The sequence below is a fragment of the Corynebacterium sp. HMSC073B01 genome, assembly GCF_001838255.1.
Lineage (GTDB): Bacteria > Actinomycetota > Actinomycetes > Mycobacteriales > Mycobacteriaceae > Corynebacterium > Corynebacterium jeikeium_D.
Genome location: NZ_KV836148.1, coordinates 1 through 95,563, shown reverse-complemented (window position 1 = coordinate 95,563; position 95,563 = coordinate 1). Strand labels below are relative to the sequence as shown.

82 protein-coding genes are annotated in these 95,563 nt (G+C 59.3%); 30 read left to right on the top strand and 52 right to left on the bottom strand.

Translation table 11 applies throughout. The features are described 5' to 3' along the window. Positions 1 to 204: 204 nt before the first annotated feature. From HMPREF2849_RS03730 to rfbD, 4 genes are all read right to left on the bottom strand, one after another. A complete protein-coding gene (locus HMPREF2849_RS03730; protein WP_005510060.1) occupies positions 205 to 573 on the bottom strand; it encodes a WhiB family transcriptional regulator in 369 nt (122 codons plus the stop codon). A gap of 320 nt (positions 574 to 893) precedes the next feature. Continuing rightward, a complete protein-coding gene (locus HMPREF2849_RS03725; protein WP_048731655.1) occupies positions 894 to 2,051 on the bottom strand; it encodes a mannose-1-phosphate guanylyltransferase in 1,158 nt (385 codons plus the stop codon). 41 nt (positions 2,052 to 2,092) lie between these two features. Further along, positions 2,093 to 3,016, bottom strand: a complete 924-nt coding sequence (locus tag HMPREF2849_RS03720; protein ID WP_070601206.1) for a glycosyltransferase family 2 protein — start codon at positions 3,014 to 3,016, stop codon at positions 2,093 to 2,095. A gap of 11 nt (positions 3,017 to 3,027) precedes the next feature. Continuing rightward, the gene (gene rfbD, locus HMPREF2849_RS03715; protein WP_070652865.1) at positions 3,028 to 4,002 is read right to left on the bottom strand and encodes a dTDP-4-dehydrorhamnose reductase; all 975 of its coding nucleotides are present in this window, start codon (positions 4,000 to 4,002) and stop codon (positions 3,028 to 3,030) included. Positions 4,003 to 4,137: 135 nt separating this feature from the next. Here rfbD and HMPREF2849_RS03710 point away from each other — a divergent pair, with 135 nt between their 5' ends. Beyond that, the gene (locus HMPREF2849_RS03710; RefSeq protein ID WP_370449627.1) at positions 4,138 to 5,772 is read left to right on the top strand and encodes an LCP family protein; all 1,635 of its coding nucleotides are present in this window, start codon (positions 4,138 to 4,140) and stop codon (positions 5,770 to 5,772) included. Here HMPREF2849_RS03710 and HMPREF2849_RS03705 read toward each other — a convergent pair. Together HMPREF2849_RS03705 and HMPREF2849_RS03700 are read right to left on the bottom strand one after the other, a co-directional pair. Beyond that, entirely contained in the window at positions 5,769 to 6,029 is a 261-nt protein-coding gene (locus HMPREF2849_RS03705; protein WP_016422191.1) for a HypC/HybG/HupF family hydrogenase formation chaperone, read from the bottom strand. The genes HMPREF2849_RS03710 and HMPREF2849_RS03705 overlap by 4 nt on opposite strands. A gap of 4 nt (positions 6,030 to 6,033) precedes the next feature. Further along, the gene (locus tag HMPREF2849_RS03700; RefSeq protein WP_070862615.1) at positions 6,034 to 7,389 is read right to left on the bottom strand and encodes a nickel-dependent hydrogenase large subunit; all 1,356 of its coding nucleotides are present in this window, start codon (positions 7,387 to 7,389) and stop codon (positions 6,034 to 6,036) included. 40 nt (positions 7,390 to 7,429) lie between these two features. On the opposite strand from HMPREF2849_RS03700, the gene HMPREF2849_RS03695 reads away from it, so the two are divergent. After that, the gene (locus HMPREF2849_RS03695) at positions 7,430 to 7,789 is read left to right on the top strand and encodes a hydrogenase maturation nickel metallochaperone HypA/HybF (protein ID WP_172954599.1); all 360 of its coding nucleotides are present in this window, start codon (positions 7,430 to 7,432) and stop codon (positions 7,787 to 7,789) included. Here the strand turns inward: HMPREF2849_RS03695 and HMPREF2849_RS03690 are convergent. The 6 genes from HMPREF2849_RS03690 to HMPREF2849_RS03665 all read right to left on the bottom strand — a co-directional run bounded on the left by HMPREF2849_RS03690 (position 7,786) and on the right by HMPREF2849_RS03665 (position 14,182). Continuing rightward, positions 7,786 to 8,370: a hydrogenase maturation protease gene (locus HMPREF2849_RS03690; RefSeq protein ID WP_049191165.1), complete on the bottom strand. Its 585-nt coding sequence runs from the start codon at positions 8,368 to 8,370 to the stop codon at positions 7,786 to 7,788. The two genes, HMPREF2849_RS03695 and HMPREF2849_RS03690, sit on opposite strands and share 4 nt — an antisense overlap. 61 nt (positions 8,371 to 8,431) lie before the next feature. Continuing rightward, positions 8,432 to 9,700: a Ni/Fe-hydrogenase, b-type cytochrome subunit gene (gene cybH / locus HMPREF2849_RS03685; RefSeq protein WP_016422187.1), complete on the bottom strand. Its 1,269-nt coding sequence runs from the start codon at positions 9,698 to 9,700 to the stop codon at positions 8,432 to 8,434. Further along, positions 9,697 to 11,445 carry a nickel-dependent hydrogenase large subunit gene (locus HMPREF2849_RS03680; RefSeq protein ID WP_049193295.1) on the bottom strand — a complete coding sequence of 583 codons (1,749 nt, stop codon included), beginning with the start codon at positions 11,443 to 11,445 and terminating at the stop codon, positions 9,697 to 9,699. Before HMPREF2849_RS03680 ends, cybH begins: the two co-directional genes overlap by 4 nt. 13 nt (positions 11,446 to 11,458) lie before the next feature. Next, a complete protein-coding gene (locus tag HMPREF2849_RS03675; RefSeq protein WP_016422185.1) occupies positions 11,459 to 12,697 on the bottom strand; it encodes a hydrogenase small subunit in 1,239 nt (412 codons plus the stop codon). Between the two features lie 332 nt (positions 12,698 to 13,029). Then, positions 13,030 to 13,848: a hydrogenase nickel incorporation protein HypB gene (gene hypB / locus HMPREF2849_RS03670; RefSeq protein WP_049193294.1), complete on the bottom strand. Its 819-nt coding sequence runs from the start codon at positions 13,846 to 13,848 to the stop codon at positions 13,030 to 13,032. Between the two features lie 16 nt (positions 13,849 to 13,864). Beyond that, complete coding sequence (locus HMPREF2849_RS03665; protein WP_081636710.1) at positions 13,865 to 14,182, bottom strand: hydrogenase maturation nickel metallochaperone HypA; 318 nt, start codon at positions 14,180 to 14,182, stop codon at positions 13,865 to 13,867. A 76-nt stretch (positions 14,183 to 14,258) separates the two neighbouring features. On the opposite strand from HMPREF2849_RS03665, the gene HMPREF2849_RS03660 reads away from it, so the two are divergent. Further along, on the top strand, positions 14,259 to 16,667 hold the full coding sequence (locus tag HMPREF2849_RS03660; protein WP_083327247.1) for a carbamoyltransferase HypF: 2,409 nt from the start codon (positions 14,259 to 14,261) through the stop codon (positions 16,665 to 16,667). On the opposite strand, the gene hypE is transcribed toward HMPREF2849_RS03660, so the two are convergent. Continuing rightward, positions 16,664 to 17,806 carry a hydrogenase expression/formation protein HypE gene (gene hypE / locus HMPREF2849_RS03655; RefSeq protein ID WP_049193292.1) on the bottom strand — a complete coding sequence of 381 codons (1,143 nt, stop codon included), beginning with the start codon at positions 17,804 to 17,806 and terminating at the stop codon, positions 16,664 to 16,666. The two genes, HMPREF2849_RS03660 and hypE, sit on opposite strands and share 4 nt — an antisense overlap. 123 nt (positions 17,807 to 17,929) lie before the next feature. Here hypE and HMPREF2849_RS03650 point away from each other — a divergent pair, with 123 nt between their 5' ends. Both HMPREF2849_RS03650 and hypD read left to right on the top strand, forming a co-directional pair. After that, a complete protein-coding gene (locus HMPREF2849_RS03650; protein WP_049172773.1) occupies positions 17,930 to 18,199 on the top strand; it encodes a HypC/HybG/HupF family hydrogenase formation chaperone in 270 nt (89 codons plus the stop codon). Between the two features lie 16 nt (positions 18,200 to 18,215). Next, positions 18,216 to 19,367, top strand: a complete 1,152-nt coding sequence (hypD, locus tag HMPREF2849_RS03645; protein ID WP_070566209.1) for a hydrogenase formation protein HypD — start codon at positions 18,216 to 18,218, stop codon at positions 19,365 to 19,367. Here the strand turns inward: hypD and HMPREF2849_RS03640 are convergent, their stop codons facing one another. From HMPREF2849_RS03640 to HMPREF2849_RS03575, 14 genes are all read right to left on the bottom strand, one after another. Beyond that, positions 19,368 to 20,231, bottom strand: coding sequence for an HpcH/HpaI aldolase/citrate lyase family protein (locus HMPREF2849_RS03640; protein ID WP_016422177.1), 864 nt, complete (start codon positions 20,229 to 20,231; stop codon positions 19,368 to 19,370). Between the two features lie 133 nt (positions 20,232 to 20,364). Then, entirely contained in the window at positions 20,365 to 21,573 is a 1,209-nt protein-coding gene (locus HMPREF2849_RS03635; RefSeq protein WP_038627863.1) for an acetyl-CoA C-acetyltransferase, read from the bottom strand. 58 nt (positions 21,574 to 21,631) lie between these two features. Beyond that, on the bottom strand, positions 21,632 to 22,300 hold the full coding sequence (locus HMPREF2849_RS03630) for a 3-oxoacid CoA-transferase subunit B (RefSeq protein ID WP_070862614.1): 669 nt from the start codon (positions 22,298 to 22,300) through the stop codon (positions 21,632 to 21,634). After that, positions 22,301 to 23,053 carry a CoA transferase subunit A gene (locus HMPREF2849_RS03625; RefSeq protein ID WP_016422175.1) on the bottom strand — a complete coding sequence of 251 codons (753 nt, stop codon included), beginning with the start codon at positions 23,051 to 23,053 and terminating at the stop codon, positions 22,301 to 22,303. 4 nt (positions 23,054 to 23,057) lie between these two features. Further along, positions 23,058 to 24,812 carry an AMP-binding protein gene (locus HMPREF2849_RS03620; protein ID WP_070862613.1) on the bottom strand — a complete coding sequence of 585 codons (1,755 nt, stop codon included), beginning with the start codon at positions 24,810 to 24,812 and terminating at the stop codon, positions 23,058 to 23,060. Between the two features lie 104 nt (positions 24,813 to 24,916). Then, positions 24,917 to 25,795 (bottom strand): HpcH/HpaI aldolase/citrate lyase family protein, encoded by an 879-nt coding sequence (locus HMPREF2849_RS03615; protein WP_070862612.1) that lies wholly within the window; start codon positions 25,793 to 25,795, stop codon positions 24,917 to 24,919. A 7-nt stretch (positions 25,796 to 25,802) separates the two neighbouring features. Next, entirely contained in the window at positions 25,803 to 26,345 is a 543-nt protein-coding gene (locus HMPREF2849_RS03610) for a MaoC family dehydratase (RefSeq protein WP_016422172.1), read from the bottom strand. Between the two features lie 2 nt (positions 26,346 to 26,347). After that, the gene (locus HMPREF2849_RS03605; protein ID WP_048731615.1) at positions 26,348 to 27,517 is read right to left on the bottom strand and encodes an acyl-CoA dehydrogenase family protein; all 1,170 of its coding nucleotides are present in this window, start codon (positions 27,515 to 27,517) and stop codon (positions 26,348 to 26,350) included. A gap of 63 nt (positions 27,518 to 27,580) precedes the next feature. Beyond that, a complete protein-coding gene (locus tag HMPREF2849_RS03600; RefSeq protein ID WP_049172756.1) occupies positions 27,581 to 29,674 on the bottom strand; it encodes an acetyl-CoA carboxylase biotin carboxylase subunit in 2,094 nt (697 codons plus the stop codon). A 54-nt stretch (positions 29,675 to 29,728) separates the two neighbouring features. Beyond that, positions 29,729 to 31,309 carry a carboxyl transferase domain-containing protein gene (locus tag HMPREF2849_RS03595; protein WP_049172754.1) on the bottom strand — a complete coding sequence of 527 codons (1,581 nt, stop codon included), beginning with the start codon at positions 31,307 to 31,309 and terminating at the stop codon, positions 29,729 to 29,731. Positions 31,310 to 31,616: 307 nt separating this feature from the next. Next, positions 31,617 to 32,210: a TetR/AcrR family transcriptional regulator gene (locus HMPREF2849_RS03590; protein WP_016422168.1), complete on the bottom strand. Its 594-nt coding sequence runs from the start codon at positions 32,208 to 32,210 to the stop codon at positions 31,617 to 31,619. Between the two features lie 198 nt (positions 32,211 to 32,408). After that, complete coding sequence (gene purH / locus HMPREF2849_RS03585) at positions 32,409 to 33,956, bottom strand: bifunctional phosphoribosylaminoimidazolecarboxamide formyltransferase/IMP cyclohydrolase (protein ID WP_070862611.1); 1,548 nt, start codon at positions 33,954 to 33,956, stop codon at positions 32,409 to 32,411. Continuing rightward, the gene (gene purN, locus HMPREF2849_RS03580) at positions 33,953 to 34,606 is read right to left on the bottom strand and encodes a phosphoribosylglycinamide formyltransferase (RefSeq protein ID WP_070862610.1); all 654 of its coding nucleotides are present in this window, start codon (positions 34,604 to 34,606) and stop codon (positions 33,953 to 33,955) included. The genes purH and purN overlap by 4 nt, the downstream gene beginning before the upstream one ends. A 57-nt stretch (positions 34,607 to 34,663) precedes the next feature. Beyond that, positions 34,664 to 36,502, bottom strand: a complete 1,839-nt coding sequence (locus HMPREF2849_RS03575; protein ID WP_070862609.1) for a cell division protein PerM — start codon at positions 36,500 to 36,502, stop codon at positions 34,664 to 34,666. A 535-nt stretch (positions 36,503 to 37,037) separates the two neighbouring features. Between HMPREF2849_RS03575 and HMPREF2849_RS03570 the strand changes: the two genes are divergently transcribed. After that, on the top strand, positions 37,038 to 37,745 hold the full coding sequence (locus HMPREF2849_RS03570; protein WP_016422164.1) for a M23 family metallopeptidase: 708 nt from the start codon (positions 37,038 to 37,040) through the stop codon (positions 37,743 to 37,745). A 152-nt stretch (positions 37,746 to 37,897) separates the two neighbouring features. Next, entirely contained in the window at positions 37,898 to 38,389 is a 492-nt protein-coding gene (locus HMPREF2849_RS03565) for a hotdog fold domain-containing protein (RefSeq protein WP_070862608.1), read from the top strand. A gap of 67 nt (positions 38,390 to 38,456) precedes the next feature. On the opposite strand, the gene HMPREF2849_RS03560 is transcribed toward HMPREF2849_RS03565, so the two are convergent. Then, complete coding sequence (locus HMPREF2849_RS03560) at positions 38,457 to 41,156, bottom strand: UvrD-helicase domain-containing protein (RefSeq protein ID WP_070862607.1); 2,700 nt, start codon at positions 41,154 to 41,156, stop codon at positions 38,457 to 38,459. Positions 41,157 to 41,221: 65 nt separating this feature from the next. Between HMPREF2849_RS03560 and HMPREF2849_RS03555 the strand changes: the two genes are divergently transcribed. Continuing rightward, entirely contained in the window at positions 41,222 to 41,596 is a 375-nt protein-coding gene (locus tag HMPREF2849_RS03555) for a chorismate mutase (RefSeq protein ID WP_005509925.1), read from the top strand. 22 nt (positions 41,597 to 41,618) lie between these two features. On the opposite strand, the gene HMPREF2849_RS03550 is transcribed toward HMPREF2849_RS03555, so the two are convergent. Then, positions 41,619 to 43,100, bottom strand: coding sequence for an NAD-dependent succinate-semialdehyde dehydrogenase (locus tag HMPREF2849_RS03550; RefSeq protein ID WP_069359436.1), 1,482 nt, complete (start codon positions 43,098 to 43,100; stop codon positions 41,619 to 41,621). A gap of 203 nt (positions 43,101 to 43,303) precedes the next feature. Here HMPREF2849_RS03550 and pgi point away from each other — a divergent pair, with 203 nt between their 5' ends. From pgi to HMPREF2849_RS03525, 5 genes are all read left to right on the top strand, one after another. Further along, complete coding sequence (pgi, locus tag HMPREF2849_RS03545) at positions 43,304 to 44,941, top strand: glucose-6-phosphate isomerase (protein WP_070862606.1); 1,638 nt, start codon at positions 43,304 to 43,306, stop codon at positions 44,939 to 44,941. 168 nt (positions 44,942 to 45,109) lie between these two features. Next, the gene (locus HMPREF2849_RS03540) at positions 45,110 to 45,865 is read left to right on the top strand and encodes a 3'(2'),5'-bisphosphate nucleotidase CysQ (RefSeq protein WP_049190299.1); all 756 of its coding nucleotides are present in this window, start codon (positions 45,110 to 45,112) and stop codon (positions 45,863 to 45,865) included. A 16-nt stretch (positions 45,866 to 45,881) separates the two neighbouring features. Next, the gene (locus HMPREF2849_RS03535; RefSeq protein ID WP_070862605.1) at positions 45,882 to 46,718 is read left to right on the top strand and encodes a thymidylate synthase; all 837 of its coding nucleotides are present in this window, start codon (positions 45,882 to 45,884) and stop codon (positions 46,716 to 46,718) included. Positions 46,719 to 46,741: 23 nt separating this feature from the next. Further along, positions 46,742 to 47,272: a dihydrofolate reductase gene (locus HMPREF2849_RS03530; RefSeq protein WP_070429818.1), complete on the top strand. Its 531-nt coding sequence runs from the start codon at positions 46,742 to 46,744 to the stop codon at positions 47,270 to 47,272. Positions 47,273 to 47,372: 100 nt separating this feature from the next. Then, positions 47,373 to 47,651, top strand: coding sequence for a mycoredoxin (locus HMPREF2849_RS03525; RefSeq protein WP_049190305.1), 279 nt, complete (start codon positions 47,373 to 47,375; stop codon positions 47,649 to 47,651). Positions 47,652 to 47,749: 98 nt separating this feature from the next. Here HMPREF2849_RS03525 and HMPREF2849_RS03520 read toward each other — a convergent pair whose 3' ends face one another. From HMPREF2849_RS03520 to HMPREF2849_RS03510, 3 genes are all read right to left on the bottom strand, one after another. Next, positions 47,750 to 49,159 carry an NAD(P)H-quinone dehydrogenase gene (locus HMPREF2849_RS03520; protein WP_016422155.1) on the bottom strand — a complete coding sequence of 470 codons (1,410 nt, stop codon included), beginning with the start codon at positions 49,157 to 49,159 and terminating at the stop codon, positions 47,750 to 47,752. A gap of 75 nt (positions 49,160 to 49,234) precedes the next feature. Next, complete coding sequence (locus HMPREF2849_RS03515; RefSeq protein WP_070862604.1) at positions 49,235 to 50,461, bottom strand: M20 family metallopeptidase; 1,227 nt, start codon at positions 50,459 to 50,461, stop codon at positions 49,235 to 49,237. A 162-nt stretch (positions 50,462 to 50,623) separates the two neighbouring features. Then, on the bottom strand, positions 50,624 to 51,028 hold the full coding sequence (locus HMPREF2849_RS03510; protein WP_070566184.1) for a hypothetical protein: 405 nt from the start codon (positions 51,026 to 51,028) through the stop codon (positions 50,624 to 50,626). A 31-nt stretch (positions 51,029 to 51,059) separates the two neighbouring features. On the opposite strand from HMPREF2849_RS03510, the gene HMPREF2849_RS03505 reads away from it, so the two are divergent. Next, positions 51,060 to 51,344, top strand: a complete 285-nt coding sequence (locus tag HMPREF2849_RS03505; RefSeq protein WP_042388436.1) for a hypothetical protein — start codon at positions 51,060 to 51,062, stop codon at positions 51,342 to 51,344. A 9-nt stretch (positions 51,345 to 51,353) separates the two neighbouring features. Here HMPREF2849_RS03505 and upp read toward each other — a convergent pair whose 3' ends face one another. Further along, complete coding sequence (gene upp / locus HMPREF2849_RS03500) at positions 51,354 to 51,989, bottom strand: uracil phosphoribosyltransferase (protein WP_016422152.1); 636 nt, start codon at positions 51,987 to 51,989, stop codon at positions 51,354 to 51,356. 345 nt (positions 51,990 to 52,334) lie between these two features. Here upp and HMPREF2849_RS03495 point away from each other — a divergent pair, with 345 nt between their 5' ends. The 3 genes from HMPREF2849_RS03495 to HMPREF2849_RS03485 all read left to right on the top strand — a co-directional run bounded on the left by HMPREF2849_RS03495 (position 52,335) and on the right by HMPREF2849_RS03485 (position 55,072). After that, positions 52,335 to 52,655 carry a hypothetical protein gene (locus tag HMPREF2849_RS03495; RefSeq protein WP_070862603.1) on the top strand — a complete coding sequence of 107 codons (321 nt, stop codon included), beginning with the start codon at positions 52,335 to 52,337 and terminating at the stop codon, positions 52,653 to 52,655. Then, positions 52,655 to 53,698: a C40 family peptidase gene (locus HMPREF2849_RS03490; protein ID WP_070862617.1), complete on the top strand. Its 1,044-nt coding sequence runs from the start codon at positions 52,655 to 52,657 to the stop codon at positions 53,696 to 53,698. Before HMPREF2849_RS03495 ends, HMPREF2849_RS03490 begins: the two co-directional genes overlap by 1 nt. A gap of 132 nt (positions 53,699 to 53,830) precedes the next feature. Further along, on the top strand, positions 53,831 to 55,072 hold the full coding sequence (locus HMPREF2849_RS03485) for a hypothetical protein (protein WP_016422149.1): 1,242 nt from the start codon (positions 53,831 to 53,833) through the stop codon (positions 55,070 to 55,072). A gap of 29 nt (positions 55,073 to 55,101) precedes the next feature. Here HMPREF2849_RS03485 and HMPREF2849_RS03480 read toward each other — a convergent pair whose 3' ends face one another. Beyond that, positions 55,102 to 56,331 (bottom strand): adenosine deaminase, encoded by a 1,230-nt coding sequence (locus HMPREF2849_RS03480; RefSeq protein WP_016422148.1) that lies wholly within the window; start codon positions 56,329 to 56,331, stop codon positions 55,102 to 55,104. Between the two features lie 156 nt (positions 56,332 to 56,487). Here HMPREF2849_RS03480 and HMPREF2849_RS03475 point away from each other — a divergent pair, with 156 nt between their 5' ends. Then, positions 56,488 to 57,738, top strand: coding sequence for a D-alanyl-D-alanine carboxypeptidase family protein (locus tag HMPREF2849_RS03475; protein ID WP_210401358.1), 1,251 nt, complete (start codon positions 56,488 to 56,490; stop codon positions 57,736 to 57,738). Here HMPREF2849_RS03475 and HMPREF2849_RS03470 read toward each other — a convergent pair whose 3' ends face one another. The 3 genes from HMPREF2849_RS03470 to HMPREF2849_RS03460 form a co-directional block, all read right to left on the bottom strand. Beyond that, positions 57,739 to 58,764, bottom strand: a complete 1,026-nt coding sequence (locus HMPREF2849_RS03470; protein WP_070549728.1) for a YhjD/YihY/BrkB family envelope integrity protein — start codon at positions 58,762 to 58,764, stop codon at positions 57,739 to 57,741. Positions 58,765 to 58,826: 62 nt separating this feature from the next. Then, positions 58,827 to 59,882 carry a tryptophan--tRNA ligase gene (gene trpS / locus HMPREF2849_RS03465; protein ID WP_049171954.1) on the bottom strand — a complete coding sequence of 352 codons (1,056 nt, stop codon included), beginning with the start codon at positions 59,880 to 59,882 and terminating at the stop codon, positions 58,827 to 58,829. Between the two features lie 96 nt (positions 59,883 to 59,978). Beyond that, positions 59,979 to 60,410: a hypothetical protein gene (locus HMPREF2849_RS03460; protein WP_016422144.1), complete on the bottom strand. Its 432-nt coding sequence runs from the start codon at positions 60,408 to 60,410 to the stop codon at positions 59,979 to 59,981. 190 nt (positions 60,411 to 60,600) lie between these two features. Between HMPREF2849_RS03460 and HMPREF2849_RS03455 the strand changes: the two genes are divergently transcribed. Next, a complete protein-coding gene (locus HMPREF2849_RS03455; protein WP_070862602.1) occupies positions 60,601 to 63,288 on the top strand; it encodes a DUF6541 family protein in 2,688 nt (895 codons plus the stop codon). A gap of 28 nt (positions 63,289 to 63,316) precedes the next feature. Here HMPREF2849_RS03455 and HMPREF2849_RS03450 read toward each other — a convergent pair whose 3' ends face one another. Continuing rightward, positions 63,317 to 64,273: an exodeoxyribonuclease III gene (locus tag HMPREF2849_RS03450; RefSeq protein WP_049190319.1), complete on the bottom strand. Its 957-nt coding sequence runs from the start codon at positions 64,271 to 64,273 to the stop codon at positions 63,317 to 63,319. Positions 64,274 to 64,316: 43 nt separating this feature from the next. After that, a complete protein-coding gene (locus tag HMPREF2849_RS03445) occupies positions 64,317 to 65,627 on the bottom strand; it encodes an MFS transporter (RefSeq protein WP_016422141.1) in 1,311 nt (436 codons plus the stop codon). Between the two features lie 396 nt (positions 65,628 to 66,023). Between HMPREF2849_RS03445 and HMPREF2849_RS03440 the strand changes: the two genes are divergently transcribed. The 4 genes from HMPREF2849_RS03440 (at position 66,024) to HMPREF2849_RS03425 (ending at position 72,628) form a co-directional block, all read left to right on the top strand. Continuing rightward, the gene (locus tag HMPREF2849_RS03440; protein ID WP_070862601.1) at positions 66,024 to 67,013 is read left to right on the top strand and encodes a molecular chaperone DnaJ; all 990 of its coding nucleotides are present in this window, start codon (positions 66,024 to 66,026) and stop codon (positions 67,011 to 67,013) included. A 265-nt stretch (positions 67,014 to 67,278) separates the two neighbouring features. Next, positions 67,279 to 69,501: an NADP-dependent isocitrate dehydrogenase gene (locus tag HMPREF2849_RS03435; RefSeq protein ID WP_070862600.1), complete on the top strand. Its 2,223-nt coding sequence runs from the start codon at positions 67,279 to 67,281 to the stop codon at positions 69,499 to 69,501. Positions 69,502 to 70,123: 622 nt separating this feature from the next. Next, complete coding sequence (locus HMPREF2849_RS03430; RefSeq protein ID WP_070595948.1) at positions 70,124 to 71,446, top strand: O-acetylhomoserine/O-acetylserine sulfhydrylase; 1,323 nt, start codon at positions 70,124 to 70,126, stop codon at positions 71,444 to 71,446. A 45-nt stretch (positions 71,447 to 71,491) separates the two neighbouring features. Beyond that, the gene (locus HMPREF2849_RS03425; protein WP_016422137.1) at positions 71,492 to 72,628 is read left to right on the top strand and encodes a homoserine O-acetyltransferase MetX; all 1,137 of its coding nucleotides are present in this window, start codon (positions 71,492 to 71,494) and stop codon (positions 72,626 to 72,628) included. Positions 72,629 to 72,634: 6 nt separating this feature from the next. Here the strand turns inward: HMPREF2849_RS03425 and HMPREF2849_RS03420 are convergent, their stop codons facing one another. From HMPREF2849_RS03420 to HMPREF2849_RS03400, 5 genes are all read right to left on the bottom strand, one after another. Next, complete coding sequence (locus HMPREF2849_RS03420; RefSeq protein WP_005510063.1) at positions 72,635 to 73,003, bottom strand: DUF3017 domain-containing protein; 369 nt, start codon at positions 73,001 to 73,003, stop codon at positions 72,635 to 72,637. A 20-nt stretch (positions 73,004 to 73,023) separates the two neighbouring features. After that, entirely contained in the window at positions 73,024 to 73,881 is an 858-nt protein-coding gene (locus HMPREF2849_RS03415) for a bifunctional methylenetetrahydrofolate dehydrogenase/methenyltetrahydrofolate cyclohydrolase (RefSeq protein WP_005510041.1), read from the bottom strand. 67 nt (positions 73,882 to 73,948) lie between these two features. Then, a complete protein-coding gene (locus HMPREF2849_RS03410) occupies positions 73,949 to 74,488 on the bottom strand; it encodes a tRNA (cytidine(34)-2'-O)-methyltransferase (RefSeq protein WP_070862599.1) in 540 nt (179 codons plus the stop codon). A 31-nt stretch (positions 74,489 to 74,519) separates the two neighbouring features. Continuing rightward, complete coding sequence (locus HMPREF2849_RS03405; RefSeq protein WP_070862598.1) at positions 74,520 to 76,484, bottom strand: alpha/beta hydrolase family protein; 1,965 nt, start codon at positions 76,482 to 76,484, stop codon at positions 74,520 to 74,522. Between the two features lie 18 nt (positions 76,485 to 76,502). Beyond that, a complete protein-coding gene (locus HMPREF2849_RS03400; protein WP_070862616.1) occupies positions 76,503 to 79,742 on the bottom strand; it encodes an error-prone DNA polymerase in 3,240 nt (1,079 codons plus the stop codon). 247 nt (positions 79,743 to 79,989) lie between these two features. Here HMPREF2849_RS03400 and HMPREF2849_RS03395 point away from each other — a divergent pair, with 247 nt between their 5' ends. The 3 genes from HMPREF2849_RS03395 to HMPREF2849_RS03385 all read left to right on the top strand — a co-directional run bounded on the left by HMPREF2849_RS03395 (position 79,990) and on the right by HMPREF2849_RS03385 (position 82,668). After that, on the top strand, positions 79,990 to 80,856 hold the full coding sequence (locus HMPREF2849_RS03395) for a MetQ/NlpA family ABC transporter substrate-binding protein (RefSeq protein WP_070566172.1): 867 nt from the start codon (positions 79,990 to 79,992) through the stop codon (positions 80,854 to 80,856). 64 nt (positions 80,857 to 80,920) lie between these two features. Further along, positions 80,921 to 81,970, top strand: coding sequence for a methionine ABC transporter ATP-binding protein (locus HMPREF2849_RS03390; RefSeq protein WP_070545695.1), 1,050 nt, complete (start codon positions 80,921 to 80,923; stop codon positions 81,968 to 81,970). Positions 81,971 to 82,035: 65 nt separating this feature from the next. After that, entirely contained in the window at positions 82,036 to 82,668 is a 633-nt protein-coding gene (locus HMPREF2849_RS03385; RefSeq protein ID WP_224433327.1) for a methionine ABC transporter permease, read from the top strand. Positions 82,669 to 82,692: 24 nt separating this feature from the next. Here HMPREF2849_RS03385 and HMPREF2849_RS03380 read toward each other — a convergent pair whose 3' ends face one another. Next, the gene (locus HMPREF2849_RS03380; protein WP_070545690.1) at positions 82,693 to 83,604 is read right to left on the bottom strand and encodes a sucrase ferredoxin; all 912 of its coding nucleotides are present in this window, start codon (positions 83,602 to 83,604) and stop codon (positions 82,693 to 82,695) included. Positions 83,605 to 83,767: 163 nt separating this feature from the next. On the opposite strand from HMPREF2849_RS03380, the gene HMPREF2849_RS03375 reads away from it, so the two are divergent. After that, positions 83,768 to 84,448, top strand: a complete 681-nt coding sequence (locus HMPREF2849_RS03375) for an AMIN-like domain-containing (lipo)protein (protein ID WP_049190345.1) — start codon at positions 83,768 to 83,770, stop codon at positions 84,446 to 84,448. A 39-nt stretch (positions 84,449 to 84,487) separates the two neighbouring features. On the opposite strand, the gene HMPREF2849_RS03370 is transcribed toward HMPREF2849_RS03375, so the two are convergent. The 3 genes from HMPREF2849_RS03370 to HMPREF2849_RS03360 form a co-directional block, all read right to left on the bottom strand. Next, positions 84,488 to 86,152 carry a Y-family DNA polymerase gene (locus HMPREF2849_RS03370; RefSeq protein WP_070862597.1) on the bottom strand — a complete coding sequence of 555 codons (1,665 nt, stop codon included), beginning with the start codon at positions 86,150 to 86,152 and terminating at the stop codon, positions 84,488 to 84,490. Beyond that, on the bottom strand, positions 86,152 to 86,847 hold the full coding sequence (locus tag HMPREF2849_RS03365) for a hypothetical protein (RefSeq protein WP_070595978.1): 696 nt from the start codon (positions 86,845 to 86,847) through the stop codon (positions 86,152 to 86,154). The genes HMPREF2849_RS03370 and HMPREF2849_RS03365 overlap by 1 nt, the downstream gene beginning before the upstream one ends. 182 nt (positions 86,848 to 87,029) lie before the next feature. After that, positions 87,030 to 87,335, bottom strand: coding sequence for an antibiotic biosynthesis monooxygenase family protein (locus HMPREF2849_RS03360; protein ID WP_038629377.1), 306 nt, complete (start codon positions 87,333 to 87,335; stop codon positions 87,030 to 87,032). A 65-nt stretch (positions 87,336 to 87,400) separates the two neighbouring features. On the opposite strand from HMPREF2849_RS03360, the gene HMPREF2849_RS03355 reads away from it, so the two are divergent. Continuing rightward, entirely contained in the window at positions 87,401 to 88,162 is a 762-nt protein-coding gene (locus HMPREF2849_RS03355) for a hypothetical protein (protein WP_246822096.1), read from the top strand. Positions 88,163 to 88,166: 4 nt separating this feature from the next. Here the strand turns inward: HMPREF2849_RS03355 and guaA are convergent, their stop codons facing one another. The 4 genes from guaA to guaB all read right to left on the bottom strand — a co-directional run bounded on the left by guaA (position 88,167) and on the right by guaB (position 94,351). Then, the gene (guaA, locus tag HMPREF2849_RS03350) at positions 88,167 to 89,741 is read right to left on the bottom strand and encodes a glutamine-hydrolyzing GMP synthase (RefSeq protein WP_070429826.1); all 1,575 of its coding nucleotides are present in this window, start codon (positions 89,739 to 89,741) and stop codon (positions 88,167 to 88,169) included. Between the two features lie 13 nt (positions 89,742 to 89,754). Beyond that, positions 89,755 to 91,503: an FAD-dependent oxidoreductase gene (locus tag HMPREF2849_RS03345; protein ID WP_049169947.1), complete on the bottom strand. Its 1,749-nt coding sequence runs from the start codon at positions 91,501 to 91,503 to the stop codon at positions 89,755 to 89,757. Positions 91,504 to 91,622: 119 nt separating this feature from the next. Beyond that, a complete protein-coding gene (locus HMPREF2849_RS03340) occupies positions 91,623 to 92,771 on the bottom strand; it encodes a GuaB3 family IMP dehydrogenase-related protein (protein ID WP_016422120.1) in 1,149 nt (382 codons plus the stop codon). Positions 92,772 to 92,821: 50 nt separating this feature from the next. After that, a complete protein-coding gene (gene guaB, locus HMPREF2849_RS03335; RefSeq protein WP_016422119.1) occupies positions 92,822 to 94,351 on the bottom strand; it encodes an IMP dehydrogenase in 1,530 nt (509 codons plus the stop codon). A gap of 263 nt (positions 94,352 to 94,614) precedes the next feature. On the opposite strand from guaB, the gene HMPREF2849_RS03330 reads away from it, so the two are divergent. Both HMPREF2849_RS03330 and HMPREF2849_RS03325 read left to right on the top strand, forming a co-directional pair. After that, entirely contained in the window at positions 94,615 to 94,983 is a 369-nt protein-coding gene (locus HMPREF2849_RS03330) for a DUF5319 domain-containing protein (protein WP_038629374.1), read from the top strand. Between the two features lie 137 nt (positions 94,984 to 95,120). Then, positions 95,121 to 95,444, top strand: coding sequence for a WhiB family transcriptional regulator (locus HMPREF2849_RS03325; protein ID WP_016422117.1), 324 nt, complete (start codon positions 95,121 to 95,123; stop codon positions 95,442 to 95,444). Positions 95,445 to 95,563: the final 119 nt, after the last annotated feature.

Sequence of the window (95,563 nt, the reverse complement as noted above, 5' to 3'; positions counted from 1 at the left end):
GGCGATTTTTGTCATAAACGCAGTCAGTAACTCGCATTAAGAACTAAGCGACAAAAGGGCCCACCCAGCGACATGCTGAGCGGACATATTTTCGTCTATTAACCCTAGAGAGCAGGAAAAACTCGTTCACCGAAAAATCCCCCAGGGTATTACCCAAGGGGAAACTGTGGCATTGCGTGCACACGAAAAACTAGCCGCGCGATCCTAGCCAATCTGCCGCTTCAAACGGCGGCGCTCACGCTCAGAGAGGCCACCCCAAATGCCGAAGCGCTCATCATGCTCGAGAGCAAACTCCAGGCATTCATCTCGCACACCACAAGCACGACAAATACGCTTTGCTTCGCGAGTGGACCCACCCTTCTCAGGGAAGAAAGCTTCTGGATCGGTCTGGGCACACAGAGCTTGCTCCTGCCAGTCCTGATCGACGGCTTCAAACAACCCCGAAAGGTCATCTGCCCACTCTGTCAACGGCCGAGGCTGGTTTTCAGAGGAGCTATCATTCACAGCGATGTCACCCGCATTCGTCTCACTATCCACAGCAGAGCCGCCATCAAACATGCTGGACTTTTCCATGCCGAGGGCCTCCTGATGGTTGTTGCTGCGGGTCTTTAAATTGGGCTTAGTGTGCGAAACACACATTTGTGATTACACACGTGTAACCCACCATCGGTCAAGCCGAATAGAGAATTTGCCCCAATACTTTTCATTGCCCCTGAAGCCCCTCCCCCCGCGTTGGGGATTAAGTTCAGGTTGAAGGATGGCCCCCGGACTCTAAACCTGCCACCTGAACTCAATCACATTCGCCACATGCCTCTCACCAGCACCTTTGGCGACACTTCGGCAATTCTAATCAGATATTGCCGACAAAAGTCTGACACGCCGAAGGCTGCAGACTAGACATCCGTCGAAAAACGTACTCCGTGATCGGGGATCTGGACACCCGGCCACACACGGATACCGTTGATCAATTCACAGCGCGCACCAACGACGGCACCCTCGCCGATAATGGCATCACTGATGACCGTCCGCGGGCCAATATCGGCGCCATCGGCAATCACAGAGCGCTCAATCACAGCACCGGCACCGATGCGTGCGCCGTCGAAGATCACCGATTGATCAATCCGAGCTCCCGCACCAATCTCCGCCCCACGTCCGACGACAGAGCCACCGTAGAGAAGAGCGCCGCCACCGACCGACGCTGATTCGTCGACAAGCGCTTCGCCGTGCTTACCCTCTAGTAGCGGTGACGGCGCGATACCGCGGACCAAATCGGAGGAGCCGCGGACGAAGTCACCCGGAGTCCCCATGTCACGCCAGTAGGCGTAATCAACGTGACCGTAGACGTTCATACCGCGGTCAAGCAGCGCTGGGAAGATTTCACGCTCAACGCTAATAGGACGACCAGCCGGAATCGATTCGATAATCTCGCGGCGGAACACGTAGATACCGGCATTAATCTGATCGGTTGGCGGATCCTGGGTCTTCTCCAGGAACTCCAGGACGCGCCCATCCTCATCGGTCGGGACACAGCCGAACGCGCGTGGATCCGGCACACGTACGAGGTGCATCGTGACGTCCGCATCCTTCTCCGCGTGAGTACCCAACACCGCACGCAAGTCGGTACCGCCGAGGACATCGCCGTTGAAAATCATCGCGGTGTCATAGCGCAGCTTGTCTAGGACGTTTCGGATACCGCCACCGGTACCCAGCGGCTCAGCTTCAAAGACATATTCAATTTCGAGACCCAAATCCGAACCATCGCCGAAGTGTTCTTCAAATACTTCAGCTCGGTAGGAGGTGCCCAATACCACGTGCTTCATACCTGCTGCACGAATGCGGCCAAGCAGATGCTCCAGGAATGGATGCCCTGCCGTGGGCAGCATCGGCTTCGGCGTATTCACGGTAAGGGGACGCAAACGCGTACCTTGCCCGCCGACCAGAATGACAGCGTCAGTCTGTTCAGCCAACGTGGCTCCCGCCTGCTGTGCAGCATCCGCTCCCGGCTGGAAGGCGGAGCCATGCCCAGCACTCGGACGAACTTCGGTAGTCATGAAATCGGTAACTTTCTTCGATGGATCATTCCAACAGTTAATTAATTCCTACGCTTTTTGACCGCGATTATGACTTTGCCACGCAGGAACAGCCCCAAACGCAATGCCAGTCGCACAGGTGCCAGCGCCGGCCCCGGCAGGCGATCTGACATAAAACGGTATGCCGACTCGTGATGGGCCTTTACGGTAATTTCCGGGTGCTTACTGGCAGAATGCCCCTGCGCGTGACGAATCTCTGCACGGGGACAGAAAACATTGCTCCAACCGGCCTTGCCCAGTCGGTCACCCAAATCCACGTCCTCCATGTACATGAAGTAGCGGGTATCAAAGCCATCAATCTGGTCGAACGCATCCCACCGCAGCAGCAGGCACGCGCCCGACAACCATCCCGCCGATCGCTCACGATCCATATCCGTGTCATCCCGGTAGCGCCGTGAGAAAGGGTTAGTAGGCCAGATATCGGCAAGCAGCGCGTGCCCGATACCGCTGACAAGTTTAGGAACCGCGCGTGCCGACGGGTACACGCTGCCATCCGCCTCGCGAATCAGCGGACCAATCGCTCCAGCTTTGGGATTGCGCTGCGCGCATTCCAACAGAACATCGATTGCGCCAGGGGCAAACACCACGTCAGGATTGACCAGCATGACGTAATCAGGATTGATTTCACCAGCACGGCGAGCCCGCCCCAGCTCCGCAATGCCACGGTTGGCGGCCGCGCCATAGCCAATGTTGCCGCCGGTGCGCAGAAGCTGAACATCCGCTCCGGTCTCCTTGGCCCGAGCTTCTTCCTTCTCCACGGAACCATCCGTCGAGCCGTTGTCGGCCATAATCAGACGCGTGGAGGCACTGGCGGCGGGGCCCAGCGAATCCACCAGCTTGCTCAGGTGCTCACCGGGCGAAAAGGTCACGGTGACCACACCGAGCGGAAGCTGCGAGGGTTGCGGGGAATTCGAGGTTTCAATCACAAACCTAGACCCTAGGTCAGGACTGCCCGCAAAGTGTCCTGCCACTCCGGAAGCGCATGTAGACCTACCTCACTCCATGCCGAACCATCCAACACGGACCAGGCCGGACGTGGGGCCGGACGTGGGAACTCACTGCTGGTACAAGCCACCACACGCTGCGGATCGTGACCGGTGAGCCGAAACACTTCGCGAGCCACCTCGAACCATGTCGCCTCACCGCTGCCCGTGACATGGAAGGTGCCGGTCGGTGCGCTGCTCGGTTCGGACAACACACGTTCGGACAACTCCCAGACAGCTCCGGCGAGATCACCGACAAATGTGGGGTTTCCGTGCTGATCGTCAACGACCTTAATAATTGCCGGATTGCCTTTGTCGTCAGTCGCCGTCTCTGCCAGACGCATCATCGTGGAAACGAAGTCCTTGGCCTCCGGCTGTGTGGGCCCCGACCAGACCCACGCCGTGCGCAAAATAGCGAAACGCGCACCCGAATCACGCACATTATTCTCCCCCACTAACTTGGTACGTCCATACATAGTCTGAGGCGCGGTGAAATCATCAACTCGCAGCGCTCGGCGCTGCCCCGTCATCTCATCGATTGCTACATCACCGAAGACATAGTCGGTGGAGATGTGAATGAGATACGCGCCTTCTTTTTTCGCCCGAGCCGCCAAGTACTTCGGTCCGAGTGCATTAATAAGGTGCGCCGAACCGGGATCGGATTCTGCGCCATCGACATCGGTCGCCGCTGCCGCGTTAATGATGATGTCGACGTCGTCAAGCAGAGGCGTTGCCTCCACAGCAGCCGAATCAGTGATATCCAACTGTGCCCGAGTGAGAGCGCGCACCTCAACACCGGCGGCAAAAGAATCACACTGAAGCGCAGTACCCAGCTGTCCCGCCGCACCAGTTATGGCGACAATGGGACGCCGCGAGTTGCTGTGGGTTGGTCCATGAGTGGCGAAATGCGAGACTGAAATTTCAGACATATTCTTCTTTATCACTATCGTAGATACGATTGACACTGTGTTGAGGTGTAACCGCACACGGTTGGACGGTTAAGGTTTATGTAGTTTCCGCAGCTGCTTACTGCTCTCCACGATGTGTGGAATGCCCACGCAGACATGCAGCACAAATTATATTTTCGAAAACGGTTTAAGAGGAGCCCCGGTTTGAGCAGCCACACGCCACGCGCGCGTCACGCACGCGATATTCAAGCGCCACCGTCCTCTGCAGAGAGTACCGCCCAAGCTTGGCCGCCGATGCTGCGCAATGCGCTTGTGCTGCTCTCGGCCATTATCCTGGTTATTTCCGCAGTTGGCTGGTGGACACTCGGTAGGACCACCGACAACTTGGGTTCGGGTGGCGACTTCGGTCTGGGCAGTGAGAAGGACGGTGCAACCGATATTCTGCTCGTCGGCTCCGACTCCCGCACCGATGCCCAGGGCAACCCGCTGACTCCGGAAGAAGTTGAGCTTCTGCGTGCCGGCGACGAAGAAGCCACGAATACAGACACGATTATTGTGATTCGTGTTCCTGCCGATGGTTCTTCAGCGACGGCAATTTCCATTCCGCGCGATACCTATGTCCACACCAATCGCCTAGGCAACACAAAGATCAATGGTGTCTACGGCAATACAAAGCAGATGGTGGAAGAAGAACTCGCAGGAAGCGGGGCCTCGCCGGAAGACATTGAGCGTCGCTCGACCGAGGCCGGACGTAGAGCTCTGATTGAAACCATTAGCGATCTCAGCGGTATCACCGTTGACCACTACGCAGAAGTTGGTCTGCTCGGCTTTGTCCTGCTCACCGATGCCATTGGTGGTGTCGATGTATGTCTGAATGAGGCTGTCTACGACGAGTTCTCGGGTGCAGATTTCCCAGCGGGCTCACAGACATTGAAGGGTGCCGACGCGCTCTCATTCGTCCGCCAGCGCCATGGTCTGCCCCGCGGTGACCTCGACCGAATTACTCGCCAGCAGGTCTTCATGGCCTCGTTCACCAATAAGCTGCTCGGCGCTGGCACGCTGTCTAATCCCGCGAAGCTGTCTGAACTGGGCAATGCTGTCCAGCGCTCGGTGGTACTCGACGACAACTGGGATGTCACCGGATTTGCTACCCAGATGCAGGGCCTCAGTGGTGGCAACGTGAAGTTTGAAACTATCCCGGTGACCTCGATTGACGGTGTCGGTGACTATGGCGAGTCGGTGGTCACAATCGATAAGGGCCAGGTTCACAAGTACTTCGAGACCCTGCTGGGCACCAAGGAAGAAAAAGCTCCGGCGAAGGAAGAAGACGAAAAGAAGGCTGACCCCAACGCGGCTGAAACTACGGTCAGCGTTTACAACGCCACAGGCATTGAAGGTTTGGCCAGCGGCGTCTCAGGCTTCTTAACGGAAAAGGGCTACACCCAGGGCGAGGTCGGCAACGCTGAGTTCGCCGGCGTTGCCTCCAGCCAGATCAATGCGGCTGACCCAGAGGATCCGGCAGCGCAGGCCATCTCTGAGGCACTCGGTGGCGTACCGATTGTCCACGATCCATACCTCGATCCGCACCACATCTCAGTGACAATTGCCGGTGACTACGAAGGCCCGGGATTGACATCAGAGGGAATGGCCGCTGATTCGGGCGACGGTGCCGAACCCGCGCCTGAAGTCGAAGATGGTTCCAATGGCGATGTCATCGGCCAGGAAGGCGGGGCAATTCCGCAGGAAGATCGCCCCGCTATCGACGCCGCCGGCGTGACCTGCGTGAACTAGGCCCGTCCCTTCGGGGAGACCTCAGCGACATGTTCGATGAGGTTATATTCCTCAATTGCGGCCAAGGCCTCCTTGGCCTCCTGTTCGTCCAGCACGTTCATGATGAACCCGTTCTGGACGAACACCCAATCACCTGCCACCAGCTCAGGCACGTACATTGCCGAGCATTGCCGCTTCTGCCCCGCCATATCCACCGTCGCCATCGGCAATGGACCATCGGCGATTGCCAAAACCCGGGCAGGAATTCCAAGACACATCGTGTTACTTCGTCCTCTCCACTACAGTCGGGGCGTCCGCCGAACCAGGGCTATCCGTTGTTATATTGTCCGCAGGTGCACCGGCATGTTCCTGCATCGTGAATGTCATCACTCCCGCAGGTGCCGAACTACACGGTAGGCACGGATCAGCGGCCCAAATCGACTTCTCGACCCCCGCAGTCTCCCCGCCACCGCACAGCTGCTCGGTAAGCATACGCGTCAGCCAGGGTTCATTCTGCGCAGTCGGTGTCATAATCTGACAATCCGTAATGATGCCGTCAGCTCCTGCCGTATAACGATGCACTAACAGCCCACGTGGCCCGTCAATCATCCCGACACCGCTGCGAGGTTCTTCAAAGTCAGCATTCTCAATCGCCGTCGCAGCATTCGGATTGCACACATGGTCGCCGAGCAGCTCCCCGTCGGCAAGCACCCGCTTCGCCCAGGCCACGGTGTCGGCGAGAAGCTGGCGTTGGGCGTCGCGTGGGCTGATTCCACGCTTATCGACGACAACCTGCCTGGAGACCGGCCCCACCCGGTAAAAATCTGCCCGCTGACCTTCACAACCATCCTTGCCCAGCTCCTTCGAGGCATCAAACACCGGCCTGGGAGCGGCATCGCCCGGACGGGATTCCCGAACACGTGTAGGCCAATCAGCAGCCGGGAAAATCTGCGCTGCGGTATCGGTGTCGTGCCGCGCGACTGCCAGGTAATTTCCCAGCGGAGCAAGTTCACCGTCAGCGTCGACGACTGCGACGTCGAGACCGTCAAAAGTATCCGTCCAAGCACCAGAAGCATCGGGGGCGGCAAGAAGCTCCACTTCCTTGATTACCGCCGTCTCAGCCAGCGCCTCCAGAGCACTTTCGGCCTCAGAAACAAGCGTCTTATCCACTGCCGCGCGCACACCGCCGGGGACGGCGACATCCGGGAAGTGCGACGGTGCCCCCGCTGCACGCATCAGAGCTTTTCCCGCACGCTTCATTGCCCGCGCCCCCTCGCGGTCGGCGGCCACAAACTTGGTCGCTAGATTATCCAAGGTCGACCCGGCCGCCAGCAGCTCTCGAATCAACTGTGCGGTGCGGGGAATATCGGAAATCCCGTAGAGGTCCTCCACCGCCCGTACACCTGCAAGATGATGCACAACCGGGCACAGGCCACACAGCCGCTTGGTGATATCTGGCACATCTAATGCCTGCTTGCCCACGAGCATCCCGTCGATACGCGGCAGCCCTGAAAGGTCGAAGGACACCTGTGTGATGGCGCCGTTGTCATCGCGATAGACATCCAGTCGTGCCTCGAATGGGTCAACAAGCTCATCGAGCTGGATGTGCTGGGTAACCGGAACGGATTTGGATGACATGGTCCGCCTGCGCCTCCTTCGCGCTGAGTGCTTCGCCATAATGGTATCTGTGCATGAGCTTGGATTGTTGACCAGCGTGGTGGAAAAGATTGCCGAGGTCTGCCCGGGACGTACCGTGACAAAGGTGTCAATGCGTGTGGGCGACCGCTCCGGGGTCGTCTACGATTCCCTCATCGCCGCATGGCCTGTGGCCAGTGCCGCGACGCAGTGTGAGGGCGCCGAGTTAGATGCCGAGCTCATTGTCTCGACGGTCTACTGCCCCACCTGCGAGGCTGAGCATGAAATTGATGAATTCTATGCTCTAACCTGCCCTGTCTGCGGCACCCCAACTGCGGATTTGCGGCACGGCCGCGAGTTTGAAATCTCCAGTATTGAGGTCAGCGCTGAGGGCGAGGGTTAGACGTCACTGTCGCGCTCGTCGGCAAGCCAGCTGTCGATGAGCTCGCGCGCAACCTCAGTCGCCTCCTCAATGCCGCCAAGTGCCGTGTTGCTGAGCCCCACCACCATGTCGGCAGACTCGTAGACCACTCCCACCACACCGACGCGCTCAGGCTCCTGCCCCAGCAGTCGCGCCGCGGTGAGCAAATCCAGCAAGCCGACCTGATGCGCGGACAGCTTTGCCGCCAATAGTCTAGGGATCTGGTCACCGACGAGCTTGACGACGGTACCGGGATCCCCCGGACCAGCGAGAGCGTCGAGCAACAATAGGTTCTTGGCCTCCTGCACGATGGGCAGCAACTCCATACCGCAGGTGCCACCATCGATGTAGGCAACCGCACCCGTCCATTCGTCCCCTCGCCCGGCGAGGTTCGCAGGATCATCGAGGTTGGAGGGCGACCAGACCAGATGCGCAGAATCCCCGGCCTGCGTTGTCTGCCCCATGCCTGCAGATTCCAGTTCTGGGGCAAGGCGCCTCAGCAGCTCGAGACCAATGCCGTCGTCGCCCATGACGGGGTTGCCGATGCCAAGAACCGTCACCAACGGAGTGCCAGCATCAGCACCGGTGACTGCGTCGGACACCTTATCGTTACCCAATGATCTCCTATCCAATGCGTGGAGAGTCAACCGGTTGCGTGCCGCGCGGTAGCCAGACAGAGCCACCAATCATCGAGGACAGACCACCGTGGTTGTGTACCGCATCAGAGCGGATAACCAGGTAGACGTGAATGATGGCGAAGAGCCAAATCAGGTACATGATGATTGTGTGAATCAGGCGGAAGTAGCCGATGCCAATCCAGTGCGTGGGCATAGCCAACAGCTGGAAGAACCAGTTGGACTGGTCCATCATCGCGTATAGCGACAAACCTGTGAGCATCTGGATGAAACACATCGCGTAAATGCCGGTGTACGCCAGCTGCTGCAGCGGATTGTGTGCGAAGTAGAACGGCCCTTCCTTGCGCAGGAAGAGGTAGTACTGCATCGTGTGCCAGAGGTCTTTAACATCCTGCTTGTTATAAATCGGCCATAGCGCACGCCATCGTGTTTGTCGGTCGTGGGTAACAAACAGCAGAATGACACGCCATAGCCCCACCGCGATCCATAGGAATCCGGCTAAGAAGTGCGCGAAACGGACATATCCCATCGCGAATCCCGCGGCCGAGCCGTCATAGGTGCGCTCAGTCAAATAGGGCTGCATGATGTACCAGCCAGTAAAGGTCATCACCAACATCAGCGCCAGGTTCAACCAATGTTGAACGCGCAGCGCCCATCCCCACAGGTGAACCTCGACCCACGAACCGGAGCCCTTCTTGTTCTCCGCAATGGCCTCGTCGAGTTTCCGCAGCCCCATTGCCACGAATCCTTCGAAGATGAACTCTCCGATGATATTTCCGTCTTTGTCAATGGGCGCAAGCGCGACGCCCATGCTGCGGTGCCCGCGACCATGATGCATGTTCGCGTTACGACGAAGTAGAACGCCTTCCTCACGGGACATCGTGGATGCCTCAACGACCGCATTCAATTCACCGCGCATGATGGCGACATCGACCGTTTGATCCGCAATGTTGAGGCCGTGCACCTTGGCAATGGAGTAACGGCGGTCAGGCGTCGCCGGGTCGTAGGAATCCGGGGTCAGTTTCATCAGTGGCGTGCCGTCGAGGTGGAAAAGATCGTCACGACGACGACGCAAGCTGACCTTTAGCGCAAGGTCGACAGGATCGCGGGAGTCGTCCGGGACAATTGCTGCGGCCTGAATGACCTCGGATGGCGACAACCAGTGGCTGGTGTGTGCGTCAATAACCGCAATAACCAGGGGGTTGCCCTTGGAATCTTTTAGTCGCAGTTCCGGATTTTCACTCACTGGGGGTGTCATGCCGTCGTCACCTTAAACATTTCCTGACCAGCCGGATCCAAAATGTGGACTGCGCAGGCCATACATGGATCGAAGGAATGAATCGTGCGAAGTGGTTCAAGCGGCTGCTCGGGATCAACCAGCGGATGTGTGCCATCGCCAGCCAGCGCGTGCTCGTATGGGCCAAGCTGCCCCTTCGAGTCACGGCCACCGGCCAGCCACGTGGTGGGAACCACGGCTTGGTAGTTGGTCACCTTGCCATTTTCAATTTTGACCCAGTGGCTGAGCATGCCACGAGCGACCTCGAGGAAGCCCACGCCCTGGCACTTTTCCGGCCACGTGGTCGGCTCCCAACGGCTGTTGTCGAAGACATCGATGTCGCCGTTCTTCAGGGCCTCAACGAACTCCGGGAAAATGTGATCTGCCAAGTAATTGGCGGTGGTCACAGACTCCACAGCACGTGCGTAGGTGCGTCCCGCAGTGGAGTTCATCTGCTCAATGCGCAGGTCGAGCTTATCCATGACCTCGTCGACCAGGCGCATTGTCTCCGGCTCCTTCTGCAGGTATGCCAACAGCACACGAGCAACCGGGCCAACTTGAACAGCGCGACCGTCGTAACGCGGCGCCTTCGACCAGGTGTACTTTTCATTGTCCGACAACCACTCGTACGGCGGCTTCGGGCCGGTGTAGTTCACAGTTGTTTCGCCGTCATACGGCTTGAGGCCGACATCATCGCCGGCTTCCTGCGTATACCAGGCGGAGTTGATGAATTCCTCGATCTTTTCCGGCTGGAATGGGTGGAGCTTGGTGTAGTCACCGTCGAGAATGACACCGGGCTTGATGTCTGGATGCACGGTCTGGACACGGGACTTAGCCGGGTCGCCGGAGTAAGTGGCGCCGGCCATGCCTACCGCCAGGAAGCTGTCGGAGGAGCGACCGATGTCGAAGTAGTCCTTGTAAACGCTCATGATGGCGACTGCATCTGGGTAGAAGCAGTCATTGACGAACTCCACAATCTCGTCGATCCAGGACTTGATCTGATCAATGCCGACTTGGTTGACCGTCTCAGAGCGTTCCGGGTCGATGGAGCACGCCATGCCTCCGACCAGGAAGTTCGGGTGTGGATTCTTACCGCCGAAGACGGTGTTAATGCGGATGATAGAGCGCTGGAAAGCCAAGGCGTCGAGGTAGTGCGACACTGCCATCAGGTTGGCCTCAGGCGGCAAGCGGTAGTCCTCATGTCCCCAGTAGCCGCCGGTGAAGATGGACAGCTGGCCGGAGTCCACAATGCCCTGCACGGTCTCCTTGACCCGGGCGAAGGTTTCTTCGTTGTTGCCCTTCCACGTCGAGCCGATCGACTGCGCGAACTCAACGGTCTTCTTCGGATCTGCCTCGAGAGCCTTCGTGACATCAATCCAGTCCAGACCGTGAAGATGGTAGAAGTGCACGACGTGGTCGTGAATCTCCTGCGAGCCAATCACCAGGTCGCGAATACGACGTGCCTGCGGGGGCGGTGTCGAGCCAATGGCATCTTCGACAGCGGCAATGGACGCCACCGAGTGAGTACCCGTGCACACACCACAGATACGACCAACGAATGCCCAGACATCGCGAGGATCGCGGTTTTTCACAATGGTTTCGATACCGCGGAACTGAGTAGTCTCACTCCACGCGGTTTTGATCTGGTCTCCCTCGCGTTCCAGCTCAATGCGAAGGTGTCCCTCGATTCGGGTAATCGGGTCGATTACAACTTTTTCCGTAGCCATGTCCTATGCCCCCTTAGTTGTCCTTCGAATCGGATGCTGTCTCGCTCTGCGTGCCTGGTGCGTTTGAAGGAAGGTCGACCATCGGTGGCTTCCGGCCTTCCACACCACCAAACGCAGCCAACACCTTTTCTTCGCCGTTGGAGCGCCTTATCTTCAGTTCCTTCACCAGTGTGAGTCCGCCATGGACCGCGGCACCTGCGGCAGTGGCAGCCAGCAGTCCAACGCCGACCGTGTTCACGCTGGACTCCACTCCAATACCCGGGATTCCCGGCAGCTTGTCGTAGAACGGAGTGAACTGGTCGAAGAAGTCCTTCTCAGTACAGCCAATACATGGGTGACCAGCACCAATTGGCCAACCGGACTTAAGGTTCCACTGCACGATTGGGCATGGGCTAAACGTGGATGGCCCCTTACAGCCGACCTCGTAAAGGCACCAGCCGTTTCGTGCGCCTTCGTCGTCGAAGGTTTTCACGAACTGACCGGCATCGTAATGCGCGCGACGCGGGCAGGAGTCGTGAATACGCTGGTCATAGGCAAACTTTGGCCGCCCCTCAGCGTCGACCTCCGGTGTCTTGCCATAAGTGAGTACGTACGTCAGGGTGGCCGTAATCACCTCACCAATCGGCGGACAACCAGAGACGTTAATCACCGGCTTGTCCTTGATAATCTCATCGACACCCTTGGCACCGGTCGGATTCGGCTTAGCAGCCTGGACAGAACCCCAGACTGCGCAGGCACCAACGGCCAGGATTGCCGTGGCCTTCTCAGCAGCCTCGAGCAGCACCTGTTCTGCCGACTTACCGCCAATGGTGCAGTACGCACCGTTCTCGCCGGTCGGAATCGAGCCATTGACCACCAGAATGTGATCCTCGGCATTCATGTCGTCCAAAGCCTTTTCAGCCGCATGCCCGGACGGTGCCATGAGCAGCTCGTTGTAGTCCATCGAAACCAGGTTCAGCACCACATCTTCAGCAGTGGTGCCTCCGGAACGCAATACGGATTCCATACATCCGGTACATTCCTGCAACTGCAGCCAAGCCACCTTCGGCTTCTTTACAGCCGAGAGCTTATCTGCGATTTCCTCCGCCGAGGGAGTCAGTGACTGCGCCGCAGCCTCACCGACATTCGGAGTTCCGGCGGCAAAAATTGCCGCCATAGTGCCACAAAACTTCATGAAACTGCGCCGTGAGACACCAGCTCTAGCGAGGTTTTCGCCGAGGGTCCCTTCCTGCCAATTCGCGCCACTAATCATTTTTTCGCTGCGCCTTCTGCTTAGTTATTAGGAATATTGGTTTCGAGGTTTTACAACTACCAAGGCCCATTGCCTATACATGGCCAAGTATAGCGACCTAAGAACAACCTGAATAATGGCGCTGCGCTGCGGTTATAACAAAATAATATGCAAGATAAATGTTGCGTAAATATAGCTCCAGGTACAGGTAGTGAACGTGAAAAACCGCCGCAGATTACAGCGGGATATCACCTATCCCCCACTAAGGTGGAGCGAAGCGAGGGGGGGTAACGGGGCCGTCGTCAAGCATGCTGTGACGCCCCCATTGCTTCACGACGGCCCCCGGCGCGCGCTTAATCAACCAGCGCAGGGTTGACCCAACGGAGCCATTCGTCGATGCCCTCCCCGGTCTTAGCGGAGACCTCAATCACCTTCACGCCTGGATTGACCTTTTCCAGGTTGGCGCGGAAGAGCTCCATGTCGAAGTCAAGGTACGGGGCAAGGTCCATCTTGTTGATAACCACCACCTGTACAGAGCGGAACATCACCGGGTACTTGACCGGCTTATCCTCCCCCTCGGTGATGGAGTAGACCATTGCCTTGCGAGTCTCACCGACCTCAAACTCAGCCGGACAGACAAGGTTTCCCACATTTTCAATCATGACCAGGTCAAGCGTGGACAGATCCAGCCCCTCGAGCGCGCGGGAGACCATCGGGGCGTCCAAGTGGCATTCACCACCGAATCCGTTGCCCGTGTTCAGCAGCGAAATCTGTGCCCCATAACCCTCCAGGCGGTCGGCATCGAGAGCCGTCTCAATATCGCCCTCGATAATGCCGACGCGCAGCTTTCCCTGCGCAGCCGCCAGTGTCTTCTCCAACAGCGCAGTCTTGCCTGAACCCGGGGAGCTCATCAGGTTGATGGCTTCCACGCCATGCTCAGCAAGCAGCTCGCGATTATGCTCCGCGCGGTGGTCGTTCTCGCTGAAGATGTCCTCGAGGATGGTCACGCGTTCCACGCCGGTTTCATAACCCGAGTGGTCGCCGTGGCTAGTGTCATCGGGATCGGCGAGATGAACGTGGTCATGGCCGTGATGGTGGTCATGGTCGTGGTCATGATGATGGTGGTGATGGTGGTGTGCGTCATCGCCGTCATGCCGGTGGAAACGTCCCATGATAAAACCGTCTTTCCTACTTGTGCGTGTCGACGTCGATGTCGACGATTGTGAACTCTTCCCCCGAGATTACGCGTCCCGGCTTTCCACACGTGGGGCACAGCAGGCCGTCGAGTGGCCCCACCTGTTCGCGATGCCCGTGCGCGCATTCGACAACCGCAGGTACCCAGTCAATATCCAATTTCGCGTCCCCCAAACCGGTATCGCGACTGACGAAATCCCACGCGTATGAAAGGGTTTCTGGCACAACCTGCCGTAGAGCGCCTATCCGCAGGTGCACAGTGCGTACAGTTCGACCTTCGGCTGCTCTCGTGACAACCTTCGCTAACTGCATGCTCAACGCTACTTCGTGCACAATCTCCAAACTAGCAGTGCGAACGGACCCGAGCCGCTTACGTAAAGTTGAATGCATGGAAAAGGCAGGCGCGACCGGGGCGGGGATGGGTACGAGCATTCAACGCATTCGCTGGCGTATCGAAGGTATCGTCCAGGGGGTCGGATTCCGCCCTTTTGTCGCCACCATCGCCCGGCGCGCGGGTCTCGTCGGCTTCTGTGGCAACGATGAGCAGGGCGTATTCATCGAGGTAGAAGGCACGTCGGACGCCCTCGCTGCCTTCCGCAGCCAGCTTTTCACCGAACTGCCGGCGCTTGCCCGCATCATCAATCACTCCGCCGAGCACATCGCGACACTGGGCCATGAGCGCGAGTTCACCATCGTGCCCTCTCGCCACAGCTACTCCGGCCGCGCACTGCTTCCGCCCGACACTGCACTGTGCCCGGACTGCCGCCGTGAGTTTTTCGACCCTACCAACCCGCGCTACCTCTACCCTTTCATCTCCTGCACCAACTGCGGACCGCGCCTGTCCATCATCACTGAACTGCCCTACGACCGCCCGCGCACCACTATGGCGGCCTTTCCGATGTGCACCCCGTGCGAGCGCGAGTACACCGACCCCACCGACCGCCGCTATCACGCTCAGCCAATCAGCTGCTTCGACTGTGGCCCGCGTCTGAGCTGGCACGATACAGGCGGCACCACCACCGCCACCTCCCGCGAGGAGGTTCTCGCGCTCTTTCGTCGCGCACACGCACTGCTTGACGACGGCGCCCTGCTCGCCGTCAAAGGTATTGGTGGTTTTCACCTGGTCTGCGATGCCACCAATGACGCTGCCTGCGAGAAACTACGGATGCGCAAACGTCGACCCGACAAACCGTTGGCGGTAATGGCCCCCACTGTTGACACTGCTGCCCAACTGGTTGAGTTAACTGAGCAGGAGAAGCGTTTCCTCGACTCCCCTGAGGCACCGATTGTGATTGCACCGAAGCAGCGGTCGGGGCCGCTTTCCAATCTCATCGCACCGGGCCTCGACAGCTTCGGGATTATGCTTCCGTACTCAGGCATTCACCTGCTGCTTTGCGATCGCCCGCTCGTGGTCACCAGCGGCAACCTCAGTGGCGAGCCCGTCTGTACCGACAATGCCGACGCGCTGAAGAAGCTCGGTCACATCGCCGACGCTTTCATCCTCCACGACCGCGAAATCCACGTACCCGTTGAAGATTCGGTTTTCATCGGCACCGCCCCATCGCGCCGGTCCCGCGGCTTCGCTCCCGTCCCCGTTTCAATCACGCCCACCGATTCTCGTAGCCACACTGGCCCTGGCCCTGGCACTGGCCCTGGCCCTGGCACCAGCGCCCGGAGCACGTCCCAACCGACCATTTTCGCGACCGGCGGAGAGCTGAAGAACACTTTCGCTATCGCGCATGGGGACCTCGCTCACGTCTCTGCGCACATTGGCGACATGGGTTCGTGGGCCAGCCAGAAGGCCTACCAGAGAGCAGTTGACCAGCTCCTTTCCATGCGCGATGCGACCCCGAAAATTGTCGTCTGCGATCTTCATCCGGGCTACGCCACTACCACCTTCGCCGAACGCTTCGCCGCCGAGCACGACATCGAACTCCTCGCAGTTCAGCACCACTTCGCACACGCGCTCTCCCTACTCGCGGAGCACCGTCTCCTCTCCCCCAATGCGGGTCGCGCCGTCGTCGCCACCCTCGACGGCACCGGCTATGGCACCGATGGGTCCATCTGGGGCGGCGAGGTTCTCACGCTCAGTCGCAGTTCCGCAAACTGGGAACGCACCTGGCACTGCCCCACTTTCCCGTTGGTCGGTGGAGATCGCGCCGTCACGCACCCGTGGCGGCTCGCCCTCGGTCTCGCTCATGCTTGGGGGCTTGACGACGACCACCTCCTGCGCAATCTCTCCAACGAGCGCGAAGTAGCCCTGGTTAAAAGCCAGTTGGCGACGGGAGTTGGCACAGTGCAAACGTCTTCTCTCGGCCGCATATTCGATGCCGCCGCAGCTCTGCTGCTTCCTCGCTGGCGCGGTGGCGGGGCCATCAGCTACGAGGCGCAAGCGGCCATGGAGTTGGAGGCAGCGGCGACTCGCTACGTGAGGTCACATGCGGAAGCGCTTGAAGCGGTCAGTTCAGAGACCAAGCCAGTGCCCTTCCAGGACGCCATTCGGGAGGCGGTAGCATCGCCTGACGTTGAGCAGGCCGCATTTGTATTTCACGGTGGGGTCGCGGGTGTCGTCGCCAAGCGATTGGTGCAGGCTGCGGAGGAAGCCGGCACCGATGTTGTCGGCATCAGCGGGGGTTGCGCGAATAATGCGCTGTTGATGGAGCTGCTGCGGCGCGAAGTTGCAGCTGAGGGCATTACTCTGTTGCAGCATCAAATTGTGCCGCCGGGCGATGGCGGATTGAGTCTTGGTCAGGCGGTGGCCGGCCGCCTGCTGGCGGCAACGGGCATGGATGTCTAGCAGATGCGCGGCAGCGGGTCGCCGACCAACATGTCCACCATGCGGGTGCCACCGAATCCGGTGACCAGTACCACGGAAGCGGCGGGCTCGTCCTCGATGGAGCCGATATCACAAGCCTCGGAAGCCCCGGCTGCGTGGAGTGCACTGAGCGCTGCCTCGGATTGCTCGGCGGGGACAACGGCGACGAAGGTACCTTCATTGGCGACGTAGAGCGGATCGATGCCAAGCATGTCACAGGCGCCACGGGTCATGTCACGGACTGCAATGGATTCGTCGTCAAGCACGACACCAAGACCGGTGCCGCGGGCGAGCTCGTTGGCGACCGTGCCGAGGCCGCCGCGGGTGGCATCGCGCATCCAGCGAGTGCCGGGTGCAGCTTCAAGTAGCGCTTCGACCAGACCGTTGACAGCGCGGGTATCGGACTCAATAGGCGCGGCCAGAGCCAAGTCGCCGCGGGCGAGCATGACGGCCATGCCGTGATCGGCGATTGGACCGGAGACGAGGATGCGGTCTCCGGCCTCGATGTTTGCGTAGACAGATCCTGCCGTAGCGGCACCGGCGTAGTCGCCGCGGACCACGCCCACCCCGGCCGTGGTGATGTAGACCTGGTCACCTGCGCCCTTCGGCACAACCTTGGTGTCGCCGGCGACGATGCTCACCCCTGCGGCATCGGCAGCGACGCGCATACTCGCCACAATGCGGCGCAGAGTCGCAATCTCCAGCCCCTCTTCCAGAATGAACGATGCGGTCAGCGCCAGGGGCCTGGCTCCAGCTACCGCCAGATCGTTAATCGTGCCGTTGACGGCCAAATCCCCGATGTCGCCGCCCGGGAACTCGATGGGATTGACCACATAGGAGTCGGTGGACATTGCCAACCGCGCCCCACCATGTGCAGAAGCTGCCGCAGCCTCGACGACGGCATCGGCAGCGAACAGCCCGGAGTCGCCACCCTGCCCTAAAATTTCATTGCCATAGGCGTCGAAAAAGACCTGTTCAACCAGAGCTGCGGAGGCCTTTCCACCGGAGCCGTGTTGCAAGGTGACATAATCGTCGAGAAGCCTGAACGGACGTGCCCGAACGCGACCAATATTGGTGTTTACCTTGGCTTCGTTGGTGTTCAGACGATTCTTCGGCTGCATGCTCACTATCCCTAACTTCACAGCTGGTGGCGGACAAAACTGCTTGCGTCACTCGTCCTTCGAAAACGAGGTTCGCTGCCTCTGATGGTAGTCTCGATAAGTATTGCAAACGAGGAGAAGCGTATGTGTCTTGGTGTCCCTGCCGTCATCACAGAAGTCCACGATGCTGCCCGTGCAACAGTGGAAATTGGTGGCGTCGCACGCATGATTTCCACCGATTTACTTGTTGACGAGAACCTCACCGCCGGTGACTGGGTTCTCGTACATGTCGGTTTCGCCATGAGCAAGATCGACGAGGAAGAAGCCAGACTTTCGCTCCAGCAAATCAAACAGCTAGGCGGCGACACTTACGAGGATGAGCTGGAATCCTTCTCATCGTCACAGATCAACTGAGGGGCTGGACGGCACCATGAAATACGTTGACGAATTCCGCGATCCCGCCGCTGCGAAGAAGCTGCTCGCACGCATTGAACGCGAGGCCACCAAGCTGGAGAAGCCCATCGCGCTGATGGAAGTCTGTGGCGGGCACACGCACACCATTTACCGCTACGGCTTGGAAAACCTCCTACCCGAAAACATCGAGCTGATCCACGGACCCGGCTGCCCCGTCTGCGTCATCCCCATGGGTCGCGTCGACGATGCCATTTGGCTGGCACAGCAGGAAGACGTCATTTTCACGACCTTCGGCGACATGATGCGCGTGCCGGGGTCCGAAACGTCGCTGATGCAGGCACGTGCGCGCGGCGCCGATGTGCGCTTTGTCTACTCGCCTCTCGACGCGCTGAAGATCGCCACCGATAACCCCGATAAGCAGGTCGTTTTCTTCGCCGTTGGGTTTGAGACAACCGCCCCGTCGACTGCCGTGACCATTGAGGCCGCGCGCCGGCAGGGAGTGGAAAACTTCTCCGTATTTTCCAACCACGTACTCATCGAGCCGCCACTGCGCGCCATCGTCAACGGCGGCGAAACCAAGGTCGATGGTTTCATCGGCCCAGGTCACGTGGCTACAACCACCGGCACGGACGCCTTTGAGTTCCTGCCGCGCGAGTTTAATCTGCCAGTGGCGGTCACCGGTTTTGAGCCATTGGATGTGCTCCAGGCCGTCGTCATGCTGCTGGATCAATTCGTCAGCGGCGACGTTGCTGCCGGTAAGTCCCGGGTGGACAACCAGTACGCGCGCGTCGTTCGCTCCTCCGGCAACACCACCGCGCAGAAACTTATGGACCGCGTCTTTTCCCTCCGCGACACCTTCGAGTGGCGTGGTCTCGGCTGGATTGAAAACTCCGGCCTCGGCATCTCTGAGGAATACGCGGCATTCGACGCCGAGCGTCGTTTCCAGGTGCCGGGGCGCCGTATCCCAGACCCCGTGACCTGCGAATGCGGTTCTGTGCTCACCGGCCACATCAAGCCCTGGCAGTGCGCGGTCTTCGGCACTGCCTGCACCCCGGCGACCCCCATCGGCACCTGCATGGTCTCCCCCGAAGGCGCCTGTGCGGCGTACTACAACTTCGGCCGCATCGATCGGAAGATCACCGAGAACCTGGCGAAATCTCGCCGCTAGTTACTCCGTAATTCCCGCTCGCGCGAGCGCTGCCACGGCTTGCTTTACGACGGGCGCGTCAATCATTTCACCATCGAGCTGGAAGGCGCCGGTATGCGTTCCAGCGTGCTTGACAATCTCCCGGGCGCGGGCCAGCGTTGCGTCCGACGGCTTGTATGCCTTACGCACCGGTGGCACCATCGCCGGGTGAATACAGGCAGTAGCCAGGAATCCGCACCCCACTGCGTCGAGTGCCTCGAGATACTGGCCACGCTCATCCCGGAAATCAGCGTGAATGGCATCAATGGCGGCAATGCCCGCTGCAGCTGCATGGACCTGAACAAGTGCTCGCGCCAGACGCTGCGGGTCTCGGTAGTGGCGACGTGGGTTTTCATCCACACTCTGCCGCGAGGACACCCCGCCGAGTTCGGCGGTCAGGTCTTCGGCACCCCAGAACAGACCCACAACGTCCGGGTGCGTGGCAATCTGCTGGATATTAATCATGGCCTGCGGGGTTTCAATCATCGCGATGATCTTCAACCCCTCGAGCTCTGCGGGGATGGAGTCTCGAATCTTGGGCACCATGACGATGTCGTAATCACATGCACGGGCAAAGGCGACATCCTCCGCGAAGGTCGGAGTCCCGGGACCGGTGATCCGAAGAATAGTCGTCTCCGGGTCGAGCGGATTGTTGATGATGTTCGCACGTGCCTGCTCGTGATTGTCAACGGCAGCGCCGTCTTCCAGGTCAATGATGACCATGTCCGATCGTTCAGCAGCTTTCTGGAAACGTTCCGGACGGTCAGCCGGGGCGAAGAGTAGCGCCGGGCCAGAGGGAAGCCAAGGGAAGGTCTGTTCACCATCGAGGGAGCTAAAGCCTGTCATAGCTCCTAACCTAATTGAAAACTCGAATCACCTTCGCGCAGGGGCTCCCCCAGGAGACAACAAAACCCGCGTTGTGGCATCCATAGAGTGGAAACCACAACGCGGGCTTGCTGAGTTTTTCAGCCTTTCGCGATTAGTCGCGGTACAGCAGCAGCGCATCGCCCTGACCGCCGCCACCGCACAGGGACACACCAGCGCGACCCGAACCGCGACGGTTCAGCTCCATCGCAGCGGTCAGAGTCAGGCGGGCACCAGAGCAGCCAATCGGATGGCCGAGGGCAATCGCGCCACCGTGGATGTTGGTCTTCTCCAGCGGGTAGTCCAGCTCACGCAGGGACTTGACGGCCACCGCACCAAATGCCTCGTTGATCTCGATGAAGTCGAGCTCCTGCGCGTCCCACTCAGCGCGACGCAGGGCCTCCTTCAAAGAGTCCGCAGGCTGAGCGTGCAGGGAGTTATCCGGACCTGCGGTCTGGCCAGCCTTGCCCACAACTGCGAGGTAGTCCAGTCCGTGCTTTTCTGCGTAAGCACGCGATGCCAGCACAACTGCTGCGGCACCGTCGGAAATCGGCGAGGAGTTACCGGCAGTGATGGTGCCGTTTTCCTTCAGGAAGACCGGGCGCAGCTTAGCCAGGGTCTCCACCGTGGTCTCCGGGCGAATGCCCTGGTCGGTGTCGACAACTACCGGGTCACCCTTGCGCTGCGGAATCTCGATTGGAGCGATTTCCTGCGCGAAAATACCGTCTTCCTGCGCCTTAGCCGCACGCTGGTGAGAAGCGGCCGCAACCTCGTCCTGCTGCTCGCGGCTAATGCCGAGGTCGCTGTTCGGACCGTCGGTAAGCGTACCCATGGACACACCATCGAAGGAGTCGACCAGACCGTCGCGCTCCAAGGTGTCCTCCAGCTTCAGCGCACCGAAGGACTTGCCCTGACGAACACCGCGTGCAACGTGCGGAGCGTGCGTCATGGACTCCTGACCACCTGCAACAACGACGTCTGCATCACCGAGACGAATCAAGCGAGCGGCGTGAATGACAGCGTTTAGGCCCGAGAGGCAGACCTTGTTAACGATCTCAGCAGTCGTATTCCATGGCAGACCCGCCTTAATGGCGACCTGTCGAGCCGGGTTCTGGCCAGCACCTGCGAGAATCACCTGGCCCAGAACGACGTGCTGAACCTCTTCCGGGGCAACGCCGGAACGCTGGACAGCGTGCTTGACAGCATGAGCGCCAAGTTCGACGGAAGTAAGCGGTGCCAGCTGACCGAGCAGCTTGCCCTGCGGGGTGCGGGCACCAGCGAGGATAACGACATCATTCGGGCTGGGAGCTGGAAGGTTACTCATGGATGGATTCTCCTAAGTCAAAACTGATGAGTGTGGACTGACCATGATTGCTGCGTATTTAATTCTCGAGGTCAACCACGTATGCGGCTTCGGTGTTGGCCTCGATATCTGCCAGCGTCACCCCAGGTGCCAGCCTGCGTAGCACCAGGTGATCATCAGCGACATCGAAGCTTCCCAGGTTGCTAATAGTCCTTTTCACTACTTTTGCACCTGTGAGGGGCAGTTCGCAGGCTTTTACCAATTTTGGTTTGCCATCTTTGGAAACATGATCGGTCAAAACCACCACTCGAGGGGTACCGGCGACCAAGTCCATCGCACCGCCCATGCCCTTGACCATCTTTCCCGGAATCATCCAATTGGCCAGGTCACCGCACTGGCTCACCTCCATCGCACCCAACACGGCCATTTTCACGGCACCGCCGCGAATCATGCCGAAACTGGTGGCGGAGTCGAAGATTGCCGCGCCCGGCACCAATGTCACGGTCTGCTTCCCCGCATTGATGAGGTCAGCATCCTCTTCGCCTTCATATGGGAAGGCACCCATTCCCAGAATTCCGTTTTCACTCTGCAGCAGAACGCGCACGCCTTCGGGAATATGGTTTGCCACCAGTGTCGGAATGCCGATACCCAGATTCACATAGTCGCCATCGCGCAGCTCTTCAGCGGCCTGCTGTGCCATCTCGTCACGGCTCCAGCCCTTGTCCATAATTGTCTTCGCAGGTGCCATTTAAATCTCCTCCCCTGCTGCCGCGTCACCGGCATCGTGGCTGGAATCGGTATTGCGTGGCCGAGTTGTGCGCTTTTCAATGAGCTTCTCGCGTCCGTCACCGCGAACGATGTGCTGGATATACACACCCGGAGTCATCACCAGATCCGGGTCGATCTCGCCGCGGCCAAGCAAGTACTCCACCTCTGCAACGGTCACCTTGCCGGATGCTGCGCACAGCGGGTTGAAGTTCTGCGCGGTCCGGCGATAGACAAGGTTGCCGTCAATATCGCCGTGGTAGGCGTGCACCAGGCCGATGTCGGCAACGATGCCACGCTCCTGCACGTAGGTCTGTCCGTCGAAGTCGGCGTGGGGCTTGCCCTCTGCAACGAGCGTGCCGACGCCGGTTGCGGTGTAGAACGCGGGAATACCTGCGCCACCTGCGCGAAGCCGCTCTGCCAGCGTTCCCTGAGGGGTGAACTCCACCTCGATTTCGCCTTCGAGGTACTGGCGGGCAAACTCCTTGTTCTCGCCGACGTAGGAGGCCACTACCTTTGCCACCTGCTTGTTCTCCAGCAGAATGCCAAGCCCAGTGCCGTCAATGCCCATGTTGTTGGACACGATGGTGAGGTCTTTTGCCCCGGAGTCGCGCACGCCCTCGATGAGGGTATATGGCACACCGCACAGGCCAAAGCCGCCGACTGCCAGGGTCATTCCATCAGTGACGAGGCCTGCGACAAGCTCGCGACCGGTCTGATCAGTTGTTTTTGACATTGTTCTACACCCAGCCCAGGATTCGCGGAGCCATCTCACGCATCTCAACCTTGCGAACCTTGCCCGACGCGGTCATCGGAAACTCCTCGACGACGTGGACGTAGCGCGGAATCTTGTGACGCGACAGCTTGCCGTGGGCAAAGGCCGCCACATCGTCAGCGGTGAGGTCTTCCACATCGTCGTGCAGAATTACCCACGCCATAATCTCTTCGCCGTACTTGTCATCCGGAACACCGATGACCTGCGCATCGACGACAGCCGGGTGCGTGAACAGGAACTCTTCAATCTCGCGCGGGTAGATGTTCTCACCACCGCGGATGAGCATGTCCTTGATACGCCCGGTGATGGACAGGTAGCCCTCGTCGTCAAGCACACCCAAGTCGCCGGTGTGCATCCAACCGTCGGCATCGATGGCCTCGGCGGTCTTTTCCGGGTGCTCCCAGTACTCCTTCATAACGGAGTAACCTCGAACGACAACCTCGCCCTGTTCGCCTCGCGGCAGCGTCTCGCCGGTTTCTTCACAAATGATGCGGGCTTCCAAGTGCGGCATGATCTGCCCGACGGTGTTGACGCGCTTTTCCAGCGGGGAATCCGCGCGGGTCTGGAAGGACACCGGCGAGGTCTCCGTCATGCCGTAACAGATGGCAATCTCTCGCATATTGAGCTTGTCCATCACATCACGCATGGTCTTCGACGGGCACGAGGTACCTGCCATCACACCTGTGCGCAGCAGCGACAGGTCGTAAGGGGAGCCGTATTCCTCCTGGTCGTGGGCTTCTTCAAGCTCATTGATGAACATCGTCGGCACGCCGTAGAGGCTGGTGGCCTTAGCCGAGTGCACAGCCTTGAGCGTTTCACGCGCCTTAAACGACGGAGCCGGAATGACAATAGCGGCACCGTGGGTGAAGGCAGCGAAGGTGCCAATCACCATGCCGAAGGTGTGGAAGAACGGCACCGGCACACAGATGCGGTCGGCCTCGGTGTAGCCCAACAGCTCACCGATGAAGTAACCATTGTTCAGCAGGTTGCGGTGCGTCAGCGTAGCGCCCTTGGGAAAGCCTGTCGTGCCCGAGGTGAACTGGATGTTGATCGGATCATCCGGCTTCAGCTGGGAGGTGTACTCGCTCAGGTCATCGATTTCGCTGTGCATGTGCTCGTACCACTCGGAGGAGCCGAAGTAGATGACCTTGTCCAGGCGCACACCGCGCTGCTTGGAGGCCTCGATCAGCATGGTTCGGTAATCGGAGTCCTTGTAGCGGCGGGCGGCAAACACCATACGCACACCTGCCTTTTCCAACACGTAGTTCAGCTCGTGCTGGCGGTAAGCCGGGTTGATGTTGACCAGCACCAGGCCGATGTGGTGGCAGGCGTACTGCACCACGGTCCACTCCCAGCGGTTGGTGGACCAAATGCCGATACGATCTCCTGGACGGTAGCCCTCACGGATGAAAGCGCTGGCCAGACGCAGAACTCGGTTGTAGAAACGCTCAAAGGTAAAGGAGACATCCGCGTAGACGTCAACGACGGCATCGCGGGACGGGAATTTCTCCACAATCGCACGCAGGTTCTCACCGAGAGTCTCATCGCGAAGTGGAGCGGCACCTTGCTCGACACCGGCGCCGAACACGTGGCTCATCTTGTTGCCATCAGCATCGACAACATCCTTGCCGTATGGTGCCGGCACAGTGGTGAAGCCCTCCGGCAGCTTCGAAGGATCAGCAGTGCGCTGTTCTGCGTGGTTCTTCAATGTCGCGGTCATGGGGAGATCTCCTTGGTTTAAGTGACTCCGCATAGTGCGGAGTGTGAGAGGGAATTGTGTTCTTTAGGGGGGGGATAAATCAGTGGTAGTTACCGGCTGTGGGACTAACCGGTTACAGCGGCTCGCCGAGCAATGGCTTCTGCTTGACGGAAGAGCGGCGCATCCACCATCTGGCCGTCAAAACTGAAGGCACCGGTGTTCTTTTCCGCTTCCGCCAAGAGCCGACGCGCCCAGTCAATCTCCTCGTCGCTAGGGCGATAAGCCTGGCGGATTGTCGGGACCTGACCTGGGTGAATACAGACGGTGGCAGCGAATCCCAACGCAGCGGCATCGGCTGCCTCCGCAGCTAGCCCATCCGCGTCGGAGATATTGACGTAGATGGAATCCAGACTGGCCTTACCGTGCGCCGCTGCCGCCAGGTGAACGTGGCTGCGGGTATGTACCGCCACACTGCGGTAGCTGTCCGCATAGATACGGCCCGGCGCGAGTGCAGCCTCTGCTTCGCTAAAGCGTGATGACGTTCCCGCCAAGCCCGCCACCAGGTCCTCTGCGCCCCAGAACAGCGCAACGACGCCATCGGCCTGCGCCAGCTCTTCGGCGCGCATGACCCCAAGCGGAGTTTCGATGAGGGCAATGATCTGGGTCTTCTCCCCCAGTGCCGCTACCAACTCATCCACTTGCTGCGCCGAGGAGGCCTTGGGCAGCATCACCTGGCGGAAAGCGGTGCCACGCAGCATGTCAATATCCGCTGCGTAGTCTTCAACCTCCGGTGGATTGACACGCACAATGGTGCGGGCCGGATCGAGGTCACAGGAGACGATAGCCTCGCGGGCAGCCTCACGGTTTTCTGCGCGACAGCCGTCCTCCAGATCCAGGATCACCATGTCGGCGCGGTCAGCAGCTTTAGCGAACCGTTCCGGCCGGTCGGCTGGCGCAAACAGAATTGCAGGGCCCAGCGGCTGCCAGGAGTTATGCGTAGACATGAGCCACTCACTTCCCCGCTGAAGCTGCGTTCTCGGAGCCGTCGTCAAGCGAAGTCGGTGCGCATTGGACGAGCGTGGAACGGACGGCGCGGCAGACGACAGTGCCGTCCTGATTGCGTCCGATGTGCTCAAGCTCGACAATGCCCTGGTTGGGGCGGGACTTGGACAGACGCTTGTTACGGCAGACGGTCTCTGCGTACAGGGTGTCGCCGTGGAACATCGGTGCGGGAAACGCCACTTCGGTGAAGCCGAGGTTGGCGACGATGGTGCCGAGCGTCAGCTGCCCGACAGACAGCCCGACAACCGTCGACAGCGTCCACATCGAATTGACCAGGCGCTCGCCTCCGAATCCCGGCTGCTGGCTCGACCAGTGCGCATCCAGATGCAGTGGCTGGGTGTTCATGGTCAGCGTCGTGAAGAGGACGTCATCGGTTTCAGTGACGGTTCGCCCCGGACGGTGCAGGTAACGCGCGCCAACCTCGTACTCTTCGAACCACAGTCCGCGCTGCACGACGTCGCGGGTGACTTCGGTTGCGTTGTTGTCAGCCATTTTTACAGCCCCAATCCGCGTGCGATCAGCATGAGCTGCACTTCTGTGGTGCCCTCGCCGATCTCCAGGATCTTGGAGTCGCGGTAGTGGCGTGCCACGCGGTACTCGTTCATGAATCCGTAGCCGCCGAAAATCTGCGTCGCGTCGCGCGCGTTGTCCATCGCAGCCTCCGAGGCAATCATCTTGGCGATGTACGCTTCACGACGGAACTCTGCGCCCGCGGCCATCTTTGCGGCTGCGTCGTACCACGCCATCCGTGCGGCATGCGCACGCGCTTCCATACGGGCAATCTTGAAGGAAACAGCCTGGTACTCGCCGATTGCACGGCCCATGGAGTGACGTTCCTTGGCGTGGCGAACCGACTCATCAACACAACCCTGCGCAGCACCGGTGGCAAGCGCTGCGATTGCGACACGCCCCTCGGCCAAGATGGACAGGAAGTTAGCGAAGCCGCGACCACGGGTGCCCAGCAGGTTCTCCTGCGGGACGCGAACATCGGTGAAGGTCAGTGGGTGGGTGTCGGAGGCATTCCAACCGACCTTGTCGTAAGCTGGTTCCGCGACAAAGCCCTCCGTGCCACTCGGCACGATGATGGTAGAAATCTCCTTCTTGCCATCTTCCTTCTGGCCGGTGACTGCGGTGACAGTAACCAGCGAAGTAATATCCGTGCCGGAGTTGGTGATGAACTGCTTGGCGCCGTTGATGACGAAATCATCGCCGTCTTCACGGGCTGTGGTGCGGGTGGCGCCGGCGTCGGAACCTGCATCCGGCTCGGTGAGACCAAAGCCAGCGAGCTTCTTACCAGCAGTCAGCTCGGGCAGGTAGGTCTCCTTCTGCTTGTCATTGCCGAAGTGGAAGATTGGCATGGCGCCCAAACCAACGCCGGCTTCCAGGGTGATAGCGACCGACTGATCGACTTTAGCCAGCTCCTCCAGGGCGATACCGAAGGACAGGTAGTCACCGCCCATGCCACCGACTTCCTCGGGGAATGGCAGACCGAACAGGCCCATTTCGCCCATCTGCGAGACAATCTCGTACGGGAAAGTGTGGTTGCGGTCGTGCTCGGCGGAAACCGGGTCGACAACTTCGTTGGCAAATTCGCGAACTACTTTCTGCAGTTCCACGTATTCGTCGTCGAGGATCGCGGTTGCAATCTTGGTGCTTTCGGACATGATGAGTGCTCCTTAAAAGATTTTGTAGGTGTAGGACCTGATTGGTGCGTTTTGTGTGGGCTTTTATTCTTCGGCTTCGGCCACGGTGATGACGGCCAGCTGCTGGTCACCGGCGACCTGATCGCCCGGCGCGACGGTGAAGCTAACCTCACCTGCAATTTCGGCAGTGAGAGTGTGCTCCATCTTCATGGCCTCCATGACCAACAGAGCCTCACCAGCTTCGACGCGGGCTCCCTCCTCCACCGCCAACGCGATAATCGCGCCGGGCATCGGAGCTTGGATGACGCCAGAGCCGCCTGCATCGGCTTCGGCACCGGTGGTGACTACCTCGGTGCGGGGCAATACCCAGGTGCCGTGGGCACCGGCGACGACGTACTCTTCGTGGTTCGCCGACCCCGCATTGTCGATGGTCTCGACCAGGAAGTGCTGTGCGACTCCGTCGCGGACGATGCGCAGATGTTCCCCGTCGCGAAAGACCGAAACTTTGTAATTTCGCGGTTCTGGAACGTCGATATCTTCGTTCTCCGCTTCGGCCGACAGACCTGCGACTACGTCACCGACAACGACGTCAGCACTCGCTGGGGTGCCCACAATCGAGATCAGACGCGAGTCCTCCCCTGCCCCAAAGCGAATGCGCTGCGCGGCAGGCGCACTGGCACGCCAGCCATCCGGGGTCAGCCACGGTGAGTCGGTGGCTTGTTCAAAGCGGGAAGTCAGCCAGTCCATCGCAGCGGCGAGGTAGACATCGTCCGGTGTTTCGGAGGTGGCGAAGCCTTCCGCCACGCGGTCGAGCAGACCGGTATCAAGATCGCCGGCGCGAACCTCGGGGACGTTCAGCAGGTAGCGACAAAAGTCGATATTGACTCCGACACCTGCGACAACGGTGTCTCCGAGCGCTCGGTCCAACCGCTCGAGCGCCTGCTCACGGTTTTCCCCATGGGAGATGATCTTCATCAACATCGGGTCATAGAGAGATGAGACCTCGGAACCGTCGACAATGCCGGAATCCACCCGGATTCCCGCCCCGCTCGGCTCGACGACACGTGTGACCGTGCCACCGGTGGGCAGGAATCCCGCCGCCGGGTCTTCGGCATACACGCGAGCTTCAATCGAGTGACCGGTGAGAGTTACATCTTCCTGAGCAACCGGCAGTGGGCGTCCCGAGGCAATGTCAACCTGCAGCGCCACCAGATCCAGGCCGGTGACCTGCTCAGTCACGGGGTGCTCAACCTGCAGGCGCGTATTCATCTCCATGAAGAAGAACGACGACGGGTCCTTCGCCGGCACAATGAACTCCACCGTGCCCGCGCCGACGTAGCCGACCGAGCGGGCCGCGTCACAGGCCGCTTCACCAATTGCGCTGCGCGTTTCCTCATCCAGCAGAGGGCTCGGTGCTTCCTCGATGACCTTCTGATGGCGTCGCTGCAGCGAGCACTCACGCTCGCCCAAGTGGATTACATTGCCGTGTTTATCTGCGAGAATCTGCACCTCGATATGCCGCGGGGTGTCGACGAAGTGCTCGATGAACAGGGAGTCATCGCCGAAGGCACCCGCCGCTTCACGACGGGCCGTCGCGAGCGCAGCCGGCAGGTCAGCAGCGTTTTCCACGCGGTGCATCCCCTTGCCGCCACCGCCTGCCGACGGCTTAATCAGTACCGGAAAGCCAATCGATGGGGCTGCCTCAATGAGGTCCTCGTCGCTAAGCCCGGGGCGAGACAGACCCGGCACGGTGGGAACATCGCGGGCTTCGACGGCAGCGCGGGCGGAGATTTTGTCACCCATGGTGTTGATGGCACTGGCCGGTGGGCCAATGAATTCAATACCTGCTTCCTCACAGGCGGTCGCGAAGTCTGCGTTTTCAGACAGAAAGCCGTAACCGGGGTGGATTCCGTCTGCGTCGCAGCGGCGAGCGGCATCGATAATCTTGTCGATAACCAGGTAGGACTCACGTGCCGGAGATGGGCCAATGTGGATGGCCATATCCGCCATGCGGACGTGAGGGGCGTCGGCATCGGCATCCGAGTAGACCGCGACGGAGCGAATTCCGTTGTCACGAAGGGTTCGAATAATGCGGCAGGCAATCTCCCCGCGGTTTGCGACCAATACGGTACTCAGGCTGCCGCCAGCTGCGTGGGGCTGCGTGTTGTGCGCTGTCATGTGCCCTGTGTTTCCTTTCCAGAAAATGCGGTGTCGAGAGTTTTTAGCTGGTTACTACATGCGGAAGACGCCGAAGCCCTGTTCATCCAGGGGCGCGCCACTTGCCACATCGAGGGCCATGCCAAGAATTCGGCGGGTATCTGCGGGATCGATGACACCGTCATCCCACAGGCGAGCCGATGAGTAATAGCAGTGCGACTGGCGCTCAAACTGCTCGCGGATCGGAGCTTCAAACTCCTCCTGCTCTTCCTGCGACCAGCTCTCACCTGAGCGTTCAATCTGGTTGCGACGAACCGTCGACAGCGTCATCGCCGCCTGTGGACCGCCCATGACGGAAATGCGAGCATTCGGCCACATCCAGAGGAAGCGCGGCGAATATGCGCGACCGCACATGGAGTAGTTGCCGGCGCCGAAGGCACCACCGATGACTACGGTGAACTTGGGCACGCGGGTGGTAGCCACGGCGTTGACCATCTTGGCGCCGTGCTTTGCGATACCGCCGGCCTCGTATTCGCGACCAACCATGAAGCCCGTGGTGTTCTGCAGGAATACCAGTGGGATGCCGCGCTGATCACACAGCTCGATGAAGTGCGCGCCCTTCTGCGCAGATTCCGCGAAGAGAATGCCGTTGTTGGCGATAATGCCGACGCGGTGGCCGTGGATGCGGGCGAAAGCAGTGACCAGGGTCGTACCAAATTCGGCCTTAAACTCCTGGTATTGACCTCCATCCACAATAATTTCAATAACCTCGTGAACGTCGTAAGGCACTTTGGCATCGACGGGGACGACATCGTAAAGATCGGTCTGGTTGCGAGTCGGCGAGACGGTGGATTCTGTGTCCCACGGAACTTCCGGGTCCTTGGGGAGCGTTGCGACGATATCGCGGACACGACGCAGTGCGTCGGCATCGTTAACCGCGAGGTGGTCAGTAACGCCGGAGGTCTTGGAGTGCAGTTCGCCGCCACCGAGTTCCTCTGGTGTGACATCTTCACCAGTTGCAGCCTTAACCAGTGGCGGGCCTGCCAGGAAGATGGTGCCCTGGTTTTTCACAATGACCGCTTCATCGCTCATCGCCGGCACATAGGCGCCACCGGCGGTACAGGATCCCATCACGGCGGCAATCTGCGGAATCCCGCGAGCGGAAAGGTTGGCCTGGTTGTAGAAAATGCGACCGAAATGATCGCGATCAGGGAAAACTTCATCCTGGTTGAGAAGCATGGCCCCGCCGGAGTCGACCAGGTAAATGCACGGCAAGTGGTTAAGGCTGGCAATCTCCTGTGCGCGCAGGTGCTTCTTGACAGTCAACGGGTAGTACGTTCCGCCGGAAACGGTTGCGTCATTGGCTACAACCAGGCAGCGACGACCTTCGATGATGCCAATGCCGGCGATGACGCCAGCAGCCGGAACCTTGCCGCCATACATTTCGTGGGCCGCTAGCGGTGCGACCTCAAGGAAAGGGCTGCCGGGGTCAAGCAGTTGGTTGATGCGCTGACGTGGCAGCAGCTTACCGCGGGAAATATGGCGAGCACGGGCACGTTCGGAACCACCGCGTGCTGTTGTGCTAAGCAGCTCTTTGAGCTCTGCGACGAGCTCTTCGTGGCGCTGTCGGTTGGTCAATGCTGGAGCGTGAGTCATGGGCGAAATACTTTCCGTTAATGACTATTAACTTTCTTGACGAAAAGATTAATGTGACCCCAGTCACCTCACAACAAATTTTGTTTCTTAGACCACACTTTCACCCCCGGAAGTCTTTTATGCAGCTTGAAATACACACCTCTCCCCGAGGTCGCAACATGTTTCCAATAGAGATTTATGTTTCCCCTAGAAATCTGTTTCGGGGGTGAATTCAACTGAATGTGAGCGCCCTGCACCGCACAACAAAGCCGCCTGACCTCACACTGCTGAGCACAGTGAGGCCAGACGGCAGAAGAATGAATACGGATTATTGGTTGTTAATGCCCAGCGCAGCGAGGGCCATCTCAAAGGCATTTTCCCTTGTCGCCTCGGGGCCCGCCCATTTGAGCACATGCCTGGAAGAGTTAATCAACCCAGCGGTGAGCTGGACTTTAAGCTGCGCCTCGTCGGAGGTGAGTTCGGGCTGTAGTTCACGCAGAGCGTCCACCCATAAGACCATGTAAAGACGCTGCAAGGAACGCACTTTTGCGCTCTGCTCTGGCGCCAGATTTCCCCCTTCGCGCTCTTGGACACGAATGCGATCGGGCTCCGTGACTGCAAAATGCACGTGATGCGCAAGGAGGCCCCGAAGAGTCTCCTCTGGCTCCCAATCATTGCTCTTTGCTCGATCGAGAACTGCTCGCGCACCATCGACAAGTCGGATAGAAATATCGATGAGGATCTGCGCCAACAGCTCTTCCTTGCCGCTGAAGTAACGGTAAAGAGCTGGGCCAGAAATGCCGACGGCGGAGCCAACATCCTCCAACCGAGTCTGATGAAACCCCCGGTCGGCCAGGATCGCAGCAGCAGCGGAGAGAATCTCTGCTTCTCGACGCCGTCGCGCTTCGGTTCTACGTGACATAAGCCCTTATGTTAAACGCATTGAAGCCATTTCGTCTGCATAATTCTCACCAGCGCCAGCCCTCAGCGAGTGTTCACATAGACCACGGCTCGACAACAGACACGCATCCTCGGCTCTATCTCCGCTCACTTCCGATTAGAGAAAACCGCCGAGGTGACAGTTAGCACCTCGGCGGTTAGCCCTTAACCCAATAAGGAATTAGTGGAAGAAGTGGCGAGTACCAGTCATGTACATAGTGACGCCAGCTTCCTTGGCAGCAGCGATGACCTCTTCGTCACGGATAGAGCCACCTGGCTGGACAACTGCCTTCACACCGGCATCAATCAGGACCTGCAGGCCGTCTGCGAACGGGAAGAAGGCATCGGACGCAGCGTAGGCCCCCTGGGTACGGTTTTCTCCGTCGGCAAGCGTATTTGCGCGCTCAACGGCGAGCTTTGCGGAGTCCACACGGTTGACCTGGCCCATGCCGACGCCGACGGTGGCGTTGTTCTTGGACAGCAGAATGGCGTTGGACTTCACAGCGCGGACGGAGCGCCATGCGAATTCGAGCTCGGCCAGCTCTTCGGCGTTCAATGCCTCGCCGGTGGCCAGCTCCCAGTTCTCCGGCTTATCGCCCTCTGCCTGGTAAGTATCCGGCTCCTGGGTGAGCAGGCCGCCTGAGATGAACTTGTTCTCTGCGGTCGGTGCTTCGTACTCGGCGACGAGAATGCGCAGGTTCTTCTTGGCCTTCAGTACCTCAACGGCACCGTCTTCGTAGGACGGAGCGACAATAACCTCGGTGAAGATGTCCTTGACCTGCTCGGCCATCTCAACGGAGACCTCGCGGTTGACGGCGATGACACCACCGAATGCGGACATCGGGTCACATGCGTGAGCTGCGCGGTGAGCTGCGGCGATGGACTCATCCGAAACTGCGATACCGCACGGGTTAGCGTGCTTGATGATTGCCACACACGGACGCTCATGATCCCAGGCGGCACGCCATGCGGCGTCGGCATCCTGGTAGTTGTTGTACGACATCTCCTTGCCGTTCAGCTGCTTGGCGTTAGCCAGCCCCTTGGTACCAATGCGGGTCAGAGTTGCCGACTGATGAGAGTTCTCGCCGTAGCGGAGCGGAGTCGGGGCGGCCCCCTCAGCGCCACCGAGCTGCTCAACAAACCAGTTGGACACAGCTGCGTCGTAATCGGCGGTGTGCAGGAATGCGTCACGAGCGAACTCACGGCGCTGCTCCAGGGTGAAGCCGCCTTCCTTCACGGCGGTAGCGACATCGCCGTAGCGAGCCGGGTCGACCACGATAGCGACCGACGGGTGGTTCTTCGCCGCAGCGCGAACCATCGACGGGCCTCCGATGTCAATCTGCTCCACGCACTCGTCGTAGGAAGCGCCCGAGGCAACGGTCTCACGGAACGGGTACAGGTTAACGACAACGAGCTGGAAAGCCTCCACGCCGAGCTCCTTCAGCTGAGCCAGGTGGTCTTCCTTGCGAGTATCAGCCAGAATGCCGGCGTGAACACGCGGGTGCAGCGTCTTCACACGGCCCTCGAGACACTCCGGGAAACCAGTGAGATCCTCAACCGGGGTCACCGGCACGCCAGCTGCAGCAATCTTGCCAGCCGTGGAACCGGTGGAAACGATTTCCACGCCAGCCTCGTGCAGGTCACGAGCCAGCTCCTCGAGCCCAGTCTTGTCGTAGACGCTAATCAGAGCGCGCTTGATTGGTTTACGCTGCGTGTTGTCGTTGGTCATTTCAGATAAGCCTTTCGTCCGTCACGCTCAATTCCGTGATCGGCAATCGAGTGCAATACATCAACCAGGAGTCGGCGTTCGACAACCTTGATTCGTTCGTGCAGGGTCTCCACCGTGTCGTCGTCCTCGACGGCCACTGGCTGCTGCGCCAGAATCGGCCCGGTGTCCACTCCATTATCAACGATATGCACGGTCGTGCCGGTGACCTTCACCCCATAGTCAAGTGCATCCGGTACCGCACGCGCCCCTGGGAAGGACGGCAGCAGCGCTGGGTGCGTATTAATGATGCGATTGCTGTAGGCCTCTACAAAGGAAGGCCCCAGAATGCGCATGAAACCCGCCGAGACAACGATATCCGGCGAAAAACTGTTCACGGCCTCTAAAACACGAATATCCCAACCTTCTCGGTCCTTCTTTGCCTCAGCATCGAAAGGCACCTGAAAAGTTGGGATATTGAGGTTTTGAGCCCTCTCCAGCGCCGGACAATCCTTGTCCGAACCAACCGCGACAATCTGAACCTTTTCAGCGTCGAGCAGTTCCAGCATCGACTGCAAAAGGGAGCCCAGGCCAGAGGCCAGGACTACGATGCGGAGCTGCTTGCTGGAGGAATTATTGTGCGAAATTTCTGCGACGGGCTGTGCTTCAGTCACGGCGTTTAGCTTACCCAGCCCGACAGAGACCCCAAATTCCGCTCCCCCTAAGTTGGCTTAGCTCTTTTGGCTTGACGACGGTTCCCCGTCGCCGCCCTCCTCCGAGTCTTCGGTGTCCTCATCGGATTCGTCCTCGTCGGTCGCATCTACTTCGCTCGGTTCTTCTCCGCCTGCGGCGCTTTCCGAATCCTCTTCAGAGTCGTCTGATTCCTCAGCGCCTTCTGAAGTGTCTTCAGACTCAGCACCGGACTCTGATTCCCCCTCTGTGTCGGACTCGGCTTCGTCTTCGGAGGTCGCTTCATCTTCGGAGGTCGCTACGACTTCCCCGTCGACAATCTCCTCCGACTCCTCTGACTCCTCCGAGCTGTCCCCGTCATTGTCGGACTTATCGGCGTCGCCGGCATCCTCAGCCTCAGCGTGACCGTCCCCATCTTCTGCAGGCTTCGGCGGGAACTTCTCAGCGGCCACTTCCGAGACACCCTTGTCCCTACCAAGTGACGGCACACCGGTCATCGCAACCACCACGATGGCCCCCGGAACAACCAGCCACATCGAGCCGAGCAGGCCAGTCAGCCACCAGGAGGCACCGGTCCACCCAAAGATGCCAACCTCACCGCCGAGCAGCCAAGCCAGCCCCATTAGGAACATGATCGACCACACGGCAGCGAGAACGACGACCAGGTAGGGCTGCTTCGGTGCAGATTTCTTCAGGAATGCCACGACACGCCAAGCTGCAACGGCTGGCGGTAGCACAATCAGCACTCCGAAAGCCCAGTGCGCCAGCGACTGAGGCATGGCAGCCAGAATCGGCAGGGGTGGTAGCTGAGCCGGGTGCACTGCGAACAGCCCAGCCTCCGCAGGCCCAAAGGTCGATTTTCCGCCTACCAGCACACCGACAGCACCGAAGGCCACATTTGGCAGGTACAGCAGCGAGAGACCGCTGACCGCAACACTTTCACCAGCCGTATCCGTGATTGCAAATGTCTCGGCCAGCAGTCCTCGATGCCAAATCAGCGAAACGAGGGTCACCACAACACCGACCAGCCACAGCCATGCCACGTAGCTGCCCGCCAGTCGCGCCGACGCGAGCAACCACTCCGGCAGCTTCCGGCGCAGCAGTAGTGCGCGCAGCAACCGCTGCCCCATTCCCAGTACCAAGGCCACGAGATTTACGAGCAGCGCGGCTGCAATCGCAAGGCCGAAACTGGGGGTTTGAATGCGGGGAAACACCTTCGACGCGTCGTAAAGCATGAGCCACGCGATGATGGTGAGCACAATGGGCGTACCCAGATACGCGCCGACCAGCGCGCGCACGTCCTTGATGCTGATGCGGTCAGCAACTTCGCGGCGTACACGCCAGGCGATGAACAACACCATCAGCACCGCAGGCAGTGCTGGTGTGAGCCCCAGCGTCGTGCCGTTAAAGCGGAACGGTGCGAGGTTAAAGATCATCCACATCGATGCGATACTCGCTGGAAACGGAGACATTCCAGCGCCGCTCACGATGACGCCAATCAGAGCTACCGAGATGATGAACAGCAATACGACGCCGTAAGAACCGGCAACAGACAGCCCAAACCGGCGCGCACGAGGCGAGTTAATGAGGCGACGGAAACCCGAGAACCGCCCCATGCGTGACGACGTCCCGGAGGCCCCCGCCTTCATCTTCGTCGTGGCGGCTCGATTGCTGTCGGCACCGACGCTGCGCGCACCGCCAGTCTGACCGGCCTGCGTATTCTGCCATGCGCGGGCAGTGCGCTCGCTGCGGACGCTACGGGAACCCCCGCCGCTGCCACCGGCACCGGTGCGGCTTCGCCGATTTCGATCGCTACCGGAGGAACCTCTCCGCGAATCCGCGCCTTTCACAGTGACATCGTCCTTCCCGCGTCTAATCATTGACAGCTGATTGCCCACCTATATAGATAGGGTGCCACGCAAGGGTGCGTCACAGCCATGGCCATATAGTGCCATACATACAACGCCTCTTTGTTTAGGCATTGCAGAGTCTAATTTGAAGGTACGGATCCCAGGACGGACGGTATCCGTTGAGTCCGATCTCCTTTTGCCCCCTCCCCCCCCCAAAGTGGCTTCACCTTTGGTTTCCATTTGTCAACGCCGATGGGTTACTTTTTGCCACCCCCGCGACCACACCCTTAGTTCACCCGGAAACTACTTGCCGATCCCCCTACCCAGCCCCTCGATTAAGGGGCATCCGCCATAAATCCCCTGGCAACACACCGGTTGCGCTTCACCGGATCCGTGATACAAGACAACAGCCCCACGGCCACAGCACGGCCCTATTGAACTGAAACTGACGAATCAGCGAACAAGTTCTCTAAAAACAAGTTGCTTGCCCTATATCGAACCGTTATTATCGCAGAAGTTAGATAACAGTTGGGTTACAAAGAGTTTCGTTGGCAGGGAGATTGAAGTGACGTTTTTCAATGCTCGTCGCGGAGGCGGAAAGCACCGCAAGGTAGAGGTTTCCGCAACTTCTCGCGCAGCACTGGTCGCACTGTCCGCATCGACGATCGCTTCCTCCAACGCGGTCGCCCACGCAGCTGAGACCGAGAATAAGGCTCCGGAGAACTCAGCTTCGACTCAGACCCGCGCTGCTCAGCCGAAGAACAACGCTCCGATGGTGCTGGCCTCCAGCTCCTTCAATCCGAGCACTAACCTCAGCGACCACCTCGCTACGGCGTTGCAGTACAACCAGGAGCGCGTTGCTCGCGACCAGGCTGCCCGCGCTCCGAAACTCTCCATCCCGACCGTGGGGCTGCTGACCTCACCGTTCGGCTCACGCTGGGGAACCTTCCACTACGGTGTCGACCTGGCTAACGTCACCAACACCCCAATCATGTCCGTCATGGACGGCACTGTTATCGATGCAGGCCCGGCTCAGGGCTACGGCCAGTGGATTCGCGTTCGCCATGACGACGGCTCTGTTTCCGTCTACGGCCACATCGAGTCCATCTACGTTGCTGTCGGAGAAGCTGTCCGAGCTGGTCAGGTCATCGCCGGTATGGGCAACCGCGGCTTCTCCACCGGTACGCACCTCCACTTCGAGATCCACCCGGATGGCACCACTCCGGTCGACCCGGTGACCTGGTTCATCCAGCGTGGTCTGAACCTGAACTAATCAGGTATCGGCACAGGTACGAGCAAGCCTGGCCGCTCTGCGAAGGCCCTACCTGTGCACCGGCCCCTGTTTGACCGCGGCTGCAAGCCTCCCCTGATTAAATTTTTCAGAAACCGGCATCGCCGCCGGTACTGGGGCTTTACTCTTGACACATGGCAGAGACTCAAACATTCCGCATGTGGAAGAAGTTGGCTGCGACTCCAGTCGTCGGCAAGCGTCTATTTTCCTTAACCGCCGCATTGACGGCGCCATATTTCCGCACAATCTGTCCCAAGCTAGAGACGATGCAGCCTGGACTGGCGGTAGCGCGCATGCCCGCTTGGTGGGGCGTGCGTAATCACATTAAGTCCGTGCATGCGATTGCTGCGTGTAACCTCGCTGAATTCGCGATGGGCATGCTCTGTGAGGCCAGCGTACCGACAACGCATCGCTGGGTTCCAAAGGGCATGACGACGAACTACAAGCGCATCTCCGTTGGTGGCCTGACGGCTGTGGCCAAGGCTGAGTTGCCGGACTTCTCCACCATCGCACCGGAGACTGGTGGGGTAGATTTTCCCGTCCACATCGTGCTGACCGATGCCAACGGCACCGAAGTACAAGATGCCACCATCAACTGCTGGGTGACAGCGAAGAAGCCTAAGTAGCCTCCACGCGATAGTGGCACGTGCACGGCCGCGGGTAGGGACGGCCAGTCGGGCGGTGGTTGTTCTTTTACAACTTCTCCATGGGCACGCCGCCGATAAGCATCATGCGGACCTTACCTGCGGATCCAAAGTCAATCATCGCAGTTGCCCGGGGCGCGGCCCCTTGGACCTCAAGCACAGTGCCTAAGCCGTACTTGTCGTGAACAACCTTGTCACCGGGCTCTAGGTGCAAGACCTGATTCTTCTTTCGGGATGACGCACCAGAGTTAGAGGATCCACCAGAGCCGAAGCCCGAGCTGGAACCGAAGCCCGACGAGGCACCATGGCCACGACCAAACGCGCTGCCCGCGCCGTAGCCACCAGAACCAAAACCACCAGAACCGGCGCCCCAGCTGCGAGCCGGAGCCTCGCGCAGCCAATCAATCAGGTCGCTTGGGACTTCCCCCAGGAAACGTGAGGGCGGATTATTCTGCGGCGAACCCCATGAGGAGCGAGTCACAGCTCGCGTGAGATACAGCTGCTTGCGCGCACGGGTAATACCTACATAGGCCAGACGTCGTTCTTCGGCCAGCTCCTTCGGATCGCCCAGGGCGCGCAGGTGCGGGAACAGTCCGTCTTCCCAGCCGATGAGAAATACCACCGGAAACTCCAGGCCCTTGGCCGTATGTAGCGTCATCAACGTCACTACACCGGTGTCGTCATCCGGAATCTGGTCCGCATCCGCCACCAGAGAAACTCGCTCGAGGAATGCCTGCAGACTTCCCGGCTCTGCTTCCCCATCGTTGTCGAAGTCGGCCGTGAAATCACGCGCGAGGTCATTCGCGATCTCAGATTCCACCTCGGACTCGCCACTGGTATCAGCACCGCTTTCAGCATCAGCTGCAGCGCCAGAGCCTTCATTTACATCAGCGCTAATATCCACCGACGACATCATCCGCGCCTCTGCAGAGAACTCCCGCGCAACGCTGACGAGCTCATTGAGGTTGTCCAGGCGCGTGGCATCTTGCGGATCATTGGAGCGCTCGAGCTCCGACTTGTATCCACTGCGGTCAATAATCGCGTTGACCAAGTCACCGATATCGGCCAGTTCACCGGATGCCATATCCGCCGCCAGAGCATCAATCATCTCGACGAACGCCGCCATCGCGTTTCGACTCCGCGCCGCCACCGCCGGAACCTTGCCCTCAGCTACGGCACGCAGCGCCGTGCCAAACGAGCACCGCTCGTCTTCGGCATAGAGCGACACATGCGCCACCGCACGGTCACCGATTCCACGCCGCGGCGTATTGATAATGCGACGCAGCGAAACATCATCGTCGAAGTTCTCAATAACGCGCAGGTAGGCGACAATATCGCGTACTTCCTTACGCTCATAAAACCTGGTGCCACCAACCACCGTGTACGGCACGCCCATACGAATGAAGACATCCTCTAGAGCACGGGAGGAATTATTGGTGCGGTAGAAAATCGCCACATCCGAGTACGAGTGCGGCCCGTAATCGACCAATTGCTCAATCTCGTTAGCGATAAACCGAGCCTCATCGTGCTCATTGTCCGCTACGTAGCCCTTGATCTTGCCGCCCTCACCGAGATCGGTCCACAGCTTCTTCTCCCGGCGATTCTCATTGCGCGCAATCAACGCATTGGCCGCCGACAGAATCGTCTGCGTCGAGCGATAGTTTTGCTCCAGCAGAATCGACGTGGCCTCCGGATAGTCCTTCTCAAACTCCTCAATATTGCGAATAGTCGCACCACGGAAGGCATAAATGGACTGGTCCGAATCGCCCACCACACACAGCTCACTCGGAGGCACATCTCCACCGGGCTTGCCGACGAGCGTCGAGACCAAAACATACTGCGCATGGTTGGTGTCCTGGTACTCGTCCACCAACACATGCCGGAAGCGGCGACGGTAATACTCTGCAACCTGCGGGTGACTGGTGAAGATCCGAACGACCTCACCGATTAGATCGTCAAAATCCACGGCATTAGCCGCCCGCAGCCTGGTCTGGTACTCCAGGTAAACCCGTGCAACGACGTCATCAAAAGGATTGCGCGTCGTCGAGGCATCCGCGATGGCCTTCTCCGGGTCAATCAACTCATTCTTGAGATTGGAGATACGCGACGAGAGCACGCGGCCGGTGAACTTCTTGGCATCCATGTCCATGTCCTTAGCAATCATGGACAGCAAACGCCGGGAGTCGTCCGAATCATAAATAGAGAAATTGGAATTAAGCCCCGGTACTAGCGCATGCTGCATGCGCAGGATGCGCACACACATGGAGTGGAACGTGGACACCCACATACGCTGCGCCTGGTCACCGACCAGACCGGCCACACGCTCGCGCATCTCGGCAGCGGCCTTATTGGTAAAGGTAATAGCCAAAATTTGGCTTGGCAGCACTCCACGCGCACCGATTAGGTATGCAATCCTGCGCGTCAGCACAGACGTCTTTCCCGAACCAGCTCCAGCCACAATCAACAGTGGTGAACCAATGTGCTCCACTGCTTGGCGCTGCTGCGGATTAAGCCCCTCTAGCAGCGACTCTGAATCAAAACTGGGCTCGAAGCCGCCGCCAAAACCGCCGCCAAAGCTGGCAGCGCCACTCGGCGCGCTATTGCTACCAGCGCCGGCGAAGTGGCCGAAACCACCGCGGCCAGGCGTAGCACCGCCCGACTCACCGTGGTTCGAACCAGCATGGCTATCGCCACTGCGGCCATCGTCAGCATTGAAGGACCCGAACAGCATTCCAGTTTCATTTCCCATGATGGCTACTACAGTAGCCGAGCCCCCGGATTGGACTGTTCGAATCCTTTGGCACAATAAGAACTATGAGCGAAAACCCTGCGGACACTCCCGCCGCACACACCGATAACACCGACGGCGCTGAGCACAGCCAGCAAGCTGCGGCAGTATCCCCTTTTGAAGTCCGCACCCCCACCGGCACCGATGACCCGTTGAGCTCCGCGGAGATCGAACAGTACCGCAAGGAAATCAACCGCCTTGACGGGCTGATTATCGATGCCATTCAACGCCGCACCGCAATCAGTAAGGCCGTCGGCAAAACCCGCCTGGGATCTGGCGGCACACGTCTCGTGCACGGCCGAGAGGTGCAGATCATCAACGAGTTCCGCGACGCACTTGGCCCAGAGGGCCCGGCGATCGCGTCGGCGCTGCTGCGCATGGGACGCGGTCGCCTGGGCTAACCCTCGCCAGCTACTCGCCCGTCTAGCCTTCCAGGGAAATCAGCTTTTCCTCTAGGAACTCATCGATACCGGTGAAGCCACCCTCGCGGCCAAGGCCGGACTGCTTGACACCACCGAACGGCGCCGACGGGTCCGACAGCGATCCCTTATTGACCGCAACCATGCCGGACTCCAGCGCCTCTGCCGCACTAAGCGCCTTGGTCAGGTTCTCACTGAACACATACGCAGCCAGGCCAAAGATGGTGTCATTTGCCTGCTCAATCGCACGGTCGTCGTCTGTGAAGGTTGTCACCGCAACCACTGGACCGAAAATCTCTTCGCGGACAATATCCGCATCCTCGGGCACATCGGTCAGAACTGTGGGCTCGAAGAAGTAGCCGTCGGAAAGCGCGCCGCCGAGATCTGGAATCTTGCCGCCGCACTCGACCTTCGCACCGCGCTTGATCGCATCATCAACCAGATCACGAACCTTTTCCTGTTGATCGCGCAGCGCGAGTGGCCCAAGGTCCGTCGCAGGGTCGGTGCCCTCGCCCAACTTCAGTTCCGCAAAACGCTTGACGACGCCCTCGACGAACGCATCCTTCTTGGATTCATGAACAATAAAGCGATTCGGGGCGATACACACCTGGCCGCCATTGCGGAGCTTGGCGTCACTGACTGCCTGCACAGCCTTTTCGACATCGCCATCAGAGAGAATGACAAACGGAGCATTTCCGCCGAGTTCAAGGGAGACTTTCATCGAGGTTTCCGCGGCCTTCGCAGCGAGCATCTGGCCAACTTCGGTGGAACCGGTGAAGGTGAACTTGCGCAGGCGGTCATCGGAAAGCAGGGCCGAAACGTTGGCTGAGTGTCCTGTTGGCAGCGCGGAGATCACGCCTGCGGGGACACCGGCCTCGATAAGCAGTTTGCCCAGGTAGAGCATGGTCAGCGGAGTTTTGGACGCGGGCTTAATAATGACCGGGCAGCCGGCGGCGAGTGCCGGGGCGATCTTGCGGGCACCCATAGCCAGCGGGAAATTCCACGGCGTAATAGCCAAAACCGGGCCGACCGGCTGCTTAATCACCGCGACGCGCGAGGTTCCGCTCGGAGAAATTCGGTAATCGCCGGAGATACGCACAGCCTCCTCAGCGAACCAACGGAAAAACTCGCCACCGTAGCCGACCTCGGCCTTGGAATCCGGCAGCGCACGGCCCATCTCCAGGGACTGCAGCTGGGCCAACTTGTCTGCATCCCGACGGATGAGTTCAAATGCGCGGTAGAGAATCTCGCTGCGCTTGCGGGGCGGGGTTGCCTTCCACTCCTTCTGGGCGGCGACGGCGTCGTCAAGCGCCCGCTTCGCGTCCTCTTCAGTGGCAGAAGCGACCTTGACCAGCGGATTATCTGTGGCGGGATTAATTACATCGAAGGTCTCGCCATTCGACGCAGGACGGAACTCACCGCCGAGCAGAAGACCCGTGGGGACGTCTTTGAGGATGTTGTCGTAATCGGGAGTGAAATCAGTCATATTTTCCAGGGTAGGTGTCTTTGCTGAAGCGGGCTAGGGGCTCGTAGGTGGCGGATGGGGCGACGCATAAGCACAGCGGACTCGAGTTGCTGGCAGATTGTGGTCACGCCTGGTCGAATCCAGCCGCCCGGCGAGAGCGCCAAAACGCAACTAGTCTGGGGATGTATAAAGTGCATTTCGTCAAAAATTACCTGGGAGCAGGAATGACTGTAGATATCACTGGAACCGAGCAGTGGGCTCAGCTGGCTAAGCGCGTGGACAATGTTCGCGCCACCTCGCTGCGTGAGCTTTTCGCGAATGAAGATAGCCGCGCTGAGAAGCTGACTTTCGATGCGGGCACTCTCCACGTTGACCTTTCCAAGAACTTGATGTGCCTCGACGGTTTTGCCGAGCTGGTTGAGCTCGCTCGCGCCGCTGGCATCGAAGAAGCACGCGAGAAGATGTTCCGCGGTGACAAGATCAACACCACTGAAAACCGCTCCGTGCTGCACACAGCGCTGCGCCTGCCAGCAGAGGAAAATCTGACCGTCGGCGACCAGGATGTTGCTGCCGACGTGCATGAGGTGCTCGGCCGCATGCGCGACTTTGCTCGCAGCCTCCGCAGTGGAGACTGGCTGGGATACACGGGTCACACTATTAAGACTGTGGTCAACATCGGCATCGGTGGCTCCGACTTGGGCCCGGCAATGGTGACCAAGGCGCTGCGCACCTACGCCACTGCCGGCATTGATGCCCGCTTTGTCTCTAACGTTGACCCATCTGATCTACATGCGGTTCTGGATGAGGTCGATCCGGAGTCCACGCTGTTTATCGTCGCTTCCAAGACCTTCACCACGCAGGAGACGCTCTCCAACGCTCACGCAGCTCGCCGCTGGCTTATCCAGCAGCTGGGTAGCGAAGATGCCGTCGCCAAGCACTTCGTCGCCGTTTCCACGAATGCCGAAAAGGTCGCCGAATTCGGCATCGACACTGAGAACATGTTTGGCTTCTGGGACTGGGTCGGCGGCCGCTACTCCGTCGACTCCGCCATCGGCCTGTCCATCATGGCCGTCGTTGGTCCGATGGACTTCATGCGCTTCCTGCAGGGCTTCCGCGCAATGGATGAGCACTTCCTCAACGCTCCGCTGGAGCAGAACGTGCCGGTACTGATGGGCATGCTGAATGTCTGGTACTCAAACTTCCTCGACGCTCAGTCGCATGCCGTGCTGCCCTACTCTGAAGATCTCTCTCGCTTCCCGGCGTACCTTCAGCAGCTCACCATGGAATCGAACGGTAAGTCCGTGCGTACCGACGGCAAGAGGGTGGACTACAACACCGGAGAAATCTTCTGGGGTGAGCCGGGAACGAACGGCCAGCACGCTTTCTTCCAGCTCCTTCACCAGGGAACTCGCCTAGTTCCGGCTGACTTCATCGGCTTTGCCCGTCCACGCCAGGATCTGCCGACGGCTTCCGGCGAAGGTTCTATGCACGACCTACTGATGAGTAACTTCTTCGCACAGACCAAGGTGCTGGCCTTCGGTAAGACCGCAGAAGAAATTCGCGCAGAGGGCGTTGCCGAGGAACTCGTAGAGCACAAGGTCATGCCAGGTAACCGTCCGACCACGACCATCATGGCCGAGGAACTGACCCCGGACGCTGTCGGTGCGCTGATTGCACTCTACGAGCACATCACCTTCGTCGAGGGCATTGTTTGGGGCCTGAACTCCTTCGACCAGTGGGGCGTCGAGCTGGGCAAGCAGCAGGCTGGCGACCTGTTGCCTGCAGTTACCGGTGAAGTGGCGCCTAATTCTGGCGACGCTTCTACCGATGCGCTGCTGACGTGGTACCGCGACAAGCGCTAACGTCTTTTAGCCAATTGGCCTAGATAGCTAAGAGTCCGCCTTCGGCTTGAACTGATTCTCGCTGCGGGCGGACTTTTGTTATTTATATGGCCACTCGGTTGCGGTGAGGATGGGGCGCGGCATCCCGTCGTAAAGCGGGGTCGGGAAAAAGCGAATAGTATCTAAGTCATGTCTGCCTACATTGAAGATGATGTTCTTGCCTATCGACTTGCCGTGGGCGCCAGTGAAATTCTCAAGGGTGTCCGCAACGTAGGCCTGCTGCGTGGCCGCATTCTGGGAGATGCCGGCGACGCACTGGCACAGGAGTGGATTGCCCGCGTACTAGAGCAGCACCGTCCGGACGACGGACTGCTGTCGGAGGAAGCCGCGGATAACCGTGAGCGCCTGGACTCAAAGCGGGTGTGGATTATTGACCCACTCGATGGCACGCGTGAGTTCGCTTCGGGGCGCCAGGACTGGGCAGTTCATGTCGCTCTAGTAGAGGACGGTCAGCCGACCCACGCTGCTGTTGGTCTGCCGGATCACGGCCAGGTTTTCCACACGGGTGAGGCCAAGGCTGTGCAGGGGCCGCGTGCGGGCAAGATTGTCGTATCGCGTACTCGCCCACCGGCTGTGGCGAAGTACGTCGCTGACAAGCTAGGCATGGAGCTGGTGGAGATGGGCTCCGCTGGTGCGAAGGCAATGCACGTGCTGCTCGGTGACTACGACGCCTACATCCACGACGGTGGTCAGTACGAGTGGGACTCGGCAGCGCCGGTTGGTGTCGCTAAGTCCGCAGGGCTTTTTGTCAGCCGCCTAGACGGCTCCGCGCCGACCTACAATAATGTCGATACTTTCCTGCCGGATATGCTGTTCTGCCGACCGGACCTGTCGGAGGAGATTCTGGCACTGGTGAAGGAATTCAAGGATCAAGAGCAGAAGTAGGTAAGCTAGGGCGGCTATGACCGACTCCACTGACATCACGACACAGGCTCATCAGGGCATTAAGACTCCGTACGAGGATTTGCTACGCGAAATTCTCGCTGACGGAGCAGCTAAATCAGACCGCACTGGCACGGGCACTCGCTCAGTGTTCGGCCGCCAGCTGCGCTTTGATCTGAGCGAGGGCTTCCCACTGATCACCACTAAGAAGGTGCACCTGAAGTCCATCGTGTACGAGCTGTTGTGGTTCCTCCGCGGCGATTCAAACGTCCGGTGGCTCCAGGATCATGGGGTGACTATTTGGGACGAGTGGGCAGACGACAACGGCGACCTCGGTCCGGTCTATGGCGTGCAGTGGCGCTCTTGGCCCACTCCAGATGGGCACCACATCGATCAGATCGCACAAGCGCTGGAGACTCTGAAGTCCAACCCGGATAGCCGCCGCAACATTGTCAGCGCCTGGAATGTCTCCGAGATTTCCAATATGGCGCTGCCGCCGTGCCATCTGCTGTTCCAGTTCTACGTCGCAGATGGCAAGCTCAGCTGCCAGCTCTACCAGCGCAGCGCGGACATGTTCCTAGGCGTGCCATTTAACATCACTTCCTATGCACTGTTGACGCACATGATGGCGCAGCAGGTGGGCTTGGATGTTGGTGAGTTCATCTGGACCGGTGGCGATTGCCACATCTACGACAACCACATTGAACAGTGCGAACTGCAGGTCTCCCGTGAGCCACGCCCCTACCCCACGCTGAAGCTTCAGAAGGCCGACAGCATTTTCGACTACGCTTACGAGGACATTGAGGTCATCGGCTACGACCCGCATCCTCTGATTCGCGGTCAGGTGGCTGTCTAAGTCAGCGAAAGGTGAGTGTCGACATGAACGAGTCCACCGCTTCCACCAGCGCAAGGCCCCCATTTGTAGGGATGATTTGGGCGCAGTCTCGGGCCGGCATTATCGGCGACGGTGCGACTATGCCCTGGCATCTGCCTGAAGATCTTCAGCATTTCAAAACAACAACGATGGGCGCACCGGTCATCATGGGGCGTCGCACGTGGGACTCGCTGAATCCCAAGTTCCGACCACTCCCCGGTCGTCGAAACATCGTCCTTTCACGCTCCGTGTCCGATTTCCCCGGCGCCGAGTCCGCAACCAGCCTCGAAGCCGCGCTCGCCGCCGTCGCCGACGCGCCCGCGGCTTGGATTATCGGAGGCGGGCGTGTCTATCGCGATGCACTTTCGCTTGCCGACGAATGCGTGGTCACTGACATTGATACTGATGTCAACGTCCCAGTACCGGTCATGGCTCCCGACCTCTACGACTGGGTTCGCGTCGAGGATGGCCCGTGGCAGACGTCAACAACCGGCCTACGCTACCGCTTCTGCACGTGGCGGCGACTAGAGGATTAGCGCTTGGAAGCCTGTCTCGCAAGGCTCTGAGGCGGGACTACTGCCCGGCGAACGTATTGCGCAATGGAATATCGGCCTTGGTCCGCGCGTTGACCTAAGTATGACTGATGTGAAGACTCCACAGACCACCGAACACGTGACCATTTACGCTGCAGCCTGGTGTCCTTTCTGCCAGAACCTTATTGCTGGCCTGAAGGAAAACGGCACTCCGTTTGAGGCCTGGGATGTCGAAAAGCACGACGACATTTCGAAGTGGGTTGAGTCCGTCAATGATGGCAACCGCGTTGTTCCGACCGTGCTGTACTCCGATGGCGTGCACGCCACGAATCCGTCGGTTGAGGAAGTCACCGCTAAGTACGCTGAACTCTCCAGCAAGTAATTAAAAAGCTAAGTAATTAAAAAGCCGAGCCCCACTTCCGGGGTTCGGCTTTTTATGTATGAATACGACCGGTCATGTTGCCAGTCGCGATACCAGCATTAGTCCAGATCGTCGTGTGCCATCAGCTGACGAGCAGCCTCAGTAATCGAGCCAGACAGTGACGGGTAGACAGAGAAGGAGCTTGCCAGGTCATCGACGGTGAGCTGGTTGGAAACACATACCGCAATTGGCAGAATCAGCTCCGAGGCGGTCGGAGCGACCACCACACCACCGATAATCATGCCGGAGTTCTTACGGCAGAACAGCTTGACAAAACCGTGGCGCAGCGAGCGCATCTTCGCACGCGGGTTACCTGCCAGTGGGAAAACCTCAACGCGAGCGGAGACCTCACCGGACTCAATCTGAGCCTGGGAAACACCGACAGTCGCAATCTCCGGGCGGGTGAACACTGCCGATGAAACAGTGCGCAGGCGAATCGGAGATACGCCTTCACCGAGGGCGTGGTACATCGCAATACGGCCCTGCATAGCTGCAACCGAAGCCAGCGGGAACAAGTCAGTGCAGTCACCGGCAGCGTAGATACCCGGCACGTTGGTACGGGAAACACGGTCAACGTGAATATGGCCAGACGGAGTCAGTTTTACGCCGCTGGCTTCCAGTCCCATATCCGCGGTGTTAGGAATCGAACCGACGGTCATCAACGCGTGGGAACCGAAGACCTCACGGCCGTCGGAAGTGACGACGCGAACGCCGCCGTCCTCCGTGCGTTCGACAAGATCACAGCGGGCGTTCTTAACAACGTCCACACCGCGCTCCAGTAGGACTTCCTCCAGGGCATCTGCAGCGTCGGCATCCTCGTGCGGCAGGATGCGATCACGCGAGGCGACCATGGTGACCTTCACACCCAGCTCGGTGAACGAGGATACGAACTCAGCACCAGTCACACCGGAACCGACCACAATGAGGTGCTCCGGCAGCTCCTCCAGTTCGTAGACCTGACGCCAGGTCAGAATACGGTCACCATCAGGAATCGCACCCGGCAGAATGCGCGGGGACGCACCGGTGCTGACCAGCACCAGGTCGGCTTCAAGAGTGACCTCGCCGCCCTCGAGCAAGTCGACGGTGACGTAGTGAGTTACACGGCCCGGGTCGTGGTCATCGAGGCGACCGCGGCCCTGCAGCATCTTGATGCCCTCACGCTCCATCTGCGCGCGAACATCGTCGGACTGCTGCTGAGCCAGGCGCTTAACGCGCTCGTTGACCGCAGTGAAGTCGATTTTGCGCTGGGAAAAGTCCGGACGCAGACCCATCTCGTCCGCACGACGCATATCGGTACGAACGCCCGTCGCCGCGATGAAGGCCTTAGAGGGAACGCAATCCCACAGGACGGAAGAACCGCCCATCCCGGCATCCTCAACCACAGTGACTTCAGCACCGTACTTGGCGCCAACCAGCGCTGCTTCGTAGCCGGCTGGGCCGCCGCCAATGATTACGATCCTCTGTGCCACAAATCCTCCAAAGTTGCCGTGGATATCACAATGTAACTACCGCGGGAGGCATTTTCCCCGCTTTGCCCCCATAGTCTAACGGACAGTCATGGTTGACTGCGCGCCGTCCTCATAGCGAGCAACAATGCCAGCGAAGAGTTTCACACCAACGCCCAGGCAACGCTCGTCCACGATTAGGTCATCTCGGTGCAAATCGTGCTTGTCGCCGCGGCCGGACCAGCAGCCCAAGCGGGCCATCGCGCCCGGGACGTGCTCGAGATACCAACCGAAGTCCTCGCCACCGGACGACTGTGGGGCCTGAATGACAGCATTCTCGTCCACTCGTCGCACTGCTTCCGCAATCAGGGCGGTGCAGTATTCGTCGTTAAGCACAGGCGGCACGCCACGCTCGTAGTTGATGGTGCAATCAGCGCCGGTCGGAGCAAGGACCTGTTCAATCAGTTCACGCACCAGTGGATCGATGTCGCGCCAGGTCTTGATGTCCGCGGTGCGCAGGGTGCCACTGACGCTGCCTTCCGACGGAATCGCGTTGTGCGCGTACCCGGAGTGAACGGAGCCGAACGTCAGCACGGTGCCCGTACGAGGATCGACGCGTCGCGACAGCAAGCCCGGCAAATCTACAATCAATTTACCCAGCGCATAAACAACATCGGCCGTCATCTGCGGACGGGAGGTATGCCCGCCCGGACCATGCACCTGAATCTCCAGGGTGTCGGCTGCAGAGGTGATGGCACCTGTTCGAACGCCAACGTGACCGACACGTAACTTCGGCTCACAGTGGACGGCAAAAATACGCTCAACGCCATCGAGCGCACCGGCGGCAATAACTTCGGGCGCACCGCCAACCATGACTTCCTCTGCCGGTTGGAAAATGAAACGCAGCGGCGTCGGCAACGTGTGCTTCTCGTGGTACTCGGCCATAGCCAGTGCCGTCGCGAGTGTAATCGTGGTGTGAAAATCATGCCCGCAGGCGTGCATGACGCCATCGTTGGTGCTGGCAAACTCCAGCCCCGTGGTCTCTGTAATTGGAAGCGCGTCTATATCGCCGCGGAAAGCGAGACGTCCCGGGAGTTCACCTCCGGCTTCGCTACCGGCGAGTTCGTCTTCACCAATGTCGACCATCAGGCCGGTGTTGGGAAACAGCACTGGTTTCAGCCCTGCAGCACGCAGCTTCTCCTCCACAAAAGCCGTGGTGGCGTGCTCCATGTGAGATAGCTCTGGGTGCGCATGAAGATGCCGCCGCCACTCGAGAATCTCGTTCGCGTGCTCGGCCCACCAGTGCTTAATAAACTCCTCAATCACAACTCTCCAGTGTAAGCGCTCCACCGACAGGCCGTAACAAGAGGCCTACCGACGACTGCGCCAGCGACAGCAGTGGCCGGCAAGCGCTTGAATGTCGGCGCCAGACGTACTCATGACCAGGAGTCACTTCTTTAACTTTGGCCTCTTCAATTATCAGATGTTTCACATTTTGAGGAAGTCTGCGATGATAATAGGCATGTCCGGCAATGGCACACCTAAGTCTCTCAGCATCCCCATCATCATCGTGGCCACCGCACTCGTGGTCGTCATCGGCATCGCCATCGGCCTGTCGCTGAACAATAGTGATGAGCCCCAGCGTCCGGAGGTTCCCTCCCCCTCGCAGCCGACGTCGCCCAGTTCGACACCGCCGTCCTCGACGAGTTCGACTTCTACGAGCAAGACGACCACCACGACCACAACTACGTCGAAGTCCTCCGAGACGTCGTCAAGCACGCCGAGCACTTCGACATCGTCCTCGTCGTCAAGCACGCCGAGCACCACGTCTTCGCCATCCACGACGACGAGCTCAGAGCCGACAACAGCTCCGGAGGGACAGGACTTCGGCACTGGCCGCTCCGACTTAGACGGCCTGGGCTTCGTGGGCAGCTCCGCACGCTGCGACAACGGTGACCGCGCCTTTGCTGTTATCGCCGCTGAACAGGGAATTAAGGCTGCTGCTTGTGAGACGCGCTCCGGCGAGAAGTACTACCGCTCGGATACACCACAGGGTTCCGGATCGATGGACATCATCGTCGATGAGGGCGACCGCGTTGTTGCACAAAACGGCTCGTACAAGTACCAGATGTCCCCCGACGGAGTTCTTGTGACCAAGGACAACGAGGTCGTCAAGAAGTACGCGGCAGAAGCCTGGGGAACTGCCTAAGAGATCAATTTAAAGATCAATGTTGCGGGGACCGTAGAGGCGGTCGCCCGCATCTCCCAGACCCGGCACGATGTAGGCATCCTCGTTGAGATCCGGGTCCACCACAGTGGTGACAAGACGCACCGGGAAACCGGACTCCTTCAAGGCGTCGACACCCTGCTGTGCAGAAATGATGCACACGGCCGTGATGTTGTCCGCTCCGCGATCCACCAACAGCTTCAGGGCATGCAGCAGTGAACCGCCGGTTGCCAGCATTGGGTCGACCAGGAAGACAGTGCGACCGGACAGATCCTCCGGCAGCGCCTCGAGGTACGGCACCGGCTCATGGGTTTCCTCATTACGAGCCAAGCCAATAAAGCCCACCTGCGCATCCGGAATCATCGACAGCGACGGATCGATCATGCCAAGCCCCGCACGAATGACGGGAACAATGATCGGCGGATCCTGCAGACGGTAACCCGGCGCGGTGGTGATTGGGGTCTGAACATCGAAGTTATCGACGGGCAGCTCCCGGCTTGCCTCGTAAATCAGCATTGCGCCCAGATCGGCGAGTGCCGCACGGAAGCCCGCGTTATCAGTGCGCGCGTCGCGCAGAATGGTCAAACGTGACTGTGCCAAGGGATGGTTGACAACGGTAATCTCCATGCCTTCCAAAATACATTGCTTTGCTTTTGCTGCTCTGGTGCCGGCATCGCAAGTTTCTGAAAACGCGTTCCCAAAAAAGATGGAACCGAATCGGCCTTTTTCGCGCCTAACAATACGAGGGCTTTTTACTGCGCCCCATTTGCGTAAGCCCGCTTACTACCAAACCACTTGCCGCTCAGCCGCCGTCCGAACCCCGCTAGCCGTTCAGCCACAGCACTGAGTGTTGAACCACACGCGAATTTCCTAGAGAGGCCGTCAACATTGTCCCGTCCATCACCACACAGTTCCCACAGCCAATCGTTTCTCTCTCCGGCCACTAGCGGGAATGACTCAGTCTTTACGCTGGTGCCAGAGCTTATTTCTGCCGATGCCACGCGCCTTGACGCGTTGTCGCAGCAGGTCAGCGGCGCTGACTTGGGCATCAGCGCACTGCTCTCGCTTGGCGACGTCCCGTTTGCTGGGCCCTTCTGTCACGCTGTAGCCACTGCTCTACAGCGCCAGCATGAGCATGTGGCTGAGCTGAATGAGTACGGCACCAGCGCTGCTCGTGCACTGAACGCTCTTGTCTCTGCGGTGTCCACTGCTGAAGATGCCGGCGCATATGCGCTGCAGTCCATCTCGCCGAAAATGGGAACGGTTGCAGCTCGCGGGATTGGTGGTGCGTGATGCTTCCCACCAATCTACTTACGGAGGTCCCCAGCGCGATTGCACAACAGCTAAGTCCTGCCATCGCACCCGCACTGGCAGGACTTGCTGGGGCCGCAATCCCCGCCGCGAGTACTGCCTGGCGCTCAGTGGCAGATTCCGTTGACCGCAACTGGGGCGATGGTGCTGGTTCCGGAGCAGGGGCCGCGGGAACAAGTCTCAAACGGGCTGCAAATGCGGCAGCCGACTTGGAAACTCGCGCCGGAACCATTGACAGTGACATTGCCAAGGGGCTGGCCGCAGTAATGTCAGCGGCCACTGATTTGGCCCGGATTGCCATGGATTTTGTCAGTTCTGCCATGGGCTCGTTGACTGCGACGGCTGCGGGGCCCGCTGGTCTCGCCGCGACCGGCGCCAGCCTAGCCTCAGCGGCCAGTTCCGCGATCTCCCAGGCCATTGCGCGGCTCATGAAACTCGAGCAAGAACTGCGACCTCTGGTGCAGTCGCTGATACAGCAAGCGAGTACCGCGGTGGACACCCCTACCCCACCTCACTCGGCACAGTTGGAGGCCCCAGGTATCACTCAAGCCGCCCTCGCTTCTACGTCTACGAACACCCCAGGTTCGGCTAGCGCTACCGACGCTGCAGATGGTTCGGAGGCGTCGTCCGATTCGGGCAGCGCACCGGTGCCTGCGGATGCGGGGGCTGGCGCGCCCACACCAGAGGCCCAAGCTGCGGTGAAGGCTGCACTCAGTGCCGTCGGAACGCCCTATGGTTGGGGCGGAAATACTCCGGGGCAGGCGCTCGATTGTTCAGGTTTAACGCACTGGGCCTACGGGCAAGCTGGTGTTGATATTCCCCGCACGGCAGAAGCACAGGCCGTCGGCAGACAGGTGAGCCAGGATGAACTGCTACCTGGCGATCTTGCAGTGTGGGACGGCCATGTCGCCATGGTTATCGGTGACGGAAAGATGGTCGAAGCGGGCGATCCGGTGCAGGTAAACCCCGTGCGTACGACCAACATCGGCATGCCGTTTAAGGGGTTCTACCGTCCGACCGGATAGTGCGGTGGGTATCTGCGTCGTAAAACTTCTAAGATAGGAATACGCAAACTTGCCACCCGTGGGGGCGCTGCAGGTATGACAATTTTTGAGTTTTAATAATCACCGACAAGCAGAAGGGCTGCGACGAAAACTATGGCCAGGAAAGGCATCGTTCCTATCGAACTCGAGCTGACCTCGGGCACCTTTTACACGTTGTGGGCTCCAAGCTGGCGTGAGGGTGGCTCCGAGTGGCAGGCTCTGCTCGGCCGCGGTGATGACATCTATTTGTTCTCATCGGCGGCAAAGCTCCTGGCTTTCCTACAGTCGGATGCTCCTCACGACTTCACGCAGCACCCCAGCTGGCGCAACTTCAACCAGCAGCTACCGGGAGCTGCCATCGCGGCGCCACGCCACCGCTATGACCTGATTGGGCTGCCAGAGATTCTGGCCGGCCGGGCCGACTACGACCATGTTTCGCGCGCTGATCGCATTCTTGCCATCACTCGCTCGATTGGTGCGATCGCGGATCTCACTCCGATCAACCAGATGTTCGCCTCTCACTCTGTCCTGGCTGCCACGCAAAATGGTGCTGATCACTTCCAGGGCAGTGGCGCCGCTCAGTGGTCGGCTATCGGTAATGTCATCTTGACCAACTGGGACAATTGCATTGACGCTATCGACGCCATCGGCGCAAATACTCCGAGCATCGATGAAGAGTCTGAAACCGCTGCTGCAGCCGCATTAAAGGAGGCGGAGGCCGCGGAGCGTGAGCGTCGTGAAGCGGCGGAGAAGAAGCGCGAAGAGGAAAAGAAGTCCGCAGAGGAGACCGCCGGCGATCCGTACGATCAGACGGTGTGGGCCAACGCTGGCATCGACCCGATCAAGATCTCCATCGCTGGCCGCACGCTCTACACCTTGCGTTGTTACATGGGGCGTCGCCCGCTATTCCTGGGCAGCGCCGGTGAGATTCACACGTTCTCACAACCCCGCACGATGGTGCGTTGGCTGCTGGAGCACAAGCATCACGACATGTCGGCGCTGACGACGTGGGATGAGATCATCACCGCCGCCAACGCAGGTGAGCTAGAGGCCGTGGTGCACGAGGACAATGAGTACTCGTTTACCGGTCTGGCCGAGGACATTGAAAAGGGCCCGAACGCCGTGGACACCGCCCAGCTCGCCCGCGCGTACGAGCTACTCGCAGACGCCGCTGACTGGGCTGGCGATGATGCCGTGAACGAAGTGCTGGCGGGCAACCAGCAGCTGCAGTGGCTGCTGAACTTCCTGCTGGACACCGGAGAAATGTCCGAGCCAGTTCCGCCTTACGACGATGAGGCCGAGGGCTGGAGGCAGCTGGAGAAGGATTTGGCCGCTCGGTTCACGACCAAGATCTAGCTCCTCCCAGCAAAGCTGGCCGGCGCTGGCTAGTCCAGCGTCAGGTTCAGCTCATCTTCGGCACCGAAACCCGCACCGTTGACATCAGTTTCGATGTCCTCGTCGCTGTTGTCGATAAGCTGCAGGTAAGCGGGGTAAATAATGGTGTCCATGATGTGCTCGCGGGTCGGCAGATCCACGAATGCATTGTTTAGCGCATTCGAGGTCAGTTCGAACAGCTCGCTGTAGCCGTAACCGAAGTTCTCCACCAACTCCATGCACTCCCGGGTCATGGAAGTCGCACCAATCAGACGGTTATCCGTGTTGACCGTGCAGGCGAAACTCATATCGTCGAGAAGCGAGAACGGGTGATCCGCAACGCTGTCACAGACACCAGTCTGAACGTTGGAGGTCGGGCAGATTTCCAGCGGAATCTGGCGGTCACGAATAGCGGAGGCAACCTCCTGGCATTCGATGCCCTCGAGGGAAGCACCGAAGTCCTCGTAGATGCGCACGCCGTGACCCAGGCGGCGAGCACCTTGCACGACAGCGTCCTGCAACGAATCGACACCGGCGTCTTCACCTGCGTGAATGGTGACCGGAATGAGGTTTTCCCGCAGCATGGTGAATGCTTCGGCATGGTTAGCCGGTGGGAAGCCGTTTTCCGGTCCAGCGATGTCAAAACCGACAACGTACCCGTCGGAGTTCTTCCCGTAGTTGTCGATGACCAGCTGTGCGACTTCCTTGGAATTGTCATTCTGGCGCATCGCACAGACCAGCAGACGTGCGGTGATGTGCTTTCCCTCAGCGGCGGCATGGGCTTCACCCTGCGCCAGGCCTTCGACCAGTGCGTCGATGACAGCCTGCATATCCAGGCCCTTTTCCAAATGGTTTTCCGGAGCCAGGCGCAGCTCAGCGTAGACGACGTTGTCGGCGGCCAGATCCTCGACGGCCTCACGCGCCACGCGCGTCAGCGACTCAGCGGTCTGCATGACGGCGCAGGTGTGCGCGAAGGCGGTTAGGTAGCTCGGCAACGAGCCAGAGTTGCCGGTGTCAATGAACCACTTCTCCAGTTCATCCACGTCGGTGGTGGGCAACTGATCGGTGTAACCGCAGTCCGCGGCCAGGTCGATAACGGTCTGCGGGCGCAGGCCGCCGTCGAGGTGATCGTGAAGCAGTACCTTGGGCAGGCTGGCGACAACCTTGCGCATCTCATCGAGATTCGATGCCGAAGACTGTGTGTCCAGAGACTGAGCATCACTGTGCAAAGAATTAGTCATAATGGCCAGACTATCGGTATTGTGCCCTCCGCTTCTACTTCACTGCCGGTGAATCGTAATTCTGCTTTGTACAAAGGCTTCCGCTCCCCCGTTTTCCCCCATCCACACACGACGAATACGTCATTTCGGGTGACGTTTTACTACCCTTATTTCATCATGTTTCCCTCTCGCCGCTTCTCATCTGCCGTTACGCTGCTAGCTACCAGCGCTCTGCTTCTGCCGAGCACCGCCCCTGCAGCCATGGCGCAGAGCACCTCGCTTACCGACGACGCCCCGATTGTCGGTCCCGCACCTGATATCCGTGACACGGAGGGCTGCCCCTACAAGACCTTTCCACCAGCACCAGTGGATTCCTCTGAGGTTCCGGCTCCCGGCGAAACATCTCCCGCTCCACTTCCGGTTCCTCAAAAGCTGGCTGGAGGTAGCAAGATGTCCGCCTGCGGCATTGTCAGCGGTGAGGGGTTTGACGTTCCGAAGGACCTCTCCGCCTCTGCATGGACGGTGTTCGATTTGAAATCCGGCGATGTCCTTGCGGCGAAGGACCCGCACGGCCGCTACCGTCCGGCATCGATTATTAAGGTGCTGCTGGCGATGGAGGCAATCGAGAATTTGAAGCTCGACACCCCAGTCAAGGCGACCTTCGAGGACGCGAACATGGAGGGCTCTCGTGTCGGCATCGTCGAGGACGTGAACTACTCGGTAGAAACGCTCCTGACTGGTCTGTTGCTTAACTCCGGCAACGACACCGGCCACGCCTTGGCTCGCGAACTTGGTGGCATGGATAAGACCACAGAGAAGGTCAATGCCCTGGCAAAGAAGTTGGGGGCGACGGATACGCGAGTGGTCAACCCGACTGGTCTCGATGCTCCGGGACAGATGACGTCGGCATACGACATGTCACTGTTCTTCCAGCACGCATTCAACAATGAGATTTATCGCAAGCTCTCGGCCACCCGCCTGGCCACCATCCCCGGAGACAAGGCTCTCGAGGTCGATGACTTCGAAATCGCCAACGACAATCAGCTGATTGCCCAGGACTACCCCGGCGCCCTTGGAGGCAAGACTGGTTTTACCGACGATGCCCGTCATACCTTCGCTGGGGTGGCTGAGCGCGATGGCCGTCGTCTCGGCGTCATCGTTCTCGACGTCACTGTGGAGGATTCACCGCGCCCCTGGGAGCAGGCGGCATCGCTTCTCGACGCCGGCTTCGCGGCACCGCAGGACAGCTCTGTCGGTGTCCTCGAAGCGGAAGCGACTGAGGATAAGTTGGTAGAAAAATTGCCCGATATCCTGGACAACGAGTCAACAGGAACCGGGCTAAAAATTACTGTCAGCGCTGCCATCGTAGGTGTCATCGCATTGATTGCGATGGTCACCTACCGCTTCGGCAGACGCGATCGCGGCTAATTATTTCGAACCGAGCAGGCGGTTCAATCCGGACGGGTTGGCCGCTTCCGCACGGACGTTAATGACAGCAGGAGCAGGTGCATCCAGCTCCTCGTCGGCAAGCGCTTCTTCGGTCGTCGCGGTCCAGGCAGTGGCGTACATAGTGATGCGCCAGATGAGGTAGAAAACGACCATCAAACCGATGACCGGACCGAAAACTGCACCGGCCGGGTTCGACAGGGCGTTGGAGAAGAAAACGCTACCGAGCTGCTTGACAACCTCAAGGCCAATCGCACCGATAATCGCACCCTTTGCCGCAGAGCGGAACGGGGCGCCCCCGCGCGGCAGGAAAGCGAGCATCCAGAAGAACAGCAGCCAGTTGGCGACGAGACCAATGGCGATGGCAATCAATCCCGCAATAATTGTGATTCCCGGGACATGAGCCAGACCAATCTTGTCCAGCAGGGACTGGGTCAGTCCGGAAGAGCCGGCTGCGGTGACAGCGAAGGTCAGCAGGATCATAACCAGCATGCCCAGCAGACGCAGCAGGTCGCGAACCTTTCCGATCACGAAGTTGCTAGCGCCTAGCGGGCGCTTCCACAGCTGTGTCACTGCGTTGGAGAGGTTGCCCATCCAACCAAGACCCGACCACAGGGTGGCAATGAAACCGACGGTGAAGACGCCACCTGCCTGATCGATCGCGCCTTCGATAATTGCGTTGATGGTGTCGCCCATCGACCCATCGATGGAGTCGGTGATAGCGGACTGGATTTGCTCAAGCAGCTGCTCATTGCCACGCAGCACAAGCGCGAGGATGGCAAATGCCGTCATGATTAGGGGGAAAATCGACAGCACGGAGAAGTACGTGACAGCGGCGGCAAAAAAGTTACCGCCCTGCTCGGAGTAGCGCTCCTGCATCCGCATAACGTGATCGAACCACGCCCACTTTTCGCGGAGGCGGTCGATTGCGCTCGGTTCATCGGCGTGTACACGCTCGATGCCATAGCGGTCCGTTCTCTTCGGATCTTTTTGAGTAGAGGTTGCCATGTCCCCTACCTTAACGTGCCAGCTTTCGGTACGGAGACTGAAGCGCAGAGTCTACAGCTGAATTAACGGTTGGCGGCCTTCAGGAACCCGACTCGCTCGTACACATCTGCAAGTGTCTTGGCGGCAACTTCACGGGCACGGTCAGCGCCTTCGGCCAGGATCCGTTCCAACTCACCACGATCGGCCATGAGCTCCTCATAGCGTGCACGCAGTGGCGTGGTGAATGCCTCCAGCGCATCTGCGGTATCAGCCTTCAGCTGGCCGTAGCCAGCGCCTTCGTAGCCGGCAACGAGCTCGTCGACAGGCTTGTCGGTCAACGCCGACTGAATGACCAGCAGGTTGGAAACGCCCGGCTTGTTCTCACGGTCGAAGCGGATCTCTCCGTCATTGTCGGTAACGGCCGAGCGAATGCGCTTGGCGGAGACCTTCGGGTCGTCCAAGAGGTTAATAATGCCCTTCGGATTTGCACCCGACTTGCTCATCTTCGAGGTCGGATCCTGCAAGTCGTAAATTTTCGCGGAGCCTTCCATGATGTGTGGATCCGGCACCACGAAGGTCTTCTTGTAGCGGGAGTTGAAGCGCTGCGCCAGGTTACGCGTCAGTTCGAGGTGCTGGCGCTGATCCTCCCCCACCGGCACCAGCTGTGGGCGGTAGAGCAAGATGTCGGCAGCCATCAACATGGGGTACGCGAACAAACCAGCGGAGGTATGTTCCGCGCCCTGACGAGAGGACTTGTCCTTGAACTGCGTCATACGGCTGGCTTCACCAAAGCCAGTCAAGCAGGTCAACACCCATCCGAGCTCCGCGTGCTCGGGCACATGCGACTGCACGAAGAGCACCGACTTCTCCGGATCAATACCGAGTGCAATCAGCTGTGCGGCACCTGCGATAGTGCGCTGACGCAGCTCCTTCGGATTCTGCTCGACAGTGATGGCGTGCAGGTCTGGAATGAAGTAGTAAGCGTCGAAGTCATCCTGCAGATTAATCCAGTTCTTCAATGCACCCAGGTAGTTGCCCAGGTGGTAGGAATCTGCGGTCGGCTGAATGCCGGACAGAACGCGCTGCTTACGAGCACTCGGTGCAGGATTAGTTGCCTCAGGACCCTTGCTTTCACTCATAGCCAATAAGTCTAGCGCGAGGCCCGCAGTTGAGAGTCGACGACGTACCCGTTTCGACAACACCACGGGCTTTTGCAGGAAACCGACTGCCAAAAGCTAGCCCCGACGCCCCTCGTCCCCCTGCTCCACAAGCATTCGATCGGATAGCAATTTGACGGTGCGCGCCGCAGCGGCTGGCGATTCCTCGGGGTACAGTGCGCGCACCAACGTGATCGCTGGGCGAATGCCGTGTTCAGAGAGAACACGGCGAACACGCTCACGCTCCCCCTGGGTCAACTCGAGCGGGGCTACGGGTGGCCTACGGGTGTAGGACACGACCATCACGGCTCCCAGCAGAACAATGAGTCCGAGGGAAATCCACAGTGGCCACGCGTAGGCAAAAGACAGCACGATAAACGCAACAATGACACCGGAAGTCACGACCACTGGGACATTGACAGCAGTGCCAGGGTCGTTCTGCAGACTCCGTGCGATGGCTTCCAAATCGGCCATCTGGTGCCGCTTGTTATCGCTCTCGCCGTTTTTCACTGGGGATGTCCTCTCCTTTCCTGGTCCGCACCGAGCTCGCTTCAAGTCCCGCGCAGATTCGCGCTTGGGTTTTACAGCGGCTGAAGTCCCATCAGTCCTTCTTCAAATCTTAGGCGCTCGCGTCCCAAGTGCCGAACTAACCCACAGGTATTATTGGACTAATTCAATTCTCTTATCCGTCAGGAGTCCCATGCTCGCTGCCATTGCGGTTGCCGTCTTCATCCTGCTGGTCCCAGGCGCAGTTCTCGGTTGGGCCAGTGGGCTACGTCCCACGCTCGCGTTGGCATCTGCCGGCCCATTAATGCTGGGTGTGACCGGTTTTTCCGCATGGTTGTCTCACGCGCTCGGGCTGGATTACACCTGGCTCTTCGTGGCCGGCATGTGGGCATGGTTCTGTGCTATTGGCTATCTGGTGCGCAGATTCGTCCCCCGAGCAACGCCCGAAGACGGCTTCGATTCCGGCGTTGTCACCGCGATGATTGTCGTCGGAGTTACGGTAGTCGGCTCGATGCGCGCCATGCTCGTGCTTAACGACGTCCCTGGCGGCCCCGGCGCTATCCGCGAAGCCTGGGACATGCTCTGGCATACCAACTTCCTCCGGTTCATTGACGAACATGCAATAGCCTCGCCCACCGCGGCCGGTGACCTGATGAATCAGGAGACCGGGGCCGAAATGTTCTACCCCACCGGCTGGCATGCCATGGCGGGGCTGCTGCCCGGCTCGGTCTTCCTCGATTCCAACGTGTTTGCGTTCTTGGCCCCGGCGCTGCTTCTTCCCGCAGCAACTGCGGTGCTAGCCCGCACCGCAGTTGGTCCTAAGTGGGCGGCCTATGCCGGTCCCGCAGCTGCCGTCGCGACGCTGATGCTTCCGGAGATTTGGGTGGCCCTTTGGCGCACCTCCTCCATGCCGTATCTGCTCGCGGTGGCCGCTTTGCCGATTGCTGCGGCTTTGACCATGCGGGGCTATATTGTCCCCGCTGCGCTTGCCCTGGTCGGCACGTTTATCACCCACCCGGCCGGCGCAATTGCTGCCGTGCTCTTTGTTGGCTTGTGGTTGATTACCCAACCGAGCGTCAGTGGCCTAGTTCGCACGCTAATTATCGGCGCGCTCGCCCTGGTGATGACTCTCCCGGCAGCTTTGTCCGCGAGGGGGCAAGGCGAATCCGTTGCGGGCTTTACCGGCCAAATTGAGATTTCCCGCTCCGAATCACTGTGGCGAACTCTGATTGGGTTTTCCCGCTATGCTGACGAGCCCATCTTTTCCCGGACTGTTCTGGTTCTTGTGCTCATCGGCCTGGTGGTGGCGCTTGTCTCTCGCCTGCCAGACAGCCCATGGGCTCCGTGGCCGGCACTGGTTTTCGGGCTGCTCTTTGTGGTGTCCGATAGTGCGCAGTCCCGTTGGTCTGAGCCGTTCGGCACCTATCTGAAGTTTATTGGCACTTTCTTCTACGACATGCCGTACCGCATGCAGGCGGTTATGGGAATTCTGCGCGCAGTGCTGGTCGGCTACGCAGTCGCGGCTGCCGTTGTCACGATTGTGGCTGTGGCGCAGTGGATCGTCGCAAAGCGAGATCAGCCGACCAAGTCGTGGAATCCTGCGCTGGCGATGGGGCTCGTAGCGGCACTGGCGATTGTGCCTGCGACCTGGGCGAGTGGGCCTGCTCAGCGCGAGGCAATTCGCCAGAGTTTCGGAAGCACGTTTGTGACCGCAGCGGACATGGAAGCTATTGATTGGCTGTCCGCACAGCCGCATGCGTTTGAGGGGCATATTCTCAATGACCGTCGTGACGGTTCTGCGTGGATGTATGCCATCGCCGGACTGCCGACCCTGTTCCGCCATTTCTCCTTCTCTGACAAAACTGCCGAGGCGAGCAACAAGCTGCCGATAAACGTTGACCTGCTGGGCTCACATCCGGAATTCGATGCCATGGCGAAGAAACTGGGTGTGCACTACATCATTAGTTCCCCGCCGGGTGTGAATACGGATGGCACGGAGGCGCTGTCGATGCGTTCCTGGGCATGGCACGCGCCGGGGCTCACGCCTGTGTATCACAACAGCTCGGTGATGATTTTCGCGGTCAACAAGATGTTTTCACCGGAAGAGTTGCACGCTGTTGTCAACAGTTCCCCACACCGCCCGGCGCGCCCCAATCCGCTGTGGATGCCTCCGCGCCAGCCAATCGTCCCCTCCCCCGACGAGGCTGTCGATCCGCTCGCCGGCGCGCACATCACCGTCGACTCTCGCCGCGAAGCCATCGAGGCTATCAACGCCGACCTGCCTCGCGCGCTGCGTTTGAGTGGGGATACTTCCGCTCACATCGACAGCATCGTGCAACGCGCCAGCGACAAGCTCCGTCAGCGCGGCGCAATCGTTGGCGCGCATTCGCTTGCCGACGACACGGCGAGCGCAGCCACCGTAATCGTCGGTCGCTCATCAGAGGGCCAGACTCTTTCTGGGGATAACATCGGCGATCGTGGCTTTTCGGTATCCGCTGTGGTGAAGTCTCTCGAACCTGAGGACGATGCTCCTGCCGATTGGCAGTTGGCGGCGGGTGTGCGCGACGGAATGGTGTACCGAGGTTTCAATCCGCACAGCAGTTACAGCACAAACGGGGTGCCAACCGAGTTTCGCACCGGCCTGGCGCCGGCAGTGGCGGTGAACCAGAGTTCGCGGCCGCATGCGCCGACAATTGCGCTATCGCTGGGAGCGGTGGGCGCTGAAAAACTCACCCACGATTTGGCCGACCCCGCTATGCAGGACAAATGGGCCGACGCCATCGTTGACGGCATCGCCTCCATGTTGCGGCAGAACCGGCATCTCGTAACCGCTCCCGAGCCGGAGTTGATCCCAGAGTTCGCTGACCTCGGAGCACACTAGTCCGCTCGGGGTTAGGCGTATGCCGGGTTTAGGCGTACTCCACGATCACCGGCGCGTGGTCCGTCCAGCGAAGGTCGTAGGCGGCAGGCTTATCCACTACCGAGCTGACAGCACGCTTGAGCATTGGTTCGGTTACCGCCTGGTAGTCGATCCGCCAGCCGGCATCGGTATCGAACGCCTTACCGCGGTAGGTCCACCAGGACCAAGGACCGTCGGCCTCTGGGTGCAGACGGCGAGTGACATCAAACCACACCGGATCTGCATTGAGCTTCGGGGCCTCCCACACAGAACCATCGGAGAAGGCACCGGATTCGAGCTCCTTGTCGCTGGCCTGAACCTGCGAATCCTGGGGAACCTCATCGGGCCAGCAGCCGAAGACCGAGTCCATCCAGGCACGCTCCTGCGGTAGGAAACCGCTCTTGCGGCGGTTGGTCTTCCAGTTCTTCAAATCCTGTTCGCGGTGGCAGATGTTCCAGTCGCCGCCGATGACTGCGTGGTGACCATCGCGTCCCTTGGCCCCCAGTTCCGCCAGGTAGTCGGAGAAGGCATCGAGGAAGCGGTACTTCTCATCCTGCTTCTCGCTCAGGGCAGCACCAGAGGGCAGGTAGAGGCTGGCAATCTGGACATCCGCATCCAGGCCGGTGTCCGCTGCCGGGGCAACACCACTGATAAACCGACCGGATTCTTCGAACTCCTCCGAGCCGATACCCACCTGGACGTCGTTAAGCGGAAAGCGCGAGAGAATGCCCACGCCGGCGCGCCCCTTGGCACCCAGGTTTTCAGCGCCGACCCAATGCCATCCGGCATCGAAAGCGGGCGCGAGGGCCTTGCGTGCCTGGTCGTCGGTGGCGCGGACTTCCTGCAGCAAAACGACATCGGAACTGGTGTGCTTCAGCCACTCCAGCAATCCCAGATTGGTTTCGCTGCGCTCCTTGACGGCGGCGCGGATGCCGTTGACATTGATTGTCGCGATTGTAAGGCTCATGCCCTCATACGTTACCTATGCGTGCATTACGCCTTGAAGATCCCTAGCGCAGTTCGATGCGCTCGGCCTTCTTCGCCTGTGAGCGGCGGTAAAGAACAATGGTCGGCAGAGCGATGAAGATAGCCAACATCGCCAACGTCGCGCCACCCAAAGCCGGTGCGCGGTAGCCATAACCGGACGCAATGACCCAACCACCGAGCGCCGCTCCGAATGCGTTGGCCATGTTCAATGCGGCCTGGTTGAGTGCTGCCGCCAGCGTCTGTGCGCGACCGGCGACATCCATCAGACGGGTCTGCAGATTAGGCACCAATACCGATCCCAGCAGACCGATAAGGAGGAAGTTGATCGTGCCCAGCACAGCATTCTGTGAGGTGAAGTAGAAGACGCTGAGCATGATTACCATCAGCACCAGCGCAACCATGATGCCCCACTCCCCGATGCGGTCGGAGAGCCAGCCACCGATGTAAGTACCGACAACCATGCCGATGCCGTAGGCCATCAGCACAATCCAGATGTGGTTTTCGCTCATGCCCGCTTCGCGAGTCATAGTCCAGGTGATGTAGGTGTAAACCGCGAACATGCCGCCGAAACCAACGGTGCCAATCGCGACGGTCAGCAGCACCTGCGGTGTCACCAGAGCCGAGAGCTCATCCATCGGACGTGTCTTCGGCATGCGGTTCATATGCGGCACGGCGAACCACAGCGAAACAAATGCAATCAGCCCGATGACCGCGACAAACGCGAAGGCGCTGCGCCAACCGTAAATCTGTCCCAGCACCTGCGCGGCCGGCACACCAATCACAGTCGCCACCGACAACCCCACGCCCGACAGAGCCACCATCTTGCCGCGCTGTCCCGGCTTAGCCAGGGAGGCCGCCACCAGCGCCGCCACCGAGAAATACGCGCCGTGCGGCAGACCGGCAATGAAGCGCGAGACCATGACTGCTTCGAAAGAGCCCAGTGTGCCTGCCCAAACCGTGGCACCATTGCCGATGGTAAATGCCGCCATCAGCAGCAGGAGCATGCGCCTGCGCGGAATCGAGCCGGTCAGCACGGTAATTAGCGGTGCGCCCACGACAACACCGAGTGCGTACATCGAAATCATGCGCCCTGCGGCATCCTCATCACGTCCGAAGGCATCAGCGATGTAAGGCAGCAGGCCCATGGCCACAAACTCGGTAACGCCGATGCCGAATGCACCGACCGACAGAGCCACAATCACCAAGATTCGGCGTAGATCAGAGATGTCGTCCTGCACCGGAACAGGACGGCGATGCGAGCTAAACGCTCCCGCACGACGTGCACGCGGTTTGTGGTCGTCGTTGTGGGTTGTTACTTCGCTTGACGACGTCATTGCGACCGTCTCCTTTTCTCTTCTTACGCCAGTTGGTGGACTCTCAGTTCCCCTCGACTTTCGACCCAAGACGGGCTCGCAAAACCGTGAGGGGAGCCGCAAGGGAAAAATGAGACTCTACTCCGCAACACAAAAATTTCGCTATTTAATCCGCCTGTTCCCCGGGTATTTGTGCGCGGAATAACATCTGCGGCCATTAGTGGAAGTCGCTCACTCAAGTTCTTCCCAATGCATTTTGTAATCGGCATTGTTTGCCGAGGACTACGAATTCCCTTCGAGCGTGACGGACTTCCTACCATCGAGCGCTCCGGGTCTTCGATGCTGCCGTACTAGCTACCGGGTAAATTGTTTTAAAAGATATTTCGAACTGCAATACCGATAGGATCTTGATTCACTATGGGCGACCGCTACAACCTCTATGAGTCTCTGAAGCTGGATAGCGCAGCCAGCACCGAAGAGCTCCATGCAAATCTTTCTAATCAACTCTCCGAACTGCGAGATGCTGGAGTCTCGGAGTACTCCGGCGAGTTCCAGGAGAAGCTCACTGCGCTGCAAGTGCTTGGCGATGAGGGACGTCGTCGCGAATACGACGCTTTGCTGGCCGATGAGAACGCCACCATCACCATTGCGACGCTGCGCGGGCTGGCAAATCGCCCGGTACCCACTGCGCAGGAATCCTCGTTCCAGACGCAAACCCAGCAAGCACAGTGGTCCGCCCCAACTCAAACCAGTCCTGCGACAGTAACCACCACGGTGACCACGGATGTACCACCGCTGCCTGCAAACGCCACACTGCAGAACATGTGGCAGCGCATGCCACTCATCCCCCGAATCACTACCGGCTTGGTCGGTTTTTCAACTCTGATTGGCATCATCGCAGTTCTGTACGCAATCACGCTCGGCATCCAGGGCGCCAACGATCTCGGCAGCCTAGAGTCATCGTTGGGTGATTCTTGGGATGACATCGGCTACATTATGGGCGCTGCAGCCGCCCTCGTTCTTGTTCCAGTCCTCTTACTGATGGGAATGATGCTTGTCACCTTGACCGCATACTGGATTCACTCCATCCTCCGCGGTGAAGACTCGACGGCACCAATCTTTTTCTGCGTCACCGTGGCACCACTGGCGTTGGCTATGACCATCATCCCCCTCCTGTTCTTGAGCTCCTGGGTGGATGTAGTCCTCTTCCTCGCAGGTGCCATGCTGATCGCGGCTTGCGTTCTTATGTTCCTCAAGGACATGCGCGCATGGTTCCGCGGCCAGAAACTGGTCAGGACTACCCAGTCGGCCCCGGGGCAGGGCTATGCTCCGCAGTACCCACAGTCTCAGAACACTCAGGGCTACCAGTTCGGCCAGAACAATCCTCCGAACAATACACAGAACTAAATAGGCTGCCCTGAACAACCGCGCCGGCGTGCACGACACCCCAGCGCGGTTTTTCGTATTTGAAGGGTTTGAGCGCGGGGGCCGTCGTAAAGCGAAAAATGGAATGAAAAGCGGCGAATAAGCGACAAATAATTGCGCATTTCGTGACTTACCTCACATAATTGCGTTATTCATATCACTATCACTGTTTTTGCGCTATGCCCCGACACAACCCAAGATTCAAAACTGGGTTATCGTGGAACAAAACAGATAGGAGACATGAATTATGGCGACAATTATTTGGACCCGTACTGACGAAGCCCCTCTGCTGGCGAGCTACTCGCTGAAGCCAATCGTGGAGGCATTTGCAAGCCAGGCTGGTGTCAATGTTGAAACCCGCGACATCTCCCTCGCAGGCCGCATTCTGGCTCAGTTCCCGGAGCGTCTTTCGGACGAACAGAAGGTAGAGGATGCGCTGGCAGCCCTGGGCAAGCTGGTCAAGGAGCCGGACGCCAACATCATCAAGCTGCCGAATATCTCTGCATCCGTCCCGCAGATTAAGCGCGCTGTCGCAGAGCTGCAGGAAAAGGGCTATGACATTCCGAAGTACAAGTCGCAGCCGGAAGGCGACGAGGAGACCGCCGACCGCGCCAAGTTCGACAAGGTCAAGGGCTCTGCCGTTAACCCGGTACTGCGTGAGGGCAACTCCGACCGCCGCGCTCCGGAGCCGGTGAAGAACTACGCCCGCAAGCACCCGCACCGCATGGGCGCTTGGTCCGCAGACTCCAAGACCAACGTCGCCACCATGGCCTCCAACGACTTCCGCCACAATGAGAAGTCGGTTGTCATGCCGGCCGACGACAAGCTGACTTACCAGCTCGAGGCTAACGACGGCCAGATCATCACCCTGAAGAAGGACATGCCGGTCCTCAAGGGCGAGATTATTGACGGCACGGGCATGAACGTCCACATCCTGGACAACTTCCTGCGCGCTCAGATTCGCCGCGCACAGCGCGAGAACATCCTGTTCTCCGTGCACCTGAAGGCCACCATGATGAAGGTCTCCGACCCGCTGATCTTCGGCGAGGTTGTCAAGGCCTTCCTGCCATCTGTTTTCCCGAAGTTCGAGTCCAAGCTGGCTGCCGCCAACCTGACTCCGGACAACGGCCTGGGCGCCATGCTCGATGGTCTACACAAGCTTGACGACGCTACTGCGGCGGCCGTCAAGTCCGCTATCGAGAAGGACCTGAAGGAAGGTCCGGCCCTTTACATGGTCAACTCCGATAAGGGCATCACCAACCTCCACGTTCCGTCTGACGTCATCGTTGACGCTTCCATGCCGGCCCTGATCCGCAACGGCGGCAAGGGCTGGGGTCCGGATGGTGAGGAGCGCGACACCCTCGCAGTCATCCCGGACTCCTCCTACGCAGGCGTCTACCAGGCTGTTATCGAGGACTGCCGCGCCAATGGCGCTTTCGACCCGGCCACCATGGGCTCTGTCCCGAACGTCGGCCTGATGGCTCAGAAGGCTGAGGAGTACGGCTCCCACGACAAGACTTTCCAGATTCCGGTTGACGGTGTCCTGCAGGTCATCAACTCCGCTGGCGAGGTTCTGATTGAGCACCACGTCGCCGAGGGTGACATCTGGCGCTCCTGCCAGACCAAGGACGCCCCAATCCGCGACTGGGTGAAGCTGGCCGTTAACCGCGCTCGTATCACTGGCGACCCTGCAGTGTTCTGGCTGGACCCGCAGCGTGCGCACGACAACAACCTGATCAGCAAGGTCAACGAGTACCTGGCAGACCACGACACCGAGGGTCTGGATATCCGCATCATGGATCCGGTGTCCGCTACCAAGTTCTCCCTCGAGCGCATCCGCCGCGGCGAGAACACCATTTCCGTAACCGGTAACGTTCTGCGTGACTACCTCACCGACCTGTTCCCGATCATGGAGCTGGGCACCTCCGCCAAGATGCTGTCGGTCGTGCCGCTGATGGCCGGGGGCGGCCTGTTCGAGACCGGCGCAGGCGGTTCCGCACCGAAGCACGTCCAGCAGGTTCAGGAAGAAAACCACCTGCGCTGGGACTCCCTGGGTGAGTTCCTGGCACTGGCCGAGTCCCTGCGCTACGCCGCTGAGCATGACGACGACCCACGTCCGCGCGTCCTGGCTGAGGCCCTGGATAAGGCAACCGCTACCCTGCTCGACGAGGGCAAGTCGCCGTCCCGCAAGGCTGGCGAAATCGACAACCGCGGCTCCCACTTCTACCTGGCTCTCTACTGGGCACAGGAGCTGGCCAAGCAGGACGAGAACTCCGAGCTGAAGGAAGCTTTCGCCCCGGTTGCTAAGGCTCTCACGGAGAAGGAAGAGTCCATCGCCAAGACCCTGATTGATGCTCAGGGTTCCCCAGCTGATCTGGGTGGCTACTTCCTGCCGGACGATGAGAAGACCTCCGCAGTTATGCGTCCGTCCGCTGAGTTCAACGAGATCATCGACGGCCTGAAGAAGTAGGACTAGCTGCTTGCTCCTGGCTGGCCTAGTTGGCCCAGGCTGGCCTAGGCCGACCGCCGGTTTCGGGCGATAGCCCCTCGCTCATGTTGCATTTGATGCACATGGCGCGAGGGGCTTTTTCTATGCCCTGACTTCCTTAACGGTCTTGACAGTATCCAGTGCTTTTCGGCGCTTTACGGTACCCTTCACCCATACTCAGTCCCCTGTTTGGCTCACCTCGACACTCGGCACCGCAGTGCCTCACCCCATGAGTTACTGACTACCTTTATGACACTTTTGTCCAAAAAATTGCCTTCAAACTGTCATAAAGGTAGTCACTAACTCCTTCGGCAAACCGCCACCCGTCGAACACCACTCGCCACGCACCACCCACGCCCCCCCATACACAGCAGCCTCCACACACACCTAGCCACAGCTCCCTACACACCCCACCCCCCACAACTGGCCACGCCCCAGAGCCAATCAAACCAATCCGTACTAAGCGGGCTATAGCACTCTCGACACAGATACACACACCCTCTTACCTTGGGTTTTTCCAAAACTTTGCAATAGACAGCTTGGTTCACTATTGTTTGTAAGCAACGTTTTGAACAATCTCAAAAACCGCAAGGAAGTATCTGAAATGACCACCAAGTACGACAACAGCAACGCCGCCAACTGGGGCCTGTCCACTCGCGCTATTCACGCCGGCTTCGCTCCCGACGCACAGACCTCCGCGCGCAACCTGCCGATTTACAACACCTCCTCCTACGTCTTCGATTCCGCTGAGCACGCTGCCAACCGCTTCAACCTCTCGGATGCAGGCCCGATTTACTCCCGCCTGACCAACCCGACTGTGGATGCCGTCGAGCAGCGCATCGCCAGCCTCGAAGGCGGCGTCGCTGCCGTACTGTTCTCCTCCGGCCAGGCAGCTGAGACCGCTGCTGTCCTCACCCTGGCTCGTGCAGGCGACCACTTCGTCGTTTCGCCACGCCTTTACGGCGGTACTGAGACCCTGTTCAAGGTCACCCTGCCGCGCCTTGGCATCGACTGCACTTTCGTCGAGAACCCGGATGACCCGGAGTCCTGGCAGGCAGCAGTTCAGGACAACACCGTCGGTTTCTACGGTGAGTCCATCGCCAACCCGCAGATCGACGTCCTCGATATCCCTGCCATCGCCGAGGTTGCACACCGCAACAACGTTCCGCTGATCGTCGACAACACGGTTCCGACCCCGGCCCTGCTGCGCCCACTCGAGCACGGTGCTGACGTCGTGGTTTCCTCCACCACCAAGTTCCTCACCGGTAACGGCTCCTCCCTCGGCGGTGTCATCGTCGACGGCGGCAAGTTCGACTGGACTCAGACCCGCAACGGCCGCTCCATCTTCCCGAACTTCACCGAGGCCGACGAGGCTTACCACGGCCTGAAGTTCGCTGACCTGGGCGCTCCGGCCTTCGCACTGCGCGCTCGCGCTGGCATTCTCCGCGACACCGGCGCTGCTCCGGCTCCGTTCAATGCGTGGGTTCTGGCTCAGGGTCTCGACACCCTGGCTCTGCGCATCGAGCGCCACAATGAAAACGCCAAGGCAGTCGCTGAGTTCCTCGAGAACCACCCGCTGGTCGCCAAGGTCAACTACGCTGGCCTGCCGAGCTCCCCGTGGTACGAGACCCTGACCAAGCTGGGCCTTTCCGGTGCCAGCGGCGTGCTCTCCTTCGACCTGAAGGACGCCGACACCGCCAAGGCGTGGAAGTTCATTGACGCTCTGAAGCTGCACTCCAACGTCGCCAACATCGGTGATGTCCGCTCGCTGGTTGTCCACCCGGCCACCACCACTCACTCCCAGTCCGATGAGGAGGGTCTGACCCGCGCCGGCATTTCCCAGGCCACCGTGCGTCTCTCCGTCGGTATCGAGAACATCGATGACATCATCGCCGATCTCGAGAGCGGCTTCGCAGCACTCGCGTAGACCGTTTGTACACAGACACAGAACGGACTAAGTAGTCTATAAGGCATGAGCTTTTCCCCATCTACCCCGGCCGCCCTCCCACCCGAGGGCGAGCCGGGGCGTGTCTTTATCGGCGATGTCACAACCGAGGCTGGCGCGGTCATCCCCGACGTCACTGTCGAGTTCGAACGCTGGGGTCGGCTTAACGACGACTGCTCGAATGTCATCCTCCTCGAGCACGCTCTAACCGGCGACGCCCACGCTTCCGGCCCCTCGGATGAGTACCACCCGACTGCGGGTTGGTGGAACGGGATGATTGGCTCTGCCCGCGCACTGGATACCGACGAGTACTGCATTATCTGCACCAACGTCATCGGTGGCTGTCGCGGTACAACCGGCCCTTCCAGTCCACATCCGGACGACGGCAAGCCCTGGGGCTCTCGCTTCCCCGCTATCTCCGTGCGCGACACGGTGACAGTGGAGCACCTTGCGCTGCAAGAACTGGGAATTTCCCGCCTCCAAGCTGTCATTGGCGGCTCGTTGGGTGGTGCCCGCGCGCTTGAGTGGTCACTGATGCACCCGGATTTCGTCGGCAAGGCATTGGTGATGTGTGTCGGCGCACGTGCGTCTGCTTGGCAGATTGGTATTCAGTCTGCGCAAATTCAATTCATTGAGTCCGATCCCGATTGGCATGGCGGCGACTACTACGACCGCGGTGTGACTCCGGCCCGAGGTTTGGGATTCGCACGCAGGGTCGCGCATTTGACGTACCGTGGCGAGCTGGAGATGGATGATCGCTTTGGCGCGGCAGCGCAGCCCGGTGAGGATCCGCTGGGCGCGATGCGCACGGAAGATCGTTTCCAGGTAGAAAGCTACCTGGATCACCAAGCGGAGAAGCTTGCCCAGCGTTTCGATGCAGGCTCGTATGTCGTGCTCACCGATACCTTGAATCGGCACAATATTGGCCGTGATCGCGGTGGCCTCAATGAAGCGCTGCACTCGTCAACCGTGCCGACCATGGTTGCCGGTGTGGACACGGACATTCTCTACCCCTTCCACCAGCAGGAGCACCTCGCCCGCAATCTGGGCAACTGCTTGGGGCTAGAAAAGATTGAATCCGCCGTGGGGCACGACGGATTCTTGACGGAGTTCGAACGAGTGGATTCGATTGTGCGTAATTTCCTCGCTCGCGATGTCAGTTAATGTCAGCTAGCTTCCCAGCGCATCCACGCTGACTGCAAGGAATACGATTCCCATCCCGATTATGGAGCAAAACCATAGGTCAAAGGCCCGGGATCGCACAGAGAACACACCTAGAATGCTGTCCGGCAGGTACTGCCTAGCCACACCGAGCAGCATCATTGTGCTTCCCAGCATGAATGTGGCGCGTCGCCACCGCTCCAGCCCCAGAAACACAACGAAGGCGGACATGCCGAAAAAGAGCGCGCCGTAAATCGTATACTGCACCCACATTGGCCACGATGCCCCCGGAGGCGGGGTCTTCGGGCTGTGCGGGTTCAGCATTGGATCCGGCAGATCTTCCCGCCGGGCACGCTGCGCAATTTCCCTTTTCGACACGAGTTGTTCCTCCTGGCTGACTAGGCCAGGCCAGCGAGCTTTTCAGCGCGCTCGACGACATTGCGTACAAGGAAAGCGCGAGTCAGTGGGCCGACACCACCTGGGTTCGGGGATACGTAACCGGCAATGTCCCAGACGTCATCAGCAACGTCACCGGCCAGCTTGCCGTCGACACGCGAAACTCCCACGTCGAGCACAGCAGCACCAGGCTTGACCATGTCTGCAGTAAGCATATGAGCGACACCAGCAGCGGCGATGATGACATCAGCCTGACGGGTTTCAGCGGCCAAGTCCTTGGTGCCGGTGTGACATAGCGTCACGGTGGAGTTCTCGCTGCGGCGAGTGAGCATCAGGCCGATTGGGCGACCAACGGTGACACCGCGGCCGATAACAACAACCTTGGCACCGTTGAGCTCGACGCCGAAGCGTCGCAGCAGGTGGATACAGCCGTTTGGGGTACACGGCAGTGGTGCTGGCTCGTTGAGGACCAGCTTGCCCAGGTTTACCGGGTGGAGGCCATCGGCGTCTTTCTCCGGATCGATGAGCCCCAGAATACGGTTTTCATCCAGGTGCTTCGGCAGTGGCAACTGAACAATGTAGCCTGTGCACTCCGGGCTTTCGTTCAGCTCGGTGATTACTGCCTCGAGCTCTTCTTGCGTGGTGTCAGCCGGAAGGTCACGGCGGATAGAGGCGATACCAATCTGCTCACAGTCGCGATGCTTCATCTTGACGTAAGAGTGGCTGCCCGGATCATCACCAACCAACACGGTGGCCAGCCCCGGGGTGTAGCCGGCTTCCTTCAAACGCTCAACGCGCTTTTCCAGGTCTTCAAAGATTTCGTCTCGGTAGAGTTTGCCATCAAGCTTTGTCGCTGCCATGGCATTTATCTTAGGCACAGGAGCGAATAATGCCCAGAAATGCCCCGTAACAGCCCTCGCCTTGACCCTATTTACCGCCCATAAAGCCCTGCTGACGCCAGACTTCATAAGCAGCCACTGCTGCGGCGTTGGAAAGATTCATGCTGCGACGAGCTGGCAGCATCGGAATTCGGATTAATTGTGTAATTCGCGGATCATCGAGCACTGACTGTTCCAACCCGGTTGGCTCTGGGCCAAAGAGCAGAACATCGGTGTTCGTGTACTCAATATCTGTGTGCCACGTGTCAGCGTGTGCGGTAAAGGCAAAGATGCGGCACCCTTGGCTGGCAAAGGTCTCCAATGCTTGATCGATGGAGTCATGAATACGCACATCGGCCAGGTCATGGTAATCCAGCCCGGCGCGACGCAGATTTTTGTCATCGAAGTTGAACCCCAGTGGCTTGGCCAGATGCAGCATAGCTCCAGAACCCGCACACATGCGGATAGCGTTTCCAGTGTTCGGCGGGATGACAGGCCGGTCAAAAAGCACGTGGCAGGTGTGGCTCGTAATCCAGTCTGTGGAGTTCGTTGGCTCGGAGTTCGTTGGCTCGGTCGTGGCGCTATTCATTTCTTCCGTCAGTTCTTTTCCGCTGTTTCTTTTACTGCTCGTTGTTGGTTTCTGCTGCCGCTGTCGTGGCAGGCGCCGCATCGCACACACCGTGCTCGGTGAAAAACGCGATGATGGTCTCACCGATTAGCGCTCGGCTCCTCGGCTTCGAGAACTTATGGCCCTCTCCCTCGACCACTAGAAAATCGGTGGCCACGCCGTATGCGTCCATGGCGTTGCGCATCTGACCGGACTCTCGCGGAGGCACGTTGGTATCCCACTCGCCGTGGATAAAGAGCGTTGGAGCCTTCATTTCCTCCGCACGGTGCAGCGGCGAGATATCGCGCAGAAGCTCAGCATCCTGGTACGGGTAGCCGTATCGAGGGAACGCGGCCTGAGCCAACCAGGGTTCTGTGGATTGGTAGTAGGTTTCAAAACTTGTCATTCCGCACGCATCCACGATGGCAGCAAACTGATCCGGGTACCACGCCGAGGCCAACAGCGACATGAAGCCACCGTAGGATCGCCCACCCAGGGCAATGCGTTCTGGGTCCGCCAACCCGGCATCAACGAGGAAGGCACGCGCCGCTGCGATATCTGCAATAGCGGCAAAGCGACCATAGCGGTCGCCGGCGTGCTCGAATGACCTACCGGACCCCGAGGAACCGCGCACATTAGGGGTGAACACCACGAAACCCGCCTCCACAATGCTGGCGAGAACATCGTGGTGAATGGGTTTCGCCTGCAGTTCTGGGCCGCCGTGGATATGGATGAAAGCCGGCGGTAGTGCGTTTCCGGAAACGTCATTAGAGCTATTGCGCACCGACTCTGGAAGGTAGAGCCAGCCAGAGAGTTCCAGCCCATCGCGGGAGACAAAGTAGACCAGTTCTGGGGCCGGCATGGTCTCCAGATTCTTCTCTTCCAGAGCCAAAATCCGTTCGGTACGTTCCATATCCAATGGCTCAATGACACCACCGATATTGCGCAGAATCTCCACCGTTGGCGCAAGGCCTGGCCCTTCTACTGTCAGGGAGATCAGCTCACCGTCCCCGGAGATTGACAGCTCGCGCGCAACCATGCCCGGCAATTCCACATTGCGGCGCACCATCACCCGCATGTCGTCAGTCTGCGGGTGAAGGCCAAGGGTTAGCACCTCGAGCGTGCTGACCCCACCGCTATTCCACAGCACAGCCGCAGTGGAGGAATCCTCACTAATGACGAATTCTTCGACGTCTTGATCCGGATTGCCAATGAACTCCTCGACATCAACTTCGATGCCGATCTTCATATCCAAAATCTCCGCTGCGGTCGATTCCGCTGTACGCGGCTCCGTGGTGCTGATACCGCTGTCGGGAGTAATACCCAGGCGCAGGATGCGACGCTGTTCCGCGCCATGATCTGAGAGCACGAATGCGGTCAGCTTCTCCTGCCCCGGATGCGCCAATAAGACACCGGCATCCGTGGTAGAGCCAGGATCGGATGGCAACAGCGGCTGCCACTGTTGCCCCGGCCCGACTAGTAGTAACTCCCGGTGGCCTCGCGGGCCCACCCGCACGAGGCCAAACCCACTTTCAGCCGCTACCAGCTGGCTGTCAGTGCGTTTATCAATGACCTCATACTTTGAGTTTGTCGGGTTGACCAAACGTGCATAGTTAATGCCCTGGGCATCGACCGCGTTCATCGCCAGGAGATCGTTATCCCATTCCACCAGTGTGGCGCGCATATCCGCATCCATGCGCAGGGGGCGGGCACCATCGACCTCCGGATCGGTGGATACCAGCCAGGTCTGCAGTCGCTCCGTACCGTACGGAGAGACCTCGCAGGCAATCCACTTTCCATCCGGGGAGTGCAGCACTCTGGTAACCGGGCCTTCCACCGGCAGTTTCACGGGGCGCTCCTCCCCTAGCCCCTCCGGAGTAATCTCCTGCTGTACCGCACGCGGGTAGCCGCTATCGCGGACAATAAAGGCGATTGCACTCCCATCCGGTGCTAACGAGGATTCATAGGTCTGGCGCATAACAATCCATTCTAATAGTCAGCGAAAATCTCTACTTTGACCTGCCACCACCGGCTGACCCAGAGCCTCGGACATATCCACCAGACGATCGGCCACGATTGTCACCGCACCAGAGGCTGTCTGCGCGATACCGCGCACCACCATCGCCCGCGAATTCACCGCTACCGGCCGAAAACGATTCCACAGCCCCGGTGTACACAGCACATTCACCAGCCCAGTTTCGTCCTCCATTCCCAAAAATGTCACTCCGCCAGCTGTCCCTGGACGTTGCCTATGTGTCACGACTCCCGCCACTTCTACTCGTGTTCCGTCGGGCACTGCTTTCAGTTCCGCAGCAGGCACCACTCCACGTTCCTGCAGGTCTGCCCGCAACGCGGCCACCGGGTACTGCCCCGGGGTCACTCCCGTTGCCATCAAATCGGCAGCTGCCAGCTCAAACTCCGTCATGCCGGGCAACGCCGGTGCGTCGGCAAGCGTGAGCCCCGGCAGCATGCCCTCACTTTCCGTCGCCGCCACGCCCGCCGCCCACAGTGCTTGACGACGGTCAATCCCCAGCGACCCAAGTGCTCCTGCGCGCGCCAGTGCTTCCATGTGCCCAACACCCAGCCGAGCTCTGCGGGCGACATCTGCTGCGTTGACAAATGGCCGCGCTGCGACGATACGTTCCGCCACGTCATTGCCCACACCGGCAATGGCACCGATCCCCAAACGAATACGACCATCGATGACGCTGGCTTCCACGCCTGAAACTGCGATATCCGGACCATCGCAGCCGATACCGTGCCGGCGGGCATCGGCAATCAACGACTGCGGAGAGTAAAACCCCATGGGCTGAGCACGGAGCAACGCTACACAGAACTCCGCCGGATAGTGGTACTTAAACCAGGCCGAGAAATACACCAAGGAGGCAAACGACTGCGCGTGTGATTCAGGGAAACCGTAGGCGGCAAAGGCCACTATCTTGTTCCACAGTTGTTCCCCAATATCCGCATCAATGCCACTGGTGCGCTCCAGCCCAGCCAGAAAACGGGCATGGAGCGCTTCCATTTTGGCCACTGAGCGCTTCGACCCCATAGCGCGGCGCAGCGAGTCCGCTTCCGCCCCGCTGAAATCCGCCGCATCGACGGCCATTTGCATCAGCTGCTCTTGAAATAGCGGAATGCCCAGTGTCTTCCCGAGAGACTTCTCCAACACCGGATGCTCATAGGTCACCGGTTCGAGTCCATTTCGGCGGCGAATGTAGGGGTGCACGCTACCGCCTTGAATGGGGCCTGGGCGAATGAGTGCCACCTCCACCACCAGATCAAAGAACTCCCTCGGCTTCAGTCGGGGCAAGGTGGCCAGCTGCGCGCGCGATTCCACCTGAAACACGCCCACCGCGTCCGCGCGTGCCAACATCTCGTAAACCTCCGGTTCAGCGACATCTATTTCCCACAGGTTCACTCGGCGCCCATGCTGTTCATAGACCAAGTCAATGCAATGGTGGATGGCCTCCAGCATTCCGAGGCCAAGCAGGTCGAACTTCACCAGTCCCGCTGCCGCACAGTCATCCTTATCCCACTGCACTACTGAGCGCCCCTCCATGCGTGCCCATTCCACTGGCACGACATCCGCAATCGGCCGATCACAAATCACCATTCCGCCAGAGTGAATGCCTAAATGACGAGGCTGCCCACGAAGCTGCTCCGCCAGTTTCCGCACCGGCTCCGGCGGACACGCTTCCCGGTCTCTGACCCACGCATCGATAACGCCCTGCGAGTATCCCAACACCCGCGCCGCATCGCGCAATGCGCCGCGCCGCCGGTAGGTAATGACATTGGCTACCTGCGCAGCATTGTCACGACCATACTTTTCATAGACGTATTGGATAACCTCTTCCCTACGACCAGACTCGATGTCTACATCAATATCCGGCGGACCATCCCGTTCTGGCGACAAAAACCTCTCGAACAACAGCCCGGCGCTAATGGGGTCAACATTGGTGATCCCCAGCGCAAAACACACCACCGAGTTAGCGGCCGAACCGCGCCCCTGCGCCAGAATTCCCGCCCGGCGACAGAACTCACAGATGTCGTGCACGATGAGGAAGTAGCCCGGAAAGCCCAGCTCTCGAATCACAGTCAGCTCATGTTCTAACTGCGCCCACGCCCGCGCTTGCACGGAGCCGTCCCCAGCTCCATCGACCGGACCATACCGCCGCCGTGCCCCCGCACGGGCAATTTCCCGCAGCCAGGAGTCCTCATCGTGGCCCTCTGGCACTTCCCAGCGAGGCAACTCAGGCGCAATGAGGTCAAGCGTAAAAGCACACTCACCTGCAATGTCCTGTGTTGACTGCAGCACCTGCACCCCCAGATACCGTGTTGCTGCCGCTAGCTCCTCCCACGAACGCAACCAAGCTCCGCCTGCCGGCTCCAGTCGTGACTCGAACCCGTCTAAGTCCTCCCGCACAGCAAGGGCCTGCTTCGCCCCAGCCAACCGGCTTGCCGCAGGCGAGGCCGCCGTCGCAGCAGAGGAAACCACCTCCCGCAGGCCATACTTCACAGCTGCGGCCGAAATAGCCTCCTCATCATCGGCCGCCTCTGCTGTGGAGCTCAGGCGGTGCTCGAGCGCCACGTTCTCCGCACCGAAGGCCGCAATGAGCTCTTCCAAGTCGCCGACCCAGCTGACGTCGGCAAGCACCTGCCAGAAACCACCTGCGTCCTCCCCCAACTCTGGCAGTGGAGGATAGCGGACGACGGACTTCTCCCCTGCAGACATATGCGCATCACACAGTGCGTGGCTCAGGCGCCGATAGCCCTCGGGACCCCGCCCCAGCACCGTGAGGGGCCGCTGCGGAAGCCCCAGCTCCGCGCCGATGATTGTGGCAATACCAGCCTCCGCTGCAGCCTCGGCAAAACGAGCGATTCCATAGAAACCATCGCGATCTGTCAGCCCCAACACGTTTAACCCCAAACGCGCAGCCTCGGACACCAATTCTTCCGGATCCGATGCGCCATGCAGGAATGAATAGCTCGAACGACAGTGCAATTCCGCCTTAATATCCGCAGGCGAAAATGACACGCCACCTCCGCCACTAACACCGCTTTCCGGAGCTTCAAAAGCCCCAACGATGGAATCTGACAGCTGCCCCCGCCAGCCATTGAAGCTGCCATTAGGCTGTAGTTTTCCTGAAAATTTACCCGATAGAATACGCTCAATCCGCGACCAGCTCAGTGGCCGACCGGACTGCTCCGACTGTCCGTCCGAGATGTTTTCCATGCCATGAACATTAACCCACCCTACGGACTGCATTCAAACGTATTTTCGATTAGTATGTGCATTAAGCGCCACCCCCGGGACGCATCCGTAAGTCACACCTCAGCCACGTTCGACTGTTTAGGCTGAAGTTGAATTTTCAGCACTACCTGGGCAAGTGCTAGCCTTAACCCCAGAATTAAAGACAGCTTGGTCTAGTTCTGCCTTAAAACTTCAGCTAACAAATCCCATTAAATAAGGAGACCCCTCGATGAACCTCAAGCGTTTTTCCGCCGGTGTACTTACTGTCGCGTTCGCCGCAACCGGCCTTACCGCCTGTGGCAGCTCGGATGACGCCATTCGTATCGGCACCACGGATGCCGGCAAGAAGGCCTGGACCGTTTTCGAGCAGAAGGCTTCTGAACAGGGCATCGATCTGGATGTTCAGCCCTTCTCCGACTACCAGACCCCGAACCGTGCACTCGATGAGGGCCAGCTCGACGTCAATCTCTTCCAGCACATCAAGTTCTTGGCTGAGTACAACGTCGGCGCTAAGTCGGACCTGACTCCGATTGGCTCGAGCGAAATTGTCCCGCTGGCTCTGTTCTGGAAGGACCACAAGTCGGTTGATGAGCTGGAGAAGGGCACCGAGGTCGTCATCCCGAACGACCCGTCCAACCAGGGCCGCGCTATTAACGTGCTGGTTCAGGCTGGCCTGCTGAAGCTGAAGCAGGATGACCTGCTGACCCCGTCCCCTGCTGACATCGATAAGGAAGCTTCCAAGGTCACGGTTCTGCCGGTGGATGCCGCTCAGACTCCGGCCGCCTACGGTGAGGGCAAGCCTGCCATTATCAATAACTCCTTCCTGGACCGCGCCGGCATCGACCCGAACACCGCTATCTTCCAGGATGACCCGAACTCCACGGAGGCAGAGCCGTACATCAACGTCTTTGTCACCAAAGCTGAAAATGCTGACAACCCGAAGTACGCGGAGCTCTCCAAGATCTGGCACTCCAAGGAGGTCCAGGACGCAGTCGCAGAGGACTCCAAGGGCACCTCGGTTCCGGTTGACCGTTCGGCTGAGGAGCTGCAGGACATTTTGGACCGCGTCGAAGAGCAGCAGCGCGAGCAGAACTAACGCCACTGCCACTTAAGTACCGCCCAACACCAGGGAACACAGACCAAGGGGCACTGATTCATTCGTGACCAACAGGGGAACGAAGCTCGAATTCCGCGAGCTGAACAAGCAATTCGGCGACGTCACCGCGCTCGCCGACATCAACCTAACCGTTGAACCCGGCGAAATCCTCGGCGTCATCGGTTATTCCGGCGCCGGTAAATCAACGCTCATCCGTATGATTAACGGCCTGGAAAAGCCAACATCAGGGCAGGTTTTGCTCGATGACACCGACATCGTCGGCATCTCCGAGCGCCAGCTACGAGGCCTGCGCCGCAATATCGGCATGATCTTCCAGCACTTCAACCTCTTCCATTCGCGCAACGCGATTCGCAACGTTGAATACCCGCTGGAACTGGCCGGGATGCCGAAGGCCAAGCGCCGCGCTCGCGCCCAGGAGCTGTTGGAGTTTGTCGGCCTCGGCGACAAAGCGGAGTCCTTCCCAGAGCAGCTCTCGGGTGGACAGAAGCAGCGTGTCGGCATCGCCCGTGCGCTCGCCACCGAACCGACGCTCCTGCTTGCCGACGAAGCCACCTCGGCACTCGACCCGGAAACTACTTCCGGTGTCCTGGATCTGCTGCGTCGCATCAATCGCGAAATGGGCGTCACTATCGTGCTGATTACCCATGACATGTCGGTTGTACGCGGTATCGCTGACCGCATGGCCATCATGGAAAATGGTCACATCGTCGAAACCGGTACGGTCCACGAGGTCTTCGCCAATCCCAAGACTGAGGTTGGCCGCCGCTTCGCCACCACCGCACTGCGCGATGTTCCAATTGGCCGTGAACGCGATTCGGTGAATCAGTCTGCCGAGAGCGCAGCGGCTCGCCTGATCACCATCACTATCAATGACGGTGTTGACCTCGGTGCTCTAGCACAGGCCACTAGTGCCCACGGTGTCGCCGCCTCGGTGGCACACGGTGCAGTCGCCAATGTGCAGGCGAAGTCCTACGGTCGCCTTACTTTGCGGTTGACTCCGCTGACAGGTGATTCCGCCTCGGATTCCTCTGATTTCGATGCCGCCATTGCTGCCATTTCCGAACTGACACAGGTAGAGGAGCTTGCATCATGATCGGTCTCTTAAACTCTCTGCCATCGGTGAGTGGCAAGGACACCAACTGGGAGAGCCTCGGCCCAATGCTGGGCGAGGCATTCGGCCAGACGCTCTACATGGTCTGTGTCGCCATGCTGATTGGTGGTGTTGCAGGTCTGGCAATCGGCGTGCTGCTCTACACCACCCGCGACGGTGGCGTGTTGCGCAACAAGTTTGTCTACCAGGTCCTCAATGTCCTGATTAACTTTGTTCGCCCAATCCCGTTCATCATCTTGGTTACGGCCATCGGCCCACTGACAAAGAACGTGGTCGGCACCACGATCGGCACCGAAGCCGCGGTGTTCGTCATGTCGATTGCCGCCACATTCGCCATCGCGCGACTGGTGGAGCAGAACTTGATGTCCATCGACCCCGGCGTGATTGAGGCCGCCCGTGCGATGGGCGCAAGTCCGTGGCGCATCATCCGTACGGTCGTCGTGCCGGAGGCACTGGGCCCACTGGTACTTGGCTACACCTTCGCATTCATCGCCGTGGTCGACATGTCGGCTATGGCCGGCTACATCGGCGGCGGCGGACTGGGCAACTTCGCAATCACCTACGGCTACCAGGCATTCGACTGGAACGTCACTCTGGTGACAACCCTGGTCATCATCTTCATCGTCCAGTTGGCGCAGATCTTCGGCAACTGGCTCTCCAAGAAGATTATGCGCAGGTAGCCGCACACATTAGCTAGCCATTAGCTAGCGGCGGGTTACTTCGACCGCAGCCCAGCCCTTCTTTGGCCCTGGAGCATCACCGCAGGAAGACACAACACCTTCTGTGGTGATTTTCTCCAGGGCCACTTCGTATTCCACGACCTTGTCGCGGTCGCTGGGGCCGTCGTAAAGCACGACGACCGCAGTCGTACCGTCGACGTCAACGCGTGCGACGTCGTCTACGCCCCACGTATCTGCTTGACGACGCACAGCCAACTCGGCTGCCTGCCCCTGCGGGGTGTAGATACCACGGCCGCGGCAGCCCTCTGCATGCACGATGCCCCGCTGAGCGTCTTCGATAACCCCCTTGGCGTCCACCGCACTCAGACGTCCAAAGCTGTAATTCCATGGCAGCAGTACGCTAGCCGGCGCAAAGCGGTGCCCCTTAGAGTGGGAAGTTTCCCACACGACCTCTGGGTAGAGGTTGTGCATCGCCGCAGCGAGCGGGCGACCTTTAATCGCACAGCAACGATCGCGCTTACCGTGCGTACAGATGAGAAACAGTGGATGGTCTAGACGAGTGGCCCCCTCGGTGGGCTGTCCAAGCCGGATATCCAGAGTCATCAGGCCTTTAACATCGGCAACCATGCGATGTTCGAGGAAAACCTCAGAGCCATCCGCTGACTCGCAATGCGCGATATAGACGTTAACGCCATCACACGGCTGCTGGCCGATTCGGCCTGGTTTGCGAATTAGCTGCAACGCGCCACCGCGCTCAGATAACCAGGCTTCTACCTGACCGGTGATCTCTGCTCCCCATACCCCGCCGTCAAAAATATCGTGAGACCAACCGAGTTGGTGCTCCAACGCAATAAAGAGCTTTCCGGCTTTTGCAGTACCGGGAAGCGGCTCAGCCATCTGAGCGGAACAGGTGGTATCAAATTTGGCCTGGCTCATACACCTAAGCGTAATTGAGTGCCTCTGCGATTGGGTCTTAGGTCGCAGCGTTCACCCCTGTTTTATTACTATTGTGCAACACTTTGACAACAAATAACTTTGACCTCGACTTTTGCAGTTCAACTTGTTGAAATTCCGCAACTGCGCACATACCGTCGGACGTATGAATACGAAATCGCTGGATGCTTCGCGCACTCGTACCCGTATCGCGGCATCCCTGTGCCTCGCATTGGGTCTAGCTCTCGGTGCCTGCTCCTCTGACTCCTCCTCAGACTCGGCTGCTGCACTGTCTATGAAAACTGACTCAACCGCTGGCACCTCCGATTTGTCGAGCAGCTCTAGCAGCTCCACTAGCTCGTCTGCGGCGGCGCAGACCACCATGGATGACGATGCTGCTCCGGAGGGCGATTTCAATAGCTCTTCTGCAGAAGCTGCTCCTTCCGATGGCGCTTACTTGGGTATTCAAGATGTCCGCGTCGGTTCCCACGACGGTTATGACCGTATTGTCTTTGAACTCACCGGCGAGGGCACACCGGGATACTTCGTCCGTTACGAGGATGTCCCAACCCAGCAGGGCTCCGGCAAGCCGATTTCTGTCGACGGCACAGCCAAGCTGGTAATCGACTTGCGGGGCATGGGCTACCCCTTTGATTTCCAGATGGAGGACTTCCCCTCTGACTCGGTCAAGCCGACATCGACGTCCGTTATTAAGGAAGTCGTCGGTGCCGGAACCTTCGAGGGGCAGACTCAGTATGTCGTCGGGCTCAAGGGAGATAAGACCCCGTTCAAGGTTTTCTCGTTGAGCAATCCGAACCGCCTGGTTATTGACTTCCAATCGAAGTAATCGGTTTGCCCACCGACGCACTCCTCCTCCACTGCGTCTCTACGCGTAAGCACCCTCGATTCTCCATGCGCCGGCATGCCCTATGAGCAACCAGGCGGCGATGGTACCGTCATTCGCTACCGCACGGATTTGTATTCTTGCCGCTCGGCGAGCCTCATCGGGTACCCACCAGCGCTCATCAATCGGCCAGGGCCCAGCCCACGATGACACGCGATATGTTGTTACTCCATGTCGCACCAGGGACGGTTCCGCCGTCATGGTCGCTCGCCCAGTTACGCCCACGGTGTGCCCATCGGCGTCGAGCACTTCCACCTCTGCATTCGCAGTCGCAGGAATAATTGCCGGATTGGGAGCAAGAACAGCTCCCGGCCATGGCTGATTAATTTCCGCGGTTTTTGTATTTTTGGGGTTTTCTCCGAAAGCGACAAATCCCACTCTTTCGCCTGGGCCACGCCCGCCCTGCATGATTGGTTGCTGTACTGCCTCTGACCCCAGTAACCCCTGCACACGCTCGGCAGCCCGGCGCGCTTTGGCTCGCGCATCATCACTACCGTGCCACAGATCCTGCTTTACGGCCCCGGCGGCGACCACATCCAGTGGCTCTAACTGCAGCTCTACAATTCCGCGGCTGTCATCTCCATCATTTTCCTCAGCGCCGTCAACAGTTCCAGCAACAGTGCCGCTGTCCCCTCGTGGCTGCTGCCGATTCCTGTTATTCAGCCAGCCATCGAGCTGCCACCGAACCCTGTCAGCCGTAGTCTGTTCTGCCAGTGGCTCAGTGCAGCGCCATACTCTGCGCACCTCTGAGCCGTCACTAAATTGCGCCACTACCGCTAAGCGGTAACACGAATACCCATGGTTAAAAAGTTTTTCATGCAGTTGCCCAGCTAGAAAGCGCGCGACGAATGAGGCCTCATCCACTCTCCGGAGTGGACTCTCCCAAGACTGGTAACTCACAGCCAGTCCGGGCGGCAAAGATCGCGGCGCCACCAACCGCACTTCCCCACGGCAGGCCAAATCGTGCCATCTAGCCCCCTGCGCCCCAAACCTGTTGGCTATATCCCGCTTCGGTAACGCAGCGACATCCCCCAATGTGCGCAGGCCGAGTTCCTGCCACGACTTCGCAAGCTCTGCGGGCATCTCCAGTGCACTTTCCGCCCTCAGCTCCACCAGAGAGATTCCCTGCCGAAATCTTTGGCCTTCATCCTCCCCGGGAGCTACCAGCACTCCCCTGCGCGCTGCCAAAATAGCCGTCACAATATCGTCTGCGAGTCCCAAGCTGCAGTCCACGCCCGGTACCGCAGCGGCATCAAGCAGCTTTTCCAAGGCCACATCCTGTCCGCCGTAATAACGCATTACCCCTCGCGCTGCCACAACCGCCAAGCCTGGCCGTAGAGCTTCGACACCAGCTGCCACCGCCTCCAACCGTTGCAGCACGGATTCGAATTCCGCAGCGTCGCGCACCGCACTTTCCTCGACAACCTCCAGTTCCGGGCACAACGCTTCCGCATGGCGACGACTTTGCCCGCGCCGCACCCCTGCACGGCGCGCACTTGGAGAACAAGCAGCGACTCCGCTATCACCCACAATTGCAACTGGACTGAGCGGATTAGCCTGCGACGTCACAGATGCTAGATGCGCTGCCTGCACTGGCCAATCAGGAAGCCATAGCGCCACCACACGGCTCGATTCCGCCGCTGCCATTAGGACCTCCTCTGTGCGGGAAAGGCGACCACATTGTTCTGTTCCACCTGTTCCCCCACCCGCCAACGGCACTGCCTCCGCGGAAACCGCGTCCCCGACACACTGACGTGGTAATCCACTGCCCGAATCCGGCCATAACCAGTACCAATCCCGGAAACACCAGCAACAGAGCTGGAAATTTCCGACTCAGCGCCCGGCCACTGCTGCCCGACAAAAACCAGAGCACAACCACTCGTGCGCAGTCGTGCCTGCAGCGGACGTGCCTGCGACGGCGGCGGAGTGCGTGCCAACGAAGCCACCACCAAGTCAACGCCGTCCGCCAACAGCCCAATTACTTCAAGTGGCTGCATTCCAGGATCTGGCACACAGACAATGTTCGATAGCTTCCCGCCCAACTCCACCACGGAGAGCAACCCCTGCTCGGAGAGCCCAACTAGCGCAACATGACCTGTCTTCGTAACTTCCGCGATTAGGCCTGCCAATACCGCACCGGGCTGTTCAATGACACTGACAGCCCCTTTTCGCACTGCTCCCGCCAACGTATTTTCCAACGCCACCGGCACCGGCAGCGCCTCACCGAGCCCAAAGGTTGCACCAGTTGCAGTCCCACCAGACTGGGCTGCCATCGCCTGCCGCAATGCCGCAATAGTCTGCTCCCTAGACTGCCCCGCAGCAATATTGACCGCCGTTGTCACTTCTTGTTCCACCTCATCTCACTGCCATGCTCACCACGAACCCTGCTCGAATATTCTTTCCCAACAAGCGGATTAAACACTACCTTAAATAGCACGTACGTTCGATATTAATGTGCGAAGAAAAGCGCCGCACACCACCGCGCGACGCTCTAACCTCAGCCGAACACTACATTGCGTAATGCTTACGCCTTCACATCCAGGACTACATCGAATTCGAGCAAATCAGCCGACGACGACACCGGCTTGCGCTTTTCGCCCTCATGCGATGCCTTGAACGCACGGCCCTCACGCCACCCCTGGTAGGCCTCCTCGCTCTCCCACTCAGTGAAGACGAAGTAGCGGCTCTCCCCTGCGGTTGGACGCAGCAGCTGGAAACCAATAAAACCCGGGACATCGGTCATTTTCGAAGAGTTAGCGGAAAAGCGACGTTCGAGCTCTTCTCCCGCACCCTCAGGAACGGTAATAGCGTTAATTTTTACAATGCTCATGGTCATAACACTAGCCACACGACTCTCAACAATCTATAGTTCCACCGCTACTAAACTTAAGAAGTATGACTGAATGCAGCCGACGCCAACACTCTTCAGGGCCTTACCAAGACGCAACTCAACGCACGACAAAATTTATCAATAACCCCGTGCGGCTGGGGACGGCGATTGGCGTCATCACCGCAGTGATTACGCTGCTCGCGCTGCTTAACGCCCATATCATCGGCGCCATTGGCTGGTGGATCCTGATTGCGCTTCTACTCGCACTCATTGGCATCACCATTTTCCCGCGCCACGCAAAAACACCCACCAAAGAAACTCGGCCATCCTATTTCGCCGAGCCGATGCGTGAGTCACCAAACGACATCTCTTGGACCTCCAGCGTAAGCGTGCTGCTGATTTTCCCCGGCTCATGGATTATTGCTGCTGTCGCCGAACGAATCTCCTCTACACCGATCGCCTGCATAGTGACCCTAGTTCTGTCCGCCATCACCGCTACCTGCGCAATCCTGCCGCGGCAATTCGGCTTCCTCCCGATGTCCACACAACTTCCCGACGACTTCGCCCAACGCTGCCCTTATCCCGCCGACTCACCAGAGGCCCGCATCCTCGCGGTCCTCTTCACCGCACGTCTGCGCGACAACTACGTCTTCTTCACCGACCAGCTGTCTTACTTCGCCATGCTTGACGACGATGCCGTGAGCGCAGCCCTCCACACACTCGTGGCCGATAAGCGCATCACCATCACCAGGAACAATTCGGCCCTGACGGAAAAGGGCCGTGCCCGCGAGTTTGCACAACTCACAGACACGGCCCTTGCCAACTAGTGGCTTACTCCCACTCAATGGTTCCCGGCGGCTTGGAGGTCACGTCCAGGACCACTCGGTTGACCTCCGGCACCTCGTTGGTGATACGGGTGGAGATCTTCTCCAAGGTGTCGTACGGAACGCGAGTCCAGTCAGCGGTCATCGCATCCTCAGAGGAAACCGGGCGCAGCACGATTGGGTGGCCATAAGTACGACCATCACCCTGGACACCAACCGAGCGGACGTCGGCAAGCAGGACGACCGGGCACTGCCAGACAACCTCGTCCATACCTGCGGCCGTCATTTCCTCGCGTGCAATGGCGTCGGCGCGACGGAGGGTATCCAGACGCTCCTCATCGACAGCGCCGATGATGCGGATACCAAGACCCGGGCCCGGGAACGGCTGGCGAGCGACGATTTCTTCCGGCAGCCCCAGTTCGCGGCCGACCGCACGGACCTCGTCCTTGAACAGCAGGCGCAGCGGCTCAACGAGGGTGAACTCAACGTCATCCGGCAGACCGCCGACGTTGTGGTGGCTCTTAATGTTGGCGGTACCAGAACCGCCACCGGACTCAACCACATCCGGGTACAGGGTGCCCTGGACCAGGAAGTCCACGGTCTCGCCCTCCGGAGCGCCCTCCAGCGCCTGTGCGACAGCGCGCTCGAAGGAGCGGATGAACTCACGGCCGATGGTCTTACGTTTGGTCTCCGGATCGGTGATATCAGCCAGAGCATCCAGGAAGACCCTGGAATCGTCGACGGTAATCAGCTTCGCACCAGTTGCGGCAACGAAATCCTTCTCAACCTGCTCGCGCTCGCCCTGGCGCAGCAGCCCATGGTCGACGAAGACACAGGTCAGACGGTCACCAATAGCGCGTTGCACAAGTGCGGCGGCAACTGCGGAGTCAACGCCGCCAGACAGACCGCAAATTGCGCGACCGGTCTCACCGACCTGATTACGGACCTGCTCAATCAGCTCTTCCGCGATGTTAGCGGCAGTCCAGTCCGGCTCCAGGCCAGCAATCTCATACAGGAACTTCTCCAGAACCTGCTGACCATACGGCGAGTGGTTGACCTCCGGGTGGTACTGCACACCGGCCATGCGCTTTTCCAAGCACTCGAAAGCCGCTACCGGAGCACCCTTGGTGGACGCCGTAACGGTGAAGCCCTCCGGTGCCTTAGACACCGCGTCACCGTGGCTCATCCACACCTCGTGTGTCTCCGGCACACCAGTGTGAGCGACACCGCCACCATCGACGACGTTCAGCTGCGTGCGGCCGTACTCACGGTCACCGGTAGCAGCAATCGTGCCGCCGAGCACCTCAGTCATCGCCTGGAAGCCGTAGCAAATACCAAACACCGGAATGCCCAGCTCAAGCCACTCTGGGTTGAGCTTCGGGGCACCTTCGGCGTAGGCACTGGACGGGCCGCCGGACAGCACCAGCGCGGCCGGGTTCTTGGCCTTAATTTCTTCGGTCGTCGCATCATGCGAGACCACTTCGGAATAAATTTTTGCCTCGCGCACACGTCGCGCGATGAGCTGCGCATACTGCGCACCGAAGTCCACGACGAGGACGGGCTTAGTCACCTGTTCAGACACGCCCTAAAGCTTATCAAGACTTACGGACTGCGGGCATACCCAGGTTCAGTGCAGCCGGAGCATCTTCCGGCACAGCCGGGTTCACCGGAGCAATCGGATCCAGGCGCACGTAGGACTCACCCTGCGCCGGACGCTGATCTTCCTCACCCTTATTCGGCCACAGCGACGTTGCACGCTCCGCATTCGCGGAAATCGACAGTGACGGGTTCACTCCCGGGTTGGCTGCCATCGCCGAACCGTCGTGAATCGAGAGCGTCGGGTAACCCCACACACGCAAGTACGGATCAACAACGCCGTTTTCGGGTGAATCCGAAATCGTTGCGCCGCCAATGAAGTGAGCTGTCAAAGGAATGTTTGCCAACTCACCGATAGTGCCCCCAGCCAGCACACGACCATTCCGACCACGTGCACTGAGCTTGTCCGCCGCACGTTGCGTAGCTTCGTTACCCGACGGAATCCACGTCGGATTCGGCTCCCCCTCGCCCTGCTTACTCATCAGGAAACGCACCGGCCCGATCTTTTGCAGGTACGTCGTAATCGAGTTGTCGCGATTCTGCATCACCAGAGAAATCACGGTGCGCTGCGACCACTTACGCAGATTCACGAGCTGCGTCAGGTAGTTAGGATGCTTTACGACGGTTCCCACAGCCTGCAACCATCGCGGAGTCCGACGACCTCCTTCGGTCATAATCATCTGCAGCATTGCGATGGCATTAGAGCCCTTACCGTAGCGCACTGGCTCGATATGGGTGTCCTCGTCTGGGAAGAATGACGAAGTGATGGCTACACCGTTAGAGAAGTCATTTTCCGGGTCCACCTTCGTACCCATCGCGCCCAAAATAGCCTCGGAGTTGGTGCGGGTCAGCTTGCCCAAAGACTTCGGCAGCAGCGGCAAGTGCCCATCGGCCTGCTGGCGGTGCAGCAAATTCTGGGTGCCCCAGGCACCGGCGGCGAGAATGACGCGCTTAGCGCTAAACTGCTGCTTGCCCTTAGCTACCCAACGGCCAGTGCGCTCAGTGTCAATAACCCAGGAGCCATCAGCCTGAGGATGCAGGCCAGTAACGGTAGTGCGGTCAAAGACCTGCGCACCGAACTTCTCCGCCAAGTAGAGGTAGTTTTTAACCAGGGTGTTCTTGGCATTGTGACGGCAACCAGTCATGCACTCACCACATTCCGTACAAGCAGTACGGTCCGGGCCAATCCCCCCGAAGTAAGGATCGGAAACTGTTTGCCCTGGCGCACCCTGTCCACCTGTCTTGGCTCCGAAGAACACACCCACCGGAGTCGAGCGGAAAGTATGGCCCACTCCCATATCTTCGGCTACCTCACGCATGACGACGTCGGCAGGCGTGTCGGATGGGTTGGTGACCACCCCGAGCATGCGAGATGCATTGTCATAGTGCGGAGTGAGTTCTGACTCCCAGTCGGTAATGTGCCCCCACTGACGGTGCTGGAAGTATTCAGTGCCCGGCTTATACAGAGTGTTTGCGTAGTTAAGAGAACCACCGCCGACGCCGGCACCAGCGAGAATCATGACATCTTTCAACATGTGCACGCGCTGGACGCCAAAGAGTCCCAGCTTGGGAGCCCACAGGTACTTGTGAAGCCGCCAGCTGGTCTTGGCAAAGTCTTTATCTTCGAACCGTCGACCAGCTTCGAGAACTGCCACTCGGTAGCCCTTTTCGGTCAACCGCAAAGCAGAAACAGAACCACCAAAACCGGAACCGACGATTACAACATCGAAATCACGTTGTTTACTCATGGGAAAAGCCACCTTCTCTAAGGGCGTAACGCTAATGCGCGGAACTCATGTTCCTAACCCTAAGCGGAGGTGGCTTTTCAGTAAGGTAGTTTTGCGAAAAAACTATCCGATTACTTTAATTAAAAACCCTTCGGACGTACCGACAGCTCAACGCGGTGGAAGGACTTCAAGTTGGTAAAGCCGCACTTTGCCATTGCGCGACGCAGGCCACCGGCGAGATTGCGGTCACCGAACGGCGAAGCGGAAGGGCCAAACAGAGCCTCTTCCAGGCTGACCAATTCCTTCTCATCGTCGACGACCGGCCACACCGCACCGCGCGGGTACTTCGGGTGTGCCGCAACAGACGGCCAGGCGTAGCCCTGCCCCGGAGCTTCGTGGACGGTTGCCAGCACACTGGACAGTGCCACAGCATCCGCACCGCAGGCGATTGCCTTGGCAATGTCACCGACGGTATCAATGCCGCCATCGGCAATGATGTGGACGTAGCGCCCCTCGGTCTCATCGAGGTAGTCCTTACGAGCAGCTGCAGCATCCGCAATAGCGGTAGCCATTGGCACATCGATACCGAGCGCATCCGGGGACGTCGTAAAGCCCGTACCGACAATCACACCAGCGGCACCTGAACGCATCAGATGCAGCGCAGTCTGGTAGTCGACAACGCCACCGGCGATAACTGGAACGTCCAGGCTGCCGATGAAGTCCTTGAGGTTTAACGGTTCACCCTGAGCCGTGACATGCTCTGCGGAAATCAGCGTGCCCTGGATAACCAACAAGTCGATGCCGGCCTTGATAGCCAGCGGAGCCAGCTCACGGGCATGCTGCGGGGAGACACGAACTGCAGTAATCGCGCCGGTTGCGCGAATCTCCTTGATGCGCTCAACCAACAGGTCAGTATCAATTGGAGCAGAGTGCAGTTCCTGCAGCTTGCGGTTCACTGCCTCGGATTCACGCTTGGTGGCGGCATTCTTTGCCAACTCCACCAGCTCGGCGATCTTGTCCTGCGCATCGGCGTGACGGGCCCAGATACCCTCGGCGTTCAGAACCGCCAAACCGCCCAGGCGAGCAAACTCAGCGACGGATTCCGGGCTGGCGATGGCATCTGTCGGATGCATCATCATCGGGAGTTCGAAATCGTAGGCGTCAATTCGCCAGGAGGTATCGACGTCCTTGGACGACCGGGTACGCCGAGTGGGAACGAGTGCAATATCGTCCAACTCGTAGGTCCGGCGTGCCTCGCGGCCAATACCGATTTCAACGATGTCGCGCATGAGCTTTCCTCACATGCCCTTTCCGTGGAATTTAACTCGACTAAGCCAGTTTAGCGCTGGTAGTAGTTCGGCGCTTCGACAGTCATCTGGATATCGTGCGGGTGCGACTCGCGCAGGCCTGCAGCGGTGATCTGGACGAACTGTGCGTCGTGCAACTGCTCGACGGTAGCGGAACCGGTGTAGCCCATAGCTGCACGCAGACCACCGACCAGCTGGTGAACGATGGAGTCGATACTGCCGCGGAACGGAACACGCCCCTCAATGCCTTCCGGAACCAGCTTCTCTTCGCTCTTGACATCAGCCTGGAAGTAGCGGTCCTTGGAGTAGGAGCGCTTCTCACCGGTCAGGCCGCGGCCCTGCATAGCACCCAGCGAGCCCATGCCACGGTACATCTTGTACTGCTTGCCGTTGACGAAGGTGACCTCACCCGGAGCCTCAGCGGTACCTGCCAGCATCGAACCGAGCATGACGGAGGATGCACCGGCTGCCAGAGCCTTGGCGATGTCGCCGGAGAACTGCATACCGCCATCGGCGATAATCGGAACGCCAGCCTTCTTAGCTGCGACAGAGGCTTCCATGATGGCGGTGATCTGCGGGGCGCCCACACCTGCGACAACGCGAGTGGTGCAAATCGAGCCTGGGCCGATACCGACCTTGATGGCATCTGCACCCGCGTCAATCATGGCCTGTGCAGCGCCACGGGTAGCCAGGTTGCCGCCGATAATCTGGATGTTCTCGCCGAATTCCTTCTTAACGCGGGAGACCATCTCAAGTACACCTGAGTTGTGGGCGTGAGCGGTATCAACAACGAGCACGTCTACGCCTGCGTCAGCCAATGCGTGCGCGCGCTTCCAGGAGTCCTCGCCGGTACCGATACCAGCACCGACCAGCAGACGGCCGGAACCATCCTTGGAAGCATTCGGGTACTGATCCTTCTTGACGAAGTCCTTGACGGTAATCAGACCAGTCAGGCGGCCTTCGCCATCGACAATCGGCAGCTTCTCCACCTTGTGAGCGCGCAGCAGGTTCAGCGCCGCATCGCCAGACACACCCTGCTCAGCCACGACCAGCGGCATCGGGGTCATGATTTCGGAAACCTTGCGGTTCAGGTCTGCCTCAAAACGCATGTCACGGTTGGTGCAGATACCGACCAACTTGCCGTCCTTATCGACGACCGGCAGGCCCGAGATGCGGTAACGAGCGCACTTGGCATCTACCTCGGCGATGGTGTCATCCGGGGAACAGGTCACCGGGTCGGACACCATGCCAGCCTCAGAGCGCTTCACAATCTCGACCTGCTGAGCCTGCTCCTCGATAGACAGGTTGCGGTGCAGGATACCCATACCGCCCTGGCGGGCCATGGCAACAGCCATGCGGGCCTCGGTGACGGTGTCCATAGCAGCGGACACAACCGGAATGTTCAGACGCAGCTCACGAGTGAGCTGCGTCGAAGTATCAACGCCGGAGGGGATAACGTCCGAAGCATCCGGCAGCAGCAGGACGTCATCGAATGTAAGGCCGACTAGTGGAATCTTGTTGGGATTGTCTCCGCCGAGGCTAATTCCCGTGGGGTTGGTCATGGACTCCTCCTGCTCCACCCTTGCCGACATCCGGCCAGGGGCGCTATCGCTTCGTGGTTGCCAAACGTTATATACAGGGTAGTCCTTCAGTGATGAAACGCGACAATTAGGCGGAGCGACAGGTGCCCGACAAGGGTTAGCCGAAAGCTAGCTGAGGGTTATTCCAAGGTGAACTAAACCCCAACTAAGTGCATCGCCAATCGACAGGATTGCCGTACAGAGCTGTTACGGTAGTGGTTGTGAACCACAACTTTTTCTCATCCATGCCGCGGGATCCGTTCGAAGGAGATCCCAATGACCCGGCAAGCTTTCTCGAGCCGGATGAGCCGTTTGCTCCACTGACAGACCAGGAACGTCGAGAGGTTCTTGAAGATCTGGCCGCAGTTCGCCTATTCCGCACCGCTTTGAGCCCAGAGGGATTACTGGGCGTCTGCATGTTGTGTGAGGACTGCGGTGACGAGCACTTTTACAACTGGGAAGTTTTGGAAAACCACTACCTGATGCTCCTGTCTGGACAGGCGTCCCCGGTTCACGAGCCACAATTCGATCCAGACCCCTCCCGTTACGCCCCATGGGACTACTGCGCAGGCTTTGTCGACGGTCTGCGTTCTCGCCGACCTGGCCGTTTCTAAAAATTTGATAAGAGTTTGACGGAATTGTTTGCGTAGTATCCCGGCTGGTCTCCTTAGGTTTACCAACCGTTCATTGTTGGCCTCCACACTTGAGCTCACTGCTTCAAGAAAGCTCAATGAAGGAGACATCAATTCCGATGACGTACATCGACCACTTGCCCGGGCCCAATGCGGATTTGTGGGATTGGCAGCTGCACGGCTCTTGCCGCGGGCAGGACTCCGCGACCTTCTTCCACCCGGAAGGCGAGCGCGGACGCGCACGCAGCCTACGCGAAGCCCGTGCGAAGGCTATCTGCCGTTCTTGCCCCGTTCTTATGCAGTGCCGTAGTCACGCACTCAAGGTTGGTGAGCCATACGGTGTCTGGGGCGGTCTCAGCGAATCTGAACGAAATGAAATCCTTCGAGCTAAGCCGGCCGCACGTGAACGCGAACTTGAACGCGTTCTAGTCACTGCCATGTAGTCCCTCCCCTCTCTCGGACTCCAACCAGTTCCATTTCACATAAAACCAAAATGCTCCCCACCCTCAGATTGAAAGGTGGGGAGCATTTCAGGGTTAAGTGACAAAAAGTGTGTCTGATT

Coding starts and splice junctions, on each gene's coding strand:
- HMPREF2849_RS03470 (WP_070549728.1), bottom strand. CDS start 58,764: ATGGCAACCTCTACTCAAAAAGATCCGAAGAGAACGGACCGCTATGGC.
- hypE (WP_049193292.1), bottom strand. CDS start 17,806: ATGCAGCCGAAGAATCGTCTGAACACCAACGAAGCCAAGGTAAACACC.
- hypD (WP_070566209.1), top strand. CDS start 18,216: ATGAAATACGTTGACGAATTCCGCGATCCCGCCGCTGCGAAGAAGCTG.
- HMPREF2849_RS03625 (WP_016422175.1), bottom strand. CDS start 23,053: ATGTCAAAAACAACTGATCAGACCGGTCGCGAGCTTGTCGCAGGCCTC.
- HMPREF2849_RS03725 (WP_048731655.1), bottom strand. CDS start 2,051: ATGACTACCGAAGTTCGTCCGAGTGCTGGGCATGGCTCCGCCTTCCAG.
- cybH (WP_016422187.1), bottom strand. CDS start 9,700: ATGACACCCCCAGTGAGTGAAAATCCGGAACTGCGACTAAAAGATTCC.
- HMPREF2849_RS03695 (WP_172954599.1), top strand. CDS start 7,430: ATGGTATCTGTGCATGAGCTTGGATTGTTGACCAGCGTGGTGGAAAAG.
- HMPREF2849_RS03555 (WP_005509925.1), top strand. CDS start 41,222: ATGAGCGAAAACCCTGCGGACACTCCCGCCGCACACACCGATAACACC.
- HMPREF2849_RS03635 (WP_038627863.1), bottom strand. CDS start 21,573: ATGAGTAACCTTCCAGCTCCCAGCCCGAATGATGTCGTTATCCTCGCT.
- HMPREF2849_RS03700 (WP_070862615.1), bottom strand. CDS start 7,389: ATGTCATCCAAATCCGTTCCGGTTACCCAGCACATCCAGCTCGATGAG.
- HMPREF2849_RS03620 (WP_070862613.1), bottom strand. CDS start 24,812: ATGACCGCGACATTGAAGAACCACGCAGAACAGCGCACTGCTGATCCT.
- HMPREF2849_RS03525 (WP_049190305.1), top strand. CDS start 47,373: ATGACTGATGTGAAGACTCCACAGACCACCGAACACGTGACCATTTAC.
- HMPREF2849_RS03325 (WP_016422117.1), top strand. CDS start 95,121: ATGACGTACATCGACCACTTGCCCGGGCCCAATGCGGATTTGTGGGAT.
- HMPREF2849_RS03395 (WP_070566172.1), top strand. CDS start 79,990: ATGAACCTCAAGCGTTTTTCCGCCGGTGTACTTACTGTCGCGTTCGCC.
- HMPREF2849_RS03575 (WP_070862609.1), bottom strand. CDS start 36,502: ATGATTAGACGCGGGAAGGACGATGTCACTGTGAAAGGCGCGGATTCG.
- HMPREF2849_RS03610 (WP_016422172.1), bottom strand. CDS start 26,345: ATGGCTGACAACAACGCAACCGAAGTCACCCGCGACGTCGTGCAGCGC.
- HMPREF2849_RS03710 (WP_370449627.1), top strand. CDS start 4,138: ATGCAGCACAAATTATATTTTCGAAAACGGTTTAAGAGGAGCCCCGGT.
- HMPREF2849_RS03605 (WP_048731615.1), bottom strand. CDS start 27,517: ATGTCCGAAAGCACCAAGATTGCAACCGCGATCCTCGACGACGAATAC.
- HMPREF2849_RS03595 (WP_049172754.1), bottom strand. CDS start 31,309: ATGACTCACGCTCCAGCATTGACCAACCGACAGCGCCACGAAGAGCTC.
- HMPREF2849_RS03550 (WP_069359436.1), bottom strand. CDS start 43,100: ATGACTGATTTCACTCCCGATTACGACAACATCCTCAAAGACGTCCCC.
- HMPREF2849_RS03630 (WP_070862614.1), bottom strand. CDS start 22,300: ATGGCACCTGCGAAGACAATTATGGACAAGGGCTGGAGCCGTGACGAG.
- HMPREF2849_RS03540 (WP_049190299.1), top strand. CDS start 45,110: ATGTCTGCCTACATTGAAGATGATGTTCTTGCCTATCGACTTGCCGTG.
- HMPREF2849_RS03680 (WP_049193295.1), bottom strand. CDS start 11,445: ATGGCTACGGAAAAAGTTGTAATCGACCCGATTACCCGAATCGAGGGA.
- HMPREF2849_RS03600 (WP_049172756.1), bottom strand. CDS start 29,674: ATGACAGCGCACAACACGCAGCCCCACGCAGCTGGCGGCAGCCTGAGT.
- HMPREF2849_RS03615 (WP_070862612.1), bottom strand. CDS start 25,795: ATGTCTACGCATAACTCCTGGCAGCCGCTGGGCCCTGCAATTCTGTTT.
- HMPREF2849_RS03375 (WP_049190345.1), top strand. CDS start 83,768: ATGAATACGAAATCGCTGGATGCTTCGCGCACTCGTACCCGTATCGCG.
- HMPREF2849_RS03560 (WP_070862607.1), bottom strand. CDS start 41,156: ATGGGAAATGAAACTGGAATGCTGTTCGGGTCCTTCAATGCTGACGAT.
- HMPREF2849_RS03490 (WP_070862617.1), top strand. CDS start 52,655: ATGCTTCCCACCAATCTACTTACGGAGGTCCCCAGCGCGATTGCACAA.
- HMPREF2849_RS03475 (WP_210401358.1), top strand. CDS start 56,488: ATGTTTCCCTCTCGCCGCTTCTCATCTGCCGTTACGCTGCTAGCTACC.
- HMPREF2849_RS03485 (WP_016422149.1), top strand. CDS start 53,831: ATGGCCAGGAAAGGCATCGTTCCTATCGAACTCGAGCTGACCTCGGGC.
- HMPREF2849_RS03425 (WP_016422137.1), top strand. CDS start 71,492: ATGAGCTTTTCCCCATCTACCCCGGCCGCCCTCCCACCCGAGGGCGAG.
- HMPREF2849_RS03380 (WP_070545690.1), bottom strand. CDS start 83,604: ATGAGCCAGGCCAAATTTGATACCACCTGTTCCGCTCAGATGGCTGAG.
- upp (WP_016422152.1), bottom strand. CDS start 51,989: ATGGAGATTACCGTTGTCAACCATCCCTTGGCACAGTCACGTTTGACC.
- HMPREF2849_RS03405 (WP_070862598.1), bottom strand. CDS start 76,484: ATGCGCCAGACCTATGAATCCTCGTTAGCACCGGATGGGAGTGCAATC.
- HMPREF2849_RS03705 (WP_016422191.1), bottom strand. CDS start 6,029: ATGTGTCTTGGAATTCCTGCCCGGGTTTTGGCAATCGCCGATGGTCCA.
- HMPREF2849_RS03340 (WP_016422120.1), bottom strand. CDS start 92,771: ATGCGCGACATCGTTGAAATCGGTATTGGCCGCGAGGCACGCCGGACC.
- HMPREF2849_RS03355 (WP_246822096.1), top strand. CDS start 87,401: ATGACTGAATGCAGCCGACGCCAACACTCTTCAGGGCCTTACCAAGAC.
- HMPREF2849_RS03345 (WP_049169947.1), bottom strand. CDS start 91,503: ATGAGTAAACAACGTGATTTCGATGTTGTAATCGTCGGTTCCGGTTTT.
- hypB (WP_049193294.1), bottom strand. CDS start 13,848: ATGGGACGTTTCCACCGGCATGACGGCGATGACGCACACCACCATCAC.
- guaB (WP_016422119.1), bottom strand. CDS start 94,351: ATGACCAACCCCACGGGAATTAGCCTCGGCGGAGACAATCCCAACAAG.
- HMPREF2849_RS03640 (WP_016422177.1), bottom strand. CDS start 20,231: ATGACAGGCTTTAGCTCCCTCGATGGTGAACAGACCTTCCCTTGGCTT.
- HMPREF2849_RS03730 (WP_005510060.1), bottom strand. CDS start 573: ATGGAAAAGTCCAGCATGTTTGATGGCGGCTCTGCTGTGGATAGTGAG.
- pgi (WP_070862606.1), top strand. CDS start 43,304: ATGACTGTAGATATCACTGGAACCGAGCAGTGGGCTCAGCTGGCTAAG.
- HMPREF2849_RS03400 (WP_070862616.1), bottom strand. CDS start 79,742: ATGGAAAACATCTCGGACGGACAGTCGGAGCAGTCCGGTCGGCCACTG.
- HMPREF2849_RS03445 (WP_016422141.1), bottom strand. CDS start 65,627: ATGACGTCGTCAAGCGAAGTAACAACCCACAACGACGACCACAAACCG.
- HMPREF2849_RS03665 (WP_081636710.1), bottom strand. CDS start 14,182: ATGCAGTTAGCGAAGGTTGTCACGAGAGCAGCCGAAGGTCGAACTGTA.
- HMPREF2849_RS03440 (WP_070862601.1), top strand. CDS start 66,024: ATGGGCGACCGCTACAACCTCTATGAGTCTCTGAAGCTGGATAGCGCA.
- HMPREF2849_RS03330 (WP_038629374.1), top strand. CDS start 94,615: ATGCCGCGGGATCCGTTCGAAGGAGATCCCAATGACCCGGCAAGCTTT.
- HMPREF2849_RS03455 (WP_070862602.1), top strand. CDS start 60,601: ATGCTCGCTGCCATTGCGGTTGCCGTCTTCATCCTGCTGGTCCCAGGC.
- HMPREF2849_RS03360 (WP_038629377.1), bottom strand. CDS start 87,335: ATGAGCATTGTAAAAATTAACGCTATTACCGTTCCTGAGGGTGCGGGA.
- HMPREF2849_RS03530 (WP_070429818.1), top strand. CDS start 46,742: ATGAACGAGTCCACCGCTTCCACCAGCGCAAGGCCCCCATTTGTAGGG.
- HMPREF2849_RS03660 (WP_083327247.1), top strand. CDS start 14,259: ATGGAAAAGGCAGGCGCGACCGGGGCGGGGATGGGTACGAGCATTCAA.
- HMPREF2849_RS03535 (WP_070862605.1), top strand. CDS start 45,882: ATGACCGACTCCACTGACATCACGACACAGGCTCATCAGGGCATTAAG.
- rfbD (WP_070652865.1), bottom strand. CDS start 4,002: ATGTCTGAAATTTCAGTCTCGCATTTCGCCACTCATGGACCAACCCAC.
- HMPREF2849_RS03450 (WP_049190319.1), bottom strand. CDS start 64,273: ATGAGCCTTACAATCGCGACAATCAATGTCAACGGCATCCGCGCCGCC.
- HMPREF2849_RS03480 (WP_016422148.1), bottom strand. CDS start 56,331: ATGACTAATTCTTTGCACAGTGATGCTCAGTCTCTGGACACACAGTCT.
- HMPREF2849_RS03415 (WP_005510041.1), bottom strand. CDS start 73,881: ATGGCAGCGACAAAGCTTGATGGCAAACTCTACCGAGACGAAATCTTT.
- HMPREF2849_RS03675 (WP_016422185.1), bottom strand. CDS start 12,697: ATGATTAGTGGCGCGAATTGGCAGGAAGGGACCCTCGGCGAAAACCTC.
- HMPREF2849_RS03565 (WP_070862608.1), top strand. CDS start 37,898: ATGGCAGAGACTCAAACATTCCGCATGTGGAAGAAGTTGGCTGCGACT.
- HMPREF2849_RS03590 (WP_016422168.1), bottom strand. CDS start 32,210: ATGTCACGTAGAACCGAAGCGCGACGGCGTCGAGAAGCAGAGATTCTC.
- HMPREF2849_RS03370 (WP_070862597.1), bottom strand. CDS start 86,152: ATGGCAGCGGCGGAATCGAGCCGTGTGGTGGCGCTATGGCTTCCTGAT.
- HMPREF2849_RS03410 (WP_070862599.1), bottom strand. CDS start 74,488: ATGAATAGCGCCACGACCGAGCCAACGAACTCCGAGCCAACGAACTCC.
- purH (WP_070862611.1), bottom strand. CDS start 33,956: ATGACCAACGACAACACGCAGCGTAAACCAATCAAGCGCGCTCTGATT.
- HMPREF2849_RS03385 (WP_224433327.1), top strand. CDS start 82,036: ATGCTGGGCGAGGCATTCGGCCAGACGCTCTACATGGTCTGTGTCGCC.
- HMPREF2849_RS03435 (WP_070862600.1), top strand. CDS start 67,279: ATGGCGACAATTATTTGGACCCGTACTGACGAAGCCCCTCTGCTGGCG.
- HMPREF2849_RS03650 (WP_049172773.1), top strand. CDS start 17,930: ATGTGTCTTGGTGTCCCTGCCGTCATCACAGAAGTCCACGATGCTGCC.
- HMPREF2849_RS03430 (WP_070595948.1), top strand. CDS start 70,124: ATGACCACCAAGTACGACAACAGCAACGCCGCCAACTGGGGCCTGTCC.
- trpS (WP_049171954.1), bottom strand. CDS start 59,882: ATGAGTGAAAGCAAGGGTCCTGAGGCAACTAATCCTGCACCGAGTGCT.